Source organism: Corynebacterium camporealensis (assembly GCF_000980815.1).
Classification (GTDB): domain Bacteria; phylum Actinomycetota; class Actinomycetes; order Mycobacteriales; family Mycobacteriaceae; genus Corynebacterium; species Corynebacterium camporealense.
This window is the reverse complement of record NZ_CP011311.1, coordinates 2244182-2359524: the sequence shown is the minus strand read 5'-3', so window position 1 is coordinate 2359524 and position 115343 is coordinate 2244182. Positions and strand designations below refer to the sequence as shown.

101 protein-coding genes, 1 tRNA gene, 2 rRNA genes and 6 pseudogenes (2 of these 110 running past the window's edge) are annotated in these 115343 nt (G+C 59.4%); 66 read left to right on the top strand and 44 right to left on the bottom strand.

The window, feature by feature from the left end:
- Together UL81_RS10995 and rrf are read left to right on the top strand one after the other, a co-directional pair.
- Positions 1–1460 (top strand): 23S ribosomal RNA (locus UL81_RS10995); it begins 1613 nt to the left of the window's first position.
- A gap of 150 nt (positions 1461–1610) precedes the next feature.
- A 5S ribosomal RNA gene (gene rrf / locus UL81_RS10990) occupies positions 1611–1730 on the top strand.
- A gap of 481 nt (positions 1731–2211) precedes the next feature.
- Here rrf and UL81_RS10985 read toward each other — a convergent pair.
- Entirely contained in the window at positions 2212–3261 is a 1050-nt protein-coding gene (locus tag UL81_RS10985) for a pseudouridine synthase (RefSeq protein ID WP_035107468.1), read from the bottom strand.
- Between UL81_RS10985 and UL81_RS11980 the strand changes: the two genes are divergently transcribed.
- From UL81_RS11980 to UL81_RS10965, 5 genes are all read left to right on the top strand, one after another.
- Positions 3197–3340, top strand: a complete 144-nt coding sequence (locus tag UL81_RS11980; protein WP_169746061.1) for a hypothetical protein — start codon at positions 3197–3199, stop codon at positions 3338–3340. The two genes, UL81_RS10985 and UL81_RS11980, sit on opposite strands and share 65 nt — an antisense overlap.
- Before the next feature lie 42 nt (positions 3341–3382).
- Positions 3383–4303 (top strand): universal stress protein, encoded by a 921-nt coding sequence (locus UL81_RS10980; RefSeq protein WP_035107467.1) that lies wholly within the window; start codon positions 3383–3385, stop codon positions 4301–4303.
- 253 nt (positions 4304–4556) lie between these two features.
- Positions 4557–4820 (top strand): GlsB/YeaQ/YmgE family stress response membrane protein, encoded by a 264-nt coding sequence (locus tag UL81_RS10975; RefSeq protein ID WP_035107466.1) that lies wholly within the window; start codon positions 4557–4559, stop codon positions 4818–4820.
- 240 nt (positions 4821–5060) lie between these two features.
- Positions 5061–5336, top strand: coding sequence for a GlsB/YeaQ/YmgE family stress response membrane protein (locus tag UL81_RS10970; RefSeq protein WP_035107464.1), 276 nt, complete (start codon positions 5061–5063; stop codon positions 5334–5336).
- A 69-nt stretch (positions 5337–5405) separates the two neighbouring features.
- Positions 5406–6014, top strand: a complete 609-nt coding sequence (locus UL81_RS10965) for a TetR/AcrR family transcriptional regulator (RefSeq protein ID WP_035107462.1) — start codon at positions 5406–5408, stop codon at positions 6012–6014.
- Positions 6015–6029: 15 nt separating this feature from the next.
- On the opposite strand, the gene yidC is transcribed toward UL81_RS10965, so the two are convergent.
- Entirely contained in the window at positions 6030–6995 is a 966-nt protein-coding gene (yidC, locus tag UL81_RS10960) for a membrane protein insertase YidC (RefSeq protein WP_035107460.1), read from the bottom strand.
- 60 nt (positions 6996–7055) lie between these two features.
- On the opposite strand from yidC, the gene UL81_RS10955 reads away from it, so the two are divergent.
- Positions 7056–7754: a class E sortase gene (locus UL81_RS10955; RefSeq protein WP_081961625.1), complete on the top strand. Its 699-nt coding sequence runs from the start codon at positions 7056–7058 to the stop codon at positions 7752–7754.
- Entirely contained in the window at positions 7747–7899 is a 153-nt protein-coding gene (locus UL81_RS11975; protein WP_035107456.1) for a hypothetical protein, read from the top strand. Before UL81_RS10955 ends, UL81_RS11975 begins: the two co-directional genes overlap by 8 nt.
- Here UL81_RS11975 and UL81_RS10945 read toward each other — a convergent pair.
- Complete coding sequence (locus UL81_RS10945; protein ID WP_035107454.1) at positions 7896–8450, bottom strand: DUF2020 domain-containing protein; 555 nt, start codon at positions 8448–8450, stop codon at positions 7896–7898. The genes UL81_RS11975 and UL81_RS10945 overlap by 4 nt on opposite strands.
- On the opposite strand from UL81_RS10945, the gene UL81_RS10940 reads away from it, so the two are divergent.
- Complete coding sequence (locus tag UL81_RS10940; protein ID WP_035107452.1) at positions 8449–9615, top strand: sensor histidine kinase; 1167 nt, start codon at positions 8449–8451, stop codon at positions 9613–9615. The genes UL81_RS10945 and UL81_RS10940 overlap by 2 nt on opposite strands.
- Positions 9616–9659: 44 nt before the next feature.
- On the top strand, positions 9660–10298 hold the full coding sequence (locus tag UL81_RS10935) for a LuxR C-terminal-related transcriptional regulator (protein ID WP_035107450.1): 639 nt from the start codon (positions 9660–9662) through the stop codon (positions 10296–10298).
- A gap of 13 nt (positions 10299–10311) precedes the next feature.
- On the opposite strand, the gene UL81_RS10930 is transcribed toward UL81_RS10935, so the two are convergent.
- Both UL81_RS10930 and UL81_RS11925 read right to left on the bottom strand, forming a co-directional pair.
- Positions 10312–11031 carry a response regulator transcription factor gene (locus UL81_RS10930; RefSeq protein WP_046453600.1) on the bottom strand — a complete coding sequence of 240 codons (720 nt, stop codon included), beginning with the start codon at positions 11029–11031 and terminating at the stop codon, positions 10312–10314.
- 34 nt (positions 11032–11065) lie between these two features.
- Positions 11066–11809, bottom strand: coding sequence for a sensor histidine kinase (locus UL81_RS11925; RefSeq protein ID WP_158407913.1), 744 nt, complete (start codon positions 11807–11809; stop codon positions 11066–11068).
- Positions 11810–12489: 680 nt separating this feature from the next.
- On the opposite strand from UL81_RS11925, the gene UL81_RS10920 reads away from it, so the two are divergent.
- From UL81_RS10920 to UL81_RS10900, 4 genes and pseudogenes are all read left to right on the top strand, one after another.
- On the top strand, positions 12490–13416 hold the full coding sequence (locus UL81_RS10920) for an ABC transporter ATP-binding protein (RefSeq protein WP_035107447.1): 927 nt from the start codon (positions 12490–12492) through the stop codon (positions 13414–13416).
- Complete coding sequence (locus UL81_RS10915; RefSeq protein ID WP_035107446.1) at positions 13417–14196, top strand: ABC-2 family transporter permease; 780 nt, start codon at positions 13417–13419, stop codon at positions 14194–14196.
- The gene (locus UL81_RS10910) at positions 14189–14950 is read left to right on the top strand and encodes an ABC-2 family transporter permease (RefSeq protein ID WP_035107444.1); all 762 of its coding nucleotides are present in this window, start codon (positions 14189–14191) and stop codon (positions 14948–14950) included. The genes UL81_RS10915 and UL81_RS10910 overlap by 8 nt, the downstream gene beginning before the upstream one ends.
- A 135-nt stretch (positions 14951–15085) precedes the next feature.
- Positions 15086–16351: pseudogene (locus UL81_RS10900) on the top strand (IS3 family transposase).
- 37 nt (positions 16352–16388) lie between these two features.
- Here the strand turns inward: UL81_RS10900 and UL81_RS11725 are convergent.
- The 3 genes from UL81_RS11725 to UL81_RS10885 form a co-directional block, all read right to left on the bottom strand.
- Positions 16389–16763 (bottom strand): hypothetical protein, encoded by a 375-nt coding sequence (locus tag UL81_RS11725; protein WP_081961622.1) that lies wholly within the window; start codon positions 16761–16763, stop codon positions 16389–16391.
- 379 nt (positions 16764–17142) lie between these two features.
- Positions 17143–18093 carry a restriction endonuclease gene (locus UL81_RS10890; protein WP_046453598.1) on the bottom strand — a complete coding sequence of 317 codons (951 nt, stop codon included), beginning with the start codon at positions 18091–18093 and terminating at the stop codon, positions 17143–17145.
- A gap of 76 nt (positions 18094–18169) precedes the next feature.
- The gene (locus UL81_RS10885) at positions 18170–18403 is read right to left on the bottom strand and encodes a helix-turn-helix domain-containing protein (protein WP_046453597.1); all 234 of its coding nucleotides are present in this window, start codon (positions 18401–18403) and stop codon (positions 18170–18172) included.
- 90 nt (positions 18404–18493) lie between these two features.
- Here UL81_RS10885 and UL81_RS12210 point away from each other — a divergent pair.
- Together UL81_RS12210 and UL81_RS11995 are read left to right on the top strand one after the other, a co-directional pair.
- Positions 18494–18703 (top strand): annotated as a pseudogene (locus UL81_RS12210) (transposase); the annotation flags it as partial.
- A 134-nt stretch (positions 18704–18837) separates the two neighbouring features.
- Positions 18838–19374 (top strand): IS5 family transposase, encoded by a 537-nt coding sequence (locus UL81_RS11995; RefSeq protein WP_201774402.1) that lies wholly within the window; start codon positions 18838–18840, stop codon positions 19372–19374.
- Between the two features lie 729 nt (positions 19375–20103).
- On the opposite strand, the gene UL81_RS12140 is transcribed toward UL81_RS11995, so the two are convergent.
- Positions 20104–23472, bottom strand: coding sequence for a choice-of-anchor M domain-containing protein (locus UL81_RS12140; protein WP_082099226.1), 3369 nt, complete (start codon positions 23470–23472; stop codon positions 20104–20106).
- Between the two features lie 110 nt (positions 23473–23582).
- Here UL81_RS12140 and UL81_RS11930 point away from each other — a divergent pair, with 110 nt between their 5' ends.
- From UL81_RS11930 to UL81_RS10835, 7 genes and pseudogenes are all read left to right on the top strand, one after another.
- Positions 23583–24704, top strand: coding sequence for a choice-of-anchor M domain-containing protein (locus tag UL81_RS11930; RefSeq protein ID WP_052737456.1), 1122 nt, complete (start codon positions 23583–23585; stop codon positions 24702–24704).
- 98 nt (positions 24705–24802) lie between these two features.
- The gene (locus tag UL81_RS10860) at positions 24803–26176 is read left to right on the top strand and encodes an anchored repeat ABC transporter, substrate-binding protein (RefSeq protein ID WP_236684474.1); all 1374 of its coding nucleotides are present in this window, start codon (positions 24803–24805) and stop codon (positions 26174–26176) included.
- Entirely contained in the window at positions 26173–27021 is an 849-nt protein-coding gene (locus UL81_RS10855; protein ID WP_035106251.1) for a choice-of-anchor M domain-containing protein, read from the top strand. The genes UL81_RS10860 and UL81_RS10855 overlap by 4 nt, the downstream gene beginning before the upstream one ends.
- Positions 27021–27746 carry an anchored repeat-type ABC transporter ATP-binding subunit gene (locus UL81_RS10850; RefSeq protein ID WP_035106252.1) on the top strand — a complete coding sequence of 242 codons (726 nt, stop codon included), beginning with the start codon at positions 27021–27023 and terminating at the stop codon, positions 27744–27746. Before UL81_RS10855 ends, UL81_RS10850 begins: the two co-directional genes overlap by 1 nt.
- Complete coding sequence (locus UL81_RS10845) at positions 27746–28627, top strand: anchored repeat-type ABC transporter permease subunit (protein ID WP_035106253.1); 882 nt, start codon at positions 27746–27748, stop codon at positions 28625–28627. The genes UL81_RS10850 and UL81_RS10845 overlap by 1 nt, the downstream gene beginning before the upstream one ends.
- Before the next feature lie 10 nt (positions 28628–28637).
- Positions 28638–29261: a DUF1707 SHOCT-like domain-containing protein gene (locus tag UL81_RS10840; protein WP_035106255.1), complete on the top strand. Its 624-nt coding sequence runs from the start codon at positions 28638–28640 to the stop codon at positions 29259–29261.
- A 21-nt stretch (positions 29262–29282) separates the two neighbouring features.
- Positions 29283–30134, top strand: a pseudogene (locus UL81_RS10835) (aminotransferase class I/II-fold pyridoxal phosphate-dependent enzyme); the annotation flags it as partial.
- A 40-nt stretch (positions 30135–30174) separates the two neighbouring features.
- Here UL81_RS10835 and UL81_RS10830 read toward each other — a convergent pair.
- The 3 genes and pseudogenes from UL81_RS10830 to UL81_RS10815 all read right to left on the bottom strand — a co-directional run bounded on the left by UL81_RS10830 (position 30175) and on the right by UL81_RS10815 (position 32537).
- A pseudogene (locus tag UL81_RS10830) lies at positions 30175–31440 on the bottom strand (IS3 family transposase).
- 25 nt (positions 31441–31465) lie between these two features.
- Positions 31466–32131, bottom strand: coding sequence for an IS3 family transposase (locus tag UL81_RS10820; protein ID WP_201774407.1), 666 nt, complete (start codon positions 32129–32131; stop codon positions 31466–31468).
- A 103-nt stretch (positions 32132–32234) separates the two neighbouring features.
- Positions 32235–32537 carry a transposase gene (locus UL81_RS10815; protein WP_035106258.1) on the bottom strand — a complete coding sequence of 101 codons (303 nt, stop codon included), beginning with the start codon at positions 32535–32537 and terminating at the stop codon, positions 32235–32237.
- A 159-nt stretch (positions 32538–32696) separates the two neighbouring features.
- Here UL81_RS10815 and UL81_RS10810 point away from each other — a divergent pair, with 159 nt between their 5' ends.
- From UL81_RS10810 to UL81_RS10790, 5 genes are all read left to right on the top strand, one after another.
- Complete coding sequence (locus tag UL81_RS10810) at positions 32697–32954, top strand: hypothetical protein (RefSeq protein ID WP_035106260.1); 258 nt, start codon at positions 32697–32699, stop codon at positions 32952–32954.
- 37 nt (positions 32955–32991) lie between these two features.
- Positions 32992–33405 (top strand): aspartate 1-decarboxylase, encoded by a 414-nt coding sequence (panD, locus tag UL81_RS10805; protein ID WP_035106262.1) that lies wholly within the window; start codon positions 32992–32994, stop codon positions 33403–33405.
- Between the two features lie 48 nt (positions 33406–33453).
- Positions 33454–34647, top strand: a complete 1194-nt coding sequence (gene chrA, locus UL81_RS10800) for a chromate efflux transporter (protein WP_035106264.1) — start codon at positions 33454–33456, stop codon at positions 34645–34647.
- A gap of 86 nt (positions 34648–34733) precedes the next feature.
- Positions 34734–35621, top strand: coding sequence for a 3-hydroxyacyl-CoA dehydrogenase (locus tag UL81_RS10795; RefSeq protein WP_035106266.1), 888 nt, complete (start codon positions 34734–34736; stop codon positions 35619–35621).
- Between the two features lie 90 nt (positions 35622–35711).
- A tRNA-Glu gene (locus tag UL81_RS10790) sits at positions 35712–35784 on the top strand.
- Between the two features lie 37 nt (positions 35785–35821).
- Here the strand turns inward: UL81_RS10790 and UL81_RS10785 are convergent.
- Together UL81_RS10785 and UL81_RS10780 are read right to left on the bottom strand one after the other, a co-directional pair.
- Complete coding sequence (locus UL81_RS10785; RefSeq protein ID WP_046453593.1) at positions 35822–36262, bottom strand: DUF1990 family protein; 441 nt, start codon at positions 36260–36262, stop codon at positions 35822–35824.
- A gap of 49 nt (positions 36263–36311) precedes the next feature.
- Positions 36312–36722 carry a carboxymuconolactone decarboxylase family protein gene (locus tag UL81_RS10780; protein WP_035106267.1) on the bottom strand — a complete coding sequence of 137 codons (411 nt, stop codon included), beginning with the start codon at positions 36720–36722 and terminating at the stop codon, positions 36312–36314.
- Between the two features lie 167 nt (positions 36723–36889).
- Here UL81_RS10780 and UL81_RS10775 point away from each other — a divergent pair, with 167 nt between their 5' ends.
- On the top strand, positions 36890–38149 hold the full coding sequence (locus UL81_RS10775) for an IS256 family transposase (protein WP_035106269.1): 1260 nt from the start codon (positions 36890–36892) through the stop codon (positions 38147–38149).
- A 63-nt stretch (positions 38150–38212) separates the two neighbouring features.
- A pseudogene (locus UL81_RS12205) lies at positions 38213–38371 on the top strand (transposase); the annotation flags it as partial.
- Positions 38372–38931: 560 nt separating this feature from the next.
- Here the strand turns inward: UL81_RS12205 and UL81_RS10770 are convergent.
- Together UL81_RS10770 and UL81_RS10765 are read right to left on the bottom strand one after the other, a co-directional pair.
- Entirely contained in the window at positions 38932–39243 is a 312-nt protein-coding gene (locus tag UL81_RS10770; protein WP_035106272.1) for a histone-like nucleoid-structuring protein Lsr2, read from the bottom strand.
- A 100-nt stretch (positions 39244–39343) separates the two neighbouring features.
- The gene (locus tag UL81_RS10765; protein ID WP_035106274.1) at positions 39344–39976 is read right to left on the bottom strand and encodes a DUF6474 family protein; all 633 of its coding nucleotides are present in this window, start codon (positions 39974–39976) and stop codon (positions 39344–39346) included.
- 82 nt (positions 39977–40058) lie between these two features.
- Between UL81_RS10765 and UL81_RS10760 the strand changes: the two genes are divergently transcribed.
- A complete protein-coding gene (locus UL81_RS10760; RefSeq protein WP_407921712.1) occupies positions 40059–41492 on the top strand; it encodes a TM0106 family RecB-like putative nuclease in 1434 nt (477 codons plus the stop codon).
- Here UL81_RS10760 and UL81_RS10755 read toward each other — a convergent pair.
- Both UL81_RS10755 and UL81_RS10750 read right to left on the bottom strand, forming a co-directional pair.
- A complete protein-coding gene (locus tag UL81_RS10755; RefSeq protein WP_236684473.1) occupies positions 41464–42750 on the bottom strand; it encodes a copper oxidase in 1287 nt (428 codons plus the stop codon). The two genes, UL81_RS10760 and UL81_RS10755, sit on opposite strands and share 29 nt — an antisense overlap.
- Before the next feature lie 33 nt (positions 42751–42783).
- Positions 42784–43953 carry an MFS transporter gene (locus UL81_RS10750; protein WP_035106951.1) on the bottom strand — a complete coding sequence of 390 codons (1170 nt, stop codon included), beginning with the start codon at positions 43951–43953 and terminating at the stop codon, positions 42784–42786.
- 99 nt (positions 43954–44052) lie between these two features.
- Between UL81_RS10750 and UL81_RS10745 the strand changes: the two genes are divergently transcribed.
- Positions 44053–44925, top strand: a complete 873-nt coding sequence (locus UL81_RS10745; RefSeq protein ID WP_035106277.1) for a LysR family transcriptional regulator — start codon at positions 44053–44055, stop codon at positions 44923–44925.
- A gap of 651 nt (positions 44926–45576) precedes the next feature.
- Here UL81_RS10745 and UL81_RS10740 read toward each other — a convergent pair.
- The gene (locus tag UL81_RS10740; RefSeq protein ID WP_046453592.1) at positions 45577–46179 is read right to left on the bottom strand and encodes a superoxide dismutase; all 603 of its coding nucleotides are present in this window, start codon (positions 46177–46179) and stop codon (positions 45577–45579) included.
- Between the two features lie 151 nt (positions 46180–46330).
- Between UL81_RS10740 and msrA the strand changes: the two genes are divergently transcribed.
- Positions 46331–46981, top strand: coding sequence for a peptide-methionine (S)-S-oxide reductase MsrA (gene msrA, locus UL81_RS10735; protein WP_035106279.1), 651 nt, complete (start codon positions 46331–46333; stop codon positions 46979–46981).
- A 49-nt stretch (positions 46982–47030) separates the two neighbouring features.
- On the opposite strand, the gene UL81_RS10730 is transcribed toward msrA, so the two are convergent.
- Positions 47031–48776, bottom strand: a complete 1746-nt coding sequence (locus UL81_RS10730) for an alpha/beta-hydrolase family protein (protein ID WP_035106282.1) — start codon at positions 48774–48776, stop codon at positions 47031–47033.
- An 88-nt stretch (positions 48777–48864) separates the two neighbouring features.
- Here UL81_RS10730 and UL81_RS10725 point away from each other — a divergent pair, with 88 nt between their 5' ends.
- From UL81_RS10725 to UL81_RS10715, 3 genes are read left to right on the top strand one after another with little or no spacing between them, the layout of a single operon-like run.
- Positions 48865–49812: an L-lactate dehydrogenase gene (locus UL81_RS10725; RefSeq protein ID WP_035106952.1), complete on the top strand. Its 948-nt coding sequence runs from the start codon at positions 48865–48867 to the stop codon at positions 49810–49812.
- Positions 49812–50519 (top strand): glycerophosphodiester phosphodiesterase family protein, encoded by a 708-nt coding sequence (locus UL81_RS10720; protein ID WP_035106285.1) that lies wholly within the window; start codon positions 49812–49814, stop codon positions 50517–50519. The genes UL81_RS10725 and UL81_RS10720 overlap by 1 nt, the downstream gene beginning before the upstream one ends.
- 21 nt (positions 50520–50540) lie before the next feature.
- Positions 50541–51467: a DUF5926 family protein gene (locus UL81_RS10715; RefSeq protein WP_046453591.1), complete on the top strand. Its 927-nt coding sequence runs from the start codon at positions 50541–50543 to the stop codon at positions 51465–51467.
- Positions 51468–51606: 139 nt separating this feature from the next.
- On the opposite strand, the gene UL81_RS11915 is transcribed toward UL81_RS10715, so the two are convergent.
- The 4 genes from UL81_RS11915 to UL81_RS10700 all read right to left on the bottom strand — a co-directional run bounded on the left by UL81_RS11915 (position 51607) and on the right by UL81_RS10700 (position 54312).
- Positions 51607–51783 (bottom strand): hypothetical protein, encoded by a 177-nt coding sequence (locus UL81_RS11915; protein ID WP_158407912.1) that lies wholly within the window; start codon positions 51781–51783, stop codon positions 51607–51609.
- A gap of 78 nt (positions 51784–51861) precedes the next feature.
- A complete protein-coding gene (locus tag UL81_RS10710; RefSeq protein ID WP_035106286.1) occupies positions 51862–52068 on the bottom strand; it encodes a hypothetical protein in 207 nt (68 codons plus the stop codon).
- Positions 52069–52081: 13 nt separating this feature from the next.
- Positions 52082–53440: an LCP family protein gene (locus UL81_RS10705; protein WP_046453590.1), complete on the bottom strand. Its 1359-nt coding sequence runs from the start codon at positions 53438–53440 to the stop codon at positions 52082–52084.
- Positions 53441–53577: 137 nt separating this feature from the next.
- On the bottom strand, positions 53578–54312 hold the full coding sequence (locus tag UL81_RS10700) for a CPBP family intramembrane glutamic endopeptidase (RefSeq protein ID WP_035106288.1): 735 nt from the start codon (positions 54310–54312) through the stop codon (positions 53578–53580).
- 58 nt (positions 54313–54370) lie between these two features.
- Here UL81_RS10700 and pheA point away from each other — a divergent pair, with 58 nt between their 5' ends.
- Both pheA and UL81_RS10690 read left to right on the top strand, forming a co-directional pair.
- The gene (gene pheA / locus UL81_RS10695) at positions 54371–55282 is read left to right on the top strand and encodes a prephenate dehydratase (RefSeq protein WP_035106289.1); all 912 of its coding nucleotides are present in this window, start codon (positions 54371–54373) and stop codon (positions 55280–55282) included.
- 9 nt (positions 55283–55291) lie between these two features.
- On the top strand, positions 55292–55954 hold the full coding sequence (locus UL81_RS10690) for a histidine phosphatase family protein (RefSeq protein ID WP_035106291.1): 663 nt from the start codon (positions 55292–55294) through the stop codon (positions 55952–55954).
- On the opposite strand, the gene UL81_RS10685 is transcribed toward UL81_RS10690, so the two are convergent.
- The 3 genes from UL81_RS10685 to UL81_RS10675 are packed head-to-tail and all read right to left on the bottom strand — an operon-like array spanning position 55951 to position 58148.
- Entirely contained in the window at positions 55951–56298 is a 348-nt protein-coding gene (locus tag UL81_RS10685; RefSeq protein ID WP_035106293.1) for a metallopeptidase family protein, read from the bottom strand. The genes UL81_RS10690 and UL81_RS10685 overlap by 4 nt on opposite strands.
- Entirely contained in the window at positions 56298–57362 is a 1065-nt protein-coding gene (locus tag UL81_RS10680; protein WP_035106300.1) for a septum formation family protein, read from the bottom strand. The genes UL81_RS10685 and UL81_RS10680 overlap by 1 nt, the downstream gene beginning before the upstream one ends.
- A gap of 33 nt (positions 57363–57395) precedes the next feature.
- Positions 57396–58148: a GntR family transcriptional regulator gene (locus UL81_RS10675; protein WP_035106954.1), complete on the bottom strand. Its 753-nt coding sequence runs from the start codon at positions 58146–58148 to the stop codon at positions 57396–57398.
- Between the two features lie 65 nt (positions 58149–58213).
- On the opposite strand from UL81_RS10675, the gene serS reads away from it, so the two are divergent.
- From serS to UL81_RS10645, 6 genes are all read left to right on the top strand, one after another.
- Positions 58214–59473 carry a serine--tRNA ligase gene (gene serS, locus UL81_RS10670; RefSeq protein WP_035106303.1) on the top strand — a complete coding sequence of 420 codons (1260 nt, stop codon included), beginning with the start codon at positions 58214–58216 and terminating at the stop codon, positions 59471–59473.
- Positions 59474–59501: 28 nt separating this feature from the next.
- Entirely contained in the window at positions 59502–61331 is a 1830-nt protein-coding gene (locus UL81_RS10665) for a lysophospholipid acyltransferase family protein (protein ID WP_236684472.1), read from the top strand.
- A gap of 319 nt (positions 61332–61650) precedes the next feature.
- Positions 61651–63363 carry a glycerol-3-phosphate dehydrogenase/oxidase gene (locus UL81_RS10660; protein WP_035106309.1) on the top strand — a complete coding sequence of 571 codons (1713 nt, stop codon included), beginning with the start codon at positions 61651–61653 and terminating at the stop codon, positions 63361–63363.
- Between the two features lie 24 nt (positions 63364–63387).
- The gene (locus UL81_RS10655; RefSeq protein WP_035106311.1) at positions 63388–64125 is read left to right on the top strand and encodes an MIP/aquaporin family protein; all 738 of its coding nucleotides are present in this window, start codon (positions 63388–63390) and stop codon (positions 64123–64125) included.
- A 56-nt stretch (positions 64126–64181) separates the two neighbouring features.
- Positions 64182–65729, top strand: coding sequence for a glycerol kinase GlpK (gene glpK, locus UL81_RS10650; protein WP_035106313.1), 1548 nt, complete (start codon positions 64182–64184; stop codon positions 65727–65729).
- Positions 65730–65750: 21 nt separating this feature from the next.
- Positions 65751–66587 (top strand): Cof-type HAD-IIB family hydrolase, encoded by an 837-nt coding sequence (locus UL81_RS10645; protein WP_046453589.1) that lies wholly within the window; start codon positions 65751–65753, stop codon positions 66585–66587.
- Positions 66588–66737: 150 nt separating this feature from the next.
- Here UL81_RS10645 and UL81_RS10640 read toward each other — a convergent pair whose 3' ends face one another.
- Positions 66738–68759, bottom strand: coding sequence for an N-acetylmuramoyl-L-alanine amidase (locus UL81_RS10640; protein WP_035106316.1), 2022 nt, complete (start codon positions 68757–68759; stop codon positions 66738–66740).
- A 241-nt stretch (positions 68760–69000) separates the two neighbouring features.
- On the opposite strand from UL81_RS10640, the gene glf reads away from it, so the two are divergent.
- Complete coding sequence (gene glf, locus UL81_RS10635; RefSeq protein ID WP_035106317.1) at positions 69001–70197, top strand: UDP-galactopyranose mutase; 1197 nt, start codon at positions 69001–69003, stop codon at positions 70195–70197.
- A gap of 324 nt (positions 70198–70521) precedes the next feature.
- Positions 70522–71898 (top strand): ammonium transporter, encoded by a 1377-nt coding sequence (locus tag UL81_RS10630; RefSeq protein WP_035106318.1) that lies wholly within the window; start codon positions 70522–70524, stop codon positions 71896–71898.
- Positions 71899–71987: 89 nt separating this feature from the next.
- Here UL81_RS10630 and UL81_RS10625 read toward each other — a convergent pair whose 3' ends face one another.
- The 6 genes from UL81_RS10625 to UL81_RS10600 form a co-directional block, all read right to left on the bottom strand.
- On the bottom strand, positions 71988–72734 hold the full coding sequence (locus UL81_RS10625; protein WP_035106319.1) for an ABC transporter permease: 747 nt from the start codon (positions 72732–72734) through the stop codon (positions 71988–71990).
- Entirely contained in the window at positions 72734–73660 is a 927-nt protein-coding gene (locus tag UL81_RS10620) for an ABC transporter ATP-binding protein (RefSeq protein WP_035106320.1), read from the bottom strand. The genes UL81_RS10625 and UL81_RS10620 overlap by 1 nt, the downstream gene beginning before the upstream one ends.
- On the bottom strand, positions 73660–73902 hold the full coding sequence (locus tag UL81_RS10615) for an AbrB/MazE/SpoVT family DNA-binding domain-containing protein (RefSeq protein ID WP_035106322.1): 243 nt from the start codon (positions 73900–73902) through the stop codon (positions 73660–73662). Before UL81_RS10615 ends, UL81_RS10620 begins: the two co-directional genes overlap by 1 nt.
- Before the next feature lie 101 nt (positions 73903–74003).
- Positions 74004–74492 carry a prolyl-tRNA synthetase associated domain-containing protein gene (locus tag UL81_RS10610; protein ID WP_035106329.1) on the bottom strand — a complete coding sequence of 163 codons (489 nt, stop codon included), beginning with the start codon at positions 74490–74492 and terminating at the stop codon, positions 74004–74006.
- Between the two features lie 720 nt (positions 74493–75212).
- Entirely contained in the window at positions 75213–76943 is a 1731-nt protein-coding gene (locus UL81_RS10605) for an RNA-binding domain-containing protein (protein WP_035106331.1), read from the bottom strand.
- Between the two features lie 246 nt (positions 76944–77189).
- Positions 77190–78596 (bottom strand): NAD-dependent succinate-semialdehyde dehydrogenase, encoded by a 1407-nt coding sequence (locus tag UL81_RS10600; RefSeq protein ID WP_035106333.1) that lies wholly within the window; start codon positions 78594–78596, stop codon positions 77190–77192.
- Between the two features lie 425 nt (positions 78597–79021).
- Between UL81_RS10600 and UL81_RS10595 the strand changes: the two genes are divergently transcribed.
- From UL81_RS10595 to UL81_RS11715, 3 genes and pseudogenes are all read left to right on the top strand, one after another.
- Complete coding sequence (locus UL81_RS10595) at positions 79022–79876, top strand: alpha/beta fold hydrolase (RefSeq protein ID WP_105360441.1); 855 nt, start codon at positions 79022–79024, stop codon at positions 79874–79876.
- Positions 79877–79894: 18 nt separating this feature from the next.
- On the top strand, positions 79895–81373 hold the full coding sequence (locus tag UL81_RS10590; RefSeq protein ID WP_046453588.1) for a flavin-containing monooxygenase: 1479 nt from the start codon (positions 79895–79897) through the stop codon (positions 81371–81373).
- A gap of 183 nt (positions 81374–81556) precedes the next feature.
- Positions 81557–81742, top strand: a pseudogene (locus UL81_RS11715) (hypothetical protein); the annotation flags it as partial.
- Here the strand turns inward: UL81_RS11715 and UL81_RS10585 are convergent.
- Genes UL81_RS10585 through UL81_RS10575 form a run of 3 tightly spaced genes read right to left on the bottom strand, consistent with a single transcriptional unit; the run spans position 81739 to position 84663 of the window.
- Positions 81739–82521 carry an IclR family transcriptional regulator gene (locus UL81_RS10585; RefSeq protein ID WP_035106335.1) on the bottom strand — a complete coding sequence of 261 codons (783 nt, stop codon included), beginning with the start codon at positions 82519–82521 and terminating at the stop codon, positions 81739–81741. The pseudogene UL81_RS11715 and the gene UL81_RS10585 overlap by 4 nt on opposite strands.
- Positions 82522–82540: 19 nt before the next feature.
- Positions 82541–84088, bottom strand: a complete 1548-nt coding sequence (locus UL81_RS10580) for an MFS transporter (protein ID WP_236684470.1) — start codon at positions 84086–84088, stop codon at positions 82541–82543.
- The gene (locus UL81_RS10575; RefSeq protein ID WP_035106337.1) at positions 84085–84663 is read right to left on the bottom strand and encodes a TetR/AcrR family transcriptional regulator; all 579 of its coding nucleotides are present in this window, start codon (positions 84661–84663) and stop codon (positions 84085–84087) included. Before UL81_RS10575 ends, UL81_RS10580 begins: the two co-directional genes overlap by 4 nt.
- A 362-nt stretch (positions 84664–85025) precedes the next feature.
- Here UL81_RS10575 and UL81_RS10570 point away from each other — a divergent pair, with 362 nt between their 5' ends.
- The gene (locus UL81_RS10570) at positions 85026–85634 is read left to right on the top strand and encodes a three-helix bundle dimerization domain-containing protein (RefSeq protein ID WP_035106339.1); all 609 of its coding nucleotides are present in this window, start codon (positions 85026–85028) and stop codon (positions 85632–85634) included.
- Here the strand turns inward: UL81_RS10570 and UL81_RS10565 are convergent, their stop codons facing one another.
- Entirely contained in the window at positions 85635–86912 is a 1278-nt protein-coding gene (locus UL81_RS10565; protein ID WP_035106342.1) for a hypothetical protein, read from the bottom strand.
- Positions 86913–87038: 126 nt separating this feature from the next.
- On the opposite strand from UL81_RS10565, the gene UL81_RS10560 reads away from it, so the two are divergent.
- From UL81_RS10560 to UL81_RS10540, 5 genes are all read left to right on the top strand, one after another.
- Positions 87039–89009 (top strand): glycosyltransferase, encoded by a 1971-nt coding sequence (locus UL81_RS10560; protein ID WP_046453587.1) that lies wholly within the window; start codon positions 87039–87041, stop codon positions 89007–89009.
- On the top strand, positions 88999–89517 hold the full coding sequence (locus UL81_RS10555; RefSeq protein WP_035106345.1) for a phosphatase PAP2 family protein: 519 nt from the start codon (positions 88999–89001) through the stop codon (positions 89515–89517). The genes UL81_RS10560 and UL81_RS10555 overlap by 11 nt, the downstream gene beginning before the upstream one ends.
- The gene (locus UL81_RS10550) at positions 89514–90509 is read left to right on the top strand and encodes a decaprenyl-phosphate phosphoribosyltransferase (protein WP_035106347.1); all 996 of its coding nucleotides are present in this window, start codon (positions 89514–89516) and stop codon (positions 90507–90509) included. Before UL81_RS10555 ends, UL81_RS10550 begins: the two co-directional genes overlap by 4 nt.
- Positions 90510–90540: 31 nt before the next feature.
- Positions 90541–92262, top strand: coding sequence for a hypothetical protein (locus UL81_RS10545; RefSeq protein WP_046453586.1), 1722 nt, complete (start codon positions 90541–90543; stop codon positions 92260–92262).
- 149 nt (positions 92263–92411) lie between these two features.
- On the top strand, positions 92412–93434 hold the full coding sequence (locus UL81_RS10540; RefSeq protein WP_035106350.1) for an alpha/beta hydrolase: 1023 nt from the start codon (positions 92412–92414) through the stop codon (positions 93432–93434).
- Positions 93435–93498: 64 nt separating this feature from the next.
- Here UL81_RS10540 and pdxR read toward each other — a convergent pair whose 3' ends face one another.
- Positions 93499–94821 (bottom strand): MocR-like pyridoxine biosynthesis transcription factor PdxR, encoded by a 1323-nt coding sequence (pdxR, locus tag UL81_RS10535; protein ID WP_035106352.1) that lies wholly within the window; start codon positions 94819–94821, stop codon positions 93499–93501.
- 80 nt (positions 94822–94901) lie between these two features.
- Between pdxR and pdxS the strand changes: the two genes are divergently transcribed.
- The 9 genes from pdxS to UL81_RS11710 all read left to right on the top strand — a co-directional run bounded on the left by pdxS (position 94902) and on the right by UL81_RS11710 (position 109592).
- Positions 94902–95792, top strand: a complete 891-nt coding sequence (gene pdxS / locus UL81_RS10530) for a pyridoxal 5'-phosphate synthase lyase subunit PdxS (protein ID WP_035106354.1) — start codon at positions 94902–94904, stop codon at positions 95790–95792.
- Positions 95793–95836: 44 nt separating this feature from the next.
- Positions 95837–96496, top strand: a complete 660-nt coding sequence (locus UL81_RS10525) for a pyridoxal 5'-phosphate synthase glutaminase subunit PdxT (protein WP_046453585.1) — start codon at positions 95837–95839, stop codon at positions 96494–96496.
- 156 nt (positions 96497–96652) lie between these two features.
- On the top strand, positions 96653–98596 hold the full coding sequence (locus tag UL81_RS10520; protein WP_046453584.1) for an alpha/beta hydrolase-fold protein: 1944 nt from the start codon (positions 96653–96655) through the stop codon (positions 98594–98596).
- Between the two features lies 1 nt (position 98597).
- Positions 98598–99086, top strand: coding sequence for a DUF732 domain-containing protein (locus UL81_RS10515; RefSeq protein ID WP_035106357.1), 489 nt, complete (start codon positions 98598–98600; stop codon positions 99084–99086).
- Positions 99087–99130: 44 nt separating this feature from the next.
- Positions 99131–100057 carry a cutinase family protein gene (locus UL81_RS10510; RefSeq protein ID WP_035106360.1) on the top strand — a complete coding sequence of 309 codons (927 nt, stop codon included), beginning with the start codon at positions 99131–99133 and terminating at the stop codon, positions 100055–100057.
- 99 nt (positions 100058–100156) lie between these two features.
- A complete protein-coding gene (locus UL81_RS10505; RefSeq protein ID WP_035106362.1) occupies positions 100157–102007 on the top strand; it encodes a FadD32-like long-chain-fatty-acid--AMP ligase in 1851 nt (616 codons plus the stop codon).
- Between the two features lie 203 nt (positions 102008–102210).
- Complete coding sequence (pks13, locus tag UL81_RS10500; RefSeq protein ID WP_046453583.1) at positions 102211–106977, top strand: polyketide synthase Pks13; 4767 nt, start codon at positions 102211–102213, stop codon at positions 106975–106977.
- Complete coding sequence (locus UL81_RS10495; RefSeq protein ID WP_035106365.1) at positions 106952–108505, top strand: acyl-CoA carboxylase subunit beta; 1554 nt, start codon at positions 106952–106954, stop codon at positions 108503–108505. Before pks13 ends, UL81_RS10495 begins: the two co-directional genes overlap by 26 nt.
- A gap of 316 nt (positions 108506–108821) precedes the next feature.
- Entirely contained in the window at positions 108822–109592 is a 771-nt protein-coding gene (locus UL81_RS11710; RefSeq protein WP_081961524.1) for an LppP/LprE family lipoprotein, read from the top strand.
- A 212-nt stretch (positions 109593–109804) separates the two neighbouring features.
- Here UL81_RS11710 and UL81_RS10485 read toward each other — a convergent pair whose 3' ends face one another.
- The 5 genes from UL81_RS10485 to trmB are packed head-to-tail and all read right to left on the bottom strand — an operon-like array spanning position 109805 to position 114998.
- On the bottom strand, positions 109805–110152 hold the full coding sequence (locus tag UL81_RS10485) for a DUF3054 domain-containing protein (protein WP_035106372.1): 348 nt from the start codon (positions 110150–110152) through the stop codon (positions 109805–109807).
- On the bottom strand, positions 110152–111177 hold the full coding sequence (locus tag UL81_RS10480) for a lysylphosphatidylglycerol synthase transmembrane domain-containing protein (protein ID WP_046453582.1): 1026 nt from the start codon (positions 111175–111177) through the stop codon (positions 110152–110154). The genes UL81_RS10485 and UL81_RS10480 overlap by 1 nt, the downstream gene beginning before the upstream one ends.
- Positions 111177–113618: an MMPL family transporter gene (locus UL81_RS10475; protein ID WP_046453581.1), complete on the bottom strand. Its 2442-nt coding sequence runs from the start codon at positions 113616–113618 to the stop codon at positions 111177–111179. Before UL81_RS10475 ends, UL81_RS10480 begins: the two co-directional genes overlap by 1 nt.
- Positions 113619–113631: 13 nt before the next feature.
- Positions 113632–114222, bottom strand: coding sequence for an NYN domain-containing protein (locus UL81_RS10470; RefSeq protein WP_035106373.1), 591 nt, complete (start codon positions 114220–114222; stop codon positions 113632–113634).
- The gene (gene trmB, locus UL81_RS10465; protein WP_046453580.1) at positions 114222–114998 is read right to left on the bottom strand and encodes a tRNA (guanosine(46)-N7)-methyltransferase TrmB; all 777 of its coding nucleotides are present in this window, start codon (positions 114996–114998) and stop codon (positions 114222–114224) included. The genes UL81_RS10470 and trmB overlap by 1 nt, the downstream gene beginning before the upstream one ends.
- Before the next feature lie 315 nt (positions 114999–115313).
- On the opposite strand from trmB, the gene UL81_RS10460 reads away from it, so the two are divergent.
- A protein-coding gene (locus UL81_RS10460; protein ID WP_046453579.1) for a phosphoenolpyruvate carboxykinase (GTP) crosses the window boundary here: on the top strand, positions 115314–115343 show its start. Its footprint extends 1794 nt past the window's final position; 30 of the gene's 1824 nt are visible here — the first part of the coding sequence; it begins with the start codon at positions 115314–115316; the stop codon falls past the right edge of the window.

Below are 115343 nucleotides of genomic sequence, written 5' to 3'. Positions count from 1 at the left end.
CAGGTTGGTAGCCATGCCACTTATTGGATTGTTGGTGTAAGCGTGCAGATGGTGGTGTAGGTAAATCCGCACCACATGACATCGAGGCGTGAYGCGTAGCYCYATGSGRGYGAAGTTGGTGATCCTGTACTGTCAAGAAAAGCCTCTAGCGATGTGTGTATATGGCCCGTACCCTAAACCGACACAGGTAGTCAGGTTGAAMATACTAAGGCGTTCGGGTGAACTGTGGTTAAGGAACTCGGCAAAATGCCCCCGTAACTTCGGGAGAAGGGGGACCACACGACGTGCTCTACCATTCGGTAGTTGTTGCGTTGTGGGGTCGCAGAGAATAGAGAGAAGCGACTGTTTATCAAAAACACAGGTCCATGCGAAGACTTTTAAGTTGATGTATATGGACTGACGCCTGCCCGGTGCTGGAAGGTTAAGAGGACCGGTTAGTCACTTTGTGGCGAAGCTGAGAATTTAAGCCCCAGTAAACGGCGGTGGTAACTATAACCATCCTAAGGTAGCGAAATTCCTTGTCGGGTAAGTTCCGACCTGCACGAATGGCGTAACGACTTCTCTGCTGTCTCAACCACAGGCCCGGTGAAATTGCACTACGAGTAAAGATGCTCGTTACGCGCGGCAGGACGAAAAGACCCCGGGACCTTCACTATAGCTTGGTATTGGTGTTTGGTTCGGTTTGTGTAGGATAGGTGGGAGACTATGAAACTATCACGCTAGTGGTGGTGGAGTCGTTGTTGAAATACCACTCTGATCGGATTGAGCACCTTAACCTTGGCCCATGATCTGGGTTGGGGACAGTGCCTGGTGGGTAGTTTAACTGGGGCGGTTGCCTCCCAAAATGTAACGGAGGCGCCCAAAGGTTCCCTCAGCCTGGTTGGCAATCAGGTGGTGAGTGTAAGTGCACAAGGGAGCTTGACTGTGAGACTTACAAGTCGAGCAGGGACGAAAGTCGGGACTAGTGATCCGGCACCTACTTGTGGATGTGGTGTCGCTCAACGGATAAAAGGTACCCCGGGGATAACAGGCTGATCTTCCCCAAGAGTCCATATCGACGGGATGGTTTGGCACCTCGATGTCGGCTCGTCGCATCCTGGGGCTGGAGTAGGTCCCAAGGGTTGGGCTGTTCGCCCATTAAAGCGGCACGCGAGCTGGGTTCAGAACGTCGTGAGACAGTTCGGTCTCTATCCGCCGCGCGCGTTGAAACTTGAAAAAGGCTGTCCCTAGTACGAGAGGACCGGGACGGACGTACCTCTAGTGTGCCAGTTGTCACGCCCGTGGCATGGCTGGTTGGCTACGTACGGAAGGGATAACCGCTGAAAGCATCTAAGCGGGAAGCCTGTTTTAAGATGAGGTTTCATTTGAGGTCCCCTAAAGACTATGGGGTTGATAGGCCAGATATGGAAGCAGCGCAAGCTGTGTAGTTTACTGGTACTAATAGACCAAAACAAACACCAAAACACCCAACCTACATGCGAAGGTAAACAAACAAAACAAGATAACAATCGTCTGTAACCATTCAAGGGTTCATGGTTGTCGCGTCCACTATGCAGTATCTGACACAACACCCAACACAAGGGTGCGAGACTAGGATGTCTCAGAAGTTTGTCGGTGGTTCATAGCGGCAGGGAAACGCCCGGTACCCATTCCGAACCCGGAAGCTAAGCCTGCGTCGCGCTGATGGTACTGCACTCGGGAGGGTGTGGGAGAGTAAGTTACCGCCGACACTAAACACACACATAACTCAATACACTCAAGAGGCAGCCGGCCTAGTCCTAGAGACTAAAGCCGTCTGCCTCTTTTCGCAGTTTTAGACCCAGATTGCTGACCGTACTGTGCAAGTTCCCGACGAATCCTTGGACTTTAGGGTCCTGGGATTGGCATGAGTTGTCAGGAACTTTCACTTACGGTAATCGGATTCGGCCTTATGGCTGAGTTGTTAAAGGCACAGTGACTTTAAAGTCTGTAGTTCATGTTCGCCTTAATGTTTAAGATCAGGCGTCCTACATAGGCGTTGGCGGCGGCATAATGACGATGAATTCTAAGATTTCTGGTGGGCGGTTTAGTATCCGTCTTTTCTGGTTTGGCTTTAGTGGGTTGAAATCGATTTGCCGTTTTACACAGTTGCCATCTCACCCGGGGAACAGAGTGTGTTTGATTTGAGTTGTATTTTAAGCAAAACAACCCGTAGTCATGTTGGCTTATTATTTAGTTGTTAAACAGTTGGCTGTCACACGTAAATAACGTGTTCTTCCCGGTCAGCGGGTCTTTGAACGATAATTCGGTTGCGGTGAGATGCATGGGGATACCCATGTCTTCGGCTTCTTCCGGGAAGATGGTGGGGTAGACGGGGTCGCCGAGGATGGGGACGCCGGCTTGCCACATGTGGAGGCGAAGTTGGTGGGTCTTGCCGGTGTGTGGTTTGAGTATGTACTTCGCTAGCTGGGGTTGTTGGCCGTGAATGGCTTCGTAAGGGGTACCGTCGATTTTTTCGACGGTCACTAGATCGGTGATGGCGTTGGGTTCGCCTTCGACGATTCTTCCCTGGATTTCGCCGGGGGTCTTTTCCATTCGGGAGTGCCACGTGAGTGGGGTTTCGAATTCCTTGTATGGAGCGATGGCTGTGTAAGTCTTGCTGACTTCGCGGTTGGCGAAGAGAGTTTGGTACGCGCCCCGGATGCCACGCTTCTTGGTGAAGAGTAGAAGGCCGGAGGTGAGGCGGTCGAGGCGGTGCGCCGGGGACAGGTCGTCGATGCCGGTGGTACGTCGTAGTTGGACGGTGGCTGTTTGGACGATGTGGCGTGCCCTGGGCATGGTTGCCATGAACGGCGGCTTGTCGGCAACGAGGATGTTGTCGTCTTCGTAGACGATGGTGATGTCGTAGGGCACGGGCTTTTCGGGGGCGGGAATGCGGTAGAAGTAGACATCGGTGCCGGGTTTAAGTTGTGATTCTGGACGCAGTGTTGTGCGGTTGCGGAGAACTACTTCGCCATCGTCGAAGCGTTGTTGGAGAGCCATGTCGTTGTCATCGGGATGGCGGTGGCGCTGACCGGTAATGACCTCTGTGAGGAAATCCCAAGCAGTGATGTTGGAATAGGTGTGGGATTCGGGCACCCGAACGCGGGTGGCGTTCAAACCATTTTTAATCGGTAAGGGGGTGTACCCCTTGCGATTGTGCGGTACTGTATTCCTCATGGATTTGAACTCTCTGTTAGAGCCGGTCATCGCGTTTTTCTCGGATGGAATCGGCGCTGTTATTCGTGACGTCCTGGTTGCTCTCTACGAGATCCTATACCCGGCCAACGCTGAGGCTGCAAAGCCCTTCGAGATCGGTTAACCCAGCGTACAATTGGGGTATAACCACTGGAAAGGATGAATCATGGCTAAGGAAGACATTGTCGTAGTCGCCGTAGATGGCTCAGAGGCGTCGGACAACGCCGTCCGTTGGGCCGCAAATACCGCTGTAAAGCGCGGTATCCCCCTGCGAATCGCGTCCAGCTACACCATGCCGCAGTTCCTCTACGCAGAGGGCATGGTGCCGCCGAAGGAGCTCTTTGACGATCTGCAGTCGGAGACTCTGGAGAAGATCGAGCAGGCTCGCAAAGTTGCTCACGAGACCGCACCAGAACTGAAGATCGGTCACACCATCGCTGAAGGCTCCCCGATCGACATGCTGCTGGAGATGTCGCACGACGTCACCATGATTGTCATGGGCTCCCGCGGTATGGGTGGCCTGTCCGGCATGGTCATGGGTTCCGTGTCCGCATCTGTTGTGGCACACGCAAACTGCCCAGTGGTCGTTGTTCGTGAAGACAACAACATCACCGACGTCAACAAGTACGGCCCGGTCGTCGTTGGCGTTGACGGCTCTGAAATCTCCCAGAAGGCAACCGCTTACGCTTTCGCAGAGGCTGACGCCCGCGATGCTGAGCTGGTCGCCGTCCACACCTGGATGGACATGCAGGTTCAGGCTTCCCTGGCCGGCCTTGCTGCCGCACAGGCTGAGTGGTCTGACGTGGAGAAGGAGCAGGCAGAACTGCTCAACGAGCGTCTCGAGGATCTCGTCAACGAGTACCCGAACGTTGAGGTCAAGAAGGTTATTGCACGCGACCGTCCGGTCCGTGCTCTGACCGAGGCTTCCGAGGGTGCACAGCTGTTGGTTGTCGGCTCTCACGGTCGTGGTGGCTTCAAGGGCATGCTCCTTGGCTCCACCTCTCGTGCACTGCTGCAGTCCTCGCCGTGCCCGATGATGGTCGTTCGCCCGAACTCTGACGACGCTTCGGAAGAGTCTGCCGAGTAAATCATTACTTTGAACGCCCAGTATTTCTACTGGGCGTTCTTGTGGTTTTGTGGTGTGCCATGAAGTCTAAATGTCTGCGTGAAGCGCCCTTCGCGTTGTGCTGATAGACCTAGATCTTGTGACTGCTGAGGTCTCATTGGTCTAACGTTCTGGTGAGCGTCTAGTAACGATGACCAGTGATCCTGGTAATTTTAGGGTTTTGCTGACAAAATGGTTCAAGTAAACACGTTGCAATCTCACAAGGAGTAAAATTATGGGACTCGGTCTTGGACTCTTCGGTTCGATCATTATTGGCCTTATTGCAGGCTGGCTAGCAGAGAAGATTATGGACCGTAACCACGGTCTGGCTACCAACCTCATCGTTGGTGTCCTCGGTGGCCTGATTGGTGGCGCTATTGCTTCTGCCTTCGGTGCTGACGCCGACGGCGGTTGGATTTTCGCCCTTATCGCAGCAACCGCAGGTGCAGTAATCCTGCTGGCTATTGTCGGTGCAATCAAGGGTAAGACGAACTCTTAAAGCACTGATTTAGAGAACACACCGGCTCATCCCCTCAAGCGGATGAGCCGGTGTTGTCGTTTTGTGTGGCCTGGTTGCGTGACTTTGTAGTGTGGCCTTGGCTCTGGGCGAAAAGTTAAAAGATATTAACGTTTGGGTGCTTTATTCGTAACAGAAGTTGGACACTGCTGGTGTTTTGGGTGTTCCGGAGCAACATAGTCGAGGTAATTTGATGTCTCGATTCTTATGGGGAGTGCGCTTATGACGCTGGGACTTGGTATATTTGGAACGATCGTTATCGGGCTTCTGGCAGGCTGGATTGCGAAGCGCTTTTTCAATCGCCACCAGGGTCTGGTCACCAATCTGATCGTTGGTGTGCTCGGTGGCTTCATCGGTGGCGCTATCCTGCGGGCGTTTGGGGTGGATACCTCGGGCGGTAATTGGATTTTCGCGCTGTTGGCAGCCACGGCAGGTGCTGTGATTTTGCTCCCCCTCGTGGAAGCCGTCACTGGTAAGAGCGAATCGAAAAAGAATTAAATTAGCGTACATACCGGTTTGTCTATATTGTATGGATGTACCGGTATTGTCGTTTAGAGGAGAGTTTTCGTGGCAGCAAAGAAGTCGCGCCGCAACCGGCCTAGCCCCCGCAGCAGGCTACTAGAGTCCGCAACCAACCTGTTTACCACCGAGGGAATCCGCGTTATCGGCATCGATAGGATCCTGCGGGAAGCGGACGTGGCGAAGGCTTCGCTGTACTCCCTCTTCGGCTCGAAGGACGCCCTCGTGATTGCCTACGTAGAGGCGCTCGATGAGCAATACCGCGCGGACTGGGAAGCACGTGCGGACAAGTACGAAGACCCGGATAAGAAGCTGCTGGCTTTCTTCGATAAGGAGATTGAAGGCCAGCCGACTAAGGAATTCCGTGGTTCGCACTTTTTGAATGCCGCTGGCGAGTACCCACGCCCCGACACTGAGGCCGAGCGGGGCATCGTCGCAGCGTGTCTGGAGCACCGCAATTGGATGCACTCGACGATGACGGCGTTGCTGAATGAGAAGAACGGTTATCCGTCGACTTCCCAGGCAAGCCAGCTGCTTATCTTCTTTGACGGTGGCCTGGCCGGCGCACAGGTGGAGCGCACCGTCGCCCCGCTGCAGACGGCACGCGATATGGCGCTGCAGCTGATGTCCGCACCACCAGCTGACTACGCAATTTAGGTACTTTTTAGTTCCCTAGCTCTCGTCCGAATCGGTGTCCGGTTTGGGCTGCGGGTTAGGGTTATTTTTCTTTTCCTCGCGCAGGATCTTGTTGGCATCCACGCGCAGGCGAGATAGCGCCTTGCGCTCTTCGGGGGTCGCCTTTTCTGGCTTAATCTTGGCGCGCCACTTGCGGATGGATTCGCGGCGCAGCTCGTGGACTTCTTCGGGCAGTGGGTAGCGCTTGCGCAAAATGACCTCGAAGGTAATGGTCTGCAGCAGCGTGTAGAGGTACGTACAACCCCAGTAGAGAATGATGGCCACGGGGATGGGGCCAGAAAACGCAATGTTCCACAGCAAGATAGGAATCAGGAACAACAGTGCGAGGGTGAACCAGAAGACGCGACGGTTGACCTTTTTGTCGAACTGCATCGTCAGGTAGGAGCGGTACACCGAGATGGCACTGGTGGCCACGGTAAACAGAAGTGCAGCAACCAGGAGTGGAATCACGAGGTCCGTGTGGTCCTTCGCGAAGTCCGTAATCGGAATGTCCTGGAAGATGGTGGCGCGGAAGGCGGCGACTTCTTCGTCGTTAAGCAGCCCGTAGTTATCCGGCATATCCGTACGCGCCATGCGGATGAGCAGCTGGTAGAGACCAATCAGCACCGGCAAGGTGATAAAGATAGGCAAACAGCCGACCAGGGGCCGGTAGTTGTACTCCTTAAACAGCGCATTCTTTTCCCGGAGTATGTCGGCCATCTCTTTCGGGGTTTCGGCGGCTTGCTCGCGTTCATCAAACTTCACGATGCGCGGACGCAGCAGCGCACCAATGCGGCCCGAACGCACAGACACCCAGTTCAGCGGGGCGACCAGCGTGCGAACGGTCAGCACGAGCAAGACGATGGTAATGAGCCAGGCCAAAGAATCATTAACGAAGGACTGGGTCAGCATGTGCCACAGCTTCATGATTCCGGAGACCGGGTACATAAAAATTTCGAGCATGTTGCCTCTTCGAATGCGCGGATGGGGCACTTAAACAGTACAACTATTAGAGTGAAATCTATGAGTAGGGTGATTGGTGAGCTTCTTCTCACCATTGGTGTGGTGTTGTTGTTATTCGCTTTCTATGAGTCCTACTGGACCAACCTGGAAGCCGGAAAGTTGCAAGACCAGGCAAATGAGCGGCTGGAAGAAAAGTGGGAGAACCCGCGTGGCCAGCTGCAGCCCGAACTCGGTGAGGCCTTTGCCCGGATGTACATCCCGACCTTCGGTTCGGATTATCACTTCGCTATTCTTGAGGGCACCGATGACGAGGACCTCCTGCGCGGTCCGGGTCGCTACACCGACTCGCAGATGCCCGGCGAGGAAGGCAACTTCGCTGTGGCAGGTCACCGCGTCGGCAAGGGCGCGCCCTTCAACGACTTGGACAAGCTGGAGACCTGCGATGCCATCGTCGTCGAGACCAGTACCGAGTGGATTACTTACCGCGTGCTGCCTATCGATGGTGTCCCGGCCGACTGCATGCAGACCGAGGGCGAGTACGCGCACCTGGTGGGCCGTCACATCACGACCCCAGGAGATATTGGAGTGATTGCGCCGGTGCCGGGGACGGAGGCATCGCCAAGCAGGGGACTTTTAACCTTAACTACCTGCCACCCGCAGTTTTCCAACGCCGAGCGCATGATTGTCCACGCCTTGGAAACTGACAGCCAGCCGAAGTCCGAAGGACGCCCCGCAGCATTGGAGGAAGTCAATGTATAAAGCTCTCTGGAACCTGCTGCCTGGCCCCACCCCGGTCAAGGCAATCCTCGCCATTGCCCTGGCAGTGGCCGTCTTCTTCCTGCTGATGGAAGTCGTCTTCCCCTGGGTATCTATGCAGATGCCGTACACCGACGTTGCGGTTTAAAGCCCTAAGTTGGCAATGACCTCGGTCGCGATGGTTTCGGACTTTACGGTCTGTTCCTGATTCGACCAGACCAGCACCGCGTGGGTGTCTTTGGCCACGGCATAGACCGCATGACCATCGATAACGCCACGGCCGCCGGACCATTCGCCTTGCTCGGCGAGCTCGGTGGCATCGATAGGCGCTGCCCAATCTACCGCCGCACGGGCATCTTCCACACTCGGCATATCGCGCACGATGATGGTGGCCTGCGGGTCCTCCGGGTAGGACCAATACACGCACGCCGGGGTGCTAAAGCGCTTATCGATGCCCACCTGGGTCACCCTTTGCCCATTCGCCTCCGCCAGCCACTGGTCATCGAGGTAAGGGCAGGTCTCCCAATCGGTGACCTCGGCGGTCTGCTCGACGGGCAGGCCATCGCCAGTGTCGGCCGGGGCGGATGCTGCCGTTTCAGTATCAGGTTGTGCTTCGGAGCCAGTCTCGGGTGCTTGCTCGGGGGAGGCGGTGCAGCCGCTGATTGCCAGGACCGCGCCAAGCAGTAGGATTTTGCGCATGACCTCCAGATTAGACGAGCCAGAAAACGATGCCCTGCGTAACGGCATCCATGTGCTGACCGCAATTCTGTTGGTGGTGGCAATTTTCACTACGGTGCAGCTAGAGCCCAGTCTGGCGGTTATTAACCTCTTCTTGCTCACCGCTTTCGCGGTGGTCTACTTTGCTGGCTCGATGTATGTCGAAACCATGCCGCGGGTTGCCCGGTGGGGGTGGGTGGCCATTCTCACGATCATTTGGGTCGCGGACATGTTCATCGCCCCGGCGGGCATGTATCTGGTCTTCGCGCTGTTCTTTTTGTATTTGTATGTGCTCGGTCCAGTCTTTGGTGTGGCCGCGATTATTTTGGCCACCGGCGGCACCATCATGATGCAGGTACCCAACGGTCTGACCTTCGGCGGTGTCATGGGCCCGGCGGTTTCTGCGCTGGTGACCATCGCGATTGATTACGCTTTCCGGACGATGTCGCAGATGAACCGTGAGCTGGTGGCGACCCGTTCGCAGTTGGCTGAAACCGAACGAGGTGCTGGCATGATTGCAGAGCGTCAGCGCATCGCCCATGAAATTCACGACACTCTGGCGCAGGGTTTGTCCTCGATTCAGATGCTGTTGCACGCCGCGGACCGCGACTTGGATTCTGAGGACCCGGACAAGGCCCGGGAGCGTATCGAATTAGCCCGTACGACGGCCTCTGACAATCTGCAGGAAGCCCGCGCAATGATTGCCGCACTGCAGCCGGCAGCACTGGCAGAGACCTCCCTGGAGGGCGCTATGCAGCGCATGGCGAAGAACTTCGGCCACACCGCGGACATCGATATTGAGGTCGATGCCGAGGGCGACGTGGTGCAGCTGCCGATGAAAGTGGAGGCTGCGCTGTTGCGTATTGCGCAGGGGGCGGTGGGTAATGTCGTCAAGCATTCGCAAGCCACACGCGCCCGGGTGACCATTACCTATGAGCCGGGCGAGGTGCGTGTCGATGTCGTCGACAATGGCCAGGGCTTTGATGCTGCGGCAGTGGAAGAACAGCCTGCCGGGCTGGGCCATATTGGCTTAAGTGCGATGCGCCGGCGTGCGCAGGAACTTGGCGGTGAACTTGTGGTGGAGTCGACACCGGGAAGTGGCACGGCACTATCCGTTAGTATGCCGCTGGAGAACCATGTAGATTAAACTTTTGGTTGATAAAGCCCGTCGCGACCCAAGGAGTGAACCCCGTGATTAGAGTACTGCTGGCTGATGACCACGAGATTGTGCGTCTGGGTCTGCGCTCGGTGCTAGAGGGGGCTAAAGACATCGAGGTCGTCGGCGAGGTCGCCACCGCGGAAGCAGCCATTGCTGCTGCCCAAGCTGGTGGCATCGACGTGCTGCTGATGGACCTGCGCTTCGGCGCGGGCGTGGAAGGCACCCGCGTCATGGGTGGTGCCGAAGCCACCGCTGCCATCCGCAATACCGTGGAACACCCACCGAAGGTGCTCGTGGTGACCAACTACGACACCGACGCGGACATCCTCGGCGCCATTGAGGCTGGCGCAGTGGGCTACCTGCTCAAGGATGCCCCGCCACAGGAACTGCTCGCCGCAGTGCGCTCCACCGCCGAAGGCGACTCCGCACTCTCCCCCGTGGTTGCCGACCGCCTGATGACGCGCGTACGCACCCCACGCACCTCGCTTACGCCACGCGAGCTGGAAGTGCTCAAGCTAGTCGCCGCCGGCGCCTCCAACCGCGAAATCGGCCAAGAACTCATGCTGTCTGAGGCCACCGTCAAATCCCACCTAGTACACATCTACGACAAACTCGGCGTACGCTCCCGCACCTCCGCAGTCGCTGCCGCTCGTGAACAAGGCGTGCTGTAGTTAGCGGCGTTAATCAAGCGCGACCTAATCCGGACTCGTACCAGAGCACGACGATCTGGATTCTGTCGCGGATACCCATGCGGTTCAATATTCGGGTGACTGTCTTTTTCACGCTGCTTGGCTGAATAACTAATCGTTCAGCTATTTCAGCGTTGTTTAGCCCTTGCGTAATTAACTCGGCTACTTCAAATTCACGCGGAGACAGTAACTTGAATGCTTCTTTAGCCTGCAACGATTTCTGCTTAGTCGGTTTGCGAGGGCGCTGCTGGATCATCGACGAAGTTACGCGCGGGGTAAGTACTGCATCACCATTAACGATGGCTCGAATTGCGCGATGAAGTTCTTCGGAACGAACGTCCTTGAGGAGATATCCAGTAGCACCTGCGTCAAGCGCCCCGAAGGCGTAATCGTCTTGGTCGTAGGTCGTCATCACGAGCGTTTTGACTTGTGGAAACTGGCGCGTGACTTCGGCAGTGGCTTCGATTCCGTTGAGCTCGGGCATCCGAATGTCCATGAGGATGATGTCGGGCATGCGCTCCCTGTGGCTCTTACGGTTTCGTAGCCACTCAATGGCTTCTTTTCCGTTTTCTACAGAAGCGAGGGTCTCTAAATCTGGTGCACGGTTAACCATGAGAGATAGGCCCATTCGGGCGGATCGTTGATCATCAACGATTAAGACTCCGGTTTTCCGTTGTCGGGGGCTGTTCTCTACGGCGCTTTTGTGGTGAAGCATAGTGACGGTTGATCCTCAGTAGATTCGGAAGATATCAAGACTGGTAGGGGATACGTGCGGTTAGCTTCCACCCGTTGGATGTACTGGTAGTAGTGACGTCTTCGCCAGCATCTCGAATTCTTTTCGACATTGCGGTTAGACCGGTTCCTGCTTTACAAGGGGATGTCACTTGCTTGCCATTATCGTGAACTGTAATTTTCAAACACTCCGCTTCAAAAGTCAGAGACACTACCACTCGAGTAGCAGACACCGCATGTCTCATTACGTTTGTTAGCGCTTCTCGGATCACCAGGAAAGCCAGCTCAGTTAAATGGGGCTGGTCAACGCGTTTACCGTGTTCGGTTAATACCATTGCTAGACCTGCCGTCCTGACTTTTGCGACTAGATCCGTTATGTCCTCCCAGGTCCGTGGCTTTCCAGCTTGCTGGGGTTCGATTTCCGCTTGTTGGCCGGGCGAACCGATCGATTGAACTACGAAGCGAGTCTCTTCAAGGGCTTCTCGTGCTAGTTCGTTAACGACCTTGATTTCCTCGTTTAACCCGTGATGAGCGGGAGTATCCATGATGCCTTCGGTAAGGGTAATGATTCCCGTGAGGTTGTGACCGACACTGTCGTGCAATTTACTGGCTATCCTCGACATTTCTTCGGCTCGTTGCTGGCGTTCAATAGCTGCCCGGGTCTCCTGCTCCGCTACAAGTGCCCTATCCCGGCTTAGCAGGGATTCCTGACGCCAACGGAAAAACGAAGAGGCCGCAATGGCGATTGCTACTGTCGCCAATACTGGGATTAAGGATTCAATCCGGAACGATTCGTTGGGTTCGAAAGAGGTAGCAATAAGTACCGATAAGAGTATTGCGCACCCTCCCGCGAATAGTGAGCTCCGCAGGCTCGAACGCACAATATGGCTTCCTAATGCAACGAGGAATGGAAGCCAACAATAAGATCCGGCATGAAATAGCAGCGCCGACAAAGCGACTACGCACGCATGGCCTGTAAACGTAGCTAACGGGTACCTTCTTCGGCCAAGGAGAAGCACAAACTGTGTGGCTGTAAACAACAACCACACCCACAGATTCGGGAAACCTCCGAGGTCACCAGAAAGACCGGTTACTGCAACCTGAAAGAGGAGTGTGGCTAAAGCACCAAGCCATACAGTCTCGCGTGAGTAGAACCAGGCCTCAAATGCTCTATCAGTGAAGCTTCTTTGAGCCTTCATTGCGTCTGGTGCCAGTTCTAGCGAGGTCGGAGGCACATCTGAGGTGCTAATCGGCTACTCCTCTTCTCATTTTAGAAATCATTGTTCAGTTTAAGCCTAGCGAGCTTGCCGTTTGCTTCGTCGGCAACTGGTGGTGTTGTCCCCGCAGGGTGACAAACGTCTAGATCCGATGGAAACCCAGCTCCTTAGGTGGCAAGAATTTGATTGGAAGCGCAAGAAAAGCGAAGTAGGAAAGGGCTCCAATGAACGCTACCGCTCTGCTCGAAGCTCGCGGGGTGAACCAATTCCTTGGCGGGAAACAGATCATTTCGAATCTTTCAATTTCGGTACCCCAAGGCGGGGTCTACGGCTTTCTCGGTAGAAACGGTGCAGGTAAAAGTACCGTGATGAAGATCTTGCTCGGTCTTCTGCGACCGGAATCGGGTGAGGTGTTTATGGGTGGGCGCCTCATGAAGACGAAAGACGAGGGGTATCTTTCGCGTATTGGAAGCCTCATTGAAGAGCCCTCGTTTTATCCAAACCTCACGGGCGCAGAAAACATTCGCTATGTAAGCAGGATACGTAAGGTCGCTCCACAGGAAGAGCGACTTCTTAAGCTCGTTGGTTTATCGGAACAAGCACACAAGAAGGCCGGCGCTTATTCCCTGGGCATGAAGCAAAGACTGGGCATTGCGCTTGCTCTGGTTGGAGACCCCGATCTCTTGCTGCTTGATGAGCCAACCAACGGACTGGACCCGGAAGGCATCAGGGAAATCCGTCAGCTAATTCTCTATTTCTCCAGAGAAATGGGAAAGACCGTCATGGTATCGAGCCACATCCTCTCTGAGATCGAACACATCGCGGACGTCGTAGGTGTCATTCAGCAGGGAAGGATGTGCTACGAAGGTCCGCTCCACAACCTGTCTGGAGAAGCCGAGCTTGTATTAGATCCTTTGGAAGGCGAGCAGGCCAAGGAAGTTCTTGCAAGTGGAGGAATCCGATATCGAGAACAAGGCGACCACACCCTTTCATTGCCGTATGAGGGAAGAGAGGAGTCTGCCCGCCTGATCCGGGCTTTGGTTAACCGTGGCGTTGGCGTCGCCTCTATGCGAGTTGAGAAACAAACGCTTGAAGATTCTTTTCTTGCAATGACCGGCGAACGGACCGTTCCATCCATGGAAGGAGCCTAAATGCCTCGATTAATGGAGAGTGTCGGAGTAACTCGCAGAGCGTTGCACTTAGCGGTACTGGAGCCTGCGAAGTATCGCAGGAAGTGGGCACTGATAGTTCCGCTCGGAATCATTGTCCTGTTTAGTGGCTGGTCAGTGGCAGTGGTGTTGTCCATGTTCCAAGATGCGTCCGTTGGAAATGATCCCAAAGCTTTAAGCATCAACATCGTGCAGTTAGGCGGATTTATGGTGCCGATGCTGGTTGGTTCATCCCTTCTCGTACTGACCGCAAGTGACAAAGAAACTGGGATGCTGGCACGGATACAGACGTTTGGTCTGTCTGCCAAAGAGATCGGATTGTCGAAATCACTGTGGGCCACGTTAGTTGCCTTTACGGGAATAGCGGGGGTGGTATTGGCAACCTTCCTTGCTGGTTCAAGCTTTGGCGTCCAGATGGGCGGGAACTACATCGCCATTGTGAGCTTCGGGCTGGTGGCTGAAGTCTTGTGCTTAGTCCCTGCATTCTTGAACCTAGCGCTAAGGCAGCACGGCCAAGCCTTTGTTCTGGCGCTTTCCCTTGTAGGGGCTTTGCTCGGCTCGGCGGGACACTTTATCCCCAGGGCGGTCGCGGCATGGATCCCGTTCACGTTCGTCGGCGCTGTAAGTCCTGTCAGGGTGAATGGTGATGGGTTCTTTGAGTCTTCCTATTCCGCCCTGGTTCCACTTGTAGTCCTCATAACATCCGTGCTCATCGGATTGATCTCTATAGCTTCATTCCCACGGAGGATGACCAATGACTAAACGATTTAGCGCGCCTTTTAGCTTGAAGAAAGCCCCCAGTACCGTAGCCGTATCAGGCGCAGTCGTCGCAATTTTTGTCGGAGCATTGTTCTACGGCTCAGCGATGGCTGGCGCCGAAATCTGGAGCACCGATCCGCAGTCCGCTTACGCTACGGTGTGGAACAACTTAGGCGGGCTGTACTTCGGAGTCATCTTGCCGATTCTGGTTGCGGGCATCGTGGGGACACTTATGCAGCCCGAATTCCAACGAGCAAACATTCAATGGATAGGCAGTCAACCAGGCGGCACATCTTTTGTCTTTCGAGAAAAACTCCGGTTGCTCTTAATCGTTTGTGGTTTTATCGCCATCATGCAGGCCTTCATCGTCATCGCATATGGAGTGTTTACCGGGCGCACCACTGAATACGGTTTCATGTCCGCTGTAGGAGCTGCCCTTCTTAGCGGAGTAGGGATGCTTGCTGTAGGGGCCTTTTACTTGTGGATCAGTACTTATACGCGCAGTATCGCAAGCACTGTCTCTATTGCGATCGCACTGACAGTCGCCTCTATGGCAGCCGCAGTTGCTACCCATTTCGCGTTCAACTCGACGATTGTGGAAATGCTCCTCCCCACGACCCAGGTAATCTCCACATCCTTCACTCGAAACCTAGGGGCGGAGAATATGGGCCTAGCTATGCTGACAGTTTTACCGAGTGCTTTGTGCTGGTCGGGAATGTTTCTGACCTTGTTCAAACGCCGATTGGCAAGGGGCTGATGCACTGTAATCCCCCCCGGATAGATAATCTATTCGTCTCAACCTAGCCATGATCAGTTTCGTTCAACACATTCGGTTAATTGAGGCGGCCTGGGTTGGTCGGAGACTAGGTTTTACCCTAGGAGGAAGATCAGCATGGCACGACCCAGTCAGTACGACGCAGCCACGCAGGAGCGCGCGGTGCGCATGTACTTCGAGCGCCTCGAGGAAGGCGACATCTCCAAGGCGGGCGCCCGCCGGGAGATCGGTGAACTTCTCGGTGTGAAGGAATCCACCCTGCGCAACTGGATCCGCAAACAGGAAAAGCAGGCCGAAGCTCCTGAGCCCGGTTCCCTGTCCTACCAGCAACTCCAGGCCGCCTACGACGAGCAGGCCAAGGAAGTGGCCAAGCTGCGACGCGCCAATGAGATTTTGAAAACGGCGTCGGCTTTTTTCGCCCAGGCTTAAGCTCGACCGCAAACTTCGGTAATCGTGGAGTTCATCCGCACCTACCGCCACCGCTTCGGGGTCTGGCCAATCTGCGAAACCTTGACTGCCCATGGCATCGCGATTGCCCCAAGCACCTTTTACGACCATCAGGCCCGCGGCTTCGGCCCCTCGGACGCCGAACTCGACGAGGCCTATGCCGCCCACCGCATCTACCGGTTGTGGGAGGCCAACCGCAAGGTCTACGGCCGGCGCAAACTCTGGAAGTCCGTCATCCGTGACGGCATGACTGTTGGCCGTGACCAGGTCGAACGACTGATGAAGATCACCGGAATCAAAGGCGTGTCACGAGGGATGCACCGCAAGAAGACCACCGTGGCCACCCCGGCCCACCGCCGGCACCCGGACCTGATCAACCGGCGGTGGGCGTATCCGTCGCACCCGGATCAGTGGTGGATCGCGGACTTCACCTACGTCTGGACCCGGGAGGGCTTCTGCTACGTCGCCTTCATTGTCGACGCCTATTCGCGAATGATCCTCGGCTGGGTGGTCACCACGGTCATGGACACCCGGATGGTGCTCATGGCCCTGGAGCACGCCCTGTTTTCCCGTCGGCGCACGAGGATGGACTTCACCGCCACCGGCATCGTCCACCACTCGGACGCGGGAGCCCAGTACACCTCTATGGCGTTTACCGATGCCCTTGTCGAGGCCGGGTTGCAGGGCTCGATCGGCTCGGCCGGTGACGCCTTGGACAACGCGATGATGGAATCAACGATCGGGCTCTACAAGACCGAACTGATCGGCTTCGATCCACGTCGTACGTGGAGGGATGCCCAGGAGGTAGAAACGGAAACGGGCTCGTGGGTCTACTGGTACAATCACCAACGTCTGCACTCGTCGATCGGTGACGTTCCCCCGATCGAATACGAGCAGGACTACGAGGAATTCAACACCGCCAGAAGAGCCCAGTAAGGCTTTTACCCGTAGTCTCCGAAAAACTCAGGCCGATTCAGCTTAAGGAGGTGCGTAACATGACCGGGGCGCTCGAACGGGAAGCTACTGTTCGCCAGCAATTTTCTAGTGGGCGGGAACTTATTAACGCTGTGAAAGCTCGCCGGGAGCACGCGCAAGCGTTTGCGGCGTTAGCTGCCGACTTGAGGATCTCATTGGCTCGTCGCAGTTTGGCGACTTCCTTGGACTGCTCCTCGTAGGCAGCCTGGATCTGCTCGTAAGACAGGGAGCCGGGCTGGGGTGCTTGTTCCTGCTTTTCCTGTTTTCGGATCCAGTTGCGCAGGGTGGATTCCTTTACGCCGAGCAGTTCTCCGATCTCTCGGCGGGCGGCTGCCTTGGAGATGTCGCCGTCTTCGAGACGTTCGAAGTACATACGTACCGCGCGTTCTTAGGTGGCGGTGTCGTACTTGCTGGGCCGTGCCATGATGCTGATCGTCCTCCTAGGGTAAAACCTAGTCTCCGACCAACCCAGGCCGCCTCATGCCGCATGCACCGCCACCCTGCGGCAGATATGGGTGAGCCCCGACGCCATCGGGGGGTGCGCCGGGGACTCGTGACGATGGGGGATCGTCACGATGGATCCTAAACCGACACCCGCCGCCTCGCAGCGCACGCACGAGGAGCGAGCGCTCCACGAGTGCGCGAACGCCAGCAGACTTCCGCACCTGCGGGGCTCTCGTTGCCTACGAAATCCAACCACTACACCGTGACTGGAACACGGACACTCCCGACCACCGCAGCCGCCCGGCGCTCTAGTCGAACTTGTTAAACCAGTTCTCGTTGACCGTCGGCTGCAGGCTCACTCCCGAGTTTCCGTCGTCGCGGATGAGATCGGCCAACCGGTCGCCACTGATCAGGTCAACGGTGGGGGTGGAAGAAGTCGCGGCCTTACGGGCCGGGTCAGTGAACCGGCTGAGGGTCACCAGGATGGCGCGCTCGGCCCCCTTAGTCTGCGCGTCACGTTGGAACAGGGCAACGGTGTCTCGCCCGATCGGTTTCCCATTCGGGGCGTATCGCTTCACCTGGACCGCCACCCGCGAAGAAAGGACAGGACTCAGCGGAGCCGTACCGATCCCGTCGATCCCTTCGTCTCCACTTCCCCCGATATGGGTCAGCTCCAGCCCGTAACGGCGCAAGAGATAGAGAACGAACTTCTCGAAGCCCTCCGGTGTGAGACGGTGGAGGCGATCCAAAAGCTGGACCTTCCACGTAGCCGTGGAGTCATCATCTTCGGTGTCCGTCTCAGCGAGAACCTCTTCCGAGGGTTCCTCCTCATCCGTTTCCGCCGGACTCGGTGGCTGGATTTTGTCCGATTTTTTCCGACGCTGCTGGCGGCTGTACTCCCGGTCGAGATCACGAATCCGCTGTATAGCCTCATCCTCCGAGACTCCAAGCAGTTCTTCGCCCAGATCAGTGGTGATGTACATCCCCTTGGAGGGTTGCTCGAGGACCCCAATCAATTTAGCGGTAGAACGCCCCCAGGCGATGCGGTCAATCAAAACCGACTGGTTAGGCCGGGACGGGTACGTCATCTCCAGGAGACGCTCGACATCCGGGTAGTTATCGAGAACCTGATCAGTGATTTCCCGGGCTTTGGCGGATCCCCCCAACTCCCCTATTGCCCGCACAATTGGGACAACTAGCTGCTGGTGGGTAGGCATACCCTGCTGGGTGAAAGATGCCGCATTACTTTCTCCGGTCATGGCCTCATCATCTCATATTCCAGCCACGGGCCGTGTAATCACCGGGAGAAACGACGCACCCTGCGGCCCGGGGCAACTAGTGCAGATTGCTTAGCCCGCCCACCAGTGTGCCGGCATCGATGTCCAGGGCGCCTGCGATAGCGATGATGTTGACCAGGGCGATGTTGCGTTCCCCGCGCTCGACGGAGCTGACGTAGGTGCGGTGCATCCCGGACCGATGAGCCAGTTCCTCCTGGGACCACCCGCACTCTGTACGTCTCTCGCACACACGGGCGCCGAATTCGCGCAGGAGGTCATCTTTGCTGGTCACCTCCCCAATGTCGTCCCGTGATGACTAGGGCGTGTCTGACAATTGAGGGAAGTGTGGCATGGGACCCTGGCTCCCGTGTCGCGTTGTCACATGTTCAGTGATACCCAGTGGGAGATGGTCGAAGAGCTTCTGCCCCGTCGCACGGGGAAAAAAGGCCGACCGTTCTTCGATCCCCGACAGATGCTCGAGGGCATCCTCTACCGCCTTCGGGCAGGGATCGCGTGGCGTGACCTGCCCGCCTGCTTCGGGTCCTGGCAGACGGTCTACACCTGGCACAACCGGATGGCCAAGGACGGCACCTGGGAGGTGATCCTTCAGCGACTTCTTACACAGGCCGATACGGAAGACCTGATCGACTGGTCGGTGTCGGTGGACTTTGACGATCACCCGGGCCCATCAGCACGCCACGAACATCACGCGGGTCACAGGGGGCTTTGTCGAATTACAACAACCCGCTGGCCGAGCCGCCTGATCACGCGGTCGGCCGATCACTGGGTGGTCTGTCTACCAAGGTCCACGCCCTGGTCGACGGCCACGGTATGCCCCTGCCCATGATCGTCACTGCGGGCCACCGCGGTAACTGCCCGGTGCTGATCCCGTTGTTGAAACGCCTGCGGGTGCCCGGGACGGTGGGCCGACCGCGCACCCGGCCCGATGAACTGCGCGCGGATAGGGCGTATGCATCGAAGGTTGTGCGCAGGTATCTGCGCGAGCACAAGATCACGGCGGCGATCCCGGAGAAGAAGGACGTGATCGCCGCCCGGAAGCGGAAAGGCTCGAAGGGTGGGCGTCCACCGACGTTCGATGCGCAGTCCTACAAGGGCCGCAACGTGGTGGAACGGTTTTTCGGCAACCTCAAGCAGTGGCGGGGTGTGGCAACCCGGTACGACAAGCTCGCAGTTGTCTACCGGGCCGGCGTGATGGCTATCGCCGTCATGACCTGGCTGAAGAAATTGTCAGACACGCCCTAAGGTTGGTCCATAAAACGCTATAGGCGAGGAAACCAATCTGGGTGTGCGACCGCGGCGCCTCAATCATTACGCACATGCGTAATCCGACTCTCAAGGCTGAAGGAGTCGACCCCGTTCCATTACGCACGTGCGTAATTTCTAGCGACTATGCCACGGCATAGTGAGCCGGATCGGGGCGTCGGAGCGCTTTCACCTCACTGAATCCCGCCCACGATTACGCACGTGCGTAATATCTCGCGCTTTAAAGAGGGAGACCGCTCGCCGCTTTTCGACGATCCCGCGTCCCACGATAGGAGTCGGAGTCGACCCACTGGCCTCCATTACGCACGTGCGTAATCGGACATCGATGACTCCCAGGGGATTTATAGGTACGTGAGGCGCACTGTCGCCTGAGGCCTCTGGCCTTACGCACGTGCGTAATCGAGAATCAATGGATCCCCGAAAACTCATAGGCACACGGGACACACTGTCTCCTGCGCCGTGCGGCGAGCGCTGGTGCCGCCGCACCACGGGGATCGAGAACTATGCCGCGGCATAGTGGAATCAACGCCACCCCAGAAGGCCACCTATAGCAACCCAAACAATAAGAAAAGGGCCCGCTCACCGAATCACAATGGTGAGCGGGCCCTTCCCACAGAGACAATTCCGTGGACGCTTCCGCAACCGGATCAGTCCCGCGCTCTCAGCAGGCCGCCCACAGCGGCCCGCTGACAGCCGGACTCACCTGGATCAGAAGAAGGGCCCGAAACGACGCCACACTCCGACGCCACCCAGTCCCACACCAACGAAGGTGAGGATCAGGCTGAGGGTGCGAACGATCTTGTCCCAGATCGTCAGCTCGGAAGCGCCCTTGCCACCAGACGGAGTCATGGAGGCAGAGGTCTCCGCGTTTGCCGCATCGGCACCCACGGCGTCCGGGGCACCTGGCGCGCCTTCAGCACCTTCGGCACCGGGGGCGTCAGCAGCACCCGGGGCGCCCGGGGCACCACCGGATTTGCCACCGGCACTCGGTGCGCCAGCAGCGCCGCCGGCGGGCTTAGCACCAGCCTTGGCACCCGGGGCGACCGATGCGCCACCAGCAGGTGCCCCGGCGGCTCCGCCGCCAGCACCCGGTGCGGCCGGGGCCTCCGGCGCACCATCAGCACCGGCACCACCGCCGTTGACCGAACCAGCGGCCAGGCCGCTGCCGCTGTCGCCGCCGACGCGGAAGGTCACGTTCTTCCAGCCCGTGGCGTTGCCATGGTTGCCGTGCTCCAGGGCACGCATGCGCATGACGTACTCACCCGGCTGGGTGAACACCCAGTTGTTGTGCATGTGCACCGGCTGGGAACGCTCAATCAACGAACCGCCGTCCGAGGAACCGAAGAACTCACCCACGCCGCCGAAGGTGCCGGAGGTGTAGGCGAACCAGCGGCCACCGTCAGGTGCCGAGACCGGCTCGATCTGGATGTCGTACGGGGTACCGCCGGCGTGCTGCGTCGAGAAGCCCGGCCACAGCTCGTTGCCCTTCTGCACCTGGCCCATCATGTACACGGTGTCGCCGGCATGGCCGAGGAAGGCCATGTCTCCAGCAACGTGGTCTTCGGTGAGGTGGTGCTGGAACTCGTCGCCGACGAGCATGACAACATCCTCCGGGTCACGGAAGACCTTGCCGGGATCATGCTGGCCCGACTCGTCGCCGAGGCGGAACTCGGTTCTGCCAGCGTCGGTCACCGGTCCCAGGTCGATGTGGCCCTGAGAGATCTCGACGCGCCCATCAGCCACGGGAGCTTCCGGGCCCTGGTTGCCCTGGCCGCCCGGGTTCGCACCCGGAGCGCCCGGAGCCGGGTCTGCACCCGGGGCCGGATTCGCACCCGGCGCACCCGGAGTCGGGTTGGTGCCCGGGGCCGGGGCAGGCTTCGGCGCCGGGTTCGCCGGCTTGGCGCCCGGCCCACCGGTGTTGCCCGAGTTACCGGCGCCCTTGCCGTCACCGACGCGGAAGGTCACGTTCTCCCACTCGGTGGCCTCGGTACCGCCGTTTTCGACGGCACGCATACGCATGACGTACTCACCCGGCTTGGTGAATGCCCAGTTGTTGTGCAGGTGGATCTGCTTGGAGCGCTCAATACGGCTGGAGCCTTCAGAGCTGCCGAGCATCTCGGAGACACCACCGAACGAACCGGAGGTGTACGCGTACCACTCGCCGCCTTCAGGGGCGGAGACGGGCTCGATCTCAATGTCGTAGGCCTTGCCGCCGGAGTACTCGGTGGAGAAGCCTGGCCACAGCTCGTTGCCCTTCTGAACTTGGGGAACGATGTGGATCTCATCGCCAGCGTTGCCCAGGAAGGACAGTTCGCCGGAGACATACTCTTCCCGCAGCGTCTCGCGGAAAGGCTCCCCGACCACCATGGTGACATCATCGGGGTCGCGGTACACCTTGCCCCGCTCGTACTGGTTGGACTCATCACCCAGGCGGAAGGAGACCGAGCCGTCCTCGCCCTGCACTGGGCCTAAGTCGATGTGGCCCTGCGAGATCTCGTATTGGTTAGCCTCGGTGTTGGCATCGTCCTGCTGCTCGCCTTCCGCGTTGCCAGTGCTCGGCGGGTTCTGCCCCGGCTTGGTGTTCGAAGCATCACCCGCACCGTCAGAGTCGCCCTGCCGAGCCGCAACGGCTTCAAGGTCGCCGAGCTTGGTCTTCTGCGACTCGCCCGGATCCATCTGGAACAGCGTGCCGCCTTCGGTCCAGCGAGCAGACGGGATCGCGCTAAAGCGCACCTCGTAGTCGTCGCCAGTGCAGTGCTTGACGTTGACGGGGCGGTTACGCTCGGTCGGCGTCGAGATGAACTTGATGTCACAGGAAGGGTGCGTATTGCCTTCCTTGTAGACGCCACCGTTGACATACAGGCTTAAGTCTTCCTCGGCCGGGGTGACGTTGACGGTCATCGTCTCGCCGTCGATCTTCGTGCCGGCGGAGACCTCCGGGTTGGAGACCTTGATCTCCGAGGCGTCGAACTTCGGCGGCGGGTCCTGGGTGTTCTCCTCCGGATAGTTGCCCAGCTTGCTGGTGCTGGCCTCCTTCTGGCTGCGGTCGTACTTCAGCGGCTCCGAGATCCAGCGCTGACCGTGCTGGTCGGGGACGTAGACGACCTGGAAGTCCGAGGAATAAGAGCCGATCATCTCCGGCCATACGGCGCGGCCCTTTTCGACGGGCACCTCGGCGAGGTAGTAGCCGTCGATGAAGAAGACGGCGTGGCCGTCGTCTTTCTCGTCGCCGGTTTCGAAGATCAAATCGGTGAGGTACTCCGCACCCATGATGTCGTTGCCCTCATGCTTACGCATGGTGAACTTAGGGTCTTTGGGCAGACCCTCGGAGCTCGCGGCGTTATAAGCCTCGCGCACATCGCCCAGGCCCTCGCCTTCCTCGGCAGGGCGGGTGCCGCCGACCTGCCAGACGCCCGTCTGCGACTCGGAAGCAATGAGGTTGCCTTCCTTGTCGCGCCCGGTCGCCTGGTAGGTGACTTCATAGCGACCCGGCTTGGTGAAGGTCGTATCCGTGTGCAGGTGGCTGCCCGCGCTCACCCACGTCTGACGCAGCCCTGGATCGTGCGAGGACCACAGGCGGGTGATCGGGTTATGGTTCCACGCGTTGTACGTGAAGGATTCCATGCGGCCGGGGCCGTTGAAGCCGACGATATCCAGGCTGAAGGATCTGTCGCGGAACTTATCGACGGGCACCTCAGCATCCGCACCGAAGCCCGCCCAGATGGGGTAGTCCTGCCCGTAGACCTTGGCGGGGCCCCAATAGTGCAACGTGCCGTCTTCGCCGAGGAACTCTTCTCCCTTGGCGTGACCGACTTCATAAACGTATTGCTGCTGTTTTTTGCCAGAGTTCTTGCCGATCCAGAGGACGGTGTCCTCGACCGGCGGGGTCTGGCCCTTGATTGAGGTTTTGAGACTGAAGTTATTGTCTTCCCAAAAGGCCTTAGGAGAGTCGACATGGGCTTCGGTAGCTACGAAGGAACCATCGTCGGGCCCGGCTATGGCCAGTGGGGCGCTGGTGAGCATCAGTGCCGTAGAGACGGCCGCCACGCGTGAGGCGAACCGACGCATTCTGTTCATATGTCACTCCTTGACATGTTTCTGACAGCGGATTCCCGGGTTTCAATCCGCGAACGTGTAGCATACTCGATTATGAAAATCGTTTCCATCTACCATGGGAGGGAATGCCCATGATCCGCCTTCACAGGCTGCCTGTACTGCTCAGTTTTACCTTCATTGTTTTGATTACCGCAGCCCTTGCTTTCGCAGCTCCCGCGCGCGCTTTGACGCTGGACCAAGGCCATATCGACGCCTTCCACGTCACCGCCCCGAACTCCGGGGAACTCGTCCTTGACCTCAAGGAGGACGTCACCGGCCAGGGCGTGCGACACCGGGCCGAAAACGTCAACATCGTCATCGGTGAGCACACCTACACCGACTCCACGAGCAATGTTTCCGGCGTCGCCCGCCCCACCTACTTCCTGCCTCAGGCCCAGGCCTCCGATCGGCCGTGGCCGGGCTGGGACACCAACGGGGTGAAGGGCGCTGGCTTCTCGACGATCGACTTCCACCTCACCTCGGTCTCCGGGCCGGGCACGATCTTCATGTGGCAACAGGACACCTTCGGCGCCGCCTCGCCGGTAACCACCAGCGGCGCGCTGTGGCTTTACGACGGTGTCGTGATCCGCCAGGCCGAGCCCTCGCACGTCCACGTCAACTGGGGCTTCGACGCCCCGGGAACCTACACCATCACCGCCCAGGCCAGCGGCATTAACGCCGACGGCCAGCGCGTGAACTCGAACCAGGCCACCTACACCTTCACCGTGGGCGATGGCAGCGGCGGCGGCCAGGCCGCTGCTGGCGTCGGTGGCGGCGGCCAGGCAGCCTCCGGCGGCGAGCAGGCCGCTGGCGGTGCGGGCGCTCCCGCAAGCTCGGGCGGTGCCCCGGGTGCCCCGGGCGGTGGTGCGCAGTCCGGCGGGGCGCCGGGCGCACCGTCGGCACCTGGTGCTCCGGGCGCTCCCGGCGCCCCGGACGCCCTCGATCCGGCGTCGGCTGATGCGCCGTTTTCCGCTGACGCCCCGCCAATTCCCGGCTTCTCGGCCCTGGCGGGCCAGGCTTCGGAGGATTCCGCGCTGCGCATGAGCTCGCGGTGGTTCCTGGTCGGCTCGCTGCTGATCCTCGCCGCCGGCATCGCCATCTTCTGGCGTTTCCGCAAGGGCAAGGACGACGAGGCAGACGCCGCCGAAAGCACGGAAGACGCCAATGTCGAGGCCGCCACCCAACAGATCACCCCTGAGGACAAGCTCTCGTGACGGGCAGGTGTGCCCGCGCGCTCTCCGCCCTTGCCCTCACCGCGCTGGGCGTGACCGCCTGTGCTCCGGCCCCGGAGGTCCCGCAGCGTGACGATGGGGTGACCGACGTCGTCACCACCACCGGCATCCTCGCGGATCTGGCCCAAGGCGTGGCGGGGGATGCCGCCCGCGTCACCGCGCTCGTGCCGCCGGGCGCGGACCCGCACTCCTTCGAGCCGGGTCTGCGCGACATCCGGACCGTCGCGCACGCGGATCTCGTGTTGGCCAATCACCTGCTGTTAGAGGACCAGGCGCTCATGGATACGGTGCGCAACGCCCGGCCGGAGTCGACCGAGCTGGTCACGGTCTCCGAGGACTCGGAGACCTACGGCGCGACCCTGATCCCGCTGGTCGAGGACCTCACGCTGGATACCCCGTGGTTGGGTGCGCAGGTCGTCGGCGATCACGGCGCCGGCCAGGCGGTGGATCTCGTGCTCACTGAGTCGAGTGGCCCCGGCGAGGTGACGGCGTATCTCACCGGCACCTTCGGGCAGCCGGTGAGATACTTCGACACCTCCGATGGTGTCGACGATCGTGATAAGCTCCGCCTGCCCACCGGCGCGCATACGCACTTGAGCTGGTCTTTTACCGAGGCCGGCCGCTATGAGCTCGACATCTCCGCCCGCGATGCCGACAGCGGCGCAGAGATCGGCGCCGGGAGCATCCGGCTGGCCGTCGGCGTCGATCCCGGCGTCGATGCGGTCAGGGAGGGCCACGTGGACGTGGCCGTCGATACGCACACCGGCGAGGTGGGCTTGCGTGGCGACGACCACGAGTTCTCCGACCGCGTCGTCGAGGTCCCGGCGCGCGCCTTGCAGCAGGTGCCGCCGGATCCGGCCTATCGCTTCCTCGGCCAGCCCGGCGCGGAGGTCTATGTGTTGCCGCAGGCGGTGCTCGGCAAGCATGTCCACGGCGAGATCGACCCGCACACCTGGCACGACCCGGCGAATGCCGCGGCCGCGGTGCGCGTCATCGAGGACAAGCTGGCCGCGCTCGATCCGGCCAACGCGGAGACCTTCGCCGCCAACAGCGCGCGCCTGCGCGAGGAGATCGACGCCGTCGATAAGGAGGTTCGCGCGCTTATCGACGACATTCCGCCGGAGAACCGGAACCTGGTCACGACCCACGACGGCTACGGTTATCTCGCCGCCGCCTACGACCTCAACGTCGCGGGGGTGGTCTCGCCGAACCCTGCGGTGGAGCCGTCGGCACGCGATGTCATCGCGTTGACCCGCACCCTGCAGCACCTCGAGGTCCCCGCGGTGTTTCTCGAACCCACTGAGCAGAACGGTCCGGGTACGCTCAGCGAGATCGCGCGGGACCTGGGGTTGAACGTCTGCACGATCCACGGCGACATGCTTAGCGACGCCGTGCCCACCTATCTCGATTTAATGAAAACCAACGCGTTGACACTGAGGAGATGTCTGCAATGAAAAAGAAAATCGCCCTGCTCGCCGCCTCGTTCACCATGGCTTTCGCCCCGCTCGCGGCGGCCCAGCCGGCGGATCCGGCCCTCGAGCAGCAGGTCAGTGCCGACGAGGAGGTCTCCAGCGAGCCGGCCGTGATCAGCAGCGGGCACGTCGACATGGGCCCGCACCGCGGCGAGGACGGCAGCCTGCAGCTGCTGCTGCGCGACGATTCCGGCACCGAGCCCGTCTGGCGCACCCCGGACGCGGTGACCTTCGGCGTCGGTGAGGCCGCCGAGCTCGTCGTCCCCGAAGACGACGCCTATGACTTCTTGAAGGCCGATCCCGGCCAGACCGTGTGGGTCGTGCCGCAGACCGAGGTCGCCGACGTGCCGTGGCTGGGCTGGAACACGCAGTCGCCGACGATCGATGACATCGTCGGCACCGGCGTCGAGCTGGAGATCCTCGAGCACCGCGGCCCGGGCGATCACTCGCTGTTCATCCAGGCCGGCGGCTTCTCCGACCCGGATGTTTTGTGGACCGGCGCCAAGCACGACTCCATCTTCGTCGAACCCGATACCCACACCCACGCCAACTGGGTGTTCACCGAGCCCGGCCCGCACGAGGTGACGGTGCGCGCCACCATCGACGCGCCGGACGGCAACGAATACACCAGCGACGCGCGCCTGCAGTTCGCCGTCGGCATCGACCCGGCGACCTACACCCGCCCGGATGACTCCATGATCACCGAGGAAGAGTCCGACTACACGTGGCTGATCATCGGCGGTGTGGCCGCCCTGGTCGCCGTGGTGATCGTCGCGCTCATCGCCCGGGCCACCCGCCGTAAGGACACCGCGGGAGGCGCCAAGTAATGAACAACCTCACGCTCTCTTTCGACAGGATCGCCCTGTCTGAGCGCGTCATCATCCACGACGCCCACGCGGAGATCGCCGGCGGCAGCTTCACCGCCCTGCTGGGGCCCAACGGCGCCGGCAAGACGACGCTTCTGCGCGCGATCTTGGGGCTCATCCCGGCGCGCGGGCGCGCGCAGCTCGGCAGCCACACCGGCAAGGCGCTGCGCCGGCGCACCGGGTATGTGCCGCAGAAACACGAGATCGCCTGGACGTATCCGATCAACGTCGCCGATTGCGTGCTCACCGGCCGCGGGGATCTCACGGGGTGGTGGCGCAGGCCGTCGGCAAGCGATCGTGATGCCGCGCAGGAGGCACTGGAGACCTGCGGCATCGCACGCCTTTCCTCCCGGCCCATCGGGGAGCTTTCCGGCGGGCAGAAACAGCGCGTGCTGGTCGCCCGGGCACTCGCGCGCCGCCCGGAGCTGTTGATCCTCGACGAGCCTTTCACCGGCGTCGACGCCCCCACCGAGGAAGCGCTCATGGAGCTCTTCTCCGAGCTCGCCCACGGTGGGGCCACCATCCTCATGACCACCCACAACCTGCGCGCCGCGGTCGAGGCCTGCGACCGGGTGCTTTTGGTCTCCGGCGAGCTTCTCGACGCCACCGCCGAGCCCACCGCCTGGCAGCGTGCCTTCGGCATCGGCCCGGACTCGGCGCTGCTGCGCTCTGTGGGGGTAGCGTGATGCTGACCTTTGGGCAATTCCTCGACGATTTGACCAACCCGGCGCTGGCGTTTCTGCCGCGCGCGCTCATCGCGGCGATCGTGGCGGCGGTGGTGTGCGCGGTCGTCGGCACGCATGTGGTGTTGCGCCGCATGGCGTTTATCGGCGACGCCGTCGCCCACGCTGTCTTCCCCGGCATCGCCATCGCCTTCGCCCTGCAGGCCAGCGTGCTGCTCGGCGGAGCGATCGCCGGCGCGGCCGTGGCGGTGGGCGTGGCGGTGCTCTCACAGAAGCGCCGCATCACCGAAGACACCATCATCGGCGTGCTCTTCGCCGCCTCCTTCGCCTTCGGCCTCGTGGTGATCTCCCGGGTGGAGGGCTACACCGCGAGCCTCACCACGTTCCTCTTCGGCTCGCTCACCGGCGTCTCGACGCGCTCGCTCATCATCACCGCGATAGTCGGCGCGATCGTCATCGTGGTGATGTATCTCGCCCGCCGCCCGCTGACCGCCGTGAGCCTGGATCGGGAGACCGCGCAGGCGATGAACCTGCCGGTGCTCGCCCTCGATCTGCTGCTCTACCTGGCGGTGACCACGGCGGTGGTGATCTCGGTGCAGATCGTCGGCAACATCTTGGTGCTGGCGCTCTTGATCACCCCGGCAGCCTGCGCCCGGCTGCTGACCAACCACCTGCCCACCATGACCTGGCTCGCCGCCGGCATCGGGGTGGCCGCCGCGATCTTAGGCATGTACCTCTCCTGGGCGCTCGACTACCCCGCCGGCGCCACGATCGTGCTCGTGGTCACCGCCTTTTGGGCCATCGCCTGGATCGGGGTCTCGGTGCGCACCCGCAGCCGGAAATACGGAAACTCCCCGGTTCCGGCAGCGCAGTCGGCCCAGTAGACTGAGCCGCATGAGCTCGCAGCACCCCTCTCGCCCGGAGATCCGCCTCAGCGATCAAGAACGCGGCACCGCCATGGACGCTCTGGGCCGCGCCTTCGCCGAAGGCCGGCTCACCATGGACGAGTACGACGAGCGCTGCCGGCAGGTCACCGCCGCCACGAAGCGCTCCGAGCTGGCGCAGCTTTTCGACGACCTGCCCGCCGACCTCCAGCACTCCCCCGCCGACGGGCCGCTGTACTCGGCCGCCGAGATCGCAGAAGCCCACCGCGCGGGTAAGAAAACCCGCCTGGGGGTGATGAGCCTGACCACGGTGGGCACGTTCGTCGCCACGCCGCTGTTGATCCTGGTCCACCCGGGTTTCAGCGCGCTCATCGCGATCATCCCCACGGTGTTCATCCTGCTCTACATCATGAAGATCGGCCCGGCGAGCTGGTTTGCCCCCTCGCCGCGGGCGCTCGAAAAGCAGCGGCTGCGCGAGATCCGCGCGGCCTATGCCTTAGAAAACGCCGAGCGCCAAGCCCACAACGAGGCCCGCCGCGAGGAGCTGCGCGCGCAGCGCTCCCAGCTCGCCGGGGAGCTGACGAATGAGGCGATGGGCTTCGTGAAGCGCTCCATCGACCGGATGCGCAAGTAAGTTATGGCGCCATAGACAGGTATGAACGAGCCCGATTCCTCCCAGCCCCACCCGCAGCCCACCCCGTGGCGCCGCCAGGTACCCACGTTCGATCAGTCGGATAAGCTGAAGAACGTCTTCTACGACCTCCGCGGCCCGCTCGCCCAGGAGGCCGAGCGCATGGAGGCCGACGGGCATTCCATTTTGAAGCTCAACACCCGCAACCCGGCCATCTTCGGCTTCGACGCCCCGGATGTGATCATGCGCGACATGATCGCCAACCTGCCGGTCTCCCAGGGCTATTCCACCTCGAAGGGCATCCTGCCGGCCCGGCGCGCCGTGGTCACCCGCTACGAGCTTATCGACGGCTTCCCCACCTTCGACCTCGACGATGTCTACCTCAGCAACGGGGTCTCGGAGCTGATCTCCATGACCACCCAGGCGCTGCTCAACAACGGCGACGAGGTCTTGATCCCGATGCCGGACTACCCGCTGTGGACCGCCTCTACCACGCTTTCGGGCGGCAAGCCCGTGCACTACGAGCTCGATGAGGACGACGAGTGGAACCCGAACCTCGACGATATCCGGGCCAAGATCACCGACCGTACCAAGGCGATCGTGGTGATCAACCCGAATAACCCCACCGGCGCGGTGTACCCGAGGCACATCGTCGACGGCCTCGCCCAGATCGCCCGCGAGCACGGCCTGATGATCCTCGCCGACGAGATCTACGACCGCATCCTCTACGACGGCGCCGAGCACATCTCCATGGCCGAAGCCGCCCCCGATGTGCTCACCCTGACCTTCAACGGGCTGTCCAAGGCCTACCGGGTGGCCGGCTACCGCGCCGGCTGGCTCATCATCACCGGCCCGAAGAACCAGGCCGCCGGCTTCTGAATCGGCCTGAGTTTTTCGGAGACTACGGGTAAAAGCCTTACTGGGCTCTTCTGGCGGTGTTGAATTCCTCGTAGTCCTGCTCGTATTCGATCGGGGGAACGTCACCGATCGACGAGTGCAGACGTTGGTGATTGTACCAGTAGACCCACGAGCCCGTTTCCGTTTCTACCTCCTGGGCATCCCTCCACGTACGACGTGGATCGAAGCCGATCAGTTCGGTCTTGTAGAGCCCGATCGTTGATTCCATCATCGCGTTGTCCAAGGCGTCACCGGCCGAGCCGATCGAGCCCTGCAACCCGGCCTCGACAAGGGCATCGGTAAACGCCATAGAGGTGTACTGGGCTCCCGCGTCCGAGTGGTGGACGATGCCGGTGGCGGTGAAGTCCATCCTCGTGCGCCGACGGGAAAACAGGGCGTGCTCCAGGGCCATGAGCACCATCCGGGTGTCCATGACCGTGGTGACCACCCAGCCGAGGATCATTCGCGAATAGGCGTCGACAATGAAGGCGACGTAGCAGAAGCCCTCCCGGGTCCAGACGTAGGTGAAGTCCGCGATCCACCACTGATCCGGGTGCGACGGATACGCCCACCGCCGGTTGATCAGGTCCGGGTGCCGGCGGTGGGCCGGGGTGGCCACGGTGGTCTTCTTGCGGTGCATCCCTCGTGACACGCCTTTGATTCCGGTGATCTTCATCAGTTGTTCGACCTGGTCACGGCCAACAGTCATGCCGTCACGGATGACGGACTTCCAGAGTTTGCGCCGGCCGTAGACCTTGCGGTTGGCCTCCCACAACCGGTAGATGCGGTGGGCGGCATAGGCCTCGTCGAGTTCGGCGTCCGAGGGGCCGAAGCCGCGGGCCTGATGGTCGTAAAAGGTGCTTGGGGCAATCGCGATGCCATGGGCAGTCAAGGTTTCGCAGATTGGCCAGACCCCGAAGCGGTGGCGGTAGGTGCGGATGAACTCCACGATTACCGAAGTTTGCGGTCGAGCTTAAGCCTGGGCGAAAAAAGCCGACGCCGTTTTCAAAATCTCATTGGCGCGTCGCAGCTTGGCCACTTCCTTGGCCTGCTCGTCGTAGGCGGCCTGGAGTTGCTGGTAGGACAGGGAACCGGGCTCAGGAGCTTCGGCCTGCTTTTCCTGTTTGCGGATCCAGTTGCGCAGGGTGGATTCCTTCACACCGAGAAGTTCACCGATCTCCCGGCGGGCGCCCGCCTTGGAGATGTCGCCTTCCTCGAGGCGCTCGAAGTACATGCGCACCGCGCGCTCCTGCGTGGCTGCGTCGTACTGACTGGGTCGTGCCATGCTGATCTTCCTCCTAGGGTAAAACCTAGTCTCCGACCAACCCAGGCCGCCTCAGACCGTTGTCGTAGGCGTCGCCGACTGTGCCGATAGACCCGTCCATCTGGTAAACGGCCAGCAGCCGGCGGAGATCTGTGGAGGTGTACTGTGAGCCTGCATCCGAGTGATGGATCACCCCGGCCGATTCAAAGTACGGGTCCTGGCGCTGGCGTAGCGCCAGTGCCTGTCGCAGCGCACGGATGACCAAAGATTTCGTGGCTCGGGTGTCTACGACATACGCCAGGATCTCACGGGTGAACACGTCGGTGGCAAAAGCCACGTAGCTGAAACCGCAGCTGGTGTGCACATACGTGAAATCCGCGACCCACCACTGATCGGGGCGCTGAGCCTGCGACCAGGCCCGTTGAATACGATCCGGGAAACGCTCGGCGGTGGGATCAGCAACGGTGGTGCGTGTGGTCTTGCGTCGGAGTACACCCGCGATTCCAAGGATATTCATCAGACGTTGCACCTGGTCACGGCCGATGTTCCAGCCTGCCCGGTGGGCGGGTTTCCATAGTTTTCGTCGTCCGTAGATCCGCCGATTGGCCCGCCACAGCTCAAAGAGCCGGTGCGCGGTGTAAGCCTCGTCCAGCTCGGCAGGGGTGGGCCCGAAACCACGGGCCTGGAAGCGGTAGAACGTTGCTGGTGAAATAGCGTATTCATGCTCGCCCGAGCACGCGGCACATCCGCTCGATGGAATACAGGTGCCGGTGAGTGCGGGTCAAGTCCACGATTACTTTAGTGTGTGGTCGAGCTTAAGCCTGGGCGAAAAAAGCTGAGGCCAGCTTCAAAATCTCGTTGGCTTCTTTGAGCCGGGCATTTTCTTTGCGCAGGGCCGCAAGTTCCGCGTCTTTCTCGGCGTCGGATTGCTCGACGGTGAGGTCCACCTTTTTCTCTTCTGCGCGTACCCAGTTGCGGATAGTGGATGTTTTGATGCCGATGACAGCTTCGACAGCGCGTAGCGTGGCTGCCTTGGATGAAGCACCGTCAGCGAGCTCCTCGAAGTACAGGCGCACCGCCCGCTGGCGGGTCTCCTGATCGTAGAGGCTGATAGCCATGATGTTCCTCCTGCGTTACATCATGCCCTCTCACCAACCCAGGCCGGTTTAATCAACCAACTAGCTGTGGCATACCCAGACCGATTCGCGGAATACCTGTAAACCAACCCCCCGCACACAAACTATCGGACGCTCTCGATAGGTGAGTCAGTTGCCCTCATGGCCGCTGAGACCGAACGCGACCTGATTGAGGCCCTCGTCGACCTTGATGAGATCATCCACACTCGTGGCGTCGGCACGGCCTATGAGCAGAAACTGTTCGCAAACCCAGCGTCCTTAAGGCCTCTGAGAAGGGATCTTGAGGCCATGACTACCAAGCGTTCTGTCGCACCGGATGCCGGAAGCAGACTCGCCGCGATCGCTGAGGCGGAGGCGCTACGCTTCGACGTGCGACGGAAGTTGGACGAGGACACGTAAAACCCCTCGCATGCGCCGCCAGCTAGACTCTTAAACCGTGTTGCGCACCATGTTGAAATCCAAGATCCACCGAGCCACCGTCACGCAGGCCGATCTGCACTACGTCGGCTCCTGCACGATCGACGCTGACCTCATGGAGGCTGCTGACATTTTAGAGGGGGAGCAGATCGACGTCGTTAACATCAACAACGGCAACCGACTGACCACCTACGCCATCACGGGCGACCGGGGCACCGGCGTGATCGGCATCAATGGCGCCGCCGCCCGCCTGATCAGCCCCGGCGACCTCGTCATCATCATCGGGTATGCGCATTACGAGGAGCAGGAGCTTAAGGACTACAGCCCGCGGGTCATCTTCGTCGATGAGAACAACAAGCAGGTTGAGCTCGGCGAGGACCCAGCCCACGCGCCGGCGGGTTCCGGCCTGATCAACCCGCGCCATCTGGACTAAGCTCGCGAACCCGGCAGCACGCCGCGAAATGTGAGACGCTATCTCACGATGTCTACACAGCAGGTTAAAGGTAACGTCGCCGAGGTCTTCTCCGTCTTCCTCCGCCACGGGCTGACCTCCTTCGGAGGGCCGACGGCGCACCTCGGCTACTTCCGCGACGTGTTCGTATCCAGGCGCAAGTGGATGAGCGAGAAGACCTACGCCGACTTGGTCGCCCTGTGCCAATTCCTGCCTGGGCCCGCCTCAAGCCAGGTAGGCATGGCGGTCGGGCTACAACGCGCCGGCTACCTCGGCATGTTCGCGGCGTGGTTCGCGTTCACCATGCCGTCGGTAATCGCGCTTGTACTCTTCGCCCTTGAGGTCGCGGTCATGGGGGACATCTCCGACGCCGGGTGGCTGGCGGGCCTGAAAGCCGCGGCGGTCGCCGTCGTTGCGCACGCGGTTCTCGGCATGACAAAGTCGCTGATCACCGGCAAGATCCGCGCGGGTATCGCCCTGGCAGCATTCATCCTTGTGCTTTTAATCCCCAACCCGTTCGTCCAGGTCGGCGCGATCGTCGTTGGTATGGTCGCGGGGCTCGCAGCGCTCCGGGCGACTCCCGATGCAGACGATGACGTTGGGTTTAGCTCGCGGGTGCCGAAGAGCGTGGCGTTCGCGTCGCTCGCGGTTTTCGCAGCCCTGCTCGTGCTTCTGCCTGTGCTCGCGGCCGCGGCCAGCAGCACAACAGCCTTTATCGCTGACACCTTCTACCGCGCCGGTGCGCTCGTCTTCGGCGGCGGCCACGTTGTCCTACCGCTGCTGGAGAGCGCGACCGCGCCCACCGGGCTGGTTGACCACGACACCTTCCTCGCCGGGTACGGCGCCGCGCAGGCGGTGCCGGGTCCGCTGTTCACCTTCGCCTCCTTCCTCGGCGCATCCGCCCAAGGGGTGCACTGGGCGATCGGGGCCGTGGTGGCGACGATCGCGATTTTCCTTCCCGCCGCCCTCCTCGTCCTCGGGGCGTTGCCGCTGTGGGAGGGCTTGCGCAAGCACGCGGCCGCGGCGCGCGCAATCGCTGGTGCGAACGCGGCCGTGGTGGGCATCCTCGCCGCCGCACTGTACGACCCTGTCTTCATCGCCGGTGTGACCTCCGCGGCCACGATGGCTGTGGCTGCGGCATCGTTTACCGCGCTGCAGGCGTGGAAACTGCAGGCGTGGGCGGTCGTGATTGCCGCCGCCGTCATCGGTTTGATCGCGCTGTAGCTCAATAGAGCAACCTTGCACTTTCCGTAAGCGGTGTATTCTGGGACACGTACAATGAAAATTTTCTTTACAGCAAAGGAAGTGTCATGACTGACATTAAGAACGTTTCCGTCATCGGTGCAGGCGTCCTGGGCGCCCAGATCGCATTCGTCGTCGCCCACGCCGGGTTTAAGGTCACCGCATGGGACATCAACGACGACGCTGTTGAGGCCGCCAAGGGACGTTTTAACTCCATTGGCAAGTCCATGATCGCCGACCTCGACACCGCTAGCGAGGAAAGCGTCGCCAAGGCTCACGAGAACCTCTCGCTGACCACGGACATGGAAGCAGCCGTCGCTGAGGCGGACATTATTATTGAGGCAGTTCCGGAGAAGCTCGACCTGAAGCGCTCCACCTGGGAGAAGCTGGGCAAGGCAGCACCGTCGCACACCATCTTCTGCACCAACACCTCGTCGCTGCTCGGCAGCGAGATTGCGGACGCCTCCGGAGACCCGAAGCGCTTCATCAACACCCACTTCGCCAACCGTGTATGGGTCAAGAACATCGTTGAGATCATGCCGAACCCGGAGACGGACCTGAAGTACCGCGACATTGTCGAAGAGTTCGCCCACGAGGCTGACCTCGCACCCGTCGTGCTGAAGAAGGAGCAGCGCGCCTACCTCCTCAACACCATGATGGTTCCGTTCCTGCAGGCAGCGCAGTACCTCTACGTCAACGATGTCGCTGACGTCGACCAGATTGACAAGGACTGGCGCATCTCCATGAGCACCGAAATGGGTCCGTTCGAGATCATGGACATGATCGGCATGCGCTCCATCGTTAACGTTGCTGAGGGTTCCGGCGAGGACCAGCCGGAGTGGAAGAAGAAGTTCACCGAGCTCGCCAAGGAGATGATCGAGGAAGGTCGCTCGGGCCAGGGCGACGGCGAGGGTTTCTACAAGTACGACGACAACGGCAACAAGATCGAGAAGTAACCCGCCCGCGCTAGGGGTGCCGACCTGCTGATTTGTCGGATAGCGGGGCGTGTTCTATCTTTTAGGAGCCGCAAACGACAGAAAGAACGCGCCCCGTTCGTCTAGCGGCCTAGGACGTTGCCCTCTCACGGCGGTAACACGGGTTCAAATCCCGTACGGGGTACAACCAGCCCGGATTCCTGCATGGAGTCCGGGTTTTTCTAACCCAGCGCGCGCAGGTAACACACCCGCGTGATCACTTCCTGGCCCGCCCGCAGCAGTACACCGAGGATCGCCCACGCGCGTGTCGACGGCCGCGAGATCGCCTCAATCACAAAAGCCACCTCGCCACCGGCGCGCCGCTCCACCACGAAGCGCTCCTCGCCGCGCTCCGGGGGTCCGGGCAGCGCCGCGGACACAAACCCGATGCGGTTCGGCTCGTCGATGACCTCGGTAACACGGCAATAGAACCGTAAAGGGAGCACGCCCGGGCTCATCTCGACAATCGCGCCGGGAGTGACGCGGGGCACGCTCGACCGCACGCGAAACGCGCTGCGCTGCACCTCCCAGGACATGAGGCGTTCGCCGGCGGCGTGGAAAGGGGCGTCGATAAGCACCTCGTGGCGAAACCGCGTAGCGGGCGCGCCGGCATCGACAAGCATCGGCGCCTGCGCGCGCTTGGCGCTCGCAACCCCCGGTAAAATGCCTAGGCTACGCGTCGGTCTTCGGTCCAAGCTCGGCCTCCAGCACCTCTTGGGCGACCTTCATCGCGGACAGCGCGGCGGGCGCGCCGCAGTAACCACTGGCGTGGATGATCGCCTCGGTGATCTCCTCGCGGCTCAGCCCATTAGTCAGCGCGCCGCGCACGTGACCGCGCAGCTCCTCGGTCGCGCGCAGGGCGACGAGCATGCCGATGTTGAGCAGGCTGCGGTCGCGGCGACTCAGCCCCTCGCGCGTCCACACCGACCCCCATACGGTGGAGGTGATGTGGTGCTGCAGCTCCTCGCCGTCGGAACCCTTCGCGCGGGCGAGTGCAGCCTCGACGAACTCGTCGCCCATCACCTCGCGGCGCACGTTGATGCCAGCCTCAAAGCTGTTGTTCGGGGAAGTGGAATCAGTCATGCCACTCTAGTTTATGCGCGTGCTTATCGACGCAGTAGTGCCCCATAGAGTGGTGTAACTCGGTGGCCGAGCCCCTCTACGAATCCGTGTTGTGCACGGATGTAGAGCGGCCACCGTGTGATCCTTCGAGTCAACCTCTTACCGAATCCTCGAATGGAGTCATCACGATGACCGCACCTCATATTGTCGACCCTGCCGGCCTTCTTGGCCAAGCCCTCGCCGAGGCGTCGCCGGATCTGATGCGCGAGCTGTTGCAGACCATGATCAACGCCTTGCTGTCCGCCGATACCGATGCCGTCTGCGGGGCGGAGTGGAACGCTCGTTTGGCCGAGCGCACCAACTACCGAAACGGCTACCGCCACCGACCCCTTGACACCCGCGTCGGCACCGTCGACGTCGCCGTCCCCAAACTGCGTCAGGGGTCCTACTTTCCCGAGTGGCTGCTCGAGCGCCGCAAGCGTGCTGAGTCCGCGCTGATCACCGTCGTGGCGGATTGCTATCTGGCCGGAGTGTCCACCCGCCGCATGGACAAGCTGATCAAGACCCTGGGCATCGACTCACTGTCCAAATCCCAGGTCTCCCGCATGGCCGCCGACCTCGACGAGCAGGTCGCCGCGTTCCGGCACCGGCACCTGGATGAGGCAGGACCATTCACCTTCGTCACCGCCGATGCGTTGACGATCAAGGTCCGGGAAAACAAGCAGGTCGTCAAAGCCTCGGTGCTGCTGGCCACCGGGGTCAACGGCGACGGGCACCGCGAAGTCCTCGGCATGCCGGTGGCGACCAGTGAGACCAAGGCATCGTGGAACACCTTCTTCGCCGACCTGGTCGCCCGCGGCCTGGGCGGGGTACGACTGGTGACCTCTGATGCGCACGCCGGCCTCGTGGATGCGATCTCGGCGAATCTGCCCGCAGCCGCCTGGCAGCGCTGCCGCACCCACTACGCCGCGAACCTCATGGCGGTGTACCCGAAGTCCATGTGGCCGGCCGTGAAGGCCATGCTGCACAGCGTCTATGACCAGCCCACCGCAGACGCCGTCAACGCCCAGTTCGACCGACTATTGGACTACACCGAGCACCGGCTGCCCGAGGTCGCCGACCACCTCGGTGACGCTCGAGAGGACCTGCTCGCCTTCACCACGTTCCCCGACGACGTATGGCGGAAGATCTGGTCCAACAACCCCACCGAGCGGCACAACCGCGAGATCCGCCGCCGCACCGACATTGTAGGGATCTTCCCCAACCGCGACGCCATCGTCCGCCTCATCGGCGCCGTCCTGGCCGAGCAGACCGACGAATGGGCCGAAGGACGTCGCTACCTCGGCCTCGAAGTCCTGAGCCGATGCCGACTCACCCTGACCACCAACACCGACACCAGCCAGGCGACGGAGGTGAGCACCGATGAACTGATGCAACTACCCGCCTGACCACCAACGAAGGATCAAAAACGAGTTACACCACTACCAGGGGCTTGACCGGCGTTTACTACTTCTCCGAAATTGGTATGGACAATGGTCTGGTCGAATAACTCAATGCCACGACTTAACCGGGAGATTTGGCAATGCACTCATGTTGTCGGAAGTTTTCTCCGCCGGGATTCTATTCTCCGGCTCGTCGGCGGAGTAGTTGCCGGACAACTTGAAGAGTGATTTCAGCGACAGCGCAACATCGCACTGTCTAAAGAAATACTCGCTGTTTGAGTTACCGATGACGGTGCCACCAAAACGAACGAAATACTCGCGTTAACCACACCGAGTCCCATGTCCTCGAGGACCCTGAAAATGCCACTTTTACTGCCTACAGATTCAAAGCAGAGAAAATGTTGTCTAGGGCTCCACTGCCTAAGGGATAAGCTGAACGAGCTGTAAGAAAATCCCGTGGACACGCTAACGAAGCCCGCACTTTCCAAACCGTGCACTGGCCCGAGTGCGAGTGAGCGGCGTTCGGCTGGTGTTCAGTAGTGGTCGGACCAACAGGGGGCCGTTGTACCTGCGTCAGAACTAAACGGTGGTTGACACCGATATCGCGGGTGTAGGGATTTCCAAAGCAAACAGAAGCCTCGTTGACTGGACCCAGCATGAAAAATAGAACGGCCTGGGAGAAATGCTCCTACGTTCAATAAAATTGAACAGTAGTTGTACCTCTGCCCAGGCCCTGCCGATTATGCGGCTCCAAAACTATTTCGTTGGTGAAATAGTAGTGTCAGGAATTAATGCACCTTGTTGTAGGCGTCAATGATTTCAGACGGGATCTTGCCGCGCTTGGCAACCTCGATGCCTTGCTTCTTTGCCCACTCGCGCACTTCGCGTGGGTCGGTGCGCTTCGGCGTGGTGGCCTGGGCCGGGCGTGCGGCCTCAATATACGGTGCTAGTGCGGCGTGGAACTTCTCCGCATTCGCGTGAGAAAGGTCCAAGATGTAGTTCTTTCCATTTACGCCAAAGCGGACAACTTCCAGGTCCTCTTCGTTGATGGGTGAGTTATCGAGATCGTCAAAAAACTGAGTTACTTCGCGGCGTGCCATGTTACCTCCGAGTTGGGATTACCACTTCCAATATAGCCAATATAAAAGAAAAAGCCACAGTGTAAAAACTGTGGCTTTATGGATGCAGATTTAAGTTGTATTACTCGGTAATACGCTGCTGAATTTCTGCGGTTGTATTGTCAATCTCAGAGTTGATGGCCTTATGCGCCTGACGGCGCTGTTGTGGGGTCATGAACTCTGCATTATCGATAGCTGCGTCCAGCTCATCGAGGCGTTCACGCACGTCACGCTTAAAACCGGCAGGAAGATCGGTGTTTTCCAGGGAGTTACGAATACCGGCAGTACGGGCCTTGAGATCCGCACCGTGGCCGGCAAACTTAGACATCTGTTCCTGGGTAACACCGGCCTTATTTGCCTGGCGCTTTTCGTTCTTATCGCGCAGTGCAACATAGCCACGGTAAATCAGCGGCAGCAGCAGCGGCGCAGCAGTACGAGCGGCGCTGGCGTAGCGCTTGACGTTATCCGAGTTAAAACGGCCCTGGCGGATTCGCTCCAGCTCATTCTTGGCCATCTTGTACTCGTGATTACGGCGCTTCTTCAGGCCCTTCTGCTCAGACTTCAGCAGATCCTTTTCCTGCTTAGCCAACAGCTTCTGCTGGCGGCGCTCATTTTTAGAGTTGGCCTTAACCTCAGCGCGGGCACGCGCCTTCGCTGCCTTTGCCTGCGCGCGGGCTTCTGCGCGGGCCTTGCGAATCTTTTTCACAATGCTCAAAGTTTTTCCTCACGTCGATTACGTCTGGATTCAACATTACCTTGCTGTTCTATTAAGCTCACGCGGTGTGAGAGAAGTGATCGTGGCAGGGGACCTTGTCGGTTGTCAGTACCGGCAGGTCCAGCGTCGCGCGCACCCAGAAATTCCGCGCACACATGCTTCTCAAGCCCGGGCGCGTCGCCATGCGGCTGCTGTCGATCATGTCCTTGACCTGCTGCCTCGCAAAGCGCCGGGCCGTTTCCGCCGCGTCGACTTGGAAGGCGATGCGTGGGAGCGCTCCATGGCCACCCTCGAGGCGCTGGCCTATGGCTACACGCACATCACCGGCGCGGTCTTTAGTACTGATACCTGGCAAGTAGAGGTAGACCTTCTACTGCGTGAAGGTGATAAGTACACCCCGATTATTGTCTCCAATCACCGTGTGGCGCGTCCGCACTCCACCAAGAAGACGCTTGCCGTGCCCACGCATCGTCTGGGGCTGAGTGAGCCGCTTGAGGTCGGCTACAAACTGCGTCACCACGCCGTGGATGGTTATCGCCTCGCTTTTGCCGCCCGTGCGTTGGAGGACATGGGGCTCAACTCTGGTCGCGGCGCTGCGATTGGGCAGGACCGCTCGCGCGCATTCTTCACCGATACCGCGCGTTTCGACGTCGAATCTGCCCTGCAACAGCCCGTGCCCAGTGGTCCGCGCCGGGTGAAAGAGTGTGCCACCTGTCGCTTCTGGGAGGTCTGCGGACCGGAGCTCGAAGCTGTCGATGAAATCTCACTCTTCCTGCCCGGCGACCGTGCCCGTCCCTTCCGGGAGCGCGGTATCCATACGGTGCAAGGGCTTATCGATGCCAACTTGGGCGAACCTTCCGAACTCGCCGCCGCCTGGCGCGAGGACATCCCGCTGCTCGCGCGCGGTCCCATTAAAGTCACCCGCGCCGACGTTGAAGTCGATGTCGACATGGAGGCCTACCTCGACCAGGGCGCATATCTGTGGGGTGCCTGGTATGAAGGCGAATACCATCCCTTCGTCACCTGGGAACCGCTCGGTGGTCGCGCTGAAGCAGAGAACTTCGAAGCCTTTTGGTCCTGGCTTATGGACATCCGCGCTAAAGCCCACGCCGAGGGCAAGACGTTTGCTGCCTATTGCTATTCCGCCCACGGCGAGAACCACTGGATGCGTCGCAGTGCCGAGCGTTTCCATGGCGTGAGTCTCAAGGAAGTAGAAGAGTTCATTTCTTCTGACGAGTGGGTCGACCTCTTCGTCGAGGTCAAGCGCAATTTCGCCGGTTCTGGCGGACTCGGCCTTAAGGTCGTTGCACCAGTGGCGGGCTTTCATTGGCCGGACGAGGACTTCGACGGCGAAGAAGCCGTGAACGCACGTCGTGATGCCCTCGCTGGTGATGAAGACGTCCGCGAGCAACTCCTTGAGTACAACCGCGGCGATGTGCAGGCCACCGCCGTGGTGCGCGAGTGGATGGACCAGGGCGCGCCGGGAGTTAAGCCCTTAAAAACAGCACGCAAATAGCGGCAATGATGGCGATACCTGCGGCGACCTGATCCCACGGGGTGTACTCCTGCGGCGGTGGGCCCTCAGCTTTGCCGGTAATGACTGCGCGCTGTGCCTTGACCGCGCGCACCATGAGGATGGGGAACACGGCCAGAGCGCCGAGGCTCAACATCGACATAACCACGGACAACCAGGAAATGTCCGTGGTAATCCAGGCCAGCAAACCGAGGTTAATCAGCGTGGAGCGGAACAAGCCCATGCCGTTGAGCTTCTGCAGGCCTGCGCGGACGGCTGCTGGGCCACCCCCCATGGTCGTCGGCAAGAGGTAGCTCATCACGCCAATGAGCAATTGTGCGGCAAAGCCAACCAGCAGCGCCAACGTCGGCAAAGCAGGCTCTTCGGTGAGGAAGTGTTGGACCGTGTAGTAGGTGAGCGCGCCAACCAGCCAGACGACGGCCAACAGGACGGACACCGAAGGATATGTCAGCGGAGTGCGCGAGCGCAGAGCGGTGCCCAGCCATTGCTGGAGGCTTAATACCCAACCCACGACGTAAATCACCAGACCGGCCTGCGGGAATCCCATAAGGGAACCAATACTGGTGCCGAGTACGCCTACAGCCAGCAGAATAAAGCTGGTATTCATGTAGCGATTCGTGCCATTGCTGCGCCAGATAGCCGGGAACAAAATGGTGAGTGATCCGGCGGCGGCCAGGCCGACAAAGCCACCGACATTGGCGCCAATATGGGCCAATAACAGCTGCGGGTTGCCAGGATTAAGCGACAAGAAACCGCCAAAGAATGCACCGACTGCCAAACACAGTGCGGAAAAGACATAGGCAGCAACCACCGGGCGGAAACGTTTATTGGCAGCGGACTTCCACTGTGTAAATAACACGAATCCGTGCCAGGCCACCATGGCAGAAATAATGGCTGCACCGGTGAGAGTTAGGATCCAGTGTTGCGACCAGGCATCGATAAGTATTTGCCCGGCTAGGACAATGATGACACCGAGATTAAAGATATAAATCCGGGCCAACTGCTTCGGCCGAGCAGAATCAGGCAGGCGTTGCTGGACGAACTTTTCGGTAAGGTGCTGCGACCAAACCAGAATGGCATTGCTCAAAATGCCCAGGGTAAACAGGTGAATGAGTACCCAACGGTAGTTGGGGATGAGGATATGGCCGACACCGCAGACGATGAAGATGATCATCCAGATGGTGACGGGCTTGGAAGCGCGACGGTGCCAGGTGCGGGCGGACCACTTATCCTCAGTCATAAAACCGAGTTTAGTCGTTGAAATTGCGGGAACCTAGTCGTACTGGCGTTCCTTGGTCACACGGTGCAGCTGCCAGGTCACAGCGGAGAGCAGCAGCGCAATGCCGGTGTAGACTGCGATGAATCCGGCCCAAGACAGACCATCGAAGATGATGCCGGCGGCCGCGCCGACGATGGAGGAGCCCAGGTAGTAGCAAAAGACGTACATGCTGGATGCCTCAGCGCGGTCGTGGTCAGCCAAGGCGCCGACCCAACCAGACGCCGTGGAATGCAGCGCGAAGAAGCCAATGGTCAGCGCAAGGATGCCGAGGAGGACCATAGGAAACGGACCGGCACAGAAGGCAATGCCGACCGCGAAGAGCAACGCGGAGCCCAGCATCGTGGGTGCATGGCCGAAGCGACTGACCATGGAACCAGCCTTGGCCGAAGACCAGGTGCCAGATAGATAGAAGAGGAAGACCAGGCCGGCGATGCTCGGTGCCATGCCGAAGTGGTCGATAAGGCGGAAGCTTAAGAAGTTGTAGATGGACACAAACGAACCCATGGCCAAAAAGGCTGTCAGGTACAACAACGCGAGCGCCGGCGTTTTAATATGGCCAAATACCGCGCGGGCTTCGCTGGCAAAGTGCAGTTCCTTCGGGCGGAAGTTTTGCTGAGCAGGCAGCAAAATGACCGCAATGATGGCGAACAGCAGCGTCACACAGGCAGACACAAACAGCGCCCAGCGCCAGTTACTAAATTCCAGCATGCCGGTCGGGACCAGACGGCCAGTCAGGCCACCAATCGAGGTACCGGCGATATACAGCCCCATTGCGCGGGACAGGGCCTTGGAGGCCAGCTCCTCAGACAGCCACGCCATTGCGGTCGCGGGTGCGCCGGCCAGCAGTGCGCCCTGCAGGCCACGCAAGGCGATGAGCTGCCAGGCGTTGTCTGCCAGGGGAACCAACATGCCGACCACCGTGGCAGCGATAGCAGAAATAATGAGCAAGCGACCGCGCCCGTAGCGTTCCGACAGGATGGATGCCGGAACCACACAAATGGCCAGCGCACCCGTGGCAGCTGAGACCGTCATGGCGGCCTCAATGGAGGACAGTCCTACCTCATCGACCAAGGTCGGCAGGATGGCCTGGGTGGTATACAAGCTTGAGAAAATCGCCAGGCCCGCAAAGAGCATGGCGATGGTCGCGCGCTGCGTTCTACTCATGGCATTAAGCATGCTCTTCCTGCTCTCATGAGTAAAATGTCTAAAAGATAGTATTTCCATGCGTATTGTGCATGTTAATAGGTGCAGTTTGGAGAAAGCATGAATCTAGAGGACATCCGCGGCGTCGTCACCGTCGCTGATTTAGGGCTGGTGGGCGCTGCTGCCGATGCCTTAGGCATCTCCCAATCAGCACTGAGCAGGCGCATCCAGCGCGTCGAGCAGCAACTTGGCGCCAACCTTTTTGAGCGCGCCGGGCGCACACTCATGCTCAACGCCCGGGGAAGCGCATTCGTGGAACATGCCCGCCACATACTGCGCAGCGAGACCGCCGCTCGCGATGCAGTCTCTCGCCTCATGGACCCGGAACACGGCACCGTGCGCTTGGATTTCATGCACTCGTTGGGCACGTGGTTAGTCCCGGATCTAATTAAGTCCTATCGCGCCCAGCACCCGCAGGTCGATATTCGCCTGCACCAGGGTGCCTCGCGCGAACTTGTCGAAAGAATTCAACGCGGCGAGTCCGACCTCGCCTTGGTCGGCCCGAAACCAAACGCCGAGGTCGGCTGGCACCTGCTCAAACTACAAAAACTAGGCCTCGCCGTCCCGGAAGGACACTGGGCCGCCCAACGCGACAGCATCGACCTCGCCGAATGCGCCGAAGAAAACTTCATCGGCATGCTGCCCGGCTACGGCACCCGCATGCTGCTGGATTCGCTGGCAGAAAAATCCGGATTCACCCCACACCTCGTCTTCGAGTCCATGGAACTTACGACAGTCTCCGGTATGGTCGCAGCAGGCCTCGGCATCGCACTACTGCCACTAGACGACCCCTACCTACAGACCGGCAACCTCATCCCCCTGGAACCAGCCGCCTACCGTGAACTCGGCCTAGTGTGGCGCCCCGGAGACGATGCACCACCAATTAAGCAGTTCCGTGACTTCATCATGAGCGAGAGAAACAAGCAAATGTGACTTCAGGGGATCGAAACACTCGAGCTTTCGAACTGTGAAGCAACAGCACACCGATATGGGTGTGTACAAAAGTCCCGACTTTCATATGGTTTGGCCGGTCGGTTAGGTCCTTTACTAGCATTCTTCATTGCTGCAAACGTTAGCGACTGACTATGGATAGCTTGTTCATCACGCAGGTTGTTGTGTGCTCTGTGAGTAGCGAACCTAGAAGGGCGGGAACTGTAATGGGGTTCGGTGAAGCTTTATATAAACGGCAGAAAGATGGAGGGCCATGGGTTCCGCCCTGGTGGTTCTCTTTCATTGTGTTGCCGCTGATGGTTGTCGCGGAATTCTATGTAAGCCAAAGGACGGGTTGGGGGAGGCTTAGTTTTCCCTAATACAGAAGGTGTTCCCTGGAGCGAAGTAACGTCTGACGGAATAGTTTCCTTCGTCGTGCCGTTCCTGATTTTCTATTACGTTCTGGTGTTGCCTATTTTCCTAGTGCGTAGATCGTTATGGGAAAAGAGGCAGAAAAGAGAAGGCGATCAGACCAATTCTGCATAGGACGTTCAGCCTCGGCAATCGCTAGTGAGAAAAGTTTTGCGGGGAAGTTCGGCCAAGGGAAGAACAAAAAGCCGCCCCGAAGGGCGGCTTGCTAATCCTGATTAAGGATTACTTGGTGGCTGCAGCGTAACGCTCTGCAACGTCGTCCCAGTTGAAGACGTTCCACACGGCCTTGACGTAGTCAGCCTTAACGTTCTTGTACTGCAGGTAGAAAGCGTGCTCCCACATATCCAGCATCAGCAGCGGGGTGAAGTTAACGGAGATGTTGCCCTGCTGATCGGTCAGCTGCTCAACAATCAGGCGACCAGCAACATGGTCGTAGCCCAGGACTGCCCAGCCGGAACCCTGCAGGCCGGTAGCAACTGCGGAGAAGTGAGCCTTGAACTTCTCGAAGGAACCGAAGTCGCGGTTGATGGCCTCAGCCAGCTCACCGGTCGGCTCGCCGCCACCGTTCGGGGACAGGTTCTTCCAGAAGATGGAGTGGTTGGTGTGGCCACCCAGGTTGAACGCCAGGTTCTTGGTGTATGCGCGGATACGGTCGGCGTTAGCCTCACCGTTGCGCTCCTCTTCGAGAGCCTCGAGTGCAGCGTTTGCACCGCTGACGTAGTTAGCGTGGTGCTTGGAGTGGTGCAGCTCCATGATCTCTGCGGAGATGTGCGGCTCCAGTGCGTCGTATGCGTAGTCGAGCTCCGGAAGTTCGTAAGTAGCCATAGTTCTAATCCTTTCTTCGGGTACGCCGCCCATCATAGGCACGTTTTCTAAATTCGCAACGATTGTATGTGCTAAATAAATAAAAGTGCTGGCAGCTGCACAAAATGGAAGTAGTCTGGACCCACGCACACCGCAGAAAGGAGCCAGAAGCATGTCGTTTCTATTCCGTCCCACCCCGCAATTGGTCAGTGCCGATAAGGCCCTGCCTGGCAGGGAAGAACCTGTCTTAAATCCCCGTCCCCATGCGGTGTTAGGCACCCCAATTACTGGTCCGTGGAAGGACAACCAACGCAGCCTGGTCGTTGGCATCGGTTGTTTCTGGGGTGCGGAGAAAATGTACTGGGAGACCCCAGGCGTCGAATCGACCTCCGTCGGTTACGCCGGTGGTACAACACCGAACCCGACCTACTACGAAGTCTGCCGCGGTCTGACGAATCACGCAGAGGTCGTCGAAATCACCTACGACCCGGAGCAAGTCTCCCTGCGCGACCTCGTGGTCATCGCATTGGAAGCACACGACCCCACCCAAGGTTTCCGCCAGGGCAATGACGTAGGAACGCAGTACCGCTCGGCGTTTTACCCACGCACCCAAGAGGAACTCGACGAGATTCGCGACATCGTCGACTCTTACGCGGACAAGCTCAAAGACAACGGTTTTGGCGAGACGACTACCGAACTGAAGTTACTGAGTGATACCGACGCCGGCGAGTACTACCTCGCCGAAGACGAACACCAGCAGTACCTGTACAAAAATCCTCACGGCTACTGCCCGCACCACAGCACGGGCGTCAAGTGCGGGTGAGGTGCTGCTAGCAGCACCTCACGTGCCTGTTGGAAACTTACGCAGTTTATTAGGCGTCCTTGCTGACGAACCTGCGCATGCGCTCTGCGATGCGTGGGTTTAGTGGCTTGCGGGATTGGGAGCCTAAGACTTCGTCCCAGTACCAGAAGTTCTCCCAGAAGTAGTTGTGGCCGTGGCCGCCGGGGACGTTCAGAGAGTTGATTTGGTCGAGGCCTATCTGCCAAAAGGAAATCAGCGGTGCCCAGTTCAGGCGGGGGAAGGTATCGGCGTACAAGGTATCGGGTTGGGGTTCGCGCATCCAGCCGGGGCGGGTAAACGCTAGGTTCATATCCCACCAGACGATGGCATCGGAAGCGTGCTGGGCCACCAGCATGCGCGGGCGCTTCCAGACATGGGTGTAGCTGCGGCCGAAAGCATCGTGCCGGGTATGCGCAGGAACGGTGGCGAAGCGGACGTGGCGGCCGCCATCGATAAGCGGTAGGCGCTCCATGGAACCGGTGTCACGCTGCAGGTTCTGGGTAAAGTGCGTCATGCGTGGCGGGCCGGTAAAGACCGCGCCATTGCAGTCAGCAAGCAGGCTATCGAGGTCCTCGTAGTTGTCCATGATGGCGTAAGCGCCCAGGGACTCACCGGCAAAGTAGACGCGTGGGCGGTCTTCTTCCGGCAGGTCTTCTAAGCGACGCTGGATGGCGTGGATGAGCTCCCGGGCGGCTTCCTTGGGAGCTTGCTTGTCGACGACATAAGAAAACACCGAGGGCAGGTAGGAATACTGCACGGTCACGGTCACGCAATCGCCGCGGGTGAGGAACTCGTAGGCGGACACGCTCCAATTGCTGAGCCAGCCTGAGCCGGCGGGCATTTGGATGACGAGGGTGTTGCGTCGGAAAGCGCCGGTGCGCTCCATTTCCGCTAGAACTTGGCGGGCGGCATGGCGCATGGGACGACCAGGGACCAAGCCGGCGTAGATGCGGATGGGTTCATGGGCGCTGTCGCACTCCATGACCTTTTGGATGTCGCGGGCGCGCGGACCATTGGAGACAAAGCGGCGGCCCTGCTGGCCAAGCGCCGACCACGGTTCATAAGACCAGGGACTGCCGGAGCGTTCGGGTTCCCAGGGCATCATCGTGCCAGGAAAGACGAGCTTGTTGATGCGCTGGGCACGGGCAGAAAGATGGCGAATCCAGCGGCGCAGCACCACACGGTTGGACAGGAATACTGCCGTAAGCGTCATGCCGGCGGTCACCAATGGCCAGGCCAGGAGTGCAGGAACCCAGCGGCCCAGTTGCCGGGAGAGCCGCGTGGCAGTGAATTGGGTGGCCTCACCCAGCAACAGCAGTACGCCATAACCGGCGGTACCAGCGCTTAAACCAATGGCGGCGGTGGCAGGTCCGCGGACGATTTCCTTGCCAACGAACCCGGCTTGGATGCGCTGGTTGCGCAGGGAACGTGCAACATTGAGGATGGTGCCCGCACCGATGGCGGCGTGCAGAATCTGCCGGTGTCCAGGGCCTAAGCGGTCTTGCGGGCGCTTGCCGATGCGGTTGAGGGTAAACGCCACCGTCGCCGCACCGAGATGGCCCACACCTTGCCCAATGGCGACGTTGGCGGCAGTCACCCACCAAGGACGCGGAAGCAGAGAGGGCGATACCGCAGCCCAGGTGGCCAGCTCCGCGCCAAGGATGCCGGCGGACATCTCCGGTGGAAGGGTGCGCTTGCGAGTCATGCGCAGGCCAGGGGTGATGTCACTGAGCACGCCTAAGCCGGTTAGGACTGCGCGCGCCAGTAACCGTTTCATGACACGCGATTATCCCAAAGAAGTGACCTGCCCGCAGCGCGAGCGTTCTGTGGTGCGAAAAGGGCCAAAACAGCGCACAATGGAAACCATGGCAAACCATGTTGGAAACAAAGTCGTCCTAATCGGCGCCGGTGATGTCGGCGTTGCCTATGCATTCTCCCTGGTTAACCAGGGAATCGTAGACCATCTGGCCATCATTGATATTGACGAAAAGAAGTTGGAAGGCAACGTCATGGACTTAAACCATGGCGTGGTCTGGGCGCCGTCGCGCACCCGCGTGACCAAAGGCACCTATGAGGACTGCCGGGATGCGGATCTCGTGGTCATCTGTGCTGGTGCTGCGCAAAAGCCTGGCGAGACCCGCCTCGACCTGGTGGGCAAGAACATCAAGATCATGAACAGCATTGTCGATGATGTCATGGGCAATGGTTTCGACGGCATTTTCCTCGTGGCTACCAATCCGGTGGACGTGTTGACCTATGCGGTGTGGAAGGCCTCAGGTCTGGACCATCACCGCGTGATTGGTTCGGGCACGGTGCTCGATTCTGCCCGCTACCGCTATATGCTGGGCGAACTCGAAGACGTCTCGCCGATGTCGGTGCACGCGTACATCGTCGGTGAGCATGGCGATTCGGAGCTGCCCGTCGTTTCCACGGCGAATATTGCTGGTGTGCCGCTGTCTCGCCAGCTCAAAGAGAACCCTGGTTATGCCGAGCGCATCGAGGAAATCTTTGAAAACACCCGCGATGCGGCCTACCGCATCATTGATGCCAAGGGCTCGACGTCCTATGGCATCGGCATGGGCCTGGCGCGCATTACTCGCGCGGTGATTCAGAACCAGGATGTCGCACTGCCGGTTTCTGCCTACCTGCAAGGGGAATACGGGGTGGAAGACCTCTACATCGGCACGCCAGCGATTATTAACCGCAACGGCATCGTCCGCCCGGTGGAGTTGCAGCTCAATGACCACGAAAAGGAGCGCTTTGCTGCCTCGGCGAAGACGCTTAGCGATATCAAGGAAGAGTTTTTCGGCTAGTGAAGATCGTCGCGCATAGAGGATATTCCGCCAAATACCCGGAGCTGTCACACCTCGCCTTTGAGAAGGCATTTGAGCTGCCCATTCACGGCGTGGAGTGCGATATTCGTCTGTCTAAAGACGGCCGGGTCATCATCCACCATGACCCCACCGTCGATCGCACCACGGATGGTCATGGCCGCGTATCCAAGATGGATTGGTCTGAACTGAGTCAGCTCGATATCGGCCGCGGGCAGCGCATGATGCTTCTCGATGATTTGTTGGAGATGTCCCAGGACTATCCCGATCACCATCTCTACATTGAGACCAAACACCCCGGCTGCCACGGCGACATGCTGGAAGAACAGCTGGTCCTGCGTCTGCGCTACGCCGGAATGCTGGGCGATCCCCGCGTGCACGTCATTTCCTTTTCCCACCGCGCGACCCGCGTCATGCAGCGGCTTGCACCGGATACTGACCGCATCTACCTGCGTCGCGATTGGGAACGCCACATCAACAAACCCGACATGCTGCTCTCGCGCCCGACGGGCCTGGGCATGTCGCTGTTGCGTGCGAAGATCCAGCCCAATGCCATTGGCGCGCATGGCTTGCCGACGTACATGTGGACCGTCGACAAAGACGAGGACATGAAGTGGGCCTGGTCTAACGGTGTGAACATCTTGGCAACCAATGAACCGGAGCGGGCCCTGCACGCCATCGAGCTGTAGCAACCCGGTATTTTAGGGGGCATGGCCAAGAAGAAAAAGAAGAATGAACAGCTGCCGGAGGGCATGTCCCGCCGCCAGGCCAAGCTCGCCGCTCGTGCCGCAGAGCGCGCCGCCCTGGAAAAGGACCCGCGCCCTTACTCCGGTTTCGCCGCTGAATCCCAGCTCATCGCACTGCAGGAGTTCGTGCCTTCGGCACTTGCCAAGCTGGACGTGAAAGACATCGACCGCGACGTCTATGTCACCACCGTCCTGCCGGGTGCTTCTGCTGCAATGATTCGTGATGAGCAGGCCGGCGGTGCAGCTTTCGTCGCACTGCAGGTCCAAAACCACACCCACAACCCGAACCGCGACCTGGCATACGCCCTGAACTGGGTTAAGAACAGTGAGCCGGGTGCAACCCTGCAGTCCACTGCTGCGGATGGTTCCCAGCCGGAACTGAAGGAACTGCTGGATACCGACGCCATCCTGGATATCGACGTACACCAGGACTTCGCCTGGTGGATGCCAGAAGGTGCACAGATCACCCCGGAAATCGCACAGTCGCTGCAGGCTGCCAACGATTCCGTCATCGAATCCCACGAAGTTGGTCACTCGGATGAATTCCCGGGCACCGCATTCTGGGCTAACGCTGGCGGCGGCAAGGCACACATCCGCTGGGTCTTCCCGCACGACAACGAGTCCGCCCTGCTCAACGCCCTGGCCCGCGTGGCCGCCCGCGGCGACCTGAACCTTGGTGAGAACACCAAGTTCGCCGGTGTCTTCCGCACCCACGGCCTGATTGCCCCAGTCTTCGACCTGCAACCAGAAGTCGCCCACGATTCCTACGAAGATGAACTCGTCCGCGTCGCCAAGGAACTCACCGAAGAACTCAGCAACGACGCACAGCTGACCGCCGACGAGCGCAAGCAGCTGCAAAACATTAAGTCCCGCCAGGTCACGCTGCGCTAAGTTCACTTAGCGCAGCGTACCTAGAAGGAACGCAGCAGCGCCACAAGGAAACGCAGCGGCCTAAAAGGGACGCAGCAGAAAAACAAAGGGCCTGCCCAGGAAGTTCGAGAAACTTCCTATTGGGCAGGCTTTTGTGCGTTTACTTAGTGTGCTTTTCCTCGCTGCGCATGATGAGTCGACCCACAATGCTGAGTGCGAACCATGCGAGAGCGACCTCCATTGAGGTGTCGTCGCGGACAATCTCCCTGAAACACAGCAGAACGCCGGCAGCAGCAATGACGAAACCCAACTTATAGCGGAAAGACTTGTCCTTCATGCGCGCTGCCTCCATTCGTTGTTTAGTTTTCTAACACATAATGTCAGCTCACGCGCGTTGTGCGATCGTCATCGAGGGTTACGAGCTTCTGGAGGACATGGAGGGACTCTTTTCGCTTTCCTCAGGTTTACCGCGCATCAAGAGAAGGCCACCTATGGAGATGAAAATGGGGGAGAGGATTCCTAGGACCGAAAAGTCTTGGATGACGATTCGGAACAGGAGCAGCAGCACGCCACAGATGGCTACGAACAGGCCAAACTTGTAGTGAAAAGACTTATCGCTCACGCTCATTCCTTAGCTACTTCATGGACTCCCAGAGCTGGGCAGCTTCGGCCTCGTCCCAGACCACGACGTTGCCGACGGCGGTGTCTTGGAAGCTGCCGATGGGGACGGTTTCGGTTTCCACGCCGGTGCCCATGGCCAGGGCGACGCGCAGTAGGTGCCAGATGTGGTCGCCGTTGTCGACGATGAAAGCCGAGGCGGTGTTGTTGACCAGGGAGATGGCACGCACCGGGTTGATAAACGTCATCGGGGACGTGATTTCGCCAAGAAGTGCGGAGAAGAACTCGCGCTGGCGTTCCACGCGGTCCAGATCGCCCATGGCGGTGGCACGCGTTCGCACGTAGCCCAGGGCGTTTGGTCCGTCGAGTTCCTGGCAACCCGCAGCCAGGTCGATGGCGGCGAGTGGATCGTTGATGGGTTCGTCCAGGCAGACTTCCACGCCGCCCACGGCGTCGACCACGTTAGCCAGGCCACCCATGCCGATTTCGGCGTAGTGGTCAATGTGCAGGCCAGTTGCCGATTCGACGGTTTGGGTCAGCAGCTGCGGGCCACCGTAAGTAAAGGAGGCGTTAATCTTGTCCATGCCGAAGCCAGGTACCTCGACGTAGCTATCACGTGGGATAGAGACCATACGTGCCTTGCCGAAGGTAGGCATGTGCAGAACCATTATCGTATCGGTACGACCCACGCCGACATCACCGCCGGTACCCAGGTTGGCCTGGTCTTCTTCAGTTAGTCCTTGACGGGAGTCAGAGCCAACGAGCAACCAGTTAGTGCCAGCAGTATTGGAAACTTGTTCTTCCGGCATCGCGTCCACGCGGGTCAGACGCGTATCAGCCCAGAAGCCAATGGCCAGGGCAAGGACCAACAAGATGGCGATAAACCAACCGAAGCAGCCGAAGAAACGCTTGACTGGGCTAACACGCTTGCGGCGACGATGGGGGCGCTGCGCGCGGCCGGGGGTTGGTTGGTAGTTGCGCGGTACCGCAGCGCGCTGTGGTTGCTGGGCATAGCGCTGCTGATATTGCGGTTGCTGTTGGCGCTGCTGCATCGCGCGGAACTGGCTAGGGTAGCGCGGCTGCTGTTGCTGCGGGCGCTGGAATTGTTCTTCCGGTGGCAGCTGCCGGGTGTAGTCCGCACGCGGACGGCGCTGGACCTCATCCGGGTGGGGAAGGCGCGTGTTATCCGAAGGGCGGCTGGTGCCCTGGGCACGCTGTGAACCTTGGTTGCGCGTGCTTCGTCCAGGATCGTTGTTCCGGGGATGGCGGCGAACGGGGCGGCCGTAGCGATCGCGTAGCGGCTTTCCGTCCGAGCCGAGAACGAAGTCATCGGCGCGCCGGGACTCCCTCTCCGGATTCCGTCCTGAATTATCCATGCGCTACACCTTACAATGTCGCCTCCTTAAGGCCCCGAGCTGTGCGGCAATCTTGCAGGAAAGTCACAGCGACCACGGTCGTGCCCTTCAGGCTGAGTGAGTGTGGCGTCGGTCTGGTGTGGGGAGCTGGTGGAGGTTTAGAGGCCGAGGAAGGAGATGTCATCGATAAGCGCGTAGCCGGTAAAGGCCACGGCATCGATGAGGAAGTGGGCGATGACCAGTGGCCACACCCGGCCGGTGCGGTGGAAGTAGTAGCCGTAGAGCAGGCCCATGATGATGTTGCCGAAGCCGGCGGAAACACCTTGGTAGAGGTGGTAAGTGCCGCGCAGGATTGATGAGGCGGCAAGGGCGGCGGGCAGGCCCCAGCCGAGTGTGCGCAGGCGGGTAAGTAACCAGAAGACCACGACGACTTCTTCGCCGAATGCGTTGGCGGCCGAGTGCAGGAGCAGGGCGGGAAGTTCGATCCAGGTGTTGTCGAAGTCGGTGGGGACGACTTCCTTGGTCAGGCCGAGCTGGAGTGCGGTGACATAAAGGGCGAGGCCGGGGATGCCGATGATGGCGGCCAGGCCCATGCCGTGCAGGAGGTCGCCGCGTTTCCAGCCGGGCATGCGGATACCATCGCCAGCTAGCAGGAAGAGTGCGAGTGCGCCGTAGGCGAAAAGAGCGATGGCGGAGCAGAGCTGTAAGCCGATATCGACCCAGGCAAGGGTTGATTGGCTGGCATTGAGGGTGACGGATTGGTCGTTGAGTGCTTCCGGGGCAGCAAGGGCGTTGATCAGCCGCAGGATGGCGCGCAGTCCCGAGATGCCGAAGGTAACGGCAAGGACGATGAGGATTTCCGCGCGCAGGCGCTGCGGCCGGGTAGTGGTCATGGCGCCACAGTCTAGTGCGGAAGAACAATGTGGGCTTAACTATGTAGGCTAAAGCCTTATGAGCACCACGATCGCCTTCCTTGGACCCGTTGGTACCTTCACCGAGGCAGCGCTGCAGCGCTTTGCCCAGGACATGGGTGAGGTTGAACCGCTGGCTGTGAATTCGCCGTCGCAGGCGCTGGCCGCAGTGCGTTCCGGGCGTGCGGATTTTGCCTGCGTGGCTATTGAAAATTCCGTGGATGGTGCAGTCACCGCGACTTTTGATGCCTTGATGGAAGGCGAGCCGGTCCAGATTTACTCCGAGGTGGACCTGCCGGTGGTCTTCGACATTATGGTCCGTCCGGGAACGCAGCAGTCGGCGGTGCGGACTTTCTCGACCCACCCGGTGGCCTATCAGCAAGTGCGGGAGTGGCTGGAGAAGAACCTCGGCGAGGTGGAATTCGTGCCGGCGAGCTCCAATGGTGCGGCGGCGGAGGCAGTCTCCCGCGGTGAGGTTGATGCGGCGGCGGCACCGGCGCGTGCGGCAGAGATTTATGGCTTGGAGTCGGTGGCGACTGGCATTGCCGATGTTGCTGAGGCCACCACGCGTTTCGTGTTGGTCGGACCCGTGGGTAAGCCGACGGCGCGCACTGGGTCGGATAGGACGTCGGTGATTTTTACTATTCCGAACGTGCCAGGCTCGCTTGTATCGTGCCTGCAGGAATTCGCTAGCCGTGGTGTGGATATGGCGCGTATTGAATCCCGCCCGACTAGGGAGGGCCTGGGCAGCTACCGTTTCCATGTGGATTTGGTGGGGCACATTGATGATCAGCTGGTGGCAGAAGCACTGCGTGCGCTGTGGTTGCGTGTACCGGAACTGCGCTTCGTAGGGTCGTGGCCTTCCGCGACTGAATTGGCTGACTCACCGCGTGATGTGGAGCGGCTGCAAGAGGCCGAGGAATGGGTAGCGCGCCTGCAACGGGGGCAATAATCTAAAACCATGACCGGAAGAATCATTCTCCTGCGCCACGGCCAGACCTTTTCCAATATTGAACGCCTGCTGGATACTCGTCCCCCAGGAGCCGAGCTGACCGAACGCGGCCGCGACCAAGCGGTGCGCGCCGGGCGGGAGATTGCCGAGTACGTCGGTGAGCGTAAGTTGCGCATGTACTGCTCAGTGGCATTGCGTGCCCAGCAGACCGCGCAGTTGGCCGCGCGTTCCTATGAAGAAGTTACTGGTCACCCGCGCTTTTCTTATCCGGTGGAAGTCATTAACGGCGTGCATGAGATTTATGCCGGCAACTATGAGATGGATGGCAGCGAGGATGCGCATCGCGAGTACATGATGGTGCTGCGCGGCTGTTTTGATAGCAATCCGGACTCCCGTTTGCAGGGCGGGGAATCCTACGTTGACCTGCTGGGACGCTACCAGCCGGCGTTGGAGAATCTCGCGGCCGGGCTTGGCGATGACGAGGATGTCGTCGTGGTCAGTCATGGTGCGGCCATCCGCATCGTCAGCAAGCATGCCACTGGCGTGGATGCAGATTTTGCGTTCTCCGGATACATGCCAAATTGCGGAATGACCGTGATGGAACCGCGCGGGAAAGACTTCGGTCAGTGGGAGCTGCGTCGCTGGGCGGACTTGGACTTGCCGCGGCGTTAGCCCCAGCCGAGTTCGTGGAGGCGGTCTTCCTCAAAGCCGAAGTAGTGGCCTAGTTCGTGGAAGACGGTGACCTCTACTTCGTGGGCGAGTTCCTCCTCGCTGTGGCAGATGGATTGCAGCGCGTGGCGGTAGATGAAGATGGCATCGGGGAGAAAGCCAGTGTGATCGTGGGTGCGCTCGGTCAGCGAGACGCCCTCATACAGCCCCAGTAGTTGGGGCTGGTCGGGGTTGTAATCTTCGACCATGATGACCAGGTTGCGCATCTGGTGGACAAACTCATCGGGGATTTTGTCCAGCGCAGCATTGACCATCTCGTCAAAGCGCTCTTCGCTGACGCTATACATTAAGCAGCCGGTGCAGGCGCAGCAGGCGTCGGTGCTGCCGGGGTGTTGTCGGTGTTGTTGTCCTGCTCGCTGCGCAGCGGGTTACGTTCCGGGCGCTCTTCTGGTGATTCGCCGTTGATGCGCAGGCCGTCGCGGCCGTCCTTGGCGGTGCCGGTAATCGTCGAGAAGCCGTCGCCATCAGTGTGGATAAGCGAGCAGTTCACCGAACGAGAACCGGTGTTCCAGGAGGTCTCACTCAACGAGCCCCAGAAGGGTTGCAGCGTGGATTGGTAGAGCTGTTCCTCGCCGCCGAGGTATTCCTCCGCGTTGGCGGTACAGGTCTCATCTAGGAAGTTATCCATGTCCTCATCCGAGGGGTAGCCATCCGGGAAGCGCTCGTTCAAGTCGATAATCGAGACGGTTTCGAGTTGATGGTCCTCGGCACAATCGACCGGCAGGCCGCGTTGGTTGTCCTCCAGGGCCAAACAGGTACCCGGTTCAGCAACGAGAGCCTGGTCGACGTTGGCCACCTTGCCGGTGGTCAGCTGCGGTTCACCGTTGATATCGGTGGTCTGCAGGCCACAGAGCATGGTGCGATCGCCCTGCTCCCAGGCCGCAGCCGGCGGAAGGATAGAAGCAATGTCGTACTTACCGGAAGGATCGAACTTGCCCTCTAAGTAGCGCACGGTGGCGGCCTGGCAGAGCTCATCGCGAAGCGCGTTCTGGCGCTCCACATCTGGCATGGCGGCATCCGGGCCGAACTCACTGGTCGGGAAGGTACTCAAGTCCTCGCGGGTAGAGACCTCAAAGCGGTGCTCGTCCTCGCAGGAGGTGGTCTCAAAGTTGGTGACTTCACCTTGTGGGTTGTGCCCCCAAGTCAGGCAGGACCCGGTATCAGCAGTGGTAAAGGAAATGACCTGAGCATCAGTTTCTTCCGGATTGGCGGGGTCTCCGTTGCCGTCAGCGGAGGTCGACGTGTTGCCGCTGAAATACGCAAAGGCGCCCAAAAAGGCAGCGGCAGCCAGGGCTGCCACGAGAAGGATGCGCATTGCGGCGGCGGAGCGCCACGCGGTGGAGTTATTCATAGGGCTCCTATCCTAGCCTTATTGTCCTGGTTCCTACATCTCCATTGCCCGGCTGACCCGGGTATTTAGGTGGTAACGGTCGGGGCGGTACACCGAAGAACACCACTCAACCGGCTTATCGCCACTGCGGGATTGGCGCACGATGTGCAGCAGTGGATCGCCCTCGGCGACATCGAGAAGCTCTGCCATATCCGCATCCGCAGATACGGCCGTTACTGTTTGATCGGCCTCGGTTATCGGAACGTTAAAGCGGGTATCCAAAATCGCATAAACCGAATTATAAATGTCATTCTCCAACAAATTGGGAACGAACTGGGAGTTATACCAGCCATCATCGATGGAATAAGGAACGTCATCGCCTAAACGCAGGCGTCGCAAGTGCGTATGTGTGGTGTTGGCAGAGGTGCCGAAAAACTGCGTGACCTCCTCCGGAGCATTTGCCCGCCCACCGAGCAGAATCTTGGAGGAGGCATGCACGTCTTGCGCACCCATCTCGTCAGAAAAAGAGGCCAAGTGCAGGCGCGAGACCAAAGGATTCGGGGCGACGAAGGTGCCTTTGCCGCGGACGCGTCGCAGGCGGCCCGCGGCTACGAGGTCACCTATGGCGCGCCGGACAGTGATGCGGGAGACGCCGTAGGTTTCTTCCAAAACGCGCTCACCGGGCAGTAAATCGCCGGGCTGCAAGGTGGTCTCACACAACTCCTCCAGAATGTCTCGCAGCTGCGCGTGTTTGGGGATAGGTCCGTCGTGAATTGGGTGCGGTGGGAGTTCGTGCGAGGTGGGCATATACATATTTTAAATCGCAGGTTATTACCAGTACAAGGAATTGGGTGTGGGGTAGGCTCTACTGCGTGATTGATCTAAAGTTCCTCCGCGAAAACCCAGACGTTGTACGAGCCTCCCAGGTCAACAGGGGAGAGGATCCGGCTATCGTCGATCAGCTGCTGGCTGCCGACGAATCCCGCCGCCAGTCCATCCAGAAGGCTGATGAGCTGCGCTCCGAGCAGAAGGCCTTTGGCAAGAAGATTGGTCAGGCCGCACCGGAAGATCGCCCGAAGCTGCTGGAGGGCTCTAACGAGCTCAAGGCCAAGGTCAAAGAAGCTGAAGAGGCTCAGAACGCCGCTGAAGCTGAGGTCACTCGCCTGCAGTACATGCTCTCCAACGTGGTCGAGGGCGCTCCGGCGGGTGGCGAGGATGACTTCGTGCTCGTTGAAGAAGTCGGCGAGATTCCAGAATTCGACTTTGAGCCGAAGGATCACCTGGAGCTGGGTGAGTCGCTGGGGCTTATCGACGTCAAGCGTGGCGCCAAGGTGGGCGGCGCACGTTTCTACTATCTCACCGGCGACGGTGCCTTCCTGCAGCTGGGCATGCTGATGCTGGCTGCGCAGAAGGCGCGCGAGGCTGGTTTCCAGCTGATGATTCCGCCGGTCCTGGTCCGCCCGGACATCATGCAGGGCACCGGCTTCTTGGGTCAGCACTCCGACGAGGTCTACTACCTGCCTGCCGATGACCTCTACCTGGTCGGCACCTCCGAGGTTGCTCTGGCTGGTTATCACAAGGACGAGATCATCGATCTGTCTGATGGTCCGCTGCGCTACACCGGTTGGTCCTCCTGCTTCCGTCGTGAAGCAGGCTCGCACGGTAAGGACACCCGCGGCATCCTGCGCGTGCACCAGTTCGACAAGCTAGAGATGTTTGTCTACTGCAAGCCAGAAGATGCAGCCGAGCAGCACCAGCAGCTGCTGCAGATGGAAAAGGACATGCTCGCTGCCATGGAGCTGCCGTACCGCACCATCGATATCGCTGGTGGTGACCTGGGTGATTCCGCAGCACGTAAGTACGACAACGAGGCATGGGTCCCCACGCAGGGCACCTACCGTGAGCTGACCTCGACTTCGAACTGCACCACCTTCCAGGCACGTCGTCTGTCCATCCGTTACCGCGATGAAAATGGCAAGGCTCAGACTGCCGCCACGCTGAACGGCACCTTGGCTACCACCCGCTGGCTGGTGGCTATTCTGGAAAACCATCAGCAGGCCGATGGCTCTGTCGTGGTTCCGGAAGCACTGCGCCCATTCGTGGGCAAGGATGTCTTGACCCCGAAGAAGTAAAACGCAGTCGATCTTTGAAGGCGCGCTTGTGAAAATCAACGTTTTTCAAAATCTCTTCTACCGTGGCGTCGTTGAACTCGCGCGCGTCTTTGTCGCATTAGAAGGCTGGAAGATTCGCACCAGTGGTGAGGACAACATCCCCACCAAGGGCGGTGCCGTGGTGGTCATTAACCACACCGGCTACATGGACTTCGCCTTCGGCGGGTTCATTCCGCTACTGCAAAACCGCTTGGTGCGCTATCTGACCAAGGTCGGCATCTTTGAGGTCAAAGGTGTCGGTGCTGCCATGCGCGCGATGGGCCATATCCCGGTCGACCGCGTGGATGGTTCCGAGTCTTTCTACAACGCGGTGGACCTCGCGCGCGCCGGACACCTGGTGGGTGTCTTCGCGGAGGGCACTATCTCGCGCAGTTTTGAGATTCGTTCCATGCGCACCGGTGCTGCCCGCATTGCCCATGAAGCCGGCGTGCCGATTGTTCCGCAGGTCATCTTTGGCTCCCAGCGCATCTGGACCAAGGGGCAGAAGAAGAACTTTAAGCCGTCTAAGACCCCGATTTTCATTGAGGCGCTCGAGCCTTTCCACCCCACCGGTGATGCAGAGGCCGATACAGCGGAGCTGCGCCGGCGGATGCAGGAGGGCATTGAAAAGCTTTGGGGCCTCTACGAAGCCGAGTTTGGCGAGATGCCCAAGGGTGAGTTCTGGGTGCCGGCCCGCTTAGGCGGCGGTGCGCCGACCCTGGAGGAAGCTGAAGCTGCTGACCGCGAGGTTGAGGCTGAGCGTTACCGCGAGCGTCACCTGCGCGATGACCTGATCGGTCTGCGCGACCGCATTTCCCAGACCACCTCGGAATTGGTGCATGAGCGCCTGGCCCTTCCAGCGAAGGCCCAGGTAGAAGAGGTCAAGCGCACCGCGCCGGAGACCCTGGAGTGGATCAAGGACAACCTCAACGCAGTAGTTGAGGAGGCCAACCGTGGCATTGATGAAACCCGTGGCAAGGTCACCGAAATTATGAACTCGGTCAAAGCGGACATCGCGGAAGCCCAGGCCTCGCTGTCGACGAGCAGCAAGGAAATCTTCGCCGGCTCCCCGCTGGAGCAGGGCTTACTCTCAGCAGCAACTCAGTCGCGTCTGATTGTTTCCCGCCTGCCGCACCGGATGAAGGCCAACTACTCGGACATCCCGCGCGTGCTGGCAGTCGATGAGACCGCGTTGTTGTTTAAGGATGGCCAGCTCAACTCCCGTCTGCGCCAGGCGCTTGAGGATGTCTACCCGACCGCAGAGGTCCTCGTCGTGATGTCTGCCCATGCTGCCGCGCATGACGATGACACCATCGGCGCCGATATTCCGCAGGCCCTGTGGCGTATTGAGCACAACGGCGCTGTCGTCCGCCAAGGTGGCGATGTCATTGCTGTACATGGCATTGATGCCGCGCAGGTCGAGGCCATCAAAGCCGCGGCTGAGGCTGCTGACCTGCAGATTGAGTGGTCGACCGAAGGTGATGAGCTCGTAGCGGGCCTGGCAGTCGGCACCGTCGACGGCGTACGGGAAGCCTTGGGTGAGTCTGCTGAGGGCCTGCAGCTTAACGACGATGTCAACGGCGTCGTCATTACTGCCGCCTCCCGCTTGAAGGCAGCCGCAGTTGTGCTGGAGAACCTGGAAGCTGCAGAAGAAGACGCGTTGGTCTTTGCCGGCGAAGCAGGCGATGAGACCTTCATGACGGAAGCCACCGTCGTGGCACTAGAAACCGCACCGATTGATGTGGTGAAGAATGCAGAATCTGTGACGTATTCGGCTGATAAGAACGGCATTGCAGAGGTGCTGGAAGCCATGTTTAGGCTGCAGAACAAGAAGAAGTAATAACCAGTCCGTTCGGGCGTCTCGCGTAGCGGGGCGCCCTTTTTCGATCCCTAATTCCCCCTAATTGGGGTAGTTTGCCTTTTTGTTTGGCTTTGGAAACTTGCAAAATTGCCTGGTTACGCTAGGGAAACTTACGGGTGCGTAACCTCACAGGTTATGCCAGGCTGAGAAACATACCATAAGGATAAGGAGAAAATTTCTTCGCTGCCTTGCCACTAGAACAGGGGCACACCAAACCAGCTACCAGCTGCGTCTGGGGTACCAGAAGTACCGCCGCGAATGGAGTCGCAGCCGCTAGCGAGAGGAGATGAGGTCAGTAATGGCCAAGCTAAGCAATCACGGCTTTAACAATGAGTACTTCGACAATGCCTGGAACAACTACGAGAACGAGGAATATGACGTCGTTATCATCGGCGGCGGTTCCGTCGGCGCTGGTGCTGCAGTCGACGCAGCCACCCGCGGCCTGAAGACCGCAGTCATTGAGGCCCGCGATTTCGCTTCTGGTACCTCGTCGCGTTCCTCCAAGATGTTCCACGGCGGCCTGCGTTACCTGGCGATGTTGGACTTCCGCCTGGTCGCTGAGTCCCTGCACGAGCGCGAACTCAACATGTCCACCCTGGCACCGCACCTGGTCAAGCCACTGCGGTTCATCTTCCCGTTGACCCACCACGTGTGGGAGCGTGTCATGATGTTCGGCGGCTTCACCCTCTATGACCTCATGGGTGGTGCTAAGAGCGTGCCGATGCAAAAGCATCTCACCCGCAAGGGCGTGCTCAAGCGCGCACCGGGTCTAAAGGACGATGCCGTCGTCGGTGGCGTTCGTTACTTCGACACCCTGGTCGACGATGCTCGCCACACCATGACCGTGCTGCGTACCGCAGCCGAGTACGGCGCCAGCGTCCGCCCGCACACCGAGGTCATCGGCTTTGAAAAGAACCGCTCCGGCCGCATCACCGGTGCCAAGGTCCGTGATACCGCCACCGGCCGCGAGACCGTCATTCACGGCAAGTCCTTCATCAACGCCACCGGCGTGTGGAACGACAAGATCCAGGACATGGCCGGTGTCCAGGGCAAATTCACCGTTCACGCTTCCAAGGGCGTGCACATCGTCGTGCCGAAGGATGCCCTCGATTGCGAGGCCGCACTGTGCTTCGTCACCGAAAAGTCCGTGCTCTTCGTCATTCCGTGGGGTGAGTACTGGATCATCGGTACCACCGACACCGACTGGGAAAAGGGCCTGGACCTGCCAGAGCCAGCACCGACCAAGGCCGATATCAAGTACATCCTGGATGAGGTCAACCAGCGCGTCGAGCGCCAGATCACCCAGGACGACATCGTTGGCGTCTACTCCGGTCTGCGCCCGCTGCTGTCCGGTAAGTCCGACTCCACCAGCAACCTTTCCCGCAACCACGCTGTGGCCAAGGTCGCCCCGGGCATGGTTTCGGTCGCCGGTGGTAAGTACACCACCTACCGCGTCATCGGTAAGGATGCCGTGGACCTGGCAGCCAAGGAACTCAAGCGTGAGGTCCCAGAATCCGTCACCGAAAACACCCCGATTCTGGGCGCCGATGGCTACCACGCCCTGGCCAACCAGGTGCCAACCCTGGCGCAGCGTTATGGCCTGAGCGAAGAAACCATCGAGCACCTACTTGGCCGCTACGGCTCCCTGATTGGTGAGGTGCTGGCTCCTGCTGCTGACGATGCCTCCTTGCTCGAGACCGTCCCGAACGCCGAGTCCTACCTGTGGGCTGAGGTCCGCTACGCCGTGACACATGAGGGTGCACAGCGCCTCGACGACATCATTAACCGTCGCCTCCGCGTGGCCATCGAGTACGGCGACCGCGGTGTGGATTCCGCAGACGCCATCGCCGAATTCGTGGCACCTTTGCTGGACTGGGGCGATGCACAGCGTGAGAAGGAGGTTGCCGACTTCAAGAACTTCGTCGACGCCGAGCTCCAGGCTGAAGCTGCTCTGACTGACCGCGAAGCTAACGACATCATCGTCCGTGCTTCCCGGGCACAGCAGGCATAATCCCCGCGGGAAAGGTACAGCCTCATGACTGGAACTGATGCTTGTCTCTGGGAGTTCATCGGCACCGCACTGCTGCTGTTATTGGGTAACGGTGTGTGCGCCCTGGTTAACCTGCGCACCTTTGGCGCGAAAGGCTCTGACTGGATAGTTATTGCCTTGGGCTGGGGCTTGGGCGTCTTCGTCGGCGCCAGTGTTGCGGACCCCACCGGTGGTCACCTCAACCCAGCGGTCACCGTGATGCTGGCCGTCAACGGCGACCTCGACTGGGGCCTGGTGCCCTTCTACTTCTTGGGCCAAATCCTCGGCGCGATGCTGGGTGCATTCCTGGCCTGGGCTGCATTCAAGCAGCTTTTCGATGCCAACAACTACGACGACGCCGGCAACGTCACCGGTGCCAACAAAGACACCGGCGGCATCTTCTTTACCTCCCCGGCACATCCGCACAACGGATGGAATGCCGTCACGGAGTTCATCGCCACAACCGTGCTGTTGATGTTCATCGCCTTCGGCCCTGCCGGTGGTGAACTCGGCCCGCTGAGCTACTTCGGTGTTGCTTTCGTCGTCGTCGCAGTCGGTTTGTCGCTGGGTACGCCAACTGGTTACGCGATTAATCCGGTGCGTGACCTGGGCCCGCGCCTGATGTATGCGTTTGTCCTTCCCATTAAGGACAAAGGAAGCGCACAATGGAACTATGCCTGGGTGCCGGTGGTAGCCCCGCTGCTGTCCGCTGTCGCCGTGGGCCTGTTGTCCATAGCGCTATAAGTCCTATAAGCCACAGCATCACCTACTGCATCCTTTAAAGACACAGGAGAAAAACTATGACCGCTAAGAAATACGTCGTAGCGATCGACCAAGGCACCACCTCGACGCGCTGCATCCTCTACAACCACGACGGCGATCCGGTCTGCTCCGGCCAGTTTGAGCACGAGCAGATCTTCCCCGAGCGTGGCTGGGTCGAACACGACCCGATGGAAATTTGGAACAACACCCGCCGCGCAGTCGGTGAGGCCATGGCCAGCGGCGACATCAACGTTGAAGACATCGCTGCTGTGGGTATCACCAACCAGCGAGAAACCACCGTCGTGTGGGATAAAAACACTGGTGAGCCGGTCTACAACGCCATCGTCTGGCAAGACACCCGCACCACCGGCATCTGCAAGGAGTTAGCTGGCGACGAAGGCCCGGACAAGTGGCGCCAGCGCACCGGCCTGGTTATTAACTCCTACCCGGCGGGCCCAAAGGTGAAGTGGATCCTCGACAATGTCGAGGGTGCTCGCGAACGCGCTGAGAAGGGCGACCTGCTCTTTGGCACCATCGACTCCTGGCTGCTGTGGAATCTCACCGGCGGCGCGGATGGCGATGCCGGCGAAGAGGCCCTGCACGCCACCGACGTCACCAACGCTTCTCGCACCCTGATGATGGACATCAAGACCCTCAAGTGGGACGAGGAACTGTGCGAAGCCATGGGCATTCCGATGTCCATGCTCCCGGAAATCCGTCCTTCCATGGCCGACTTCCGCACTGCCCGCGTGCGTGGTGCGCTGCCGGGTGTCCCGATTCGCGCCATCTTGGGCGACCAGCAAGCCGCCATGTTCGGCCAGGGTTGCTTCCGCTCCGGTTCGGCGAAGAACACCTACGGCACCGGCCTGTTCTTGCTGCTGAACACCGGCACCACCCCGAAGTTCTCTGACAACGGCCTGCTGACCACTGTCTGCTTCCAGCGTGAAGGCGAGCGCCCGGTTTACGCACTCGAGGGTTCGGTCTCCATGGGCGGTTCCCTGGTGCAGTGGCTGCGCGATAACCTGCAGCTCATCCCGAACGCCGCCTCTGTGGAGAACATGGCCCGCGAGGTCAAAGACAACGGTGGCGTCTACATCGTCCCGGCATTCTCGGGTCTGTTTGCTCCCTACTGGCGCCCGGATGCCCGCGGTGTCATCGTGGGCCTGACCCGCTATGCCAACCGCAACCACCTCGCCCGCGCGGTGCTTGAAGCTACCGCCTACCAGACCCGCGATGTTGCCGATGCGATGGTGGCGGACTCCGGCGTGGACATCAAGGAACTGCGCGTGGACGGCGGTATGACCCACAACGAGCTGCTCATGCAGTTCCAGGCCGACATCCTTGGCGTGGAAGTCCACCGTCCAAAGAATGTGGAGACCACCGCGACCGGTGCGGCTTTTGCAGCCGGCATTGGTGCCAACTTCTGGGATGACCTGCAGGCCATCGCCAACCAGCGCGGCGACCTGACCATCTGGAAGCCAAAAATGGAACAAGAAGAAGTAGATGCCCTCTACAAGGACTGGAAGCGCGCCGTGCGCCGCTCCCTGGACTGGGAGGAAGCACCAGAAGGCGACGACGTCTTCTAAACATCCCTAAAATGGAAGGCTATGTTCGACTCTGCGCCGGCACCGCGGCTAATCGCTAGTGATATTGATGGCACGTTTCTCGACCCGAACCACCGAGTGAGCAAGAGAAACCGTGATGCGGTGTTGCGCGCGCACCAGGCCGGGACGCACTTTGTCCTGGCCACGGGTCGGCCCCACCGCTGGATTGCCCCGGTACTCGATCAGCTTCCGCTGCGCCCGTTGTGTGTGACCGCCAATGGGGCAGTGCTTTACGATGCCGACTCCGACAACGTACTGGAGGCCCACGAAGTCGCACCCGGCGTTTTGTCCCACGTAGTCGACATCGCCAAACAAGCTTTTGCACCCCACGGCGGGGTCTCCTTCGCCGTCGAACGCGCTGGCAAAAGCGTGCGCGATCCCCTCGATGAACTCTTCGTGGTGGACCATTCCTACTCCGAAGAACCCGTCTTTGATGGCTTCGGCATCGCCGCCCTCGATGATCTCGTCTCCGTACCTGCGGTGAAACTCTTGGTGCGCAACCTGCATCTATCCGCACCAGAAATGTACGACGTGCTGGCCCCACACGTGGACCAGAACAAAGCACACGTGACCTACTCCATGAACGAAGGCATCCTCGAAGTCGCCGCCCCTGGTGTGACCAAAGCCAAGGGCCTGGATGCTGTCGCACAGCACTTCAACGTCACCGCCGAGCAAACCATCACCTTCGGCGATATGCCCAACGACATCGAAATGCTGCAGTGGGCCGGTACCGGCGTCGCCATGGGCAATGCAGCCCCCGCAGTTAAAGAAGCCGCCGACTTCGTCACCACACCCAACAGCGAATCCGGTGTGGCCAACGTCCTCGAGCGCTGGTTCTAACGAACCAGCGGTAAAACAAACAGACCAACAGCGTCATAAACACAGGAAAAGCGCTCTAGACCTAGGGAATCTAGAGCGCTTGTTTCCGCAAACCCACGGAAGTCGCTGGAAGGGGTTACCCCCCTCCCGATTAAAGTCGCGTCGGCGACTTTAATCGGTGAAGACGTTGACGGTTTCAGACTCTGGGTCGTAGGCGATTTCGCCGCCCTGGAACTGAACCTTGACCTCCTGGCCGTTGCCGGTCAGTTCCTCACCGGAGGTTGGCAGACCCAGCTCGGCAGCATTCTCACCGCTGGCCCAAGCCTTGGCGATTTCACCAATCAGGGCGTGGGTGCCGGTCTCCTCGGAGGAGAGCATGACGCCGTTTTCGAAGATCTGGGAAATGATGCCGGATTCGTCGTCGACCTCAGGACCTCCCACGGACAGGCCAAGTGCTGGGCCGAAGGCATTCAGTGCCGTAGTCCAGGACTTCTCCAGGTTCGGGTTACCGGTCAGGGTGACAATCCGGGACACGATGTTCGGGATCTCACCGACGGTCAGGCCACCGATGACCTCTTCGTCAGGATCCGGGGTCTCGATGCGGTCGTTGCGGACCAGCACGGTAAAGACGACACCAGCGATGACAGTCAGGGCCTGGATAACCGGCATTGGGATGTCCACGTTGCCCACAGAGGAGTTCGCTGTAGCTGGCTGCGGCTGGTTCGGCTGCTGCGGGCGAGATGGCTGCGACGGCTGGCTCGGCTGGGAGTTCTGGTCACCCCAGTTGATGCCACCGGAGTTGCTACCGGAGCGCACCGCGTCGTACTTAGCCTTAGTGGCCTGGCGAATCTGTGGCCACTTGCTAATGACATTGCGGCCCGGGCAGGCGGTGTAATGAAGGTCAGCGTGACCGTGGAAGGCCGGAACGTTGGCGACAACGCCAGCACCATAGCGGGCGCCGCTGAAGCCGCCGGAACGCAGGCTAGCGCGACCGCTTGGATCGAAACCGGAGATAGCAGCCTTCCAGCCGGCAATCTCAGCCACGGAGTTCAGCATTTCCTGCGGAGGCTGGGCGACCTCGAAGTTGCCCAGCATAGAAATACCCCAGGTGTTGGAGTTAAAGCCACCGACGTGAGCGCCCTGGACAGCCTTGTCCAGGCCACCGTAACGGCCTTCGTAAATGGTGCCGTACTGGTCCACGATGGCGTTGTATCCGATATCGCACCAGCCCAGGGTGCGTGCGTGGTAGGTGTAGTCACCGCGCAACTGTGCACGAGCCTGCGCTGGGGTGTAGTTGTTGTTACCCGCAGTGTGGTGCAGGGTCAGTGCCTTCACGCCACGGTCGTAGGTCGGGTTCTGGCAGCGCAGGCCTTCGTTCGCACCCCAACCAGCACGGGAGACAACGCGCGGTGCATTCGGGCTAAACGCGGTCGGCTCGATGACCTCGCCTTCCTGGGCGTTGCCATCGATAAAGACTGCCTCGAGATCGTCAACACCGGTACCACCGGTGTTCTCGGTCTCTGCAACCGGAGCGATGTCACCGTAGTTGGTGTTCAACGGAGCAACAGCGCCGTCGTTAGCTTCGGAGTCCTCGTTGGTTCCCTCATCGTTGGATGCTTCTTCTTGGGAAGCATCCGGCGTGTCGATGTCCGCCGAGTACTCAGCAGCAGGGGAGTTGTCTGCGGCTGCATTCTCGTCGCCTTCTTCAACGGGGACCTCGGTTGGGGCGTCGCCAGATTCTGCTTCGGCGGAATCCAGGTTGGTGCCTTCGAAGAGATCGACGTTGCCGACGTTGACCTGGACGTCGTTGGTGGGGCCAACCCAGATCAGTTCGGTACCGCTGGTGCCCTCAGCTTCGTTTTTAAGGGTGTCCATCTCGTACCACTGGGACCAGGAGCCGTCCTCCTGCTTGGCGCGGACGAAAGCATTGATGTCGCGCTGGCCCGGCCAGGTGATAGCGAACATGGAGAATTGCTCGTCGCGGTGGAACTGCTTGACGGCACGGGAAGCTTCGCCGCCACCCTGGGTAGCGATAGCGGGGTCGTCGACGACGATGGTTTCGCCGTCGCCGAAGCCAGAGCTAGCCGTGGTCGCATCGATAGGGCCGGAGCCTTGGCTTTGGGTCTTAAGGACTTGGTTGCCACCGAAAGCGGCAGCGGCGACCAACGCTACGGAAGTAACCGCGGCGATCACGGGGGTCGGCCACTTGGACCGCGTCGGAACTAGTCGACGTCGTAGTTGCACTGCATTCTCCCTAGGTTTTGCGCAATGTAAGCCTGTAAACGGGCCTGCCTGTTAAAACAGTACCCAAAATAGACGGAAGTTAATAGTTGGGGGCCATGTTACTTCTGTGACAACTGTTATGCATGTTGTGACACGCGGCGTGTTGCGTGTTGCCGAAGTGCTGAATGTATTAACGGCTAATCTGGAGGGCATGACTTCTTATGACCTCATCGTCGTTGGATCCGGATTCTTTGGCTTGACCGTTGCCGAGCGCGCAGCATCGCAGCTGGGTAAGAAGGTGCTCATCGTCGAGCGCCGCAATCACCTAGGTGGCAACGCCTACTCCGAGGCAGAGCCAGAAACCGGCATCGAGGTGCACAAGTACGGCGCCCACCTCTTCCACACCTCTAATAAGCGCGTGTGGGACTACTGCAACCAGTTCACTGACTTCACCGATTACCAGCACCGTGTGTTCGCCATGCACGATGGCACCGCGTACCAGTTCCCGATGGGTCTGGGCCTGATTAACCAGTTCTTCGGTCGTTACTATTCCCCAGATGAGGCCCGTCAGTTGATTGCTGACCAGGCCGGCGAGTTCGACCCGAAGGAAGCCAACAACTTGGAAGAAAAGGCCATCTCCCTGATTGGCCGTCCGCTGTACGAGGCGTTTATTCGCGACTACACCGCCAAGCAGTGGCAGACCGACCCGAAGGAGCTGCCGGCATCCAACATCACTCGTTTGCCGGTGCGCTACACCTTTAATAACCGCTACTTCAACGACACCTATGAAGGTCTGCCGGTCGAAGGCTACGCAGCCTGGCTGGAGAACATGGCAGCGCACGAGAACATCGACGTGCTGCTGGAGACTGACTGGTTTGAGGTCCGCGAGCAGCTGCGCGGTGAGAGCCCGGATGCCCCGGTCGTCTACACCGGTCCGCTGGATCGTTACTTCGACTACGCCGAGGGTGAGCTCGGCTGGCGCACCCTGGACTTCGATCTGGAGGTGCTGGAAACCGGTGACTTCCAGGGCACTCCGGTGATGAACTACAACGATGCTGACGTTGACTACACCCGCATCCACGAGTTCCGTCACTTCCACCCGGAGCGCGCCGACAAGTACCCCAATGACAAGACGGTCATCATGAAGGAGTACTCCCGCTTCGCTGAGTCCGGCGATGAGCCTTACTACCCGATTAACACCCCGGAGGACCGCTCCAAGCTGGAGGCGTACCGCAAGCGCGCGGCAGCTGAAGCTAAGGGCAACCAGGTCCTGTTTGGCGGTCGTCTGGGTACCTACCAGTACCTGGACATGCACATGGCTATCGCCTCGGCGCTGTCGCTGTTCGACAACAAGCTGGCTCCATTCTGGAATGAGGGTAAGGCTCTCGAGCAGGAGCGCGGCCACTAAAACCACGCCTTAACTAAACGTGCGTAACCCTTGCTGGGTGCGCACGTTTCGTTGTTTTGCAGCGCTTGGCGATGCCTTTCTCACCACCCCAACAGCCCCAACAGTGTAAAAAATTCACCTCAAATAGAGTGACATCTGTCACTAAAAACGCTGAGTTCGCCAAAAGTAAGTCGTTAAAACTTCCAGTTCAGGGGATTTTCAATAAGGATTGCTCAACAATTCCTGCAGGTAGACGTGCATGACACCGGTTTTCTTTCTATAGACCGATAGTTACTCTTATTTCGTACCTATCGATCTATAGATAAAGATAAAGAGGATGAGGTCATGACTGACGATCAAATGCTTGCCGCGTCAGGCAATGCTTCGTGGATGTTGATGTCAGCAGCACTGGTGCTTCTGATGACTCCGGCCCTAGCACTGTTCTACGGTGGCATGACGGGACGCCGCAGCGCGGTGAATATGATGATGATGTCTTTCGGCACTCTGGGTGTGGTCTCCATCGTCTACATCTTGTGGGGCTGGTCGATGTCCTATGGCACGCAGTCGGTAGCCGGCGTCTTCGCGAATCCGTTTGAGATGTTCGGCTTGTCGGGACAGATTACCGATGATGCGGGTGCCTACGTCGAGGGTGAATCCGGTTACGCCAACGTGATTGATATCGGATTCCAGCTGACCTTCGCAGTGATTTCCACCGCGATTATTTCCGGTGCACTGGCTGGTCGCGTGAAGTTCTCCACCTGGTTGGTCTTCTCCGGCTTGTGGGCAACCTTCTGCTACTTCCCACTGGCACACATGGTCTGGGGTGGCGGCCTGCTGGCCCACACCGAGGGTTCCCTGGCAGCGATGATGTTCGGTCTGACCGATGGCGAAGCAACTGTTGCACCAATCGACTTCGCAGGCGGCACCGTGGTTCACATCTCCGCAGGTACTGCAGCACTGGTGCTGGCTCTGATTGTGGGTAAGCGTTACGACTTCATGAAGTCCCAGGCACGTCCGCACAACCTCCCGCTGGTGATGCTGGGTGCGGCAATGCTGTGGTTCGGCTGGTTCGGCTTCAACGGTGGCTCCGCCTTTGCCGCTGACGGCCTGGCAGGTATGGCCTGGTTGAACACCACCGCTGCTACCGCTGCGGCAATGATTGGCTGGATTGTCATTGAGTCCATCCGCGATAAGCGCGCTACCTCTCTGGGTGCGGCGTCTGGTGTGGTTGCTGGTCTGGTCACCATCACCCCGGCCGCTGGCGCAATGACCCCGGTGACCTCCCTGCTCCTGGGTGCTATCGGTGGTGCCCTGGCTTGCCTGGGCGTTGGCCTGAAGTACAAGTTCGGCTTCGATGACTCCCTCGACGTGGTCGGCGTCCACTTGGTTGCTGGTCTGTGGGGCACCATCGGCCTGGCATTCTTCGCCAGCGAGGGCGGCATGCTTACCGATGACTTCGGTTTCGGCTTCCAGCTACTTATCGTTCAGGTTGTTATCGCACTGGTCGCGATGGTGTTTACCGCAGTGGTTACCGCAATCCTGGGCTACATCCTCAAAGCAGTTATGGGCTGGCGCATCGATTCCGATTCCGAGGAAAGCGGTATCGACGAAGCACAGCACCACGAATCCTCCTACGACTTTGAAAACCCGGAAGAGGGCGCAACCCCGGTCCACGCCGGTGCTGCTCCGAAGCGAGTTGGTCCAGTAGAAGACGAAGTCTGATACTGAACTAAAAGTCACACCTCCTTGTTGATACTCCCCGTCTTGCCAGTTCGTGGCGAGGCGGGGAGTAGTGGTTTAGCGCATGCCTTTTAGCTCTTCGGTGACCAACGGAATAGTTTCTGGCCCAACACCGCGCACACGACAAGTAGAACAATCAACGCAATTAACTGCGGCCAGGTATCACCGAGTGAGCCGTCGTACCACAGTTCTTGAGTGGGGCGAATGAACCATCGCAGCGGAGAGAACTCAATGATGTCCTGCATTAACTGCGGCATAGCCGACAAAGGCCCAAAGGCACCGGAGGTCATCATCATGACAATCATCAAAACGTTGCCGATGCCGGTGGCTGCACCAACGCTGGGAAAGATACTCGCTAAGAGATAACCCAGTGCAAGAAACGCAGCGAGGCCAACTACGCAGGTACCCAGAACACCAACGGGGTTTTCGGGTAGCTCAACGCCAAAGACCACCACACCCAGTGTCAGTGCGCAAAGCATGCCGGCGAGGGCAACCAAAAAGTGCACGGTCAGATTTGCTGCCATAAAGGCGCCCGGGTGCATCGGGGTAAGGCGAAGACGTTGCAAAGCGCCGCTTTCTCGCAGCGTGATTAACGTCAAAGGCATCTGGAGCAAACCTGTGACCGCTAAGCACAACGAGGCGAAACCAGGCAAAGTAGCTTCCAGCATGGTCATGCCGCCGAATTCAGCTTGGGCGTCGTTGCCGAAGAGCAGCCCTAACAACAGCACCATCATGGGCGCGAAGGCGAACTGGAAGAACAGACCAACCGGCTCACGCCGCTGGGAACGCCATAACGTGCGAACAAGCGTGGAATACATCAGGACTTCCCTTCTGCATTCGCTTCAGCAATGCGCTTGCCCGTCAGTGACAAGAAGACATCTTCAAGCCCCGCACTGCGCGTATTGATGTTCATCACGCGTAAGTCTTGGGTGCGCAGGGCATCGAAAAGCTCTGGCAAGTAGTCACCTGAACCCTGCAATTCCATAGTTCGACCGGAGACCTTCGTGACTTTCACCCCCGGTAACTCCAGGTTGGTGGGTACAGCTCTTGCGAATTCCACTTTGGCTGCGGACTGCCCGCCGTGTGCAGCGATAAGGTTGGGCACCGAATCGCACGCGACCAGTCGTCCTTGGTCGATAATCGCCACCCGGTCGCAGAGATATTCAGCTTCTTCCATGTAGTGGGTGGTCAGCACCACCGTGGCGCCGTTATCGCGTACGTGCTTGACGGTTTCCCACATATCGCGGCGCGACTGTGGGTCGAGGGCTGTGGTGATTTCATCCAAAAACGCCAGCTCCGGCTTGTGCAGCAAAGTCAGTGCGATAAACACGCGTTGCCGCTCGCCACCGCTGAGCTTTTCGATGCGCGCATCCTCCTTATGCCCAATCCCTAACTCCTCTAGCACGTCCTTCCAGGGACGAACCTCCGGATAGAGCGCCGAGTACAGCTCCAGCGCCTCTCCTACCCTTAAACGTGGCGGTAGCGCGGAACTTTGCATCTGCACACCAACGCGTGAGGCAAGCTCATCCCAGGAGGTTGCCGGGTTGAGGCCAAAGACCTCGACGGTCCCTGAGGTGGGTGTATCTAGTCCTTCACAGAGGTTGAGCAGCGTCGTCTTACCGGCACCATTAGGGCCGACGATGCCGAAGATTTCTCCCTCTCGGACCTCAAGGTCCACCCCGTCGAGCGCACGCGCTGACCCAAAGTGGCGGGATATATTGCTGGCTCGAACAATGGCGGCCATTAGTCGTTTCCACCCATCGTGGGTGGCATGTCCGGCATGGACTTAGTGATCAGTTCATCGAGGTATTCCTGCGGCATGATCGCAATGCCCTGGTCCTTGTCCGCTAAAAGCAGCAGTGAATCACCAGGCTCAATATCGAAGAGGTCACGCGCAACCTTCGGTATCACTACCTGGCCTTTCGGGCCGACCTTGACGGTGGCGGCAAACTTTCCGGGAAGTGGCGGCAGGGATTCTGGACTCATGGTGCCTCCTAGGTAGGAACATCTAGTAATACAAGTATAATTTTTCCTACCTTGAGAGCGTGTGGCACCACCTCAATATCAGGTTGGGAGAACGATGAAACTTACGCAGCGAACACCGTGACCGCGTTGCCGTGATCTTCGATGAGCTCAATCAGGTCAGCGGTCTTCATCCACACTGTCGCGGTGTTGTCGTTGGGATGCACACCGATAACGCCAGGTTCAGCCAGCAAGTCTTCATCGAGGAAGAATTGGACGGTGCAATCGGCATCGTTAAGCAGGCCCAGCGGAGTGACTGCACCAGGGGTGAGATTGAGGATGTTGTGGAGGTATTTCTCGCTGGCGAAACTTAAGTGCCGCGTACCGTGCTGTTCTTGGAATGCCTTCAAGTCCACACGCTTATCGCCCTGGACAGACACCAGATAGAAGTTGCGCTTCTTGTCATCGCGAATGAAGAGATTCTTCGCCTGGGAATCGGGGTACGGCATCTGAATATTGGTGAGCGCGTCCATGTCATAGACGGCCTCATGCTCGGTGACCTCGAACCAGAAGTCGCGTTCTTTCAGGAGCGCGTAGACCTCGTGCTTATTCATCCTTGCCCTGTCCGACCGAAACTTGGAAACTCGTAATCAAACTTGGATTTCCAAGTTTAACTGGGAAAAATTCCAAGTTTCCAAACTTTGATTCCGAGTTTCCTTTTGTGGGGCAGTTGTTGATGCTAGGTGCGGTACACCTGAGTTCTTTAGGTTTATCGCTGAAAATCTACTTTGTACCTGATTTAGATAATGCAAATCCCGGGCCCCATCGTCCGGTGGGATCTCCCGGGATTTACTTCTCCTCAACACGCATGCCGAGAAGCACTGTACGCATTATGCCACGTGACTATATGGATTTCCCTGCCTAAGTCTCATCCTCATCGGTTTTTGTGTGAGCTACGAGGGTTCTTAATGCGTGTGGACTGGCATCGCTGCTCGCGTTCCAAGACCGAGCTTGGCGGTTGTTTCTCCGCTGGTAAGGGAACATGGTGACAATAGGGGTGCTCCACACGGAAATTCCAACTTTCAAAGTTGGAATTGCAGGTTAGGGAGTGTGGAGTAGATTCGGTTTTCCCATTTTCCAAGTTTGGTGGTGAATCCTAATTTTGGAATGAGCGGATTTATTATTTAGGAGAGCCACGTGAATGTCTGAATTCACTAGTGATAGCGGTAGGCGGTGGCGTAAAACAACTCATAAACAACTATCTGCTTATGTGGGGTCTGTGGCGGGGTGTTTATGCAGCTCAAGGTGGTTGTTTGTAGTTGTTTCAAGTTGTTTTAGGTTGTTATCCACCTGGTGTTTGGGCCGCGACTAGGGCCTGAGGGATCGATCTGCGCGCGTCCTAGGGTGCGCAGATGGCGCAAAATGTCCGTGACTTCTTTTCGGCCGAGGCCAGTTTCTTTAGCTAGCTCAGAAGCATGGAGCTGCTCCCCGGCATGGAGCTTTTCTTCAATCCATTCTTGAACGCTGATTATGTATAGTTCTCCGGCATTGGCCATCCCCATGGTTTTCCGTACTTCGTCTGTGAGAACCCATTCCTTTGCGTCGCGTACCGGGGCAACAATGCCGTAGTCTTGCAAGACATTCATGAGTTCATCAACTTCAATTGGCGACGTTTGGGTTTGTTCTTTTACCTGGTTAAAGGTGATGAGTGGAGAGTGCCATAGGTGCCACAAGACGATAAGAGTATTGACGTTGCCAGTAACGTCAGCGCCCTTGGTCTGGGATAAGTTGTGAAGTCCGCGAATGAAGTTGGTATCGGGCTGCCCTGCCGCCATGATGATCTCCACGTAGGTGTCTTCCGCAATGACGGTTGGGACATTGCGTCCGGAGTTAATCATTGCGGACCACATGCGGTCGAAGCCGCGCGAAGATTCTTCCGCAAGGCCAAGCGCACGCATGCTGGCCATCAAGCGGTTATTGCGTGGGATCGATTGAGTGGTTAGAAGCCGATGGGGTGACACCCCAGGGGGAAGTGCTCCTGGAGAAGTAATCTTTAGAGTTCGAGGCGATTGGTCAATAACGATAGGCCGAGTTATTTGCCAGTCACGGTGGATAATTGCGTTGGTGACAGCCTCATCAATTGCTTGGGCTGGGAATCGGGGAATCGGTACTTCTTGACCATCTGAGAACTGTACTCGATCAATTTCTTGATCGCTCCGCTCAGCGATGAGCCGCCGAAGTCTAGGGAGTGCGGCAATGATGGGCTCGCTAAATTCTGTGACTTTAGGCTCAGAACCCGGCATTGCACGCCAGAGGTGACGGATACTCACTTCGGGAATTTCGAGCGGAAGTAGAAGAATCTCTCCTGCACGCTTGAGCTGGCCATCGAAAGTAACTAGTCCCAGCTCACGTAATAATCCTGGGGTTGTGTCGGGGACGTGATTGCCTTCGCCGGAGCGTTCGCGTTTGCTTCGCAAAAGGCGGCGTGCCTCGGAGAGGGAAGAAAGCTCAATATCTTCGATTTTGCGAGTAGAGGTCCGGTTAGAGAAGTCAGTATTAGCGCGTGTAGAGATAATGGCTTGGCGCTCTTCTTCTGTTAATGCTTTGCAGTGTGTGCCGATCCTGCGTTTAGCTTGTCCCTGTGTTCGGGTATATAGGGTTCTTCCCTCAGGGACCCTGACGATGACCAGTCGAACCTCGTTGTAGATGCATTCTGTAGCCTCTACGTGCAAGTTTGGCCTGGTTCCTTTGAAGACCTTGTCTTCGATGTAATCAGTGTCGAATTGCGTGCCAGTGAAGGCAGGGCGGCCGGGTGTTTTATCGCTCACACCAATGATGATGTATCCAGTTCCACCATCAGCGTTGGCGAAGCATATTGCCTCGTCGATGAGCTTTTCGGTTAATTCCGCTTTAGGATTTCCCTTCGCCGTATGAGAACTCTGCGAGCGGTCTTCTTTGAACTCCAAGACAGCAGACTCCACGGCATCGGCAGTGGAGCCAGCGCTAATGGAAGCTAGTGCCTCCTTGATGTGGGCAGGCAGCGGCCATGGGGGCTCGGGAATCATACTTGTGAGTCTACATAACCCCAAGAAGTTGTTTGCAATAAAATAAAAGCGATTTCAAAAACAACCTCAAAACAACTCGGATGGTTTCTGTGGGGCAGATTTAGCGTATACGCAGGTTAAAATGGTTGTTTGTAGTTGTTTCGAGTTGTTTTAGGTTGTTTGAGATCGCCAAACGCCCGGCCTCGAGAATAAGTCGAGCCGGGCGTTTGATGGTGCGTGAACCTTTAGCTCAACGCTGGTGGGAGCTTAGCTAGCTGGGGAGAGTCCGGGGGAGGACTGGTCGCTAACGCGGTAGAGGTGCTCGTTGACAAATTCGCCAACGCCCCAGCGGGCGAGCTCGCGGCCGTAACCGGAGCGGTTGATGCCGCCGAAAGGCAGGCCAGCGCCGGTGACGGCGTGCTCGTTGACGAAGGTCATGCCGTCCTGCAGCTGGGTAGCAACCTTGGTGGCTGCTTCGATGTCGGTGGACCAGACGGAGCTGGACAGGCCGTAATCGGAGTTGTTGGCAATCTCGATGGCCTCGTTGACGTCCTTGGCCTTGTAGATGACAGCAACTGGGCCGAAGATTTCGTTGCAGCCGATGTCGGCGTTCGGGTCGACATTGGTAAGCAGGGTTGGCTCCATGTAGGCGCCATCGCGGTCGACCTTGTTGCCGCCCACGCGAATGGTGGCGGTGCCTTCTTCCTTGGCCTTGTCGAGGCGTTCCACGATTTCATCGCGGGCTTCGATGGAGGACAGCGGGCCAATGGCGGCGTCCTCATCGTTGTACGGGCCGACCTTCATGTCGCCGATGACCTTTTCCAGGTACTCGACGGTGCGGTCGTAGAAGTCCTCGAGAACGATAAGACGCTTCGGGGCGTTGCAGGCCTGGCCGGTGTTGTACATGCGAATCAGGGCGAACTGATCCAGTACCCACTGCAGATTCTCATCGTCGATAACCAGGAATGGGTCGTTGCCACCCAGCTCCAGAACGGACTTCTTGTAGTTCTCACCAGCAGTCTTAGCGACGGCAGAACCAGCGCCCTCGGAACCGGTAAGAGAGACGCCCTTGATTCGGGAGTCAGCAACGAAGTCGTCCATCTGGGAGCCGGAAGCGTAGACGTTGATGTATACGTCTTCCGGCAAGCCGGCCTGCTCCAGGATGTCCTGGCATGCCTGGGAGGAGAGTGGGCAAATGGAAGCGTGCTTGAGCACGATGGTGTTGCCCAGCAGCAGGTTCGGCGCTGCAAAGCGGGCGACCTGGTAGTAGGGGAAGTTCCACGGCATAACACCCAGCAGTGGGCCGAGTGGCTCCTTGCGGACGAAGGTGTGGTCGGCGCCCTGGGCGGGCAGGTGCTCGTCGGCAAGCAGCTCGTGTGCGTGCTCGGCGTACCAACGGTAAATATCTACGACAATCTGTACCTCAGCCTTAGCCCAGCGGGTAAGCTTGCCCATCTCGCGGCCGATGTGCTCGGCGAGCTGGTCTGCCTGCTCTTCGTAAATATCCGCGGTGCGGTTCAAGATGGCAGCGCGCTCATCGATGGTGGTCTGGCGCCAGGACTTAAAAGCCTCAGTCGAACGCTCGAGGATGCCGTCGCGCTCGGAGTCGTCGATGCGGGTGAATTCTTCTTCGGAAGTTCCGGTGTTTGGGTTCTGTAGTGCGAATGTGCTCATGGCCCCCTGTATAGCGCTGCTTGGGCGTTCTGGCAATGAGGTATGGCTCAGAAATTCCCCTGCTAAACGCAATATTGGCTCGAGTTTATCTGGACTTACCTGCGCAAATACCATTAGCGCAAGAATGGGCAACAACTTATTTTGTCTATCTATTCACCTGAATTTGGATGATTTCTCAAAGTCCAATAAATGAACTTAGTGGCGAGCCCTTAAACCTGGGAGCTTTAGGCAGTTTAAAGCCTGTATCCCGTGGACTTCGGGGGTGATAACGATTTGGAATGGGCAAAATACTTGCACTGTTTAGTTTTGTGACCTAGGCTTCGTTGCTAACGCAAGTGATCGCCATCACCTTGAAGGTGGATGAAAAGTTTACTCAATGAACTCACTTGTGGACGCTGTCCGACGAACAGAAGAGGAGTACTGCCTTGGCTGCAGAAGAAGTGATGATCCCCCGCACCGTGACCGTGGATGGTCGCGAGGTGACCTACTACGATTCCGAGGACACCCGGAACCATCCTGACGATGTGCTGGTGCTCATCCACGGCACTGGCGGCAATACCGCAGCGCACTTCGGTTTCCTCTTCCCGGTACTGGCATCGCGCCAGCGCGTGGTTGCTATTGACTGGGCACAGATCAGCGAGGACAAGGATCTGGAGCTGGACGACCTGGTCAACCAGTGCCGTGGCGCCATCGACCAGATTCTGCCGGGCAAGAAGATTGCACTCCTGGGCTACTCCCTGGGCGCAGTCGTAGCGGCCAAGATTGCTGCCGATGCCCCGGACCTCGTCGAGCGCCTCCTGCTCGTGTGCGGCTGGGCACGTACCGACCAGCAACAGCAGCTGCGCAACAGTGTGTGGCAGGCGCTGCGCCAGGCGCCCGATGACCGTGCCCTGCGCGAGTACTCCGTGTTCTGCGCGTTGGGTGGGCCCTACCTATCATTCGCTACCCCAGACCAGATTGAAGCCGGACTTGGTGTGTTTGTCTTCAACTCCTTCATTGACCAGCAAATGGAGCTCAATCGCCACATCGATATCGCAGCTGATGTGGAAAAGATTCAGGCACGCACCCTCGTGGTGGGCTGCACCCACGACATCATGGTGCCGATTCGCCACCAAAAGGCTCTGTTCGGTGCCATCCCTGACGCCCGCTTCGCTGAAATCGGCACCGGCCACGGTGTTGTCATCGAGCGCCCCTCGGAGCTGTCCCACCACATCCAGGAGTTCATGGACACTCCGGACAAGTACGCCGCCGGCGACATCATCCCTGCCCCGCGACCATAAGAAAGTAAGGACCACATCATGACTGAAACTAAGAAGACTCGCACTGTCATCGTTGGCACCGGCTTTGCCGGTCTGGGCATGGGTGCCCAGCTCAAGCGCCGCGGCGACGATGACTTCATCATCATTGAACGTGCCGACGAAGTCGGTGGCACCTGGCGCGACAACACCTACCCAGGCGCGGCGTGCGATGTGCCCTCCCACCTGTACTCTTTCTCTTTCCGTCCGAATCCGAACTGGTCGCAGTTCTACGCCAAGAGCCCGGAGATTCATCAGTACCTCAAGGACGTAACTGAGGAAGAGGGCCTGTACCCGCACATCGATTTCAATGCGAACATGGCCGATGCTTCCTGGAACGACGAGGAGGGCCGCTGGTACGTCACCACTCCGGATACCACCTACATCGCACAGTTCCTCATTACTGGCACTGGCCACCTGGCTGATGAGGCTTTCCCGGATGTTCCGGGGCTGGATACTTTCCCGGGCGACAAGTTCCACTCCGCGCGTTGGGACCACAGCAAGAACCTCGAGGGCAAGCGCATTGGCGTCGTTGGCACCGGTGCTTCCGCTATCCAGCTGGTACCGGACATGGAAAAGATTGCCTCTGAGCTCGTCGTCTTCCAGCGCACCCCGTCCTATGTGACTCCGCGTATGGAGCACACCTACACCGAGGGCGAAAAGCGCCAGTTCCAGCGCGACCCTGATGCCATTCCGAACCTGCGCGCAACGCTGTTCTGGACCGGTGAGAATGGCTTCGCTGCACGCAAGGGCATCCCGCGCTTCCTGGAGGAAAACCGCAAGGTTGCTCTGGATCACCTGGCTAACCAGGTTGAAGACCCAGAGCTGCGCGAGAAGCTCACCCCGAAGTACGAGCCAGGCTGCAAGCGTGTGCTGATTTCCAACACCTACTATCCGGCCATCGCTTCGGAGAAGACCACCCTGGAAGACTCCGCCCTGGTGCGCGTCGATGGTTCTAAGGCAGTGGCTGCTTCCGGTGAAGAATACGAGCTCGACGCACTGATTTTCGCCACCGGCTTCGAGGCTTCCGAGCCACCATACGCGGAGCTCATCCACGGTCACGATGGCCTGAACCTGTCTGAGTACTGGTCTCAGGGCATGCAGGCTTACCAGTCCATCACCGTGGCAAACTTCCCGAACCTGTTCTCCATCAACGGTCCGAACACCTCGCTGGGCCACAACTCGATTGTCTACATCATCGAAGCCCAGATTGATTACGTGCTCGGTGCTTACGACTACATCGAGAAGAATCAGATCGCCACGCTCGAGCCAACCGAAGAAGCTGAAGAAGGCTACGCTGACCAGCTACAGAGCAACGCTAAGGGCACCGTGTGGCTCGATGGCGGCTGCAACTCCTGGTACCTGGATCAGCGCTCCGGTCGCCTGACCCTCATCTACCCGGACTTCGCCTACGCTTTCCGCGACCACAACGGCACCTTCACCCCGGAGGGCTACACCTTCGACACCCTTGTGCCGGCCTAAGCAGTGGCCTGAGGGCAGGCAGAGCACACGCTTGACGATGCCGCCCTCAACACCACAGCGAACACCTCACTAAACACCTTCAACACCGCAGTACATGTGATGTTGTGTGTGGAGTTAGTGGGGTGTTCTATTTTATTCCAGGTTACTGGTTGATCAGACCGTGCAGGCTGTGTCTCGGAATATGCGGACCGATTGGAAGTAGTGAATCCTGGTGGCCTATTCGGTCCAGCGACTCGGGATAGCCTGGGAAATTTTCGAGTAACTGGCTCACGTAATCAGTTTCTGGCGGCGTGGTTCTGGGGAGGCGATACGACGAGCCACTGCGTAGCCCGAAGCAGCGGTACCGCCTGGCGGATGCGTAAACGCTAGTCGGTGTTGCGTCGTTCCAGGACTGCCTGGACGTGCTGTGCGGCATCGGAAAGCGCGGTGAGGACTTCGTCCTTGCGCTGTTCGGGCATGCGGCTTTTGATCGCGGAGATACTGACGACGACCTGTGGCATGCCGGCTACGGGTGGGGCGAGGATGGCGGCGCCGGTAAGTCCAGGAAGGACATATTCCTCGCCGTAGAGGTAGCCGTGTTCCTGGCACTGGCGGATCGCGGCGCGCACGGTGTCTTTGTGCTCAGGGGTGACGATCTTTGTCCACTCTTTGCGCACGGTGTGTTCCATGCGCTCTAGGAGGGATTCTTGTTGTTCCTCGGGCAGCTGACTCATTAATGCGATGCCGCTGTAGGTGGAGGTCAGCGGCATGATTTCACCGACTTCGACGGATTCCATGCGGACGGGGAAGCTGCCATGCGCGCGTGCGAGGTAGTACGTGCCGTGGAAATAGCGGGCGCTGATGTAGGCAGTATCGCCGATTTTGTCGGCGAGTTCTTGGGCTACGGTGTGCAGTTCAGTGAACCGCAACAACGGCGGTGGGGCCGCGAGCCCAAGAAGAGCGAGTTGCTGGCCAAGGATATAGCGCTTAGTGTCGAGCTGCTCGATGTAGCCGACCTTGCGCAAGCTGGTGAGCATACGATGCACAGTGGGACGAGAAATCCCGGTTTGTTCAGCCAGATCAAGTAGACGAGCGCCCGCAGCGCCTGCCGACGCCACTGCCTCCAAAATGGCGGCGGCGCGGTTAATGACGTGCGGGCTATCACTCATAGCATTTCAGCCTACCGCTCTAGTGGCCGAGCTTGGTGATGTCTGTGCCCTTGGGCGTCATAAAGAACACCACAATGGAAACGGCCAGCAGGATGGTGCCGCCGACTAGGCCGGCCATAGACAGCGACTCGGTGAATGCTTCACCCGCAAATTGCTGCAGTTGTGGCAGGTCCAGAGCTTCTGCGGCGGCAACGGCACTGCCCAGGGAATCCTCGGCGGCTTCGATGATGTCGTTCGGCAATGCCAGGAAGGAGGGGCGCTCTTCTAAGTTGTTGCGGTACATCAGCGAAGAAATGCTGCCCAGGATGGCAATGCCCAAGGAAGCGCCAAATTCGTAGGCGGTATCTTCCATTGCAGAAGCATTGCCGGCCTTGCTCACTGGAGCACCGCCCAGAATCATCGCGGAGCCCACCGCTAGTGCACCCATGCCAGCACCAACCAGGACCAACGCGATGTAGATATCCGCGATGACCAGGTCTTCGCCCTGAATTCCCACGTAGAACAGTCCTGCGCCACCAAAGACCAAGGCCAGTGCGATAGTGGCACGCGTGCCGATGGACTGCGCCAATGGCGGTGCGCCGAGCGAAGAAACCGCAGCTGCCAGCGCAAGTGGCATTAGTTGTAGGCCTGCCTCGAAAGGAGTAGCGCCATTGACCAGCTGGAGCCATTGGGCCAGCAGGAGAAGGGCTGCGGACATCGCAAAGCTAGCGGTCAGTGCTGCAACAATGCCGGCGCTAAAGACGCGGTAGGTAAACAGGCGCATCTCAATGAGTGGGGCATCGCTGCGCAGGCAGCGCAAGACGAACCAGGTCAGCAGGGCAAGCCCGAACAGACCAGCAATCCAGGCGGAAGGAACAGCAAAGCTAATTTGCTTGCCGAATTCCTTGATGGCCCAGACCAGGGCGACCATGCCCACCAGGGACAACAGTGCGGCAAAGCCGTCCCAACGACCAGGGTTAGGCACCTTGGATTCAGGAACCCACAGCAAGGTACCGATGAGAGCCAAAACCATGAACGGAACACTGATGAGGAAGGCGGCCTGCCAGGAGAAGTTATCCAGCAAGATGCCACCGAGCAGCGGACCGACGGCGGCGCCCAGCCCGGCTACGGCAGCCCAGATGCTCAGCGCAGCGGCGCGTTCTTTGCCATCGGTGAAGATGACACGAATCATCGACAGCGTTGATGGCATGACCATGGCGGCGCCAAAGCCCAGCATGACACGGAGGGCAATAAGGAAGGCCGCGGACTCAGCGAAAATCACCAGGAAGCTGGCCAAGCCGATAATGAAGTAACCCAGTTTGAGCATGCGACGGCGTCCCCAGCGGTCACCAATGGATGCCATGGAGATCAGCATGCCGGCCATTACCAGCGAGTAAGCATCAATAATCCACAGCTGCTGGGTGCTGGTGGGCTGAATATCCGCACTGATCTGCGGGATAGCCACGTTCAGGATGGTCATATCCGTAGTAATGGCAATGAGCGCGAAGCTCAGCACAAAGTGTGCGGCCCAGCGCCGGGGACGAGACAACTGCGGTTGCTGCTGCACGTCCTTGGTCAGAGTGGTCACGTTTCATCTCCTTCAGAAACAGGCATGTTTAGAATTCCCCGGATAATTGCTTCCAGGGTCGGGCGGGGGAGCTGCTTGTTATGCACAGCGGCGTCAATGACATAGCCGTGGAGAAGCAGCATCAGTGTCTGAGCGCGAGTCGACCCAATGTAAGGGTCAAGGATTTCGCTGAAGCGCGATGACCAGTGCATGCCGAGGTCATGAATGTCTTCATTGAAGATTTCGGCGTAAGCCATTGCCGCATCCGCGTGGCTGCGACGGGGGTCGCTGTAGAAGTCGTCCAACATGCCTGCGAGGAATGCAGCTTCATCGTCAGCTTTTGCCATTCCCTCGGCGATGTAATCCAATTCTTGTTCTGATTCTTCACGCATCAGCTCTAAAGCTGACACACGTAAGTCGTCCAAAGTCTTGAAGTACTTGGTGGTCGTTCCTACGGCGACGCCTGCACGCTTTGCGACGGCCCGGTGGGTTAATGCCTCCGCGCCATCTTCAACGATGATGTCGCTGGCCGCCTTGCGGATTGCGCGAATACGAGCTTGCGGGTCGCGTTTGCGGGCTGCGGGTGATTCCTCCATGGCTAACCCCTCCCTTCCATGATGAGCTGGTCATTTCTATTAGCGTACAAACGTACACGTACAAATGTACATCAAGCAAGATGGCGCAATTCCGCACTGATATAGCGGGTGGTACTGAGGGGCTGGTTAAGAAACCTTCGGTGTCTTTTAGGTGAACGGAGAGTTAACTTTTCGCTGTGACGCGTGGGGTTTTCCGCCCAAAAACTCGGTGTGTCGTGCCGCACATGCGTGCCTACCTGCATTAACATGACAAATCGAGCGTAAAAATCGCTGGGTATATCCCAAACATTTGACACCGCCTAGCGTTTTGCTAAGGTTAACGTTAGGTTAACAACAGAGGTTGAAAGTAAAGGAGCTCCGCGATGATTAACGCAAACGAGCGCAAGTTCGACACCATCCGCAAGGATCTGCACGCTTCTTATGGCCAGAGCTACTCGGCAGAAGAAATTGATGCCAAGCTTGATGAGGTTATTGCGAAGCACACCGCCAGCGCGACGCTGGAAGAATACGTTCCCGTCATGGTGGAACGCGAGGTTAAGGATTACTTCGGCGAGCACCGCATGCACGTGCGTTTCTCGGCTGGTACCAACCACTCCCTGGCACAGGCTGCAGTGGCGCTAACCCGCAAGCACGCTGGTAACGCATTGCACGTCGACGCTGCTGTGGCTCACCCGGAGCACACCGAGGAAGGCCACATGGCCCACGTTCTCGGCGAGCGTGGCATGGGCGAGCAAGACCGCAATTACCTCGACGAGGTACGTACCGTGTCTATGCCGGATTTCATCGTTTACTTAGGCCGCGAACTGCCGCGCGATGAGGCCGGCAAGGACATCAAGATCTGGGATATCCCACAGGCAGAAAGCCTGGAAGAGACCCGCGATCTGGCCGATGACCTCGAGGCCCGCGTGCTCTACATGCTCAACCGCCTGGGCATTGAGCCGATTACGGAACGCGAGTCCGTCGACGCGTAATTACGCGTCCACATCTGAAGCCACTGGGAAAGCATCCCGGTGGCTTCCGCCTTTTCGGGCCCACTCCCACGCGTAGACAAAGGGCATGTAGTGGCTGCCAATGCCCGGGTGCCAGTGCGCATCGCCAAGCGTCGGCAGGGCATCGGAATGACGTGAGCGCTGGTATGCACTGTCAGGCAGGGTGGCTAGAACTGAGTGATACTCGCGCATCAGTGCTGCAAAGCGGGCACTAAAATCATTCAGCCCGCTGTGCAGATCCTGCGCACGGTCAATAATGCTGTCGAGTCGCTTCGCAATGCCGCCACCGCTGCGGGCGACACGCGTGCGGGCTTCTGCGACGTCATCAATGAAGTAATTCAGCTCCCGCATGCACAGATAGTCGTCGTTGCGTTCAATGCGGTTGAGCACTTCGACGTTTTCTACTGCATTGATCAACTTCATCACCGCAGCATGACAAGTCCGGACCTCGGAAGAGAGACTATAGAGTTGGCTGGCTCGAGCTTCTATATCGAGGCGACTGATGTGGCGTACTTCTGGGGTGAGATGCTCAACTTCAGTCTTGATTCCGGCCCAGTCCCTCTTAATCTCCGGCGGGGACAGCGGGCCATCGAGAGAGGCGATGTTGTAGTCGCCGCGGTCTTTGAGCTGTTGTAACTCCGGGAGCCGGGCATGCAGGAATGCTTGCTTGGCTACTAACTCGTGGAGCAAGCGCGTGCGCATCCAGAAAAAGACTGCGCCCACAATAAGCAGCAGGAATAAGCTAGCCACGACGAAAATCTGCCAGGTTTGTGCACCTTCGGCAGACTCCCGCCGAATCTCTGGGTTAGCCGCTGCCTTCGCACCATTGAGTAAGCCGATTTCATACATATTGTTCTCAATCGACGCGGCTATCTGGTCCAGGATGCCCGTGGTGCGCCCCGGGCCTGTGATGTTTAAGTCCTCGCAGATATCTGGGGAACAATCCACGGCCATAGTGCGTGGATCCAGGCCCACGCCGAGGACTAAGGTGCCGTCGTTAAGTTCGTCGTCGTTAAGCAGCTCCGGGTTGTTGTGACGAAAATCCAACCGAAAGGTTTCGGTGAGATCTTCGGTGTTTTCGACGTAGCTGGTGTAGACGACACGCTCGATGTCGGTAGGGAACTCAATACGCGCGGTTTCGCTGCGCAACATGGCTTCATGCTGCGGAGTAAGCACCTCGGCGTAATCGTAGACCAAGACCTCCGCCGGTTCCGCTGCTGCAGCAGGGACTGCAAAAAGGGACAGGAGTAGGGGGAGCATGGATTAGAAGTGTAGGCAATTTTATTAAAAGTTGCTGGATGTTAGGGCTCCCGCCCGTGGCAACTCTGCAGGGTTGGCCTGAGGAACTAAACTTAGGCATCTGAAATCTGCCTAAAAAGGAGAACCGTGACTACTTCTACGCGAGAGCCGCTTGCACGCATCCTGCTGCCGAAGCGCGGCGAGCCTTTCGATGTCCGCATGCTCTACCTGATCGAAGCGGAGCAGAACCGTGAGCGCCTGCGCTGGTCCGACCGTTCCAGCGTCACCATCCCGGCTGGCGAGGAAGTTTCCTTCCAGACCTACTTCAACTCTTTCCCGGCGTCCTACTGGCGCCGTTGGTCCCAGCTCGATTCCGTGGTCCTGGCCATGGACATCGACGGCCTGGCGAACGTGTCCATCTACCGCTCCAACCAGAATGGCCAACGCATCAGCGTAGACAACCACCTGGTGGACAGCGGCACCCATGAGTTTGAGATCCCGCTGCGTAACTTCGAAGACGGCGGTCTGCTGTGGTTCGACGTCACTGCAGAAAAAGAAACCATCGTCTCGAATGCTGCCTGGTGTGCGCCGCACGCCCCGCAGGCGCAGACGCTTCCCGATGGCAGCGAGCTGCCGGCGGCAGAGAAGCGCGTGGCTGTCGGCATTCCGACCTTTAACCGTCCGGCTGATGCTGTTGCCGCACTGCAGGCACTGCAAAAGGACCCGGTCGTCGACGAGATCATCGACTACGTACTGATGCCGGACCAGGGCAACCAGCACCCGGCTGATTACCCAGGCTACGACGAGGCCGTCGCGCACTTCGGTGAGCGTTTCCGCGAATTCCGCCAGGGCAACCTGGGCGGTTCCGGTGGTTACTCCCGCATCATGTATGAAGCACTGGAAAACACCGACTCGCCGTTCATCCTCTACATGGACGATGACATCGCGATTGAGCCGGATTCCATCCTGCGTGCTGTTCAGGTAGCCCGCTACGCTGCCTCGCCGATCATCGTTGGTGGTCAGATGCTTAACCTGCAGGAGCGCTCGCAGCTGCGCACCTCCGGTGAAAAGGTTCACCGCCATGACTTCATGTGGGGTGCCGCAGAAAATGCCGTCTACGACCACGACTTTGCCGAGCACCCACTAAATGATCTGGGCGATGCCGCATCCCGTCGCGATATCGGCTACGAAGAAGCCCACAAGGATCCGACCAAGTACAACTCGCGTGACCTGCACCGTCGCGTCGATGTGGAATACAACGGCTGGTGGATGTGCCTCTTCCCACGCGTAGTCGCAGAGACCAACGGTCAGCCACTGCCGCTGTTTATTAAGTGGGATGACACCGAGTACTCCCTGCGTGCAGCGCAGAATGGCTTCCCGACGGTGACCTGGCCAGGCGCTGCCATCTGGCACATGGCCTGGACCGACAAGGACGACGCCATTGACTGGCAGGCCTACTTCCACCTGCGCAACCGCCTGATTGTCGCCGCGCTCTACCACGACGGTGACCCAGCTGGAATTTCGAAGTCGATTTTCAAGTCCACGCTCAAGCACACCATGTGCATGGAATACTCCACCATGGCTATCCAGCTCGAAGCCATGCGTGACTTCCTGCGCGGACCAGGCCAGCTCTTCGACATCCTGGAGACCTCCCTGCCGCGCATCAACAAGATTCGCTCGGAATACTCTGATGCGGTCGTCATCGACTCTGCAGACGAGCTGCCGGCACCGACCGGCGCGCCGGGCGTTCCGACCAAGAACGTCCGTGGCGCACTGGGCAAGGTCCGCAAGCTGCGCTGGGCCGCCAAGGGCCTGAAGAACATGCTGAGCAAGGAAGACCCGGCTCACCACGAAGCACCGCAGCTGAACCTCACCGCGAATGAGGCCCGCTGGTTTACCTTGTCCCAGCTCGATTCGGCGACCGTGTCCACCGCAGGTGGCACTGGCGTGGCCTTCCGCAAGCGCGACCGCGAGCTGGCTCGCGACCTGGTCAAGCAGACCCGCGAGCTGCTCAAGGAAATCGAGGACAACTTCGATGACCTGCGCGAGAAGTACCGCGAGGCCCTGCCGGAGCTGACCGCACGTGAGTCCTGGAAGAAGGTCTTCGATGCCCAATAAGCTCTCCGTTGCAGAGTCACACGTACTGGAAAACATCCAGCAGGCAGCATTCGACGTCCCGGGCGTTCTGCCCACCGCACGGGGCTTAAGCCATTTTGGTGAGCATGCTTTGGGCTGGATGGGTCTGGCTGCGTTGGGAGCGGGCATCGATAAGCGTCGGCGCCGCCGGTGGGCTGCAGTGGGCTTTTCTGCCTTCAGCGCGCATGCTGCCAGCGTGATTTTAAAGCGCGTGGTGCGTCGTCGCCGTCCGGATTATTCCTACGTTCGCATTGGCGTGGGTACTCCGTCTAAGCTTTCCTTCCCGTCCTCGCATTCGACCTCGACTGCAGCGTTCCTCTATGCAGTGGCACGCATGACGGGCAACTCCGCACCGCTGTTGGGTGTGCCGGTGATGATGGCCTCGCGTATGGTTCTCGGGGTGCATTACCCCTCTGATACCGCGTGCGGTGCCGCACTGGGCATGGCGACTGCAGAAACGATTTACCAACTAGAAAGGAAGTACGCATGAGCGATCTGAGACCAGACGACGGTAGCCAACGCGTCTTCCACTCCGAACCTCACACGTCCGGTATTGACACCGGTCGCAAGCGCAAGCCACCGAAGAACCTCGCCGATGGCATGGTCAAGGCGCTGCGCCCGAAGCAGTGGGTCAAAAACGTCCTCGTGCTGGCTGCTCCGGCAGCTGCGGGTGCTGATGCGCTCTTCCACAGCCGAGTGCTTCTCGACGTCCTGCTGGCGTTTATCGTCTTCTGCCTTGGCGCGTCCTCGATCTACCTGATCAACGATGCCAAGGACGTTGAGGCCGACCGGGAGCACCCGACCAAGCGCTTCCGCCCGATTGCCGCAGGCGTGCTGCCGGTGGGCTTGGCCTATGCCATGACTGTGGCGCTCATTGTGGCGTCGATTGGTCTGTCCTTCCTGGCTACCGACGGTGTCTCGCTGGCTATCGTGATGGCCGTCTACATTGCGCTGCAGTTGGGCTACTGCTTCGGCTGGAAGCACCTGCCAGTGATTGATATCGGACTGGTGTCTTCTGGCTTTATGCTGCGTACGATGGCCGGCGGTGTCGCTGCAGGCATTGAGCTGTCCCAGTGGTTCTTGCTGGTGGCAGCCTTTGGTTCGCTGTTTATGGCTTCCGGTAAGCGCTACTCGGAGATCCTCCTGGCAGAGCGCACCGGCGCGAAAATTCGTAAGTCCCTGGAGGGCTACACCCCGACCTACTTGCGTTTCGTCTGGACTCTGGCCGCTACGGCCGTGGTGATGTCGTATTCGCTGTGGGGCTTTGAGCTGTCCAACTCTGCTGTTGGTGCCGCGGCTGTTTGGTACCAGGTCTCCATGGTTCCGTTTACCATTGCGATTCTGCGCTATGCCGCTGACGTCGACCGCGGTCATGGTGGCGCACCGGATGAAATCGCACTAGAGGACCGTGTCCTGCAGATTCTCGCCCTGGCATGGCTGGCGTGTATCGCTATGGCTGTCTACATCATCCCTGCGTTGTAGTTAGACCCTCGAAACTGTAGACTCGTGTCTCGTGTTTAACACCGATAACAAGATTACGCAGCAGCGCGTCGCGCTAGGAAGCGTCATTGTTATCGGTGTTCTGGCGTTTTGGGGTGGTTTCACCCGCCGCTGGATGTCGGATGATGGCCTCATTGTCCTGCGTACTGTCCGCAACTTAGAAGCCGGCAACGGCCCGGTTTTCAATGTGGGCGAGCGCGTCGAGGCAAACACTTCGACGCTGTGGCAGTACCTCATCTACATCGTCCGCGTGATTACGGGCGCTCCGCTCGAAGGCATTGCCATTTGGTTAGGCCTTCTGCTTTCTGTCGCCGCATTAGTTGTTGGCACCTGGGCGACTGCAACCCGCCTGGGCCGCGGCCATATTGTGCTGCCAGCCGGTGCACTGGTCTACATTGCTATTTCGCCCGCCCGCGACTTTTTTACCTCCGGTCTGGAGTGGGGCCTGTCGATCTTCTACCTGGCGATGCTGTGGCTGTTGCTGCTGCGCTGGGGCGATAGCAACCGCTATAGCACCGATTGGAGTCCTTACATCCTGGCCTTCTGGGCCGGGCTGTCCTGGCTGGTGCGCCCAGAACTCGCTTTGTATGGCGGGCTGACCGGCATACTGCTGCTGGCCGCTCACCGCAATTGGCGGCAGTGGCTCGGTATTTTCGGTGCCGCTCTGCCGGTGCCGCTGGCCTACCAAATCTTCCGTATGGGCTACTACGGCCTGCTAACACCGCACACGGCGGTGGCGAAATCGGCATCGGAGAGCGCTTGGGGCTCCGGCTGGAACTACCTGGTGGACTTGGTGCAGCCTTACGCGCTGTATCTGCCGCTGATTGCATTGGTGGCCGCTGGCATGTGGGTCGTACCGCAGAAGCTGCGCAGCATGCCGACGGTGACCTACCTGCTCATCGGTGCAGGTGTGCTGCATACCCTCTACGTCCTGCGCGTCGGCGGTGACTTCATGCACGGTCGCATGCTGTTGCTTCCGCTATTCGCCATCCTGCTGCCTTTCTTTGTGCTGCCGTGGCGCAACTGGATTACTGCGGTGGCTTCCGCATTCTGTGCAGTTTGGGCTGTGGCCGTTGTGCTGTTTTCTTCTCCTTATGAGGACCAGGACTACGACCAGGAACTTGCAGTGGTCGATGAACGCGACTTCTGGACGGAAATTACTTTCCGCGAAGAAGGCGATGCCCCGAAGACTGCTGAGGACTTCCTCCCTGCACTGAGCATGAATGGATACCCGGAGGCCGTCGAGAAGCTTGACGCTGGCGATGCTTTTGCTACCCGTTACCTCGAAAACGAGGAGCCGAAGACCTTCAACTGGTGGACCAGCAAGCCTGCGGAAGGAACGACTGAACCGCCGACGCTGTACTTCATGAACCTCGGTATGACATCGATGAACGCACCTCTGAATGTGCGCGTGCTGGATCCGATTGGTCTGGCCACGCCGATGGCAGCGCGTCAGCCGCGCCTGGAGGACGGTCGTATTGGTCACGATAAGTTCTTGCCAATCGAGTGGTGGTACGCCGATTCCGGTACCGATCCGGACGATATTCCGGCCTGGGTCGATGATGACAAGGTGGAAGCTGCGCGCGAGGCATTGCAGCAACCGCAGTTCCAGGAGCTGTTCGCCAGCTATCGGGATCCGCTCACAGCCGGGCGTTTCTGGGAAAACATTAAATTTTCCCTGACTGAGGGGCGCACCCTTACATTGTTGGCAGATCCCTATGATTACCTGCGCTAACCCCAGCTTTAACGACTTGCGTGCGGTGTTTTGTTGACAGGTAGGCTAGGCTATTAGCCAATGTTGTTACGGAACCGTGATGTTAACGGTTTTGGTTGGTCGCGCGATATGACCAAAAGACTTACCTTTCTACAAGTGAATGGAGCGACATGAACGCATCGACTTCTGCGCTGAAGAGCCGCGTCCTTGCGGTGCTGACCGCTATCGCAGTTGCAATGGGCATGGCATATGTCGCAGGCACCCCGCAGGCACAGGCTGCCCCGCGTGACTACCTGCGCCATGATTCCAACGGCATGTGCACCTGGGATCCGGTTATGTACTACGTCCAGCGCTGTGACGTCTGGTCGGAGTCTATGGGCCGCCACATCCCGGTCCAGATTCAGCCGGCTAAGAACGGCGGCAACGCTGGTCTGTACCTCCTGGACGGTCTGCGTGCTCGCAACGACACCAACGCATGGGTCAAGGACGTCAACGCCGCTAAGACCTACGAGCACCACAACATCACTCTCGTGATGCCAGTGGGCGGCGAGGCTTCCTTCTACCAGGACTGGCGCGGTCCGGCGACCTACGACCTGGTTAACCCGGTTAACTACAAGTGGGAGACCTTCCTGACCAGCGAGCTGCCAGGCTACCTGGAGCGCAACTTCGGTGTTGCTCGCAACAACAACTCCATTGCTGGTCTGTCCATGGGTGGTACCGCCGCAATCACTCTGGCTGGCAAGCACCCGAACCAGTTCCGTCAGGCACTGTCCTACTCCGGCTACCTGACCACCTCCATTCCGGGTGCTCACACCTTCATGCGTCTGGCACTGCTGGATGCTGGCGGATACAACATCAACGCTATGTACGGCACCATGATCAGCCCGCAGCGTTTCGAAAACGATCCGTTCATGCAGATCCAGAACCTGCGCAACACTGACGTTTACATCTCTGCAGCATCCGGTATCCCGGGTCCGGGCGATGCAAGCTACCTGCCGCAGCACCGCGCATCTGGTGCCGTGCTGGAGGGCTTCGCCAACGTCACCACCCGCGCATTCGAGGTCGGTGCCCGCGTACAGGGCGTCAACGTCACCACCAACTACCCGGGCCAGGGCCTGCACAACTGGAAGCAGTTCGGCTACCAGCTGGAGCGCTCCAAGCCACAGGTTCTCAACGTGATGAACGCCTGGTAATAGCTTCGACGTAACAACGCTTACGTAACAACACTTCTGCCGCTCTCCCTTAGGGAGGGCGGCATTAGTCGTGCGAGGGCTGCTCTAGCGCTGACCGGAGAATTTCGAGCGCCTTGCGCAGTTCTTCATCGCTTAAGTGGCCAAAGCCCAAGACGATGCCTTCTTCTGCGGCAGCACCACCCCAGTAGTCACGGAGGGGTTTCAGGCTTAGCCCATTGTCGGCAGCGCGTTCCACAACAGCTTCGTCACAGAGCAACACCGCGTGCAGGCCACCGATGATGGGAAGCAGGGTGGCGCCAGGGACATCGGAAAGTATGTCCTGCACCACATCACGGCGGCGCTTGTAGGCTCTGCGCATGCGGCCGGTGTGGCGTCGCAAAGCACCGCTGGCCATGTAGTGCGCCAAAGCTGCTTGGGGGATGGCACCGACGGGTTGGCCAAAGATGCGACGGATATCCGCCACTGGTTCCAGGAGTCGTTCGGGTAAAACAACGTAGCCACAGGCAATCGACGGCGAAATCACTGACGAGAACGTGCCGAGCAAGACAGTGTGTTCGGGTCCGAGGGCTGTCAGGGCGGGCAGAGGCTGGCCAACATAGCGCAGTTCAGAGTCGAAGTCGTCTTCAATGATGAGGGCATCGTGATCGCGTGCCCACTCAACGAGTGCGGCCCGGCGTGCAGCTGGCAGGGAGGTGCCGTAAGGGTACTGATGGCTGGGCGTGACGATGAGCGCGTCGAGTACACCAGGGACCGTGACACCGTCGTGGTCAGTCGGGACTTCGATAAGGTCGTGGCCCAAGGCGGCTGGGATGCGTCGTAGGCTCGGGTATCCGGGTGATTCCACGCCAATGCGCAGGTGCCCGCCAATGGCGCGGAGAAGGAGCGTAAGTCCATCGCGGGCGCCGGCGGTGACCACAATGCGCCGCGGGTCGACTTTCAGCCCGCGCATGTGTCGCAGATGATGGGCGATCTCGCGGGGAAGTTCGGTGGTATCAGACAGCGGATGATTGGCTGCCTCCCGCCATGCGGCCCGCCATTCGGGGGTAAGAATGCCAGCGGTGTCGGGCAGCCCCGGAGTCAGTGTGAGTCCTGTCGATGCACGCTTGTTCGCAAGCGGGCCGGGGGTTTCCGGGGCCTGTGCATGCGGCAGTTGCGGGTTGATGACCGTGCCCGACCCGACCGCGGCAGTGAGGTAGCCCTCGGCAGTGAGTTGGTCGTAGGCGGTAACGACGCTACCTCGGGAAACACCTAGTTGCGTGGCGAGTGCACGGGTGGACAGAACGCGTTCACCGGGCAGCAGAATTCCCTTCGTGACTTGGCCGCGTATTGCCTCAGCAATCTGGATGGGTAAGGCACGGGAAACGTCTGGTTCAAGGCGAAGGGGCATGCGCTCATCATAAGTGGTCTAATCGTATCGCGTAGAAATGGCTCTTGTCTTGGTCCATTTGTCGGTTCAAGATATCTCGCATGACTGACAACAAGATTGGAACCACCCGCGTGAAGCGCGGACTCGCAGACATGCTCAAAGGCGGCGTCATCATGGACGTCGTTACTCCCGAACAAGCCCGCATTGCAGAAGATGCCGGTGCGGCTGCCGTCATGGCACTGGAAAGGGTGCCTGCCGATATCCGCGCCCAAGGTGGTGTGGCCCGCATGTCCGACCCGGACCTCATCGAAGGCATCGTGGATGCGGTGTCCATTCCGGTGATGGCGAAGTCCCGCATCGGCCACTTCGTCGAAGCACAGATCTTGGCCGAACTCGGCGTCGACTTTATCGACGAGTCGGAGGTGCTCTCCCCGGCCGACTACGTCAACCACATCAACAAGTGGGACTTTGAGGTTCCTTTCGTCTGTGGTGCGACCAACTTAGGCGAGGCCCTGCGCCGCATTACTGAGGGTGCCGCCATGATTCGTTCCAAGGGCGAAGCCGGTACCGGCGATGTCTCGGAAGCCGTCAAGCACCTGCGCACCATTCGCAGCGAGATCGCGCGTTTGCGAAACCTCGACAAAGATGAGCTCTACGTCGCAGCGAAGGAACTGCAGGCACCTTATGACTTGGTGGCGGAAGTCGCTGAGACCGGCAAGCTGCCAGTGGTCCTGTTCGTTGCCGGTGGTGTGGCAACGCCTGCCGATGCCGCCTTGGTCCGTCAGATGGGCGCCGAAGGTGTCTTTGTGGGCTCCGGCATTTTCAAATCCGGGGAACCAGCCAAGCGTGCCGCCGCCATTGTGCAGGCCGCCACCCTCTACGACCAGCCAGCTGAACTGGCCCGCATCAGCCGTGGCCTGGGCGAGGCCATGGTGGGTATCAATGTCGCTGATGTGCCTGCTCCGCATCGTCTTGCTGAGCGTGGCTGGTAGTGGTGGGTTCACCACTGATTGGCATCCTCTCCCTGCAAGGTGGCGTGGAAGAACACGCCACCATCCTCGAATCTCTCGGCGCCACCGTGCGCCGGGTGCGCTTACCCGGTGACTTAGAGGGCCTCGACGGGATTGTGCTGCCGGGCGGGGAATCAAGCACCATCGACAAGCTTGCCCGCACTCTTGGCTTAGCCGAACCGCTGTACCGGGCTATCCTCCCAGTGCAGAGTGAGAAAGACAAAGGGGAGAGAAGCCAGACAAGGACCGAAAGGCCAGAGAGAAAAGGGCTGCCGGTCCTGGCTACCTGCGCAGGTCTCATCTATTCCGCTAAGGAAATAGAGAATCCCGCGCCGGGGCAACAGACCCTCGGCATTCTGGATGCGACGGTGCGTCGTAATGCCTTTGGCAACCAGCGCTTTTCCACAGAACGAACCGTTCCTATTGACCTCCCAGGTGACGTTTCTGCCGCGGTGGAAGTTCCTTTTACCGTGGAGGCGTCGTTTATCCGGGCGCCTATAGTCACGCGAGTTGGTGAGGGTGTCGACGTGATCGCACGGGTTGCTGGTGGCGGTCTCGGTGATGTGGACGGTGAGGACACGTTCACCGTCGGTGTGAGGCAAGACAATGTGTGGGCGCTGAGCTTTCATCCGGAAGAAAACGGTGATGAGAGAGTGCATGCGGCGTGGTTGCAGGAATGTAGCTAGGGCAAAGTATGTGAGCTTAGGCGTGTCGCCTGTCCAAACCCTCAAGTTGAACTTAAACTTGAGCGCACAATAGACAGCCACCGCATCCTGGTGTCCGGAGGAGGGGAACCTTCGGAACGTGAGATGCCTCCTCGACATACCTACAAGGACTCATCCATGCCTAAAAATGCGTCTCTACGTTCCCAGCGGGCTCGTAAGGGCCTGACCGTTGCCGCACTTCCAACCGCCGTTGCCGTGGGCTTGGCCTTGCTGCCGAGCGCGGCCGCACAGTCGTCCCTAGGTGATTTGAGCTCCAACTCGAGCCTGTCGGATGCAATCGCACCGCAGGATCCGCCGAAGCGTACTCCGATTAACACTGAGTACCCGGACGTTGAAGGCTTGCCCGAGGGCGTCGACATCAAGCGTGTGGAATACCTGACCAATCGCAACCTGATGGTCTATATCCAGTCCGCAGCGATGCCGAACGAGGACATGAAGGTCCAGATTCAGCTGGCCCGTGACTGGTACGCCAACCCGGACAAGACCTTCCCGGAGGTCTGGGCACTGGATGGCCTGCGCGCACGTGACGACGAGTCCGGCTGGACCATCGAGACCAACATCGAGGACCAGTACGCTGACCGTAACGTCAACCTGATTATGCCGGTCGGCGGCGAGTCTTCCTTCTACGCTGACTGGGAAAAGCCAGACCAGGGCAAGCACTACAAGTGGGAGACCTTCCTGACCAAGGAGCTCATCCCGATTTTGGACAAGCAGTTCCGCTCCAATCAGAAGCGTGCACTGACTGGTATTTCCATGGGCGGTACCGCTGCTATCAACCTGGCTGAGCGCAACCCGCAACTGTTTGACTTCGTGGGTTCCTTCTCCGGTTACTTGGACACCACCACTCAGGGCATGCCGCAGGCCATCCAGGCTGCACAGCTGGATGCCGGTGGATACCGCTCGACCAACATGTGGGGCCCGATTGGTTCCCAGAATTGGATCGACCACGACCCGAAGCTGGGTATTGAGAACCTCAAGGACATGACGGTCTACGTCTCCTCTGGTTCCGGTAAGGATGACTTCGGCGACCCCGAGTCCGTGGCTAAGGGTCCGGCTAACCTGGCCGGCATGGGCCTGGAGGTCATCTCCCGTATGTCCACCCAGACCTTCCTGAAGTACGCTGACCGTGCAGGCGTGAAGCCGATTGCTAAGTTCCGTCCTTCCGGCGTGCACTCCTGGGAGTACTGGCAGTTCGAAATGAACCAGGCCTGGTCTGACATCGCTGACTCCCTTGACATTGCGAAGGAAGACCGCGGTGCAGAATGCACCCCGATCGGTGCTATCAAGGCTGAGGCAGCGAAGTACAAGGACCTGGGTACCTGCCTGAACAATGAGTATGACGCCGAAGATGGTAAGGCACAGGACTTCCGTGGCGGCGCTGTGTACTGGTCCCCGGATACCGGCGCGCACGCCCTGTGGGGCCGCATTGGCGCTCGTTACTCCGAAATCGGTGGCCCGAGCTCCTGGCTGGGTTTCCCGAAGACCTCTGAGCTGACCACCCCGGATGGGAAGGGTCGTTTCGTCCACTTCGAGAATGGCTCTATCTACTGGTCGCCGCAGACCGGTGCATGGGAGGTCCCCCGTGACATTATGAGCAAGTGGGGCGCAACTAAATGGGAGCAGGGCACCTTCAAGTACCCGACTTCCAGTCTGCAGAGCGTGGGCCGCGGCCTGCAGCAGTTCTTCCAGGGTGGTGTGATTACCCGCAACCCGGACAACAACAACTACACCGTGTACGGCGCTATTGGCGCTAAGTACAAGGAGCTCGACGGTGCGAAGTCCGCGCTGGGCTTCCCGGTCGCTGAGGAGCGTCCGGTCCCACGTAATGGCCGCATGCAGGAATTTGAGCACGGTTACATCTACTGGTCGGCTCGTACCGGTGCGCACTACGTGATGAAGGGCAACATCTACAACGAGTGGGGCAAGCGTGGTTGGGAGTCTGGCAAGCTGGGCTTCCCGACGAAGGACTTCTCCGAAATCGCTGCTGGTGGTCTGACTCAGGAATTCGAGAATGGCCGCATCAGCGAGGTCATGGGTCGTATTCGAGTAGAGGAAAGGTAATATGCGCCGCGTAATTCTCAGCGCCTTGGCAGCTGGTGCTGCCACGGTGTTGGCTGCGTGCGGTTCCGCAACGGTTGATAACGAGGAACCGACCTCAGTCGCACCGCTGGAACGTGAATCAGCAGAAGCGTCAACGGAAGAATCCTCGAGTGAGTCGACCTCCTCGGAAGCCGATTCTGAGTCGTCGGAAGGCGGCTCCGAGCAGGCCGCACAGGACCGTGGGGCCCGTGAGGTCTCCGCTATCCCGGAGCCGGAGGAAGAAACCGATACTCCGGATGCAAAGTTCTTAGGCGCGTTGTCTGATGCCGGACTCGATACCGACGGTGTCGAAGATCAGGTCATCAGCGCTGCACAAGGTTCGTGCGAAAGTGAGTCCAATGTCACCGTGCAGGCAGTAGCTGGCCAGCTCATTGAGCAGGGCCGCACGGACATGCCTTTCGAGGAGCTCACTGGACTTCTCGAGGACCAAGCACGCACAGCGTATTGCTAGTTCGCACGCAGTCAATTGGCTGTCGCACAAGGTAAAACATATTCATGCGTAAATTTCTCACCATTCTGGCTGTTGTGGTCCTCATCGGCGTTATTGGCGCAGGTGCAGTGGAGTTTTTAAACAACCAGCGCACCTCCGATCAGGCGGAGCAACCGACTGACGAACCCGGCCCCATTGGACCAGCGCAACCGGAATGGTGCCCGGCGGTGGAGTTTATCTCCGCGCCTGGTACGTGGGAGTCCGCCAAGGATGATGATCCGGAAAATCCCCAAGCCAACCCGCGCTCGTTCATGCTGTCTATTACGAACCCGCTGCGCGAGGCTTACCCGGAAGATCAGCTCAAGGTGTGGACCCTGCCGTACACGGCGCAGTTTAAAAACCTCAACGCCCAACATGAGATGAGCTACGACGACTCCCGCGAGGAGGGCACTGCCCGCCTGGAGGAGGAGTTGAGCTACATGCATGACAACTGCCCGATGACTAAGTTCATTCTGTCGGGCTTTTCCCAGGGTGCGGTCATCGTCGGTGACGTTGCTGACCGCATTGGCGGCGGTCAGGGCGTCGTGCCTGCCGATGCCGTTGCCGGCGTAGCCATCATTGCCGACGGTCGTCGTCAGCCAGGCGTGGGTATCAACCCTGGTGCCGAGGTCGACGGCATTGGTGCAGAAATTGCTTTGCAGCCTGTCGAGGGGCTGATCCAAGCAGTCGTACCGGGTGCCTCCATGCGCGGTGAGCGCGAGTTTGGATTCGGTGAATTGGCCGACCGTACCTACGAAATCTGTGCGCCAAACGATGCCATCTGTGATGCCCCGCGCGGCATCGTTAATGGCCTAGAGCGTGCCATGGATCTTATCGAGGCCAACGGTGTGCACGCGATGTATGCGTATAACGATTCTGTCTTTGATGGCACCACTACAAACTTGTGGGTTATAGACTGGGCCAAGCAGACGATTGATGCGGCTGCGGCCTAAAGCGTCACAGAGCATAAGAAATTTGGGTGAGGCGTAACGAATGCCACACTCCTTTTGATATTTTGAGTAACAAAAGTTAACTAAAGTTAAGGAGCTTCGATGGATCTGGCAGCGCTGATCGGTAATTTTATTGACAAGGAAGGCAACGTCACGTTGCCGCCGCACCTGACGCTCGCAGGATTGGGAGAGCACTTCTACCAGCTGGAGCAGCAGGCCGGCATTCCGGATCGACCGGTGCTGCGCCAATGGGTCTACAGCGAGGACCGCAACGGTGTCCCGCGTGATCTGACCCGCAAAGAAGTCAATACCCGCATCAAGGTCGTCGCTGCTCGACTGCAGCAGGTGGCCAAGGTCGGCGACCGCGTGGCTATTCTCGCAGGTAACTCCCCGGAATACATCTTCGGCTTCGTCGGTGCCCTGTACGCAGGCATGACCCCGATTCCGCTCTATGATCCGAACGAGCCGGGCCACAGCGAACACCTGCGCGCCGTCTTTGGCGATGCCAACCCACCTGTCGTGCTGACCAACAAGATTTCTGCTGGTGCAGTGCGCTCCTATTTCAAGGACCTGCCGGCCCGCGAGCGTCCGCGCATCCTGTCTGTCGACGCCCTGCCGGACAGCCTCGCCGAGTCCTGGGTCAACCCATTGGAGACCCCAGAAGGCCAGGCCCTGGCACGCAACGCCACCCAGCCACCGCTGGATTGGCCGGCCTTCCTGCAGTACACCTCTGGTTCCACCCGCACCCCGGCAGGCGTGGCACTGACCAACCGCTCAATGCTCACCAACGTGTTGCAGATTTTCGTTGGTGTACAGATCAAGACCCCACCGCGCGTGGTCTCCTGGCTGCCGATGCACCACGACATGGGTATCATCCTGGTGGCTTTCGTGACCCTACTGGGCATTGACCTGGAACTGATGACTCCGCGCGACTTCGTCCAGCACCCGAAGCGCTGGATCGACCAGATTAAGCGCCGCGACGGCGATGAGAAACTCGCCGGCACTTACGGCGTGGTCCCGAACTTCGCACTCGAGCTGGCTGCCCGCTACGGCCGCCCGGCAGAAGGCGAAGAACTCGACCTCTCCAACGTCGAGGGGCTTATCATTGGTTCCGAGCCGGTCACCGAGACCGCTGTGAATGCTTTCTTGGATACCTTCACCGAGTACGGCTTGAACCCGTCTGCACTGCGCCCGTCTTATGGCCTGGCGGAGGCATCGCTTATTGTCTCCACCCCGCAGACCGAAGAGCGTCCGCTCATCAAGCACTTCGACCGCGAGGACCTGGCAGAGGGCAAGGCCACCATCGTGGAGAAGTCCGATAGCAGCGTTGCTTTCGCGTCCAACGGTCAGACCGTGCTTGCACAGCAGCTGACCATCGTCGACCCAGAGACCCGCGCTGAGGTAGAAGACGGCCGCATCGGTGAAATCTGGGTGCACGGTGCCAACATGGCTTCTGGTTACCTGGACCGTCCAGAAGAAACTCAGGCCACCTTCCGCAACACTTTGGGTGAGCGCCTGGAGAATACCCGCGTGCCGAAGGCCCCGGAAGATGACTACTGGATGGCTACCGGTGACCTGGCGACCATCATCGACAACCAGCTTTACATCACTGGCCGCCTCAAGGATCTGATTGTGATTGCCGGCCGCAACCACTACCCGCAGGACATCGAGGGCACCGTGCAGGCCGCCTCCGATCACGTCCGCCCGGACTCCATCGCGGCGTTCTCCGTGGAAGGCGACCGTACCGAGGATCTTGTCCTGCTGGTTGAGCGCGCCGATAATACCAGCGAAGATGGCGATGCCGCTGCCACCGAAGCTATTCGCGCGGCAGTCTCCAAGCACCACGGCATTACCCCGTCTGAAATTGTGTGGAAGGCACCGCACGAAATTGTGCGTACTTCTTCTGCGAAGATTGCTCGCCGTTTGGCCAAGAAACGTTACCTGGCCAACTAAAGATCTATCTTTGCCCCGGCCAGCGCGCCGGGGCATTGGCGATCCCAGAGGCATGTCGGTTATGCAACAGTGTTAACAGAGTGCCACAATAAAACGATAAAAGTTTCGTTCACGCGTTACTGTGCCTAGGCCTTTAGACCTAAGGACGGTGCGCCGCTTCCACCTGTGAAGAAATAATCCTCCAACAAAGGAATCCTTACTTTATGACCACTGAGCAGCTACGCGATTGGCTTAAGAACTGGGTAGCCCAGACCACTGGCCTGTCGTCTGCGGAGATCACTGAAACGACTCCGCTGGAAAACTACGGCTTGTCTTCCCGTGACGCCGTTGTACTTTCAGGTGAACTGGAAGACCTGCTCGGCGTCAAGCTCGAGGCGACTGTCGCCTACGAGTACCCAACTATTGCACTGCTGACTGATCGCCTCATCAACGGTGCAGCCCAGCACAACACTGCACCTGAAGCAGATGCTGAGGTACCCACCTCACCTGCGGGACCGCGTCCGGATATCGCTGTGATTGGCCTGGCTGGTCGTTTCCCAGGTGCCGCAAACGCCGATGAGTTCTGGGACATGCTGGTGGAAGGTCGTTCCGGTACGGGCCCGCTGCCGATGGGCCGCTGGTCCGAGTACGCCAGCGATCCCACCATGAGCGAGAAGATCGCTCAGCAGAACACCGATGGCGGTTATATAGAGGACATCGCCAGCTTTGATGCCGAATTCTTTGGCCTGTCGCCGCTGGAAGCTGCCAACATGGACCCGCAGCAGCGCATTTTGCTCGAGCTGGCTTGGGAGGCACTGGAGGATGCCGGCCTGCCCGCTAACGAGCTGCGCGGCACCGCCACTGGTGTCTACATGGGCTCGACCAACAATGACTACGGCATGCTGGTTAGCGCCGACCCGGTTGAGATGCACCCTTATGCCCTGACCGGTACTGCCTCGTCCATCGTGGCCAACCGCCTGTCTTATGCACTCGACCTGCGCGGTCCTTCCGTCAACGTTGATACCGCCTGCTCCTCGTCGCTGGTAGCAGTCCATCACGCATTACAAGACCTGCGCAGCGGTGGCGCCGATGTCGCCCTGGCTGGCGGCGTCAACATCCTGGCCGCCCCGCACGCCTCGCTGGCCTTTAGCGAGCTCGGCGTGATCTCGCCGACCAGCGCTATCCATGCTTTCTCCGATGACGCCGATGGCATCGTGCGTTCCGATGCCGCCGGTGTCCTTATCCTGAAGCGCCTGCCCGATGCAGAGCGCGACGGCGACAACATCCTCGCTGTCATCAAGGGCTCAGCCACCAACTCTGATGGCCACTCCAACGGCCTGACCGCCCCGAACCCGGAGGCACAGGTCGCTGTTCTGCAGCGCGCCTACGCCGATGCCGGTGTTAGCCCATCCTCCGTGGACTACATTGAAGCTCACGGCACCGGCACCATTCTTGGTGACCCGATCGAGGCCAATGCCCTCGGCCGCGTGCTCGGACAAGGCCGTAGCGACGCCGAGCCAACCCTGCTGGGGTCGGCCAAGTCCAACATCGGCCACTCTGAATCCGCCGCAGGTGTCGTGGGGCTTATCAAGGTCATCGAAGCCATGCGCCACGACGTGCTACCGCCGTCCATTAACTTCAGCGAGCCAAACCGCTACGTCGACTTCGACGCCGAAAAGCTCGAGGTCGTCGAGGACCCACGCGAGTGGCCGGAATATTCTGGCCGCAAGGTCGCTGGTGTCTCTGGCTTCGGCTTCGGCGGCACCAACGCCCACGTCGTGCTCACCGATTACCGCGGCGAATCCACCCAGCGTGACGCCCAGGTCAGCACCGACGAAGGCGCACCGGTGTCCCTGCCAGTTTCCGGTCTGCTGCCGTCGCGCCGTGCGAGCGCTGCTGCCACCCTGGCGGATTACATCGAGAACGAATCCCCGGATCTCTTCGCGCTGGCACGCACCCTTGCTCGCCGCAACCACGGCCGTTCCCGCGCGGTGGTTACGGGTGAGAACACTGCGGACATCGTTAAGCGTTTGCGTCAGGTGGCCGAGAACAAGGTCTCTGTCGGCATTGCCGCGGCGGATTCCCCGTCCGCGCCGGGCCCGGTCTTTGTCTACTCCGGCTTTGGTTCCCAGCACCGCAAGATGGCCAAGGACATCCTGGCTATCTCCCCGCTGTTTGCACAGCGCCTGCAGGAGCTTGACGAGTTCGTCGATTTTGAGGCCGGCTGGTCCATCCTGGACATCGTCAACGACGATTCCCAGACCTACAACACCGAAACCGCACAGGTTGCCATCACCGCTATCCAGATTGCGTTGACCGACCTGCTGGCTGAGTTCGGTGTGCGCCCAGCAGGCGTTATCGGCATGTCCATGGGTGAGCTCGCCGCGGCCTATGCTGCCGGTGGCCTGACCGCTGAGGACACCTTGCTCATTGCCTGCCACCGCGCCCGCCTCATGGGTGAGGGTGAAGCATCGCTTGACGATGCCTCCCAGGGCGCCATGGCCGTCGTCGAACTTGATGCCCAGCAGATTGCTGATCTCGACGGCAATATCGAGCCTGCTGTCTACACCGGCCCGGGCATGACCACCGTGGGTGGCCCGCGTGAGGAAGTTCTCGCCCTGGTCGAAAAGCTGGAGGAAGAAGGCAAGTTCGCCCGCGCACTGAACGTGAAGGGCGCTGGTCATACCTCTGCTGTCGACCCGCTGCTGGGTGAGCTCTACTCCGATATCGCTGGTATTGAGGCACACCCGCTGCACACCACGCTGTATAGCTCCGTCGACCGCGGTGAGGTTTACCGTGCCGGTGCCGTCGTCCACGACGAGGATTACTGGATCCGCATGACCCGCCAGCCAGTCCACCTGCAGACCGCTACCGAGCAGGCTTTCGCCGCGGGCCATACCCAGCTGGTCGAAATCTCGCCGAACCCAGTCGCCCTCATGGGCCTGATGTCTACTGCCTTTGCCGCTGGCAAGGCAGATGCGCAGCTGCTCTACACCCTGAAGCGCAAGGTCGATCCAAGCGAGTCCCTGCTGGACCTGCTGGCCAAGCTGTATGTCGCCGGTGCCCCGGTCGACTACACCGCCGTGTTTGGTTCCGGTGCACTCGCCAAGGCCCCGCACACCCAGTTCAAGCGCCAGCGTTTCTGGACCAACGCTCGTCCGTCCTCGGGTGTTTCCGGCCTGCCGGGTGCCCGCGTAAACCTGCCGGAAGGCAAGACCGCCTTCTCCACCAATGCGGACCAGGCACCGTCTGCTCTCGCACTGCTGGAATCCGCCGTCCAGGCCGTCAACCCGGAAACCCACCTGGCTGCCGTTGAAGAGCACGCCGACCTGCCACCGCAGGGCGAAGTCACCACCACGGTGACCAAGAACTTAGGTGGCCTTTCCGTAGCGGTATACCTGGTCGAGGGCAACCATACCCAGCTCATTGCCGAAGGCTTTGCCTCCGCACTCGACCTGGGCAACGCACCCATCCCAGGTGTCGCCGACGTGCCGTCCACCCCAACTGAGGTCGACGCACCAGCCGAAGAAAACGGCGTGACCGCCATGCGCTGGGACCCCAGCCAGGAAACCGTCGAAGAACGCCTCGCCCTTATCGTCTCCGAGTCGATGGGCTACGACGTCTCCGACCTCCCACGCGAGCTACCGCTCATCGACCTGGGCCTGGACTCCCTGATGGGCATGCGCATCAAGAACCGCGTCGAAAACGACTTCCAGATCCCACCACTGCAAGTCCAAGCCCTGCGCGACGCATCGCTTGCCGATGTCATCACCATGGTCGAAACAGCCGTCCACGAGACCCCAACCTCGACCCCAGCGCCCGGGGAAGTCGCACAAGCGCCTTCCGAAGACAAGGAGAAGGAAACCACCGAGAAGGACAAGGGTTCCTCACAGAAGGGCGTTGGTGTCGCACCGCGTGACGCCTCTGAGCGTCTCGCGTTTGGTACCTGGGCTAAGTTCACCGGTAAAGCTGCCCCTGGTGTGACCAGTGAGCTGCCAGACATCGATGTAGAGACTGCTGAGAAGATTGCTGCTCATCTGAGTAAGCGCGCTGGCATTGAGGTCAGTACTGCGCAGGTGCAGGAAGCTGAGACTCTGGAGCCGCTGAGTGATCTCGTGCGCGAAGGCCTGGAGACTGAGGTCGAGGGCAACATCCGCGTGCTGCGCGAGGGCGAAGGCCCGGCGGTCTTCATGTTCCACCCGGCCGGTGGCACCACGGTGGTCTACCAGCCGCTGATGCGTCGTTTGCCAGACGATGTTGCTGTTTACGGTGTCGAGCGCATCGAGGGCACGCTGGAAGAACGTGCCAAGGAATACGTTGAGGACATCGTGAAGTATGCCCGCGGCCGCAAGGTCGTCCTGGGTGGCTGGTCCTTCGGTGGTGCGGCTGCCTACGAGGTGGCCTACCAGCTTCAGCAGCGTGACGATGCCCCCGAGGTCGCCTTCATCGCCTTGCTGGATACCACCCAGCCTTCCAACCCGGCACCGGACACCATGGAAGAGACCAAGGCACGCTGGCAGCGCTACGCGGACTTCGCGAAGAAGACCTATGGCCTGGACATCCCGGTACCGTTCGACCTGCTGGAATCTGCAGGTGAAGATGCGCTGATGCAGATGCTGGGCGAATTCCTGGCCACCACCGATGCTTCCGAGCACGGCCTGTCCGCAGGTGTGCTGGAGCACCAGCGCGCTTCCTTTATCGACAACCAGATTCTCAGCAGCCTGGATATGCGGCGCTGGGCCGACGTGCACGTACCGGTGCTGTTGTTCCGCTCGGAGCGCATGCATGACGGTGCCATCGAGCTGGAGCCGCGCTATGCCGAGATCGACCCGGATGGCGGCTGGGGCGTTATCGTAGAAGACCTAGAGATTGTGCAGCTGCCGGGTGACCACCTGGCAGTGCCAGATGAGCCGGCAATCGGTATCGTCGGCAAGCACATTGAGCAATGGATCGAGGAGAAGATACGTGGCGGCCACAGCAACCACCGCTGATAAGCTAGCTGACCTGCGCGAGCGCCTGTCCAAGGCGCAGGACCCAGGCAGTGAACGCTCGCGTGCGCGCCGAGATGAAGCAGGACGCTCCACCCCGCGCCAGCGCATCAATGCACTGCTGGATGAAGGTTCGTTTGTTGAAACCGGCGCCCTGGGCAAGACCCCAGGAGACCCGGATGCCATCTACTCCGACGGTGTCGTGACTGGTTACGGCCGTATCTCTGGCCGCCCAGTGTGTATCTACGCCCACGATAAGACCGTCTATGGCGGTTCGGTCGGTGTGACCTTTGGTAAGAAGGTCACCGAAATCATGGACATGGCCATCAAGATTGGCTGCCCGGTTATCGGTATTCAGGACTCCGGTGGCGCCCGCATTCAGGACGCGGTGACCTCCCTGGCGATGTACTCGGAGATTGCCCGTCGTCAGTTGCCGCTGTCGGGCCGTAGCCCGCAGATTTCTGTCATGATGGGTAAGTCCGCTGGTGGCGCCGTGTATGCCCCGGTCACTACGGACTTCGTCATTGCTGTGGACAAAGAAGCCGAAATGTACGTCACCGGCCCCAACGTCATTCGTGAGGTCACCGGCGAGGACGTCACCTCCGCTGAACTGGGTGGTGCCCGCCAGCAGGAGCTCAACGGCAACGTTTCTGTCGTAGTCGGCTCTGAGGACGAGGCTTTCGACATGGTCCGCGACCTGCTGGATCACCTGCCGTTGACCTGCTTCGACCCGGCACCAGAGTTTGCTGCGCCTGCCGATGACGAGCTGGACGACGAAGAACTCAACTCGTTCATGCCAGACGACACCAACGCTGGCTACGACATGTTTGACCTGCTCACGCAGCTGGGCGATGACGAAGACATCATCGAAATCCAGGAAAACTACGCGCCGAACATGATCACCGCCTTTGGTCGCATTGATGGCAAGGCCGTGGGTTTTGTGGCTAATAACCCGCTGCACCAGGCCGGCTGCATCGATGCCGATGCTGCTGACAAGGGCGCGCGTTTCGTCCGCATCTGCGATGCTTACAACATCCCATTGGTCTTCGTCGTGGATACCCCGGGTTACATGCCAGGTGTGGAACAGGAAAAGGCTGGCCTGATTCACCGCGGTGCGAAGTTCGCTTTCGCTGTCGTGGAGGCCACCGTGCCGAAGGTTTCGCTCATCGTGCGCAAGGCCTATGGCGGTGCGTATGCCGTCATGGGGTCGAAGAACCTCACCGGTGACATCAACCTGGCCTGGCCAACCGCGCAGATCGCCGTGATGGGCTCTGCCGCAGCTGTCGTCATGATTGCCGGCAAGCAGCTCGAAGCCGCCGAGACCCCGGAGCAGCGCGCGATGACGAAGAAGATGTTCATGGACTTCTACGACGAGACCATGACCGCTCCTTATGTCGCTGCCGAGCGTGGCTACCTGGACGCGATGATTCAGCCTTCTGAATCCCGCCTCGCCCTGCGTCAGGCCCTGCGTCAGCTTGAAGGCAAGGACACTCACGACCTGCCGAAGAAGCACACCATCGCCCCAATGTAAGAAGCTGTGTAACACCGCAGCCCTAATTCTGCGATAATCCAAGCAATACCGGGCTGCGCGCAGCCTCCCACGACTTTCAAGGAGAAACTATGTTCCTGCTGTCTAGCGCCTTCGATCTTGCAGGCGACCTGATCAACGGCATCGTCATGCTGCTCAACTACGCAGTCGTACAGCTGCCGTTCTAATCCAGCAACATCCCGCCCGCTTTCTGCATTCCCCACCAATGCATGAAGCGGGCTTTTTGTGTGCTTACTACTCAGGAAAGGCTGCTTACAGGCCTGCAATAGGCTAAAGAGCATGAATTAACAGAAGCCGTATGAACTCGCTTTTGAACGAACCATGGAATTTCTTGGTGCGGAGGTTCATGATTTTCCTCATGGGGTGGAAGGGGTATAAGGAGGTAGAAGCATTGCGTGGCACGAAAGGATTGAGGGCGAATATGAGAGGCATAAAGATAGCAGCGGCAGCGGTTGTCTCTTGCGTTGCTTTGAGCGCATGTGCAGAATCCCAACCCGATGAAGATTCTTCGATGACAACTAATTCTGAGAGCTCGTCTACACGTGCTCCGGAAGGTTCAGTTTCCCCTTCGCCCACATCGAGTGAATCTCCTAGTGAAACAATGTCTTCCAGGGAACCTGTTGCACAAGAGGGATGTGATGACACTGTTTCTAATCCATTGTCTGAAGCTTCGTCGTTGCCGATAGTAGGGAACGAGGAGCAGCAGCTAGCTTTTAGTGTGATCGACGACAACTTCGATCCATGTGCTGAATTGAGCTGGTCAGTTATTGCAGGCGGTGTTGGAACTGGTGGATCGCAGCGCCAAGGGGTGGTGTTTTTCCACAATGGTCAGCCAATAGTTGAGCCAGCTCCTTTGATGCAGGAAGAAGTTACAGCGGTGACTCCCGTCAGTCGTGATGTGGTTGAAGTTTCCTATGCGGTCCTTGAAGGGCCTCGTGTGGCAGCGCAAACTGTTCCAGGCGCCGCTACTTTTTCTTTGAACGCGGATGGAACCTTGTCGATTGTGAACAACACCCTGCCACCGAGTGCTGATGAGGCTGGAATTCAGCTTGATCTAACTGGGCTGTAAAGTCCGTGCACGAGTTCATCACGCCCCAGCATCTACATGAACAAGCGACACTGGGCACTATCCAGCCGGAACCGAGATAAGTGATGTCCTATATTTGCGCAAAGTTGCTCTCCCACTCAAAGTTTTCGCTAAAACGTGCGTGAAAACGACCGTGCATCTGAGAAGACCCCGGCCATCGGAAGTGATGACGCGGGGTCGGGGGGCTGCGGGGGTTAGGCGACTGCGGCGCGTGGGCGGCGGTCGAAGAGGCGCCAGCCGAACAGCAGCAGGGCAGACATGCTGGCGGCGACGATGAGGAAGCTGTAGTGCGGCAGGCGACCATTGACGATCATCCAGAGGATCATGCCGCCGATAATCGCCGAGGCCCAGATAACAGCGCCTTCCTTCCACTTGCCGGTGACCTTCAGGCCTAAGACGATAAGCCAGCCGACGAGGGCGCCCACAGTCCATGGCCAGAAGGCATCCCACCAGCTAGCGAGGTTCAATCCGCCGTGGGCGAGGCGTGCCAGCACGGCGAAGATGGCAAGGCAGAGGACGTCGATGGCAGGGGCGGTGCGCATTAGGCTTCCTTTCGATTCAGCGCCGCATAGGTAATTCCCTTGCGGGCATAGTGCATAAAGTAGATTACCCAGCCAATTACGGTGATCAAAGCAAAGGAAATCAGACGGTAGATGATGGCAGCGCCCGTGGCGTCCACGGCAGTCATGCCGGTGGCCACAAGCGTGGCGACGATCGCTGCTTCTACCGTGCCCAGACCCGCCGGGGTGACCTGTGCGGAACCGGCCAGCTTCGCAGTGAGGTAGGCAAGTGCCACACCGGCGATGCTGGTGTGGTCAGGTGCAGCAGAGAAGCCGGGTGGGGTGCCGGTGACTGCCCACAGACATGCCCAGAGCGAGAGCATGTCGAGCAGGCGATTGGCCAGGGAGTAAAAGGCAATCTGGCTAAATTGCCACGGGGTCAGGCTGACCTCATAGAGGCTGTGGACCTGGTCCATGACGCGTTCGCGGGCTGAGCCTTTAAGCATCTTGAGGTTGCGCAGCCAGCGTTCGATTTTGGCTGGGTTGTTGATCATCCAAAACAGCACGGCCGCTACAGCAACGGTTCCCGCCAACGTGGCAATCAACGACCAGAAGGCCATATCGGCGTTGAGGAAGAGCACACCACCAATACCGATGAGAACGAGCCACATTGTCGATACTGCCGAGGACAGCACCAGGAACCAACCACACAGCACCACGGATGCGCCCCAAGTGCGTTGCACGTGGAACGTCAATACCGCGGAGAAGGTCGGGCCGGCAGGCAGGGTAGTAGACCAGGCGTTGGAGGCCAGGGTTAGTGCCGCGGTTTCTTTGGAAGGGATCCGTAAGCCACCGGCGGCAAGCAGCAGTCGCATGACTTCGCCCATGGCCCAGATAGAAGCTATCGATGCCACGATAACCACCGCCACCGCGACCGGGTCAGCGGTGCGCAGGCGGCGGAAGCCATCGGTAATAAAGTCCAGCTCGTCGCGGAAGACCCAGCCCAGAACGAGCAGGACTAGCAGCGAAGCGAGTAGGCGCAGCCACTTCCGGGCATTACTCGACATTAGGACTCTTTGTCCTGCTGTAGGCGCTTCATTAGCTCACTAAATGGAATGAGTTCGTCATTGGTTTCGGTGGAGCGGTCACCGCGAACAGCGGATTCACCACTGGATTGCTTCGAAGGCTTATCCTGCCGCGGCTGCTTCTCCTTCTTCCACGTCCAGGACTTCTTCTGCGGCTTTTCCTTGACCGCAACAGCGCTGTCCGCAGTGTCAGTATCTGCTGCTTCTGCGTCCGTTGCCTCAACGGCACTGGTCTTGTCAGTGGATGCCGCGGTGTCGTCATCCATGACGGTTGGGTCCTCTTCAGAGGACGCCGACCCGTCGAGCTGCGGTGTGGAGCCGTGGCCCATCTTCTCGTAGGCGCGTTTGATGAAGGCAGGTGCCCACCAGTTGTCTTCGCGCAGCAGGTGCATGACGGCTGGGACCAGCAGCATGCGGACGATGGTGGCATCGATAATCAGGGCGAAGATCATGCCGAAGGCGATGTACTTCATCATCACGATGTCGGAGAAGCCGAAGGCGCCGGCGACCACAATCATGATGAGTGCCGCGGCGGTAATGATGCCGCCGGTACGGGCGGTGCCCTCGGCAATGGCGTGGTCGGTGGCTTCCGTGTCGCCGGAATCGGCGAAGCGTTTTCGTGCTTCGACCATGCGCGAGACGAGGAAGACCTCGTAGTCCGTCGATAGGCCGTAGATGATCGCGATGATGAGGACCAGGATCGGGCTCATTAGCGGGCCCGGGCTGAAGTCCAGGAGGCCAGAGGCCACACCAGAGACGAACATCGCGGTGAGGATGCCCAAGGTGGCGCCCAGGGTCAGCAGCGTCATGATGACGGCCTTGGCAGGCAGCACCAACGAGCCGAAGACCAGGGCCATCAGGATGAAGGTAATGGCCACGACATACAGCGCCATCCACGGGAGTTTCTCAAAGAGCGCATCGAGGGATTCGACCTCCATGGCGGGAGTGCCGCCGACGTAGAGATTGACACCCTCCGGGGCATCGAGAGCCTCGAGCTCGTGGACGATGCGGGTGTAGTCGTCGCGATCCACAATGCCTGCCGCCAGCACGGTGGTGCCGTCCTGGGTTGGGTGCAGCGGTGCGAGAGGTTCCGTCAGGCCCTGGATTTGGCGGGTTTGCATGACGACATCGACAAGCTGCTGCGAATCATGGTTGTCCACGACCAACTTGACCGGCTCAGTGCGGAAGCTCGGGAACTCCTCGTTGAAGGTGTCCTGCGCAACGCGAGTCTCATGGCTCGGCGGGAGGTAGGTCTCATTGATGCCGCCGAAGGTGACGTTAACCAGCGGAATGGTCAGCGCAATGAGCAGGCCACAGATGGCGACGGTTAGCAGGCGTGCACGACGCATCGCCCAGCGTGGCACCTTGTACCACCAGGTGTCCTCGATGCGGCGGGCGCGACGGGAAGTCTTGCGTACCGACCACTTATCGATGTTCTTACCCAGCAGACCAAACAGCGCCGGCAGCACCGTCACCGACAGCAGTGCGGCAAGGCCAACTGCGGAGATGGAACCGTAGGCCACAGACTTCAAGAAGGCCTGTGGGAAGAGCAGCAGGCCAGATAGAGCAGCGGCGACCATGGCGGCAGAAAAGACCACCGTTTGGCCCGCCGTCGCCGTGGTAATCGCTACGGCATCGGGCACCGGACGGCCGCGGTCGAGCTCCTCACGGAAGCGGGAGACCATGAACAGGCCGTAGTCGATGGCCAGGCCCAAGCCCAGCAGCGTGACGACGGCCTGTGCGAAGACGTTGACCTGCAGAACGCCCGCCAGGATGGACAGGATGCCCAGGGAACCCAGGATGGACAGACCACCCACGACTAGTGGCATAAATGCAGCAACGACCGAGCCGAAGACGATGAGCAGCAGCAAGCCCACTAGCGGGAGGGCAGCGGTTTCGGCGCGGGAGATGTCGTTGGACATGCCGTCGTCGAGTGCGTCGGCAACCGCGGTGGCACCGCCGACCTGCACGGGCAGGTCAGTGTCGTAGAGCGCGTCCTCAATGATGCGGTAGTCCTTGAGGGTCTGCTCGCCATCGCCAGCCAGGCTGACTGCAGCAAACGCTACGTCGCCATCCTGGTTGATGAAGTTGGGGTTTTGGCGATCGAAGTAGCTAATGACCGAATCAATCTGATCCGGGTACTCATTTTTGAGGTTGTCGAGGTAGGCCTTGCCCTCGTCGAGGTGCTCTTGGGGGTTCTCGAAGAGAATGACGACGTCGCCGCTGTTATCGCGGCCAAACTTCTCCATCTCGATTTCGGCAGCAGCAGTCGACTGCGCGCCCGGATCCTCCCAGCCTTCCTGGCTCATGCGGTCGCCTAAGCGCATGCCAAAGGTGACAAACAGCAGCAAGATGGCACCGATGAGGACCAACGGGACGAGCTTGCGATGGGCGTAGGTAAAACGCCCCAACTTCAAAAACATGCAACTCCTAGCGTTAGTCCAACAGGGCAGAAAGTGGGCGGAAAGGCTGCAACCAGGCTCCGCCTTCGGGCAGATTATCCAGATTAACCCGCGGCAACGGCTCACGGAAGACGCCGTCGAGGTCTTCTAAGTCTACGAACTCGAAGTCCGGATGCGTGACTGCCCACGAGGCGTGTTCATGAAAGCCCAGGATAGTCACAGGAATGCTGTCATCGACAAGTTCTTCGAGCAGCGGCTGGAAGTTCTGTCCATCCGCTGACGCTACGACCAGACCGGCCAGATCGTCGCGCAAGGACTCGATGTGCTCAAGCATGTCCGGGTCGACATCGTCATTCTCATGCAGCTTCGGCTTGGCAAACACCGCGAAACCGACGTTGCGGATGGCCTCGACCCAGGGGCGGATGACATCAGCGCCACCGGGAGCGACGTTGGTAAAGACAGCGGCCTGCGGATTCGCGCCACGTTCGCGGGCAAGCTCGCTGACCCAGCGGCCAATGGCATCAAAGCGCGGACGATGCGCCGAGGTCGGGCGACCACCCAACAGCGCGCCTAGTCCCATGTCCATATTCGGTGCATCCCACACCAACAGGTAGGTACCCGGCATTACTTCTTCTCCCAGAGATACTCGTTAATGACGTGTTCTTTATCTAGGCCTTTGCCCTCAAACTTGGTGATGACCTGACGGTCCACCAGCTGCGGGACCTCATCCCACGGCCAGCCCTTGTACTCCAGGGTCGGCTCGACATTGACCAGCTCATCGATCCACTCGGCGTAGTCGGCGTGGTCGGTCGCCACGTGCAGTACGCCACCCTTCTTCAAACGGGAAGCAAAGAGATTGAGCGTGCCGGACTGGATGATGCGGCGCTTGTGGTGACGCGCCTTCGGCCACGGGTCCGGGAAGTACACGCGAATGCCATCCAAGGATTCAGGCGCGAACATGCGGTAGAGCACCTCGATGCCATCGCCGCGGATCATGCGGACATTGTCGATGCCGCCACGCACGACCGAGCCCACCAGCTTCGCCAGGCCCGGCTTGTACAGCTCGACGGCAATGATGTTGGTATCTGCCTCCAACGGTGCCATTGCGGCAGTGGAGGTGCCGGTACCGGAGCCGATTTCCACGATGGTCTTGGCGCCTTCCCGACCGAACCACTCGTCGAGGTCGATGCGGTCATCGGAAAGCATTGTGCCTAGGCGTGGCCAATGCTTTTCAAAGAGCGCGTTCTGGTTGTCGGTCAGAGTGCCGCGGCGGAAGGTGACGCTGCCGAGACGCGGGTAGTCCAGGTCGTTGTCAAAGACGTTATTGAAGTCAGTTTGCGGCGGACGGCCAGGAGGCATTTCCCCAGCCGGGATGTTTTGGGAGTTATCAGTGTTATTCATTGCGTCCTATTGTTCCCTTACCTATGGAATACGGCAAAATGCCACGCCGGATATGACCAGCGCGGTATAGCACCGCTTAACGATGGATGCGCACCCTTCTCACGATACCCCCGTTATAGGGGTGAAAATCTGCACTATGTGCAAGCTCACACTGTTATAAACCTGTTTAAGTTGTGGTAATTGGGGTGGATATAACCGCCGTGGCGAAAATCTCCCCTACACAGGGCTTAAGACAGTTAGTCTTGTGGTGGAAAGCGCGTGGGATGCAGCATTGCCCGCCACCGCACACTTATTTTCGACTCAGGAGACTATTTGATGACCGCCCCCATTCAAGGCCTCGTCGGT

Bases quoted from the DNA above. Each gene is read 5' to 3' on its own strand.
- UL81_RS10470 (WP_035106373.1), bottom strand. From the start codon at position 114,222: ATGCCGGGTACCTACCTGTTGGTGTGGGATGCACCGAATATGGACATG.
- UL81_RS10675 (WP_035106954.1), bottom strand. From the start codon at position 58,148: ATGCCCACCTCGCACGAACTCCCACCGCACCCAATTCACGACGGACCT.
- UL81_RS10915 (WP_035107446.1), top strand. From the start codon at position 13,417: ATGCCTCGATTAATGGAGAGTGTCGGAGTAACTCGCAGAGCGTTGCAC.
- UL81_RS11980 (WP_169746061.1), top strand. From the start codon at position 3,197: ATGGATTTGAACTCTCTGTTAGAGCCGGTCATCGCGTTTTTCTCGGAT.
- yidC (WP_035107460.1), bottom strand. From the start codon at position 6,995: ATGCTCGAAATTTTTATGTACCCGGTCTCCGGAATCATGAAGCTGTGG.
- UL81_RS10970 (WP_035107464.1), top strand. From the start codon at position 5,061: ATGACGCTGGGACTTGGTATATTTGGAACGATCGTTATCGGGCTTCTG.
- UL81_RS10945 (WP_035107454.1), bottom strand. From the start codon at position 8,450: ATGCGCAAAATCCTACTGCTTGGCGCGGTCCTGGCAATCAGCGGCTGC.
- UL81_RS10655 (WP_035106311.1), top strand. From the start codon at position 63,388: ATGACTGGAACTGATGCTTGTCTCTGGGAGTTCATCGGCACCGCACTG.
- glpK (WP_035106313.1), top strand. From the start codon at position 64,182: ATGACCGCTAAGAAATACGTCGTAGCGATCGACCAAGGCACCACCTCG.
- UL81_RS10715 (WP_046453591.1), top strand. From the start codon at position 50,541: ATGGCCAAGAAGAAAAAGAAGAATGAACAGCTGCCGGAGGGCATGTCC.
- UL81_RS10515 (WP_035106357.1), top strand. From the start codon at position 98,598: ATGCGCCGCGTAATTCTCAGCGCCTTGGCAGCTGGTGCTGCCACGGTG.
- UL81_RS10770 (WP_035106272.1), bottom strand. From the start codon at position 39,243: ATGGCACGCCGCGAAGTAACTCAGTTTTTTGACGATCTCGATAACTCA.
- UL81_RS11975 (WP_035107456.1), top strand. From the start codon at position 7,747: ATGTATAAAGCTCTCTGGAACCTGCTGCCTGGCCCCACCCCGGTCAAG.
- UL81_RS10540 (WP_035106350.1), top strand. From the start codon at position 92,412: ATGAACGCATCGACTTCTGCGCTGAAGAGCCGCGTCCTTGCGGTGCTG.
- UL81_RS10840 (WP_035106255.1), top strand. From the start codon at position 28,638: ATGAGCTCGCAGCACCCCTCTCGCCCGGAGATCCGCCTCAGCGATCAA.
- UL81_RS10740 (WP_046453592.1), bottom strand. From the start codon at position 46,179: ATGGCTACTTACGAACTTCCGGAGCTCGACTACGCATACGACGCACTG.
- UL81_RS10505 (WP_035106362.1), top strand. From the start codon at position 100,157: ATGGATCTGGCAGCGCTGATCGGTAATTTTATTGACAAGGAAGGCAAC.
- UL81_RS10755 (WP_236684473.1), bottom strand. From the start codon at position 42,750: ATGACTGAGGATAAGTGGTCCGCCCGCACCTGGCACCGTCGCGCTTCC.
- UL81_RS10940 (WP_035107452.1), top strand. From the start codon at position 8,449: ATGACCTCCAGATTAGACGAGCCAGAAAACGATGCCCTGCGTAACGGC.
- UL81_RS10910 (WP_035107444.1), top strand. From the start codon at position 14,189: ATGACTAAACGATTTAGCGCGCCTTTTAGCTTGAAGAAAGCCCCCAGT.
- UL81_RS10930 (WP_046453600.1), bottom strand. From the start codon at position 11,031: ATGCTTCACCACAAAAGCGCCGTAGAGAACAGCCCCCGACAACGGAAA.
- trmB (WP_046453580.1), bottom strand. From the start codon at position 114,998: ATGAATAACACTGATAACTCCCAAAACATCCCGGCTGGGGAAATGCCT.
- UL81_RS10555 (WP_035106345.1), top strand. From the start codon at position 88,999: ATGCCCAATAAGCTCTCCGTTGCAGAGTCACACGTACTGGAAAACATC.
- pdxR (WP_035106352.1), bottom strand. From the start codon at position 94,821: ATGCCCCTTCGCCTTGAACCAGACGTTTCCCGTGCCTTACCCATCCAG.
- UL81_RS10645 (WP_046453589.1), top strand. From the start codon at position 65,751: ATGTTCGACTCTGCGCCGGCACCGCGGCTAATCGCTAGTGATATTGAT.
- glf (WP_035106317.1), top strand. From the start codon at position 69,001: ATGACTTCTTATGACCTCATCGTCGTTGGATCCGGATTCTTTGGCTTG.
- UL81_RS12140 (WP_082099226.1), bottom strand. From the start codon at position 23,472: ATGAACAGAATGCGTCGGTTCGCCTCACGCGTGGCGGCCGTCTCTACG.
- UL81_RS10565 (WP_035106342.1), bottom strand. From the start codon at position 86,912: ATGCTCCCCCTACTCCTGTCCCTTTTTGCAGTCCCTGCTGCAGCAGCG.
- UL81_RS11915 (WP_158407912.1), bottom strand. From the start codon at position 51,783: ATGAAGGACAAGTCTTTCCGCTATAAGTTGGGTTTCGTCATTGCTGCT.
- UL81_RS10850 (WP_035106252.1), top strand. From the start codon at position 27,021: ATGAACAACCTCACGCTCTCTTTCGACAGGATCGCCCTGTCTGAGCGC.
- UL81_RS10745 (WP_035106277.1), top strand. From the start codon at position 44,053: ATGAATCTAGAGGACATCCGCGGCGTCGTCACCGTCGCTGATTTAGGG.
- UL81_RS10605 (WP_035106331.1), bottom strand. From the start codon at position 76,943: ATGATTCCCGAGCCCCCATGGCCGCTGCCTGCCCACATCAAGGAGGCA.
- UL81_RS10795 (WP_035106266.1), top strand. From the start codon at position 34,734: ATGACTGACATTAAGAACGTTTCCGTCATCGGTGCAGGCGTCCTGGGC.
- UL81_RS10810 (WP_035106260.1), top strand. From the start codon at position 32,697: ATGGCCGCTGAGACCGAACGCGACCTGATTGAGGCCCTCGTCGACCTT.
- UL81_RS10615 (WP_035106322.1), bottom strand. From the start codon at position 73,902: ATGAGTCCAGAATCCCTGCCGCCACTTCCCGGAAAGTTTGCCGCCACC.
- UL81_RS10475 (WP_046453581.1), bottom strand. From the start codon at position 113,618: ATGTTTTTGAAGTTGGGGCGTTTTACCTACGCCCATCGCAAGCTCGTC.
- UL81_RS10550 (WP_035106347.1), top strand. From the start codon at position 89,514: ATGAGCGATCTGAGACCAGACGACGGTAGCCAACGCGTCTTCCACTCC.
- UL81_RS10700 (WP_035106288.1), bottom strand. From the start codon at position 54,312: ATGACCACTACCCGGCCGCAGCGCCTGCGCGCGGAAATCCTCATCGTC.
- UL81_RS10815 (WP_035106258.1), bottom strand. From the start codon at position 32,537: ATGGCTATCAGCCTCTACGATCAGGAGACCCGCCAGCGGGCGGTGCGC.
- UL81_RS10600 (WP_035106333.1), bottom strand. From the start codon at position 78,596: ATGAGCACATTCGCACTACAGAACCCAAACACCGGAACTTCCGAAGAA.
- UL81_RS10620 (WP_035106320.1), bottom strand. From the start codon at position 73,660: ATGGCCGCCATTGTTCGAGCCAGCAATATATCCCGCCACTTTGGGTCA.
- UL81_RS10705 (WP_046453590.1), bottom strand. From the start codon at position 53,440: ATGGATAATTCAGGACGGAATCCGGAGAGGGAGTCCCGGCGCGCCGAT.
- UL81_RS10730 (WP_035106282.1), bottom strand. From the start codon at position 48,776: ATGAAACGGTTACTGGCGCGCGCAGTCCTAACCGGCTTAGGCGTGCTC.
- UL81_RS11725 (WP_081961622.1), bottom strand. From the start codon at position 16,763: ATGTACTTCGAACGTCTCGAAGACGGCGACATCTCCAAGGCAGCCGCC.
- UL81_RS10570 (WP_035106339.1), top strand. From the start codon at position 85,026: ATGATTAACGCAAACGAGCGCAAGTTCGACACCATCCGCAAGGATCTG.
- UL81_RS10845 (WP_035106253.1), top strand. From the start codon at position 27,746: ATGCTGACCTTTGGGCAATTCCTCGACGATTTGACCAACCCGGCGCTG.
- UL81_RS10590 (WP_046453588.1), top strand. From the start codon at position 79,895: ATGACTGAAACTAAGAAGACTCGCACTGTCATCGTTGGCACCGGCTTT.
- UL81_RS10575 (WP_035106337.1), bottom strand. From the start codon at position 84,663: ATGGAGGAATCACCCGCAGCCCGCAAACGCGACCCGCAAGCTCGTATT.
- UL81_RS10480 (WP_046453582.1), bottom strand. From the start codon at position 111,177: ATGTCGAGTAATGCCCGGAAGTGGCTGCGCCTACTCGCTTCGCTGCTA.
- UL81_RS10725 (WP_035106952.1), top strand. From the start codon at position 48,865: ATGGCAAACCATGTTGGAAACAAAGTCGTCCTAATCGGCGCCGGTGAT.
- UL81_RS10890 (WP_046453598.1), bottom strand. From the start codon at position 18,093: ATGACCGGAGAAAGTAATGCGGCATCTTTCACCCAGCAGGGTATGCCT.
- UL81_RS10690 (WP_035106291.1), top strand. From the start codon at position 55,292: ATGACCGGAAGAATCATTCTCCTGCGCCACGGCCAGACCTTTTCCAAT.
- UL81_RS10775 (WP_035106269.1), top strand. From the start codon at position 36,890: ATGACCGCACCTCATATTGTCGACCCTGCCGGCCTTCTTGGCCAAGCC.
- UL81_RS10980 (WP_035107467.1), top strand. From the start codon at position 3,383: ATGGCTAAGGAAGACATTGTCGTAGTCGCCGTAGATGGCTCAGAGGCG.
- msrA (WP_035106279.1), top strand. From the start codon at position 46,331: ATGTCGTTTCTATTCCGTCCCACCCCGCAATTGGTCAGTGCCGATAAG.
- pdxS (WP_035106354.1), top strand. From the start codon at position 94,902: ATGACTGACAACAAGATTGGAACCACCCGCGTGAAGCGCGGACTCGCA.
- UL81_RS11930 (WP_052737456.1), top strand. From the start codon at position 23,583: ATGATCCGCCTTCACAGGCTGCCTGTACTGCTCAGTTTTACCTTCATT.
- pks13 (WP_046453583.1), top strand. From the start codon at position 102,211: ATGACCACTGAGCAGCTACGCGATTGGCTTAAGAACTGGGTAGCCCAG.
- UL81_RS10785 (WP_046453593.1), bottom strand. From the start codon at position 36,262: ATGCTTGTCGATGCCGGCGCGCCCGCTACGCGGTTTCGCCACGAGGTG.
- UL81_RS11710 (WP_081961524.1), top strand. From the start codon at position 108,822: ATGAACTCGCTTTTGAACGAACCATGGAATTTCTTGGTGCGGAGGTTC.
- chrA (WP_035106264.1), top strand. From the start codon at position 33,454: ATGTCTACACAGCAGGTTAAAGGTAACGTCGCCGAGGTCTTCTCCGTC.
- UL81_RS10630 (WP_035106318.1), top strand. From the start codon at position 70,522: ATGACTGACGATCAAATGCTTGCCGCGTCAGGCAATGCTTCGTGGATG.
- UL81_RS10955 (WP_081961625.1), top strand. From the start codon at position 7,056: ATGAGTAGGGTGATTGGTGAGCTTCTTCTCACCATTGGTGTGGTGTTG.
- UL81_RS10685 (WP_035106293.1), bottom strand. From the start codon at position 56,298: ATGTATAGCGTCAGCGAAGAGCGCTTTGACGAGATGGTCAATGCTGCG.
- UL81_RS10920 (WP_035107447.1), top strand. From the start codon at position 12,490: ATGAACGCTACCGCTCTGCTCGAAGCTCGCGGGGTGAACCAATTCCTT.
- UL81_RS10585 (WP_035106335.1), bottom strand. From the start codon at position 82,521: ATGAGTGATAGCCCGCACGTCATTAACCGCGCCGCCGCCATTTTGGAG.
- UL81_RS10660 (WP_035106309.1), top strand. From the start codon at position 61,651: ATGGCCAAGCTAAGCAATCACGGCTTTAACAATGAGTACTTCGACAAT.
- UL81_RS10510 (WP_035106360.1), top strand. From the start codon at position 99,131: ATGCGTAAATTTCTCACCATTCTGGCTGTTGTGGTCCTCATCGGCGTT.
- UL81_RS10520 (WP_046453584.1), top strand. From the start codon at position 96,653: ATGCCTAAAAATGCGTCTCTACGTTCCCAGCGGGCTCGTAAGGGCCTG.
- UL81_RS10485 (WP_035106372.1), bottom strand. From the start codon at position 110,152: ATGCGCACCGCCCCTGCCATCGACGTCCTCTGCCTTGCCATCTTCGCC.
- UL81_RS10625 (WP_035106319.1), bottom strand. From the start codon at position 72,734: ATGTATTCCACGCTTGTTCGCACGTTATGGCGTTCCCAGCGGCGTGAG.
- UL81_RS10750 (WP_035106951.1), bottom strand. From the start codon at position 43,953: ATGAGTAGAACGCAGCGCGCGACCATCGCCATGCTCTTTGCGGGCCTG.
- UL81_RS10680 (WP_035106300.1), bottom strand. From the start codon at position 57,362: ATGAATAACTCCACCGCGTGGCGCTCCGCCGCCGCAATGCGCATCCTT.
- UL81_RS10610 (WP_035106329.1), bottom strand. From the start codon at position 74,492: ATGAATAAGCACGAGGTCTACGCGCTCCTGAAAGAACGCGACTTCTGG.
- UL81_RS10780 (WP_035106267.1), bottom strand. From the start codon at position 36,722: ATGACTGATTCCACTTCCCCGAACAACAGCTTTGAGGCTGGCATCAAC.
- UL81_RS10855 (WP_035106251.1), top strand. From the start codon at position 26,173: ATGAAAAAGAAAATCGCCCTGCTCGCCGCCTCGTTCACCATGGCTTTC.
- UL81_RS10975 (WP_035107466.1), top strand. From the start codon at position 4,557: ATGGGACTCGGTCTTGGACTCTTCGGTTCGATCATTATTGGCCTTATT.
- pheA (WP_035106289.1), top strand. From the start codon at position 54,371: ATGAGCACCACGATCGCCTTCCTTGGACCCGTTGGTACCTTCACCGAG.